Origin of the sequence: Algibacter sp. 2305UL17-15, from assembly GCF_040720935.1 — a bacterium.
In the GTDB taxonomy this organism is placed as follows: domain Bacteria; phylum Bacteroidota; class Bacteroidia; order Flavobacteriales; family Flavobacteriaceae; genus Jejuia.
On sequence record NZ_JBFDAE010000001.1, the window covers coordinates 346,029 to 432,542 of the forward strand.

The 86,514-nt window shown below is 33.9% G+C and carries 88 protein-coding genes and 1 pseudogene (1 of these 89 cut by a window edge); 49 read left to right on the top strand and 40 right to left on the bottom strand.

All coding sequences use genetic code 11. The features are described from left to right. Nucleotides 1–433, bottom strand: partial view of a ferredoxin--NADP reductase gene (locus ABXQ82_RS01415; protein ID WP_367053777.1) — the start only. 626 nt of this gene lie to the left of the window's left edge; only the first 433 of its 1,059 coding nucleotides appear in the window; it begins with the start codon at nt 431–433; the stop codon falls past the left edge of the window. 113 nt (nt 434–546) lie between these two features. Here ABXQ82_RS01415 and ABXQ82_RS01420 point away from each other — a divergent pair, with 113 nt between their 5' ends. From ABXQ82_RS01420 to ABXQ82_RS01535, 24 genes are all read left to right on the top strand, one after another. Beyond that, nucleotides 547–888 (top strand): helix-turn-helix transcriptional regulator, encoded by a 342-nt coding sequence (locus tag ABXQ82_RS01420; protein WP_367053781.1) that lies wholly within the window; start codon nt 547–549, stop codon nt 886–888. Continuing rightward, nucleotides 885–1,538 carry a hypothetical protein gene (locus ABXQ82_RS01425; protein ID WP_367053784.1) on the top strand — a complete coding sequence of 218 codons (654 nt, stop codon included), beginning with the start codon at nt 885–887 and terminating at the stop codon, nt 1,536–1,538. The genes ABXQ82_RS01420 and ABXQ82_RS01425 overlap by 4 nt, the downstream gene beginning before the upstream one ends. 93 nt (nt 1,539–1,631) lie before the next feature. Beyond that, nucleotides 1,632–2,033 carry a DUF2059 domain-containing protein gene (locus ABXQ82_RS01430; protein WP_367053787.1) on the top strand — a complete coding sequence of 134 codons (402 nt, stop codon included), beginning with the start codon at nt 1,632–1,634 and terminating at the stop codon, nt 2,031–2,033. Next, a complete protein-coding gene (locus ABXQ82_RS01435; RefSeq protein WP_367053790.1) occupies nt 2,034–3,512 on the top strand; it encodes a DUF5687 family protein in 1,479 nt (492 codons plus the stop codon). Nucleotides 3,513–3,524: 12 nt separating this feature from the next. After that, a complete protein-coding gene (locus ABXQ82_RS01440) occupies nt 3,525–4,220 on the top strand; it encodes an ABC transporter ATP-binding protein (RefSeq protein ID WP_367053793.1) in 696 nt (231 codons plus the stop codon). A gap of 123 nt (nt 4,221–4,343) precedes the next feature. Then, complete coding sequence (locus tag ABXQ82_RS01445) at nt 4,344–5,123, top strand: hypothetical protein (RefSeq protein WP_367053796.1); 780 nt, start codon at nt 4,344–4,346, stop codon at nt 5,121–5,123. Then, nucleotides 5,113–5,595: a hypothetical protein gene (locus tag ABXQ82_RS01450; protein ID WP_367053799.1), complete on the top strand. Its 483-nt coding sequence runs from the start codon at nt 5,113–5,115 to the stop codon at nt 5,593–5,595. Before ABXQ82_RS01445 ends, ABXQ82_RS01450 begins: the two co-directional genes overlap by 11 nt. A 201-nt stretch (nt 5,596–5,796) precedes the next feature. Further along, nucleotides 5,797–8,358: a hypothetical protein gene (locus ABXQ82_RS01455; protein WP_367053802.1), complete on the top strand. Its 2,562-nt coding sequence runs from the start codon at nt 5,797–5,799 to the stop codon at nt 8,356–8,358. An 11-nt stretch (nt 8,359–8,369) separates the two neighbouring features. Next, nucleotides 8,370–8,804, top strand: a complete 435-nt coding sequence (locus ABXQ82_RS01460) for a polymer-forming cytoskeletal protein (protein ID WP_367053805.1) — start codon at nt 8,370–8,372, stop codon at nt 8,802–8,804. Next, nucleotides 8,746–8,994: an AtpZ/AtpI family protein gene (locus tag ABXQ82_RS01465; protein ID WP_367053808.1), complete on the top strand. Its 249-nt coding sequence runs from the start codon at nt 8,746–8,748 to the stop codon at nt 8,992–8,994. Before ABXQ82_RS01460 ends, ABXQ82_RS01465 begins: the two co-directional genes overlap by 59 nt. Further along, nucleotides 8,995–9,393 carry a hypothetical protein gene (locus ABXQ82_RS01470; protein ID WP_367053810.1) on the top strand — a complete coding sequence of 133 codons (399 nt, stop codon included), beginning with the start codon at nt 8,995–8,997 and terminating at the stop codon, nt 9,391–9,393. Between the two features lie 102 nt (nt 9,394–9,495). Continuing rightward, the gene (atpB, locus tag ABXQ82_RS01475) at nt 9,496–10,629 is read left to right on the top strand and encodes a F0F1 ATP synthase subunit A (RefSeq protein ID WP_367053813.1); all 1,134 of its coding nucleotides are present in this window, start codon (nt 9,496–9,498) and stop codon (nt 10,627–10,629) included. 27 nt (nt 10,630–10,656) lie between these two features. Next, entirely contained in the window at nt 10,657–10,848 is a 192-nt protein-coding gene (gene atpE / locus ABXQ82_RS01480) for an ATP synthase F0 subunit C (RefSeq protein WP_033959615.1), read from the top strand. 88 nt (nt 10,849–10,936) lie between these two features. Further along, complete coding sequence (locus ABXQ82_RS01485) at nt 10,937–11,437, top strand: F0F1 ATP synthase subunit B (protein ID WP_367053816.1); 501 nt, start codon at nt 10,937–10,939, stop codon at nt 11,435–11,437. A 6-nt stretch (nt 11,438–11,443) separates the two neighbouring features. After that, nucleotides 11,444–11,980, top strand: a complete 537-nt coding sequence (gene atpH / locus ABXQ82_RS01490; RefSeq protein WP_367053819.1) for an ATP synthase F1 subunit delta — start codon at nt 11,444–11,446, stop codon at nt 11,978–11,980. A 62-nt stretch (nt 11,981–12,042) separates the two neighbouring features. Continuing rightward, on the top strand, nt 12,043–13,623 hold the full coding sequence (atpA, locus tag ABXQ82_RS01495) for a F0F1 ATP synthase subunit alpha (RefSeq protein WP_367053822.1): 1,581 nt from the start codon (nt 12,043–12,045) through the stop codon (nt 13,621–13,623). A 59-nt stretch (nt 13,624–13,682) separates the two neighbouring features. Then, nucleotides 13,683–14,543 (top strand): ATP synthase F1 subunit gamma, encoded by an 861-nt coding sequence (atpG, locus tag ABXQ82_RS01500; RefSeq protein ID WP_367053825.1) that lies wholly within the window; start codon nt 13,683–13,685, stop codon nt 14,541–14,543. A 182-nt stretch (nt 14,544–14,725) separates the two neighbouring features. After that, the gene (locus ABXQ82_RS01505; RefSeq protein WP_367053828.1) at nt 14,726–16,186 is read left to right on the top strand and encodes a polysaccharide biosynthesis C-terminal domain-containing protein; all 1,461 of its coding nucleotides are present in this window, start codon (nt 14,726–14,728) and stop codon (nt 16,184–16,186) included. A 1-nt stretch (nt 16,187) separates the two neighbouring features. Continuing rightward, complete coding sequence (gene dut / locus ABXQ82_RS01510) at nt 16,188–16,622, top strand: dUTP diphosphatase (protein WP_367053831.1); 435 nt, start codon at nt 16,188–16,190, stop codon at nt 16,620–16,622. Between the two features lie 98 nt (nt 16,623–16,720). Further along, nucleotides 16,721–17,740 (top strand): sugar phosphate nucleotidyltransferase, encoded by a 1,020-nt coding sequence (locus ABXQ82_RS01515; protein ID WP_367053833.1) that lies wholly within the window; start codon nt 16,721–16,723, stop codon nt 17,738–17,740. Nucleotides 17,741–17,758: 18 nt separating this feature from the next. Further along, complete coding sequence (locus ABXQ82_RS01520; protein WP_367053836.1) at nt 17,759–18,073, top strand: hypothetical protein; 315 nt, start codon at nt 17,759–17,761, stop codon at nt 18,071–18,073. Between the two features lie 52 nt (nt 18,074–18,125). Next, the gene (locus ABXQ82_RS01525; protein WP_367054023.1) at nt 18,126–19,436 is read left to right on the top strand and encodes a tetratricopeptide repeat protein; all 1,311 of its coding nucleotides are present in this window, start codon (nt 18,126–18,128) and stop codon (nt 19,434–19,436) included. Between the two features lie 11 nt (nt 19,437–19,447). Next, complete coding sequence (locus tag ABXQ82_RS01530) at nt 19,448–20,224, top strand: DUF4292 domain-containing protein (RefSeq protein WP_367053838.1); 777 nt, start codon at nt 19,448–19,450, stop codon at nt 20,222–20,224. A 20-nt stretch (nt 20,225–20,244) separates the two neighbouring features. Continuing rightward, entirely contained in the window at nt 20,245–21,462 is a 1,218-nt protein-coding gene (locus ABXQ82_RS01535) for a peptidoglycan DD-metalloendopeptidase family protein (protein ID WP_367053840.1), read from the top strand. Between the two features lie 96 nt (nt 21,463–21,558). Here the strand turns inward: ABXQ82_RS01535 and ABXQ82_RS01540 are convergent, their stop codons facing one another. From ABXQ82_RS01540 to ABXQ82_RS01550, 3 genes are all read right to left on the bottom strand, one after another. After that, nucleotides 21,559–21,771, bottom strand: coding sequence for a DUF6515 family protein (locus ABXQ82_RS01540; protein ID WP_367053843.1), 213 nt, complete (start codon nt 21,769–21,771; stop codon nt 21,559–21,561). A gap of 140 nt (nt 21,772–21,911) precedes the next feature. Continuing rightward, nucleotides 21,912–22,421 carry an acyl-CoA thioesterase gene (locus ABXQ82_RS01545; RefSeq protein WP_367053845.1) on the bottom strand — a complete coding sequence of 170 codons (510 nt, stop codon included), beginning with the start codon at nt 22,419–22,421 and terminating at the stop codon, nt 21,912–21,914. A 66-nt stretch (nt 22,422–22,487) separates the two neighbouring features. Further along, nucleotides 22,488–23,423, bottom strand: a complete 936-nt coding sequence (locus ABXQ82_RS01550; protein WP_367053847.1) for an SPOR domain-containing protein — start codon at nt 23,421–23,423, stop codon at nt 22,488–22,490. Between the two features lie 156 nt (nt 23,424–23,579). Between ABXQ82_RS01550 and dprA the strand changes: the two genes are divergently transcribed. Continuing rightward, nucleotides 23,580–24,683 carry a DNA-processing protein DprA gene (dprA, locus tag ABXQ82_RS01555; protein ID WP_367053850.1) on the top strand — a complete coding sequence of 368 codons (1,104 nt, stop codon included), beginning with the start codon at nt 23,580–23,582 and terminating at the stop codon, nt 24,681–24,683. 135 nt (nt 24,684–24,818) lie between these two features. Here the strand turns inward: dprA and trpS are convergent, their stop codons facing one another. Continuing rightward, entirely contained in the window at nt 24,819–25,787 is a 969-nt protein-coding gene (gene trpS, locus ABXQ82_RS01560) for a tryptophan--tRNA ligase (protein WP_367053852.1), read from the bottom strand. A 116-nt stretch (nt 25,788–25,903) separates the two neighbouring features. On the opposite strand from trpS, the gene ABXQ82_RS01565 reads away from it, so the two are divergent. The 3 genes from ABXQ82_RS01565 to ABXQ82_RS01575 all read left to right on the top strand — a co-directional run bounded on the left by ABXQ82_RS01565 (nt 25,904) and on the right by ABXQ82_RS01575 (nt 28,135). After that, nucleotides 25,904–26,644 (top strand): lysophospholipid acyltransferase family protein, encoded by a 741-nt coding sequence (locus ABXQ82_RS01565; RefSeq protein WP_367053855.1) that lies wholly within the window; start codon nt 25,904–25,906, stop codon nt 26,642–26,644. A 340-nt stretch (nt 26,645–26,984) separates the two neighbouring features. Continuing rightward, on the top strand, nt 26,985–27,896 hold the full coding sequence (locus ABXQ82_RS01570; RefSeq protein ID WP_367053857.1) for a hypothetical protein: 912 nt from the start codon (nt 26,985–26,987) through the stop codon (nt 27,894–27,896). A gap of 2 nt (nt 27,897–27,898) precedes the next feature. Next, nucleotides 27,899–28,135 (top strand): hypothetical protein, encoded by a 237-nt coding sequence (locus ABXQ82_RS01575; RefSeq protein ID WP_367053859.1) that lies wholly within the window; start codon nt 27,899–27,901, stop codon nt 28,133–28,135. A gap of 274 nt (nt 28,136–28,409) precedes the next feature. Here the strand turns inward: ABXQ82_RS01575 and ABXQ82_RS01580 are convergent, their stop codons facing one another. The 4 genes from ABXQ82_RS01580 to recA form a co-directional block, all read right to left on the bottom strand. Continuing rightward, on the bottom strand, nt 28,410–30,125 hold the full coding sequence (locus ABXQ82_RS01580; RefSeq protein ID WP_367053862.1) for a hypothetical protein: 1,716 nt from the start codon (nt 30,123–30,125) through the stop codon (nt 28,410–28,412). Continuing rightward, entirely contained in the window at nt 30,125–30,667 is a 543-nt protein-coding gene (locus ABXQ82_RS01585; protein ID WP_367053865.1) for a sigma-70 family RNA polymerase sigma factor, read from the bottom strand. The genes ABXQ82_RS01580 and ABXQ82_RS01585 overlap by 1 nt, the downstream gene beginning before the upstream one ends. A gap of 35 nt (nt 30,668–30,702) precedes the next feature. Further along, nucleotides 30,703–31,122 carry a hypothetical protein gene (locus tag ABXQ82_RS01590; protein ID WP_367053868.1) on the bottom strand — a complete coding sequence of 140 codons (420 nt, stop codon included), beginning with the start codon at nt 31,120–31,122 and terminating at the stop codon, nt 30,703–30,705. A 154-nt stretch (nt 31,123–31,276) separates the two neighbouring features. Then, nucleotides 31,277–32,278 (bottom strand): recombinase RecA, encoded by a 1,002-nt coding sequence (gene recA / locus ABXQ82_RS01595; protein WP_367053871.1) that lies wholly within the window; start codon nt 32,276–32,278, stop codon nt 31,277–31,279. Between the two features lie 651 nt (nt 32,279–32,929). On the opposite strand from recA, the gene ABXQ82_RS01600 reads away from it, so the two are divergent. The 6 genes from ABXQ82_RS01600 (at nt 32,930) to ABXQ82_RS01625 (ending at nt 39,928) form a co-directional block, all read left to right on the top strand. Further along, on the top strand, nt 32,930–34,006 hold the full coding sequence (locus ABXQ82_RS01600) for a rhodanese-related sulfurtransferase (RefSeq protein ID WP_367053873.1): 1,077 nt from the start codon (nt 32,930–32,932) through the stop codon (nt 34,004–34,006). 128 nt (nt 34,007–34,134) lie between these two features. Further along, entirely contained in the window at nt 34,135–35,448 is a 1,314-nt protein-coding gene (gene ricT / locus ABXQ82_RS01605; protein ID WP_367053876.1) for a regulatory iron-sulfur-containing complex subunit RicT, read from the top strand. Next, nucleotides 35,435–35,926 carry a gliding motility lipoprotein GldH gene (locus ABXQ82_RS01610; protein ID WP_367053879.1) on the top strand — a complete coding sequence of 164 codons (492 nt, stop codon included), beginning with the start codon at nt 35,435–35,437 and terminating at the stop codon, nt 35,924–35,926. Before ricT ends, ABXQ82_RS01610 begins: the two co-directional genes overlap by 14 nt. Before the next feature lie 57 nt (nt 35,927–35,983). Beyond that, on the top strand, nt 35,984–38,329 hold the full coding sequence (locus ABXQ82_RS01615) for a transglycosylase domain-containing protein (RefSeq protein ID WP_367053882.1): 2,346 nt from the start codon (nt 35,984–35,986) through the stop codon (nt 38,327–38,329). Between the two features lie 90 nt (nt 38,330–38,419). Continuing rightward, nucleotides 38,420–39,124 (top strand): CoA transferase subunit A, encoded by a 705-nt coding sequence (locus ABXQ82_RS01620; RefSeq protein ID WP_367053884.1) that lies wholly within the window; start codon nt 38,420–38,422, stop codon nt 39,122–39,124. Nucleotides 39,125–39,274: 150 nt separating this feature from the next. Further along, the gene (locus tag ABXQ82_RS01625) at nt 39,275–39,928 is read left to right on the top strand and encodes a CoA transferase subunit B (RefSeq protein ID WP_367053886.1); all 654 of its coding nucleotides are present in this window, start codon (nt 39,275–39,277) and stop codon (nt 39,926–39,928) included. Nucleotides 39,929–41,098: 1,170 nt separating this feature from the next. Here the strand turns inward: ABXQ82_RS01625 and ABXQ82_RS01630 are convergent. The 15 genes and pseudogenes from ABXQ82_RS01630 to hemA form a co-directional block, all read right to left on the bottom strand. After that, complete coding sequence (locus ABXQ82_RS01630) at nt 41,099–42,778, bottom strand: ABC transporter ATP-binding protein (RefSeq protein WP_367053889.1); 1,680 nt, start codon at nt 42,776–42,778, stop codon at nt 41,099–41,101. Beyond that, nucleotides 42,779–43,492: a 3'-5' exonuclease gene (locus ABXQ82_RS01635; RefSeq protein ID WP_367053892.1), complete on the bottom strand. Its 714-nt coding sequence runs from the start codon at nt 43,490–43,492 to the stop codon at nt 42,779–42,781. Beyond that, a complete protein-coding gene (locus tag ABXQ82_RS01640; RefSeq protein ID WP_367053894.1) occupies nt 43,485–44,639 on the bottom strand; it encodes a serine hydrolase in 1,155 nt (384 codons plus the stop codon). Before ABXQ82_RS01640 ends, ABXQ82_RS01635 begins: the two co-directional genes overlap by 8 nt. Nucleotides 44,640–44,739: 100 nt before the next feature. Beyond that, complete coding sequence (locus ABXQ82_RS01645; protein WP_367053897.1) at nt 44,740–45,213, bottom strand: methylated-DNA--[protein]-cysteine S-methyltransferase; 474 nt, start codon at nt 45,211–45,213, stop codon at nt 44,740–44,742. After that, complete coding sequence (locus ABXQ82_RS01650; RefSeq protein ID WP_367053899.1) at nt 45,213–46,295, bottom strand: hemolysin family protein; 1,083 nt, start codon at nt 46,293–46,295, stop codon at nt 45,213–45,215. Before ABXQ82_RS01650 ends, ABXQ82_RS01645 begins: the two co-directional genes overlap by 1 nt. 114 nt (nt 46,296–46,409) lie before the next feature. Continuing rightward, nucleotides 46,410–47,279, bottom strand: coding sequence for a hypothetical protein (locus ABXQ82_RS01655; RefSeq protein ID WP_367053902.1), 870 nt, complete (start codon nt 47,277–47,279; stop codon nt 46,410–46,412). A 16-nt stretch (nt 47,280–47,295) separates the two neighbouring features. Continuing rightward, nucleotides 47,296–48,255, bottom strand: a complete 960-nt coding sequence (locus tag ABXQ82_RS01660; protein ID WP_367053904.1) for an Ig-like domain-containing protein — start codon at nt 48,253–48,255, stop codon at nt 47,296–47,298. A 118-nt stretch (nt 48,256–48,373) separates the two neighbouring features. After that, nucleotides 48,374–49,366: a porphobilinogen synthase gene (gene hemB, locus ABXQ82_RS01665; protein WP_367053907.1), complete on the bottom strand. Its 993-nt coding sequence runs from the start codon at nt 49,364–49,366 to the stop codon at nt 48,374–48,376. Nucleotides 49,367–49,493: 127 nt separating this feature from the next. Further along, complete coding sequence (gene hemF, locus ABXQ82_RS01670; RefSeq protein WP_367054026.1) at nt 49,494–50,408, bottom strand: oxygen-dependent coproporphyrinogen oxidase; 915 nt, start codon at nt 50,406–50,408, stop codon at nt 49,494–49,496. Nucleotides 50,409–50,633: 225 nt separating this feature from the next. Continuing rightward, nucleotides 50,634–50,981, bottom strand: a pseudogene (locus ABXQ82_RS01675) (transposase); the annotation flags it as partial. A gap of 65 nt (nt 50,982–51,046) precedes the next feature. Continuing rightward, complete coding sequence (locus ABXQ82_RS01680; RefSeq protein WP_367053909.1) at nt 51,047–51,589, bottom strand: GNAT family N-acetyltransferase; 543 nt, start codon at nt 51,587–51,589, stop codon at nt 51,047–51,049. Continuing rightward, the gene (locus ABXQ82_RS01685; RefSeq protein ID WP_367053912.1) at nt 51,590–52,336 is read right to left on the bottom strand and encodes an EI24 domain-containing protein; all 747 of its coding nucleotides are present in this window, start codon (nt 52,334–52,336) and stop codon (nt 51,590–51,592) included. 258 nt (nt 52,337–52,594) lie between these two features. Further along, nucleotides 52,595–53,620, bottom strand: a complete 1,026-nt coding sequence (gene hemE, locus ABXQ82_RS01690; protein WP_367053914.1) for a uroporphyrinogen decarboxylase — start codon at nt 53,618–53,620, stop codon at nt 52,595–52,597. 56 nt (nt 53,621–53,676) lie between these two features. Beyond that, on the bottom strand, nt 53,677–55,251 hold the full coding sequence (hemC, locus tag ABXQ82_RS01695) for a hydroxymethylbilane synthase (RefSeq protein WP_367053917.1): 1,575 nt from the start codon (nt 55,249–55,251) through the stop codon (nt 53,677–53,679). Beyond that, a complete protein-coding gene (gene hemA / locus ABXQ82_RS01700; protein ID WP_367053920.1) occupies nt 55,244–56,509 on the bottom strand; it encodes a glutamyl-tRNA reductase in 1,266 nt (421 codons plus the stop codon). Before hemA ends, hemC begins: the two co-directional genes overlap by 8 nt. Before the next feature lie 191 nt (nt 56,510–56,700). Here hemA and ABXQ82_RS01705 point away from each other — a divergent pair, with 191 nt between their 5' ends. Continuing rightward, entirely contained in the window at nt 56,701–57,597 is an 897-nt protein-coding gene (locus ABXQ82_RS01705; RefSeq protein WP_367053923.1) for an AraC family transcriptional regulator, read from the top strand. A 57-nt stretch (nt 57,598–57,654) separates the two neighbouring features. After that, a complete protein-coding gene (locus ABXQ82_RS01710; RefSeq protein WP_367053926.1) occupies nt 57,655–57,810 on the top strand; it encodes a hypothetical protein in 156 nt (51 codons plus the stop codon). 8 nt (nt 57,811–57,818) lie between these two features. Here the strand turns inward: ABXQ82_RS01710 and ABXQ82_RS01715 are convergent, their stop codons facing one another. Continuing rightward, nucleotides 57,819–61,316, bottom strand: coding sequence for a TraB/GumN family protein (locus ABXQ82_RS01715; protein WP_367053929.1), 3,498 nt, complete (start codon nt 61,314–61,316; stop codon nt 57,819–57,821). Between the two features lie 146 nt (nt 61,317–61,462). Between ABXQ82_RS01715 and hemH the strand changes: the two genes are divergently transcribed. The 4 genes from hemH (at nt 61,463) to ABXQ82_RS01735 (ending at nt 65,504) form a co-directional block, all read left to right on the top strand. Then, a complete protein-coding gene (hemH, locus tag ABXQ82_RS01720) occupies nt 61,463–62,509 on the top strand; it encodes a ferrochelatase (RefSeq protein ID WP_367053932.1) in 1,047 nt (348 codons plus the stop codon). A 1-nt stretch (nt 62,510) separates the two neighbouring features. Next, on the top strand, nt 62,511–63,056 hold the full coding sequence (locus tag ABXQ82_RS01725; protein ID WP_367053934.1) for a CopD family protein: 546 nt from the start codon (nt 62,511–62,513) through the stop codon (nt 63,054–63,056). Nucleotides 63,057–63,238: 182 nt separating this feature from the next. Next, complete coding sequence (locus ABXQ82_RS01730) at nt 63,239–64,699, top strand: ATP-binding protein (RefSeq protein WP_367053936.1); 1,461 nt, start codon at nt 63,239–63,241, stop codon at nt 64,697–64,699. A gap of 22 nt (nt 64,700–64,721) precedes the next feature. After that, entirely contained in the window at nt 64,722–65,504 is a 783-nt protein-coding gene (locus ABXQ82_RS01735; protein WP_367053939.1) for an enoyl-CoA hydratase-related protein, read from the top strand. Nucleotides 65,505–65,650: 146 nt separating this feature from the next. Here ABXQ82_RS01735 and ABXQ82_RS01740 read toward each other — a convergent pair whose 3' ends face one another. Beyond that, the gene (locus tag ABXQ82_RS01740) at nt 65,651–66,058 is read right to left on the bottom strand and encodes a nuclear transport factor 2 family protein (RefSeq protein WP_367053942.1); all 408 of its coding nucleotides are present in this window, start codon (nt 66,056–66,058) and stop codon (nt 65,651–65,653) included. A gap of 395 nt (nt 66,059–66,453) precedes the next feature. Here ABXQ82_RS01740 and ABXQ82_RS01745 point away from each other — a divergent pair, with 395 nt between their 5' ends. Continuing rightward, entirely contained in the window at nt 66,454–67,527 is a 1,074-nt protein-coding gene (locus ABXQ82_RS01745; RefSeq protein ID WP_367053945.1) for a PA0069 family radical SAM protein, read from the top strand. 469 nt (nt 67,528–67,996) lie between these two features. Here ABXQ82_RS01745 and ABXQ82_RS01750 read toward each other — a convergent pair whose 3' ends face one another. Both ABXQ82_RS01750 and ABXQ82_RS01755 read right to left on the bottom strand, forming a co-directional pair. Beyond that, nucleotides 67,997–68,599 (bottom strand): hypothetical protein, encoded by a 603-nt coding sequence (locus ABXQ82_RS01750; RefSeq protein WP_367053948.1) that lies wholly within the window; start codon nt 68,597–68,599, stop codon nt 67,997–67,999. 303 nt (nt 68,600–68,902) lie between these two features. Continuing rightward, nucleotides 68,903–69,511 (bottom strand): hypothetical protein, encoded by a 609-nt coding sequence (locus ABXQ82_RS01755; protein WP_367053951.1) that lies wholly within the window; start codon nt 69,509–69,511, stop codon nt 68,903–68,905. 203 nt (nt 69,512–69,714) lie between these two features. On the opposite strand from ABXQ82_RS01755, the gene ABXQ82_RS01760 reads away from it, so the two are divergent. Beyond that, entirely contained in the window at nt 69,715–70,596 is an 882-nt protein-coding gene (locus ABXQ82_RS01760) for an AraC family transcriptional regulator (protein ID WP_367053954.1), read from the top strand. Here the strand turns inward: ABXQ82_RS01760 and ABXQ82_RS01765 are convergent. The 4 genes from ABXQ82_RS01765 to ABXQ82_RS01780 all read right to left on the bottom strand — a co-directional run bounded on the left by ABXQ82_RS01765 (nt 70,593) and on the right by ABXQ82_RS01780 (nt 73,673). Continuing rightward, entirely contained in the window at nt 70,593–71,270 is a 678-nt protein-coding gene (locus ABXQ82_RS01765) for an HD domain-containing protein (protein ID WP_367053957.1), read from the bottom strand. The genes ABXQ82_RS01760 and ABXQ82_RS01765 overlap by 4 nt on opposite strands. A gap of 78 nt (nt 71,271–71,348) precedes the next feature. After that, the gene (locus ABXQ82_RS01770; protein WP_367053960.1) at nt 71,349–72,350 is read right to left on the bottom strand and encodes an acyl-ACP desaturase; all 1,002 of its coding nucleotides are present in this window, start codon (nt 72,348–72,350) and stop codon (nt 71,349–71,351) included. Nucleotides 72,351–72,362: 12 nt separating this feature from the next. After that, on the bottom strand, nt 72,363–73,100 hold the full coding sequence (locus ABXQ82_RS01775) for a lysophospholipid acyltransferase family protein (protein WP_367053964.1): 738 nt from the start codon (nt 73,098–73,100) through the stop codon (nt 72,363–72,365). Between the two features lie 162 nt (nt 73,101–73,262). Further along, nucleotides 73,263–73,673, bottom strand: coding sequence for a BrxA/BrxB family bacilliredoxin (locus tag ABXQ82_RS01780; protein ID WP_367053967.1), 411 nt, complete (start codon nt 73,671–73,673; stop codon nt 73,263–73,265). 119 nt (nt 73,674–73,792) lie between these two features. Here ABXQ82_RS01780 and ABXQ82_RS01785 point away from each other — a divergent pair, with 119 nt between their 5' ends. Continuing rightward, complete coding sequence (locus ABXQ82_RS01785) at nt 73,793–74,566, top strand: TerB family tellurite resistance protein (RefSeq protein ID WP_367053970.1); 774 nt, start codon at nt 73,793–73,795, stop codon at nt 74,564–74,566. Between the two features lie 3 nt (nt 74,567–74,569). Here ABXQ82_RS01785 and ABXQ82_RS01790 read toward each other — a convergent pair whose 3' ends face one another. Then, nucleotides 74,570–75,355, bottom strand: a complete 786-nt coding sequence (locus ABXQ82_RS01790; RefSeq protein ID WP_367053973.1) for a hypothetical protein — start codon at nt 75,353–75,355, stop codon at nt 74,570–74,572. Between the two features lie 63 nt (nt 75,356–75,418). Here ABXQ82_RS01790 and ABXQ82_RS01795 point away from each other — a divergent pair, with 63 nt between their 5' ends. Continuing rightward, a complete protein-coding gene (locus ABXQ82_RS01795; protein WP_367053976.1) occupies nt 75,419–76,081 on the top strand; it encodes an outer membrane beta-barrel protein in 663 nt (220 codons plus the stop codon). A gap of 38 nt (nt 76,082–76,119) precedes the next feature. Further along, entirely contained in the window at nt 76,120–77,562 is a 1,443-nt protein-coding gene (locus ABXQ82_RS01800; RefSeq protein ID WP_367053979.1) for a hypothetical protein, read from the top strand. Nucleotides 77,563–77,624: 62 nt separating this feature from the next. Here the strand turns inward: ABXQ82_RS01800 and ABXQ82_RS01805 are convergent, their stop codons facing one another. The 5 genes from ABXQ82_RS01805 to ABXQ82_RS01825 all read right to left on the bottom strand — a co-directional run bounded on the left by ABXQ82_RS01805 (nt 77,625) and on the right by ABXQ82_RS01825 (nt 80,015). Then, nucleotides 77,625–77,801 (bottom strand): hypothetical protein, encoded by a 177-nt coding sequence (locus ABXQ82_RS01805; protein WP_367053982.1) that lies wholly within the window; start codon nt 77,799–77,801, stop codon nt 77,625–77,627. A gap of 168 nt (nt 77,802–77,969) precedes the next feature. Continuing rightward, complete coding sequence (locus ABXQ82_RS01810; protein WP_367053985.1) at nt 77,970–78,230, bottom strand: hypothetical protein; 261 nt, start codon at nt 78,228–78,230, stop codon at nt 77,970–77,972. 5 nt (nt 78,231–78,235) lie between these two features. After that, nucleotides 78,236–78,661 carry a hypothetical protein gene (locus ABXQ82_RS01815; protein ID WP_367053987.1) on the bottom strand — a complete coding sequence of 142 codons (426 nt, stop codon included), beginning with the start codon at nt 78,659–78,661 and terminating at the stop codon, nt 78,236–78,238. Nucleotides 78,662–78,800: 139 nt separating this feature from the next. Beyond that, a complete protein-coding gene (locus ABXQ82_RS01820) occupies nt 78,801–79,031 on the bottom strand; it encodes a hypothetical protein (RefSeq protein ID WP_367053990.1) in 231 nt (76 codons plus the stop codon). 120 nt (nt 79,032–79,151) lie between these two features. Further along, entirely contained in the window at nt 79,152–80,015 is an 864-nt protein-coding gene (locus tag ABXQ82_RS01825; RefSeq protein WP_367053993.1) for a winged helix-turn-helix domain-containing protein, read from the bottom strand. A 122-nt stretch (nt 80,016–80,137) separates the two neighbouring features. On the opposite strand from ABXQ82_RS01825, the gene ABXQ82_RS01830 reads away from it, so the two are divergent. From ABXQ82_RS01830 to ABXQ82_RS01840, 3 genes are read left to right on the top strand one after another with little or no spacing between them, the layout of a single operon-like run. After that, nucleotides 80,138–80,725 (top strand): YceI family protein, encoded by a 588-nt coding sequence (locus ABXQ82_RS01830; protein ID WP_367053996.1) that lies wholly within the window; start codon nt 80,138–80,140, stop codon nt 80,723–80,725. Further along, nucleotides 80,719–81,666, top strand: a complete 948-nt coding sequence (locus tag ABXQ82_RS01835) for a WD40 repeat domain-containing protein (RefSeq protein WP_367053999.1) — start codon at nt 80,719–80,721, stop codon at nt 81,664–81,666. The genes ABXQ82_RS01830 and ABXQ82_RS01835 overlap by 7 nt, the downstream gene beginning before the upstream one ends. Before the next feature lie 52 nt (nt 81,667–81,718). Next, the gene (locus ABXQ82_RS01840; RefSeq protein ID WP_367054002.1) at nt 81,719–82,171 is read left to right on the top strand and encodes a DUF1569 domain-containing protein; all 453 of its coding nucleotides are present in this window, start codon (nt 81,719–81,721) and stop codon (nt 82,169–82,171) included. A 106-nt stretch (nt 82,172–82,277) separates the two neighbouring features. On the opposite strand, the gene ABXQ82_RS01845 is transcribed toward ABXQ82_RS01840, so the two are convergent. Both ABXQ82_RS01845 and ABXQ82_RS01850 read right to left on the bottom strand, forming a co-directional pair. Then, on the bottom strand, nt 82,278–82,517 hold the full coding sequence (locus ABXQ82_RS01845) for a hypothetical protein (RefSeq protein ID WP_367054005.1): 240 nt from the start codon (nt 82,515–82,517) through the stop codon (nt 82,278–82,280). Nucleotides 82,518–82,741: 224 nt separating this feature from the next. Continuing rightward, the gene (locus tag ABXQ82_RS01850) at nt 82,742–83,776 is read right to left on the bottom strand and encodes an LD-carboxypeptidase (RefSeq protein ID WP_367054008.1); all 1,035 of its coding nucleotides are present in this window, start codon (nt 83,774–83,776) and stop codon (nt 82,742–82,744) included. A gap of 353 nt (nt 83,777–84,129) precedes the next feature. On the opposite strand from ABXQ82_RS01850, the gene metG reads away from it, so the two are divergent. Further along, entirely contained in the window at nt 84,130–86,214 is a 2,085-nt protein-coding gene (metG, locus tag ABXQ82_RS01855; RefSeq protein ID WP_367054011.1) for a methionine--tRNA ligase, read from the top strand. Nucleotides 86,215–86,514 lie beyond the last annotated feature (300 nt).

An 86,514-nucleotide genomic window follows, 5' to 3' on the forward strand; every position in this document is an offset into this window, starting at 1 on the left:
AAATTACCTTGCTATGCACTTCTTCTTCCAAAGCACATTTAATGATGCTTAAAACAGGGGTAATACCGCTACCAGCAGTAAACATAGCAATGTTTTTGGTTTTTTTATCATTCGGTTCAAAGATAAAACGGCCTTTTGGTGGTGCAATTTCTATACTATCGCCAACTTTTAAAGTATTGTTTGCAAATGCTGAAAATGTACCGTCTTTAACCTCTTTAACAGCAACCTTTAATTCCCCACTTTTAGGAGATGAACACAGCGAATAGTCTCTGCGAACTTCATTGCCTTCTATTGTAGTTCTTAATGTAATGTACTGTCCGGCTTTAAAACTGAAAGTCTCTTTTAAGTTTTCGGGAAGATTGAAACTAATGCTGATAGCTTTATCAGTTTCTCTAGTGATATTTTTTATAGAAAGTTTATGGAATCCGGACATGTTTTGTTTTTTTTCAAAAATAATGAAGCCATAGCATTTTATCGGTAATTTTTGATAAAAAAATAATACCTAATACTTTTATGCATAAGAAATTTATGTATATTTGAATACCGATGAAAAGTGCAAATTTGTATAAGGGTAGTTTAACCACCATCATTTTAAAGCTCTTAAACGAGCATGATAAAATGTATGGTTATGAAATTACGCAAAGAGTAAAAGAAATTACTAAAGGAGAGCTTCAAATAACAGAAGGCGCACTTTACCCCTCTTTACACAAACTTGAGGCTGAGGGATTATTGGATGTTGAGTTTGTAAGAGTGAATAATAGACTGCGGAAATATTATAAGCTTACGGAATTAGGTACAAAAGAAACGGTCAACAAATTGGCAGAACTAGAAGATTATATACGAACTATGCGCGCTTTGGTAAATCCTAAATTTAGGTTTGAAGAATGAATAGTTTAAAAGCTGAAAATATTGAGTTTATCGATAATTACCTAAAAAATTCAGGAGTGCAATTTGTTGATGTTCGTTTAGAAATGATAGATCATGTCGCTTCTGAAATTGAAGCAAAAATTAATGATGGCAATAAGAGTGGTTTTTATAATATTTTTAAAAATTATATGATTTTAAATAAGTCTAATCTTTTAAAAACCAACGCTAAATATTACCGAATTGTAGATAAAAAGATTTTTAGGCATTTTCTAAGAAAAGCATTGTCATTGCATGGCGTCTTTATATCTGTAATTATAATTCTAAGTTGGTCTTTTTTGGAACGTATTTTAGACAAATCACAAATGGATTATTTTCTAAGTAATGCACCACTATGGATTATTATTTCATTTTCAGTAATTTATTTTGTTATTGTTTGGCGAAGAAAAAATCGTTATTCTGCTCTTGAAAGAATTGGGTTTTACATTATGATTCTTGGTCAGATTGTTAATTTTTCGCTTTACAAGAGAGACTTCTCTATTTTGAGTGATGCCAATAACTACTTGTTCATGAAATTATCTGTATCTGCATTAGTGTTCAGTTTAATTATATTGACCTTTTCAGTTTTAGAATTCAAAAAAAGCTATCAACTTAAGTATGAAACTATCAATTAATTTCGTTCTTAATATTTAGAAGAAAAACCTGTAACATTTATCATTACATTTATACTAATAATCAAAATTCACATTAATTTTTAAAAACAAAACATGAAAAACCTAGTACTAGCATTTGTATTATTATCTGCCATTTCAATTCAAGCCCAAGACACTTCAGAATTTAAAACCGAAACCATTGAATTCATTCAATTAACAGGAGCTACCAAAGCTTTTGATGAAGCCATAAATCAGATTGGTGCTATGGTTTCAGAAGAAAACAAAGAAGCTTACACTAAAGAAGCTAAAGCAACATTAACGGGATTGTATGCTAAAATGTCTGAACTTTACATGGCCGAATTTACTCGAGACGAAATTCAAGAATTGGTAAAATTCTATAAAACAGATTTAGGGAAGAAGTTAGCAGGAAAACAACTATCATTGGCTCAAAAAGGCATGATGATGGGACAAAGTTGGGGTATGGAAGTGCAGGGTATTGCACAGAAATATAATTAAATGATTAAGCATTTTTTAAGTTTAGAATGGAAATCGTTTTATAGATCTGCCAGTTTCGGTAAGAGTTTAGGGGTAAAACTATTAATGGTTTTTTTTGCACTATACTTAATAGTATCATTTTTGGCGGTAGGCGTAGCGTTATATCCAGGACTTAAAAAATTGTTTCCAGAACAAGACCCTTTAAATAGTGTAAACAACTATTTGTTTTACTGGATTTTGGGCGATTTAGTGTTTCGGTTTTTCTTTCAGAAATTACCAGTAATGAGTGTAAAGCCTTTATTGACTTTACCTATTAAAAGATCTAAGGTTGTCAATTTTGTTTTAGGGAAATCGGCATTGTCGTTTTTTAATTTTTTGCCATTATTTGCTATAGTGCCATTTGGAATTACACTTTTACTAAACGCCTATCCGTCAAGTTCTGTCTTAATCTGGATGCTTGCCCTAGGTATTACAACTTTAATCATCAACTATCTTAATTTTATAATTGAAAGTTTTTCAGCAGAAACAGAACTCTCTTTTTTGCCTGTTATTTTATTTACCGGAGGTTTTTATGCGCTAGATTATTTTAATATCATATCCTTTACCAGTATTGTTGCAAGTGGGTATAATGCTATTTATAACAGTCCATATATTATTGTTGTTCCAATTTTAATTTTAGGTGTGCTTTATGTCGTCAATTTTAAACTGTTATTAAAAAAACTCTTTTTAGATAGCGGATTAAAAACAGCAGTTAAAGAGGTAAACGCTTCAAATTTAGAATGGACCAAAAACTTTGGAGATATAGCACCATTCATGCAATTGGATTTAAAATTGATGTGGCGTAATAAACGGACAAAATCATCGGTATGGATGCTGGTAATTGGTTTGTTGTATGGTCTGTTTATTTATCCGCAGCCACAGTTTCGAGACATAGAATTCTTTTTTATTTTCATCGGTATTTTTTCAACAGGTATCTTTTTAATGAACTTTGGTCAATTCGTGCCAGCTTGGGATAGCAGTTATTATAAATTACTAATGACTCAAAATATCAAATACGAACAATATTTAAAATCGAAATTTACATTAATGGCGCTAAGTGTTGCTGTTTTGTTTGTTTTGGGAATTCCATATGTGTATTTCGGGTGGAAAGTTTTATTCGCACATTTTGCAGGTGCCATCTATAATATTGGTGTCAATACGCATGTTATTTTACTGGGAGGCTCTTACAATCGTAAAAAAATAAATTTAGATGAAAAAGCGGCATTTAATTATCAAGGCACAGGTGCTGTACAATGGCTTATCGGTATCCCTTTATTACTATTACCAATGCTAATTTTTGGTATTCTAAATTGGCTATTAAGTTTTGAAATTGCGTGTTTAGTCTTAATAGTAATGGGCGTTTTAGGCATTGTGTTTCATCAAAAAATAATGCGATTTATTACAGGCAAATACTTAGCCTCTAAATATAAAATGATTGCAGCTTTCGATCAAGAGAATTAATAGAATAACATCATGATAACAACATCTAATTTATCAAAAAAATACAGCGAAAATCAAGTTTTATATATTGAAAATTTGGACATTCCAAAAGGACAAAGTTTTGGCTTGGTGGGAAATAATGGTGCAGGTAAAACGACATATTTCAGTTTATTATTGGATTTAATTCAACCTACAACAGGCCATATTATTTCAAACAATATTCAAGTGAACAAAAGTGAAGATTGGAAACCGTTCACATCTGCTTTTATAGACGAAAGCTTTTTAATTGGCTATTTAACACCCGAAGAATACTTCTATTTTATAGGCGAATTAAGAGGGCAAAATAAAGCCGATGTTGACAAACTCGTCTCTCAATTTGAAGACTTTTTTCATGGCGAAATTCTTGGGAAGAAAAAGTACTTACGCGATTTAAGTAAAGGTAACCAAAAGAAAGCAGGAATAGTAGCAGCACTTATTGGAAATCCAGAAGTAGTAATTCTAGATGAGCCTTTCGCAAACTTAGACCCAACCACGCAAATTAGGTTAAAAAGTATAGTAAAGGATTTAGCTGAAAAACAAGGTGTTACGGTTTTAATTTCAAGTCATGATTTACAACACGTTACCGATGTTTGTGAACGTATTGTGGTGTTAGAAAAAGGAGAAGTGGTTAAAGATTTAATTACCAATGAAGCGACTTTGAAGGAATTGGAGGTGCATTTTGCGAATTAATTAAATTTGAACTTTGTTAACGATTGATGAAATATTAAAATGATTTCATACTCCGTGAAACATTCTAAATATAGTGGAAAAACAATCCAATAAACCATATTAAAATAATTGTATCTTTGAATAGTGGAAAAAATTGGAGACATAGAAATCCGAGTAGTAGGGAAATCAGGCAATCAAAGTTTAAGTCCTGACAACTATGATATTAAGCATATTGCAACAATTTTGCAAAATGTGGAGGACTTACTATACCCTAATAATAAGAAAGATAGACCAATCATTACTTATGATATTCAAGAAGGTTCGGTCAGACATTTGTTTAAAACAACTATTCAGACAGTAATCGGTTTTAGTGCTGTATTAGGGCAAATTAAAGCCAATGAATCTATAGATTTTTTAGAATTAAAAACAGGTAGAGCAATTGAGAATATTCAAAATTTATCACGTCAAAAAAATTATGAATTTCAAATAAAAACTTCTCTCAAAGACGACTATGAATTAACAATAAATCCTTCAACTAAATATTTTAGAACAGAAAATATTTGGGCCGAGGCAGAATTCTACTTTTATGGTGTCTTAAAAGATGCTGGAGGAAAAAACAAAGCTAATATCCATTTAGATACAGAAGATTATGGGTATTTATCAATTGAAACTGGAGAAGAATTTTTAAAGGAGAGAGAAGAGAATTTATTGTATAAAAAATTTGGTGTTAGAGCGAGTGGAAAACAAAATATTGAAACTGGTGAAATTGATACAAAGTCTCTTTCTTTATTAGAACTAATTGATTATCAGCCAAAATTCGATAGTGACTATCTAAATTCACTAATAAAAAAAGCCAAGAAAAGCTGGAATAACATTAATCCTGACGAGTGGTTATTAAATTTAAGAGGCGGATATGAAGCATAGTGTTTTATTGGATACAAGCTTTTTTATTCGACTACTTAATGACGAAGACCCACTTCACTCGAATGCTGTTGGTTATTTTAAATATTTCTTGGAAAATGAAATAGCGCTAAAAATTTCTACAATTAGCATTGCTGAATATTGTGTTCTTGGAGAACTCGAAGATTTACCTCTAAAAAATATCCAAATTGTTCCATTTAACTTAAAAGATGCTGAAAAGACAGGTAAATTTGCAAAAATTATTTTTACGGAAAACAAAATCAACGTGGAAAAACTATCACCGCGGGCGATAATTCCTAATGATTCAAAACTTTTTGCTCAATGTGATTTAGATAAAACTATTAGTCATTTCGTAACTTCCGATGTTCGTTCAAAAAATACTTTGGATTTATTAAAGAAAGGAACTAACCCAAAATTCGATATAATTAGTATTGATATTCCATATACAGAAACATTCGGGATTTTAGATTTATAAAAATACATATATTTCAACTTGGTTGAAATTAGAAGGGTTCAACCCCAAATATTTTTAAATTTCCACAGTAAACAAAACATCAAAATCCCCAAAAGTCAATTCAAATTCTAGGTTAATCGAAAAAGATGCTTATTTTTACCTGCTTACATAATATATGTAGCACTTTGTAGTTAAATTGTTAGATAACCAAACATTCAGGTATTGAAAGCATATTTTAAACCTATATCATTAATCATATTGGCTGTTATTGTTATAACAAGCTGTTCTCGTAAAAAAAACAAGTTTGTAAGCAGAAATTTTCATGCTGTTACTGCGGAGTATAATGCGCTGTACAATGGCGATATCGCTTTAGAACAGGGAAAGAGTAGTCTTAATGCCAGTTATCAAGACGATTATTGGGACATTCTACCTATTGAGCGCATGCAAATAGACGAAGACGTTATTCTGCCTGGGCAGTCTAAAAACGAAAACTTTAGTCGCGCCGAAGAAAAAGCAGCAAAAGCCATTCAGAAGCACAGTATGAACATTGAGGGTAAAGAGTATAATCCGCAAATGGATGAAGCTTATTTACTGCTGGGAAAAGCACGCTATTTCGATCAGCGTTTTGTGCCAGCTTTAGAAGCATTTAATTATATTTTGTATAAATATGCTGCAAGTGATAAAATCAATCAGGCTAAAGTTTGGAGAGAGAAAACCAACATGCGTTTGGATAATGACGAATTGGCGATTAAAAACTTAAAACGCCTTTTAAAACAAGAAGATTTAGAGGGGCAAGATTTAGCCGATGCTTCATCTACATTGGCGCAGGCATATCTCAATACAAAAATAATTGATACTGCAATTACACAATTGGAAATAGCATCGAATGCCACAAAAAATAATGATGAACGTGGGCGTTATCGTTTTATTCAAGGGCAGTTATACAACAAACTAGGTTATAAGGACAGCGCAAATATTGCTTTTGATAAAGTGATAGACTTAAACAGAAAAACACCTAGAATCTATATGATTAGTGCACATCTGGAAAAGGTAAAGAACTTCGATTACGAAAATGGCGATAAACTAGTTTTGGCCGAATTATTGGAAGAACTAGAAACCAATAGGGAAAACAGACCGTTTTTAGATAAAATTTACCATCAAATTGGCGCACATCATTTAAAAAACGAATCTATTGAAATAGGTATGCGCTACTTTAACAAATCATTGCGCACCAATTCAAGAGACGAGCAATTAAAGGCTAGAAACTATGAGATTTTAGGCGATTTAACATTTGACAAACGCTTATATGCCGATGCAGGAGCATATTACGATAGTACGCTTAGTAATTTAAAATTAAATTCCAAACCTTACAGAACCATCAAGCGAAAGCGGGATAATTTAGAAGATGTAATTTATTATGAAGGTGTTGCAAAAGTAGATGACAGTATTTTAAGATTTGTAAATCTATCAGATGCCGAAAAGCTATCTTATTTTGAAGCGTTTGTCAATAAACTGAAAGAAAAAGCCAAAGAAGAAAAAGAAAGGGCCGAAGCTGCAAAACGTAATACAGGTTTCGCCACCGTAAATAATAAAATCGGAACTAGAGCGGCAAATCAGGGTAAACCTGGCGCTCCCGGACAGGCAGCGGTTTTTTATTTTTACAACCCCACTACTGTTGCTTACGGAAAGAATGAATTTTTGAAAACATGGGGAGACAGACCTTTGGAAGATAACTGGAGATGGTCTAATAAAGCCATGTCAGAAGGAGCAAATACTGGTGCAACTGCCGATATTACTGCGAATGCTTCGGAAGACGAACTATTTGACCCTCAGTTTTATATTTCAAAAATTCCTTCGGAAGAAAAGGAAATTGATAGTATTTCTAAAGAGCGCAATTACGCATACTACCAATTGGGGTTGATTTATAAGGAGAAGTTTAAAGAATACAATTTAGCAAAAACGAAGTTTCAAAATTTATTGGAAAGCAATCCAGAAGAACGATTGATATTGCCTTCAAAATATAATCTTTACAAAATTTATGAGATTTTGGGTGAAAATGATGAAGCTTCAATTGCTAAGGATGAAATTATTTCGAAATATCCAGAAAGCAGATATGCAGCTATTTTGAGTAACCCAGACTCGGTATCTCTAAAAGATGAAAGCAGCCCAACTGCACTTTATGAAAAACTATATGAAGTTCATGTAAACCAGGACTATCAAAAGGTAATTGATAAAAGTGAAGCATATATTAAAGCTTTCGACGGAGAACCGATCGTGCCAAAATTTGAATTGTTAAAAGCTACAGCAACTGGCCGTTTATATGGTTTTGAAGATTATAAAAAAGCCATAAACTATATTGCAGTTACTTACGCTAATACTCCCGAAGGGCAACAGTCTCAGCGCATGGTAACGGAAATGCTCCCAAAACTGGAAAGCAAAGAATTTGTTGGCGATAGTATTTCAGATAATTTTAAGGTTGTGTTTAAATTTGCGAGTAATAAGCCCGCTAAAATAGAGGCTTTTAAAACCACTCTAGATGATGTTTTAAAGCATGTAATCTATTATAGATTAAACAGTTCTGAGGATGTTTACGATACAAATACTACCTTTGTAGTAGTACATGGATTGAGTAATGCACAAATAGCAAAAACGTTTCATCAAATCTTATTGGATAAAGATGTTAAAAAAATAAAAGAACCTTATTTTGTAGTGTCGTCTTCAAATTATCAAATACTTCAAATCCATAAAAATTTAGACACCTACTTAAACCTTAATAATAACTAAATCAAGACGTTATGTTTTCTGATACTAAAAAAGATAAACCAATGATTGAAAATACATCAAACCAAAACATTATAGCCCAAGGCACCAAAATTGTTGGAGACTTTAATAGTGAAGGCGATTTTAGAATAGATGGTGTTATAGAAGGCAATATAAAAACAACAGGAAAATTGGTTGTTGGAAAAGAAGGCTATATAAAAGGGACTTTACAAGGGACAGACGCTTATTTTGAAGGTAAATTTTCTGGAAAACTCTCTTTATCTGGAACGCTAACCTTAAAATCTTCAGCATTTATAGAAGGAGAAGTTATTGTAGGTAAACTTGCCGTGGAGCCAGGAGCTACTTTTAATGTAACCTGTGTTATGAAAGGCACCGTAAAAGAAATGAACAATGGCGGACAGCAACAACAAACCCAACAAAAAAAACCAGAAACCGGGAAAACAGCTTAAAAACGTAGCTATCTTATCTGGTCTTGGAATTCAGATGGGTGTAATTATATACCTATTCGTTATCCTTGGAAAATGGCTGGATGGTAAATATAATGATGGAGATAAAGGCTTCATTATAATTATGACACTACTGGGTGTCGGACTTTCATTATACACAGTTGTAAAACAACTCAATCGAATTAAATATTAAATGAGTAATCCTTTTTTAAATTTTTCACTAAAGGCAATTGTAATATTAACAGTTGTTTTTGGCGTTCATATTTTTGTCCTCAATAATTTAGATTCACCTCTTTTTGAAAATAGAATTGTGCTTTCCTATGTTGTTAATTTGATATTGGTCATAACTATTTTTGGTGCGCTTTACCTTTTGAAAAACAAATATGAAAGTCAATTAGGGTTTTTGTTTCTATTTGGAAGTGCTTTAAAATTTGCCGTATTTTTTATTGTTTTTTATCCATTTTATAAATTAGATGGAGCTATTTCTAAGCTAGAGTTTGCAGCTTTTTTTGTGCCTTATGTATCTGGCTTGATATTAGAAACAGTAAGCCTTAGCAAATGGTTAAATAGCATGGGTAAAACCACTCCGTAATCAGCTAAAAAACATATCATGAAATAAAAAGCGAAATAATTTTTGTTTTTGATATAAAAACCTAACTTTGCACCGATTTTTAAGCCACTATTAATAAGTGATATGCGAAGAAAAATAGCTTTTAAGCCCATTACATTACTCTTACTTTTAATAACCTTCTTGTCCTATGGAAAAGATAGTGACCAACACGGTGACTCTAAAAAGGACAAAAAAACGGAGATAAAGGAATATATTCAACATCACTTACAAGATTCCTACGATTTTAGTTTAACATCTTATACCAAAGAAAACGGTGAACACGTTTATGTTGGTTTTCCATTACCAGTTATCTTATGGGATAATGGATTAAAGGTGTTTTCATCATCAAAATTCCATCATGGAGAAACGGTTGCTGAGGTTGATGGCAATTATTACAAACAACACCATGCTAAAATTTATAAGGTTGACGGACCGGACGGAAAAATTATTGAAGATGAACATCATCATGCAACCAATGTAAAACCATTAGATTTTTCAATTACCAAAAATGTATTTGTTATTTTCTTAGTCGGTGTGTTAATGTTCTTCTTATTTAGAGGGTTGGCTAAATCTTACGCAAATAATAACGGAATTGCCAAAGGTGCTGGAAGATTTTTCGAACCAATTGTATTGTATATTAGAGATGATATTGCAATTCCCAATATTGGTGAAAAGAAATACAAAAGATACATGCCATACTTATTAACCGTATTTTTCTTTGTATGGTTTATCAATATGTTAGGATTAACGCCGTTGGGTGTAAACGTCACCAACAGTATATCTGTAACGGTTGCCTTAGCATTAATTACGTTTTTGATCACAAATTTTACAGGAACAAAAGATTACTGGAAACATATTTTCGATCCATTAGGCGACTCTATGCCTTGGATAGCTAAAATTCCATTATACATAATATTAATACCAATTGAGGTATTAGGGATTTTCATTAAGCCATTTTCATTATTAATTCGTTTGTATGCAAATATTAAAGCAGGACATATTGTATTAATGAGTTTAATTGGGTTGATGTTTTTGTTCAAGAGTTGGTTAGGGAGCCCATTATCATTTGGTTTAGCCTTCGCAATTTCTTTAATTGAATTATTGGTAGCATTGTTACAGGCGTATATCTTTACAATGTTGTCAGCACTTTATTTCGGTTTTGCAGCCGAAACTCATGACCATGCAGAAGAGCATGATGGTGAGGTGCAACATTTATAAGAGTATTAATTTTTAAATATATATATTATGGAAATTCCAGTAATGGTAGGTGCAGGTTTAGTAGTAATTGGAGTAGGTATTGGTATTGGTAAAATTGGTGGTTCAGCTATGGAAGCTATCGCTCGTCAACCAGAATCATACGGAAAGATTCAAACTGCTATGCTTATTGCAGCTGCATTAATTGAAGGTATTGGGTTTGCTGCATTATTTGCAGTATAAACTAAACACTTTAGAAGTAACCTTGTAACGGTTGGTTGCAAGGTTACTTTGATTTAAAAATTAAAAAACATAATAGAGTAAACACATTATGGAAAAATTATTAGAAGAATTTTCGATTGGATTGTTTTTTTGGCAAACAGTATTGTTTTTGGCATTGTTATTCTTACTAAGGAAATTTGCTTGGAAACCAATTTTAAATGCTGTTAACGAAAGAGAAGAAGGTATTAAAAATGCATTGGACTCTGCTGAAAAAGCAAAGTTAGAAATGGAAAATCTTCAAGCTGATAATCAAAAATTATTAAAGGAAGCAAGAGCAGAGCGTGAGGTAATGTTGAAGGAAGCAAGAGATATCAAAAACAAAATGATTGAAGATGCTAAAGGTGAAGCTCAAACAGAAGCAAATAAAATGATTACACAAGCACAAGCTGCGATTGAAAGTGAAAAGAAAGCAGCTATTGCCGAGTTAAAATCGCAAGTCGCTGATTTATCATTAGAGATTGCCGAAAAAGTAGTGCGTACTGAATTATCTAACAAAGACAAACAATTAAAATTGGTTGAAACGATGTTAGGTGAAAAATCATTAAACTAAGTTATAATGGCGGGAGCAAGAGCAGCAATACGTTACGCAAAAGCATTATTGAGTTTAGCATCAGATCAGAAAGCAGCAGATGTTGTAAATAAGGATATGAAGTTAATCGTTAATACTTTAGCTGAAAGTAAAGATTTAAGCGAAGCACTTCAAAGTCCTGTAATTCCTTCTACAGTAAAAAAAGCGACATTATTAGAGGTTTTTAAAAAATCTAATAAAACAACTTTAGGTTTAATTGATACTTTAGTAGCTAATAACAGAATCGATATTTTAAACGATGTGGCTTTAAAATACAATCAGTTATTTGATGAATCCAAAGGAATTGAATTGGCAACAGTTACTACAGCAGTAGAATTATCAGCAGATTTAAAGAAGAAGGTTTTAGCAAAAGCAAAAGAACTTACAGGAAAAAAAGTTGAGGTAGAAAACATTATAGATGAAAGCATTTTAGGTGGTTTCATTTTACGTATAGGAGATGTGCAGTATAACGCAAGTGTTGCAAATCAACTAAACAAATTAAAACAAGAATTTACATTAAATTAAAAAGACGTTTCTCTACCGCGTTTCTAACGTCTAGAGTCTAAAAGTCTAAATACTTAAAAGAGATGGCAGAAGTAAAACCAGCTGAAATATCAGCAATCTTAAAAAAACAACTTTCAGGTTTTGAGGCTAGTGCTTCATTGGATGAAGTTGGAACTGTATTAACTGTAGGTGACGGTATTGTTCGTGCTTACGGATTAGCTAACGCTCAATATGGTGAGTTAGTTGAATTCGATGGCGGATTAGAAGGAATTGTACTTAACCTTGAAGAAGATAACGTAGGTATCGTATTATTAGGTGGATCTGTTGGTATCAAAGAAGGTTCTACAGTTAAACGTACTAATCGTATCGCTTCTGTTAAAGTAGGTGAAGGTATTGTTGGACGTGTTGTGGATACATTAGGTAACCCAATTGATGGTAAAGGACCAATAACTGGTAAAACTTACGAAATGCCTCTAGAGCGTAAAGCGCCTGGAGTTATTTTCCGTGAGCCAGTAACTGAGCCATTACAAACAGGTATCAAATCTATCGACGCAATGATTCCTGTAGGTCGAGGTCAACGTGAGTTGGTTATTGGTGACCGTCAAACTGGTAAAACCGCCGTTTGTATTGATACCATCTTAAATCAAAAAGAATTTTACGATGCAGGCGAGCCTGTATATTGTATATATGTTGCTGTAGGTCAAAAGGCTTCAACAGTAGCTTTAATTGCTAAAACATTAGAAGAAAAAGGCGCATTAGCTTATACTACAATCGTAGCCGCAAATGCATCAGATCCTGCTGCAATGCAAGTTTATGCACCGTTTACAGGAGCTTCTATTGGAGAATATTTTAGAGATACTGGCCGTCCAGCATTAATTATCTACGACGATTTATCTAAACAAGCCGTTGCTTACCGTGAGGTATCTTTATTATTGCGTCGTCCACCAGGACGTGAGGCATATCCAGGGGATGTTTTCTACTTACACTCTAGATTATTAGAGCGTTCTGCAAAAGTTATCAACGATGATAATATTGCTAAAGACATGAACGATTTGCCTGATTCATTAAAACCATTAGTAAAAGGTGGAGGCTCTTTAACAGCTTTACCAATTATTGAAACACAAGCGGGAGACGTTTCTGCATATATTCCAACAAACGTAATTTCGATTACAGATGGACAAATCTTTTTAGATGGTGATTTATTTAACTCTGGTGTTCGTCCAGCAATTAACGTAGGTATTTCGGTATCTCGTGTTGGGGGTAATGCTCAGATTAAATCTATGAAGAAAGTCGCAGGTACTTTAAAATTAGATCAAGCACAATTCCGTGAGTTAGAAGCTTTCGCGAAGTTTGGTTCAGATTTAGATGCCGTTACTTTAAACGTAATTGAAAAAGGTAAGCGTAACGTTGAGATTTTAAAACAAGCTCAAAATGACCCGTTTACAGTCGAAGATCAAGTAGCTATTATTTATGCTGGTTCAAAGAACTTATTAAGAGATGTTCCTGTTGAAAAAGTAAAAGAATTTGAAAGAGATTTTATTGAATTCTTAAAAGCTAAACATGCAGGTGTACTTAGTACATTAAAAGCAGGAAAATTAACTGATGAAGTTACAGATACATTAACAGCTGTAGCAAAAGATTTATCAGGGAAATATAGAGCTTAAAAAGCTTAAAATTAATGTCACTCTGAGACGCAGTCGAAGAGTCTTTATAAAAATAAAGAATGGCTAATCTTAAAGAAATACGTAACAGAATATCTTCGGTATCTTCAACGATGCAGATTACCAGTGCCATGAAAATGGTATCTGCTGCAAAGTTAAAGAAGGCACAAGATGCTATCACAGCAATGCGCCCTTACGCAGATAAGTTAACTGAGCTTTTGCAAAGCTTGAGCGCCACTTTAGATGCAGATTCTGGAAGTGCATATTCTGAACAACGGGAATTAAAGAAAGTACTTATTGTGCCTATTACTTCTAACAGAGGTTTGGCTGGTGCGTTTAATTCAAACATCATTAAAGAAGTTAGCAGACTAACTAAAGAAACGTATGCTAATCAAGAGGTTTATTACTTGGCTATTGGTAAAAAAGCAAATGATGCTTTTAAAAAGACCAACAACGTTATAGCTAATAAAAGTGAGATCTACGATGACTTAACATTTAACAATGTTGCTGAAATCGCTCAACTTTTAATGGATAAGTTTGTTGCCGGTGAGTTTGATAAAATTGAAATTGTTTACAACAAATTCAAAAATGCAGCAACTCAAATAGTTATGACCGAGCAATTTTTACCAATTGTTCCTGATGAAGGAGAAGCCAATGGTAATACCGATTATATTTTTGAGCCATCAAAATTAGAAATCGTTGAAGAATTAATTCCTAAGTCATTAAAAACACAATTGTATAAAGGTATTAGAGATTCTTTTGCATCTGAACATGGTGCACGTATGACTGCAATGCACAAAGCAACAGATAACGCAACAGAGTTAAGAGATCAATTGAAGTTAACTTATAACAAAGCACGTCAAGCAGCTATTACCAATGAAATCCTTGAGATTGTTGGCGGAGCTGAGGCTTTGAATAACTAGTAAATACCTGCGATGGCAGTCCTGAAACTTCGGGATTAGTTAAAAAGATATATCAGACCCTTCAGGTTTTTAAAACCTGAAGGGTCTTTTGATTTTGCAAAATATATCAAATATATACCTAAAACTTATCTTTGGTTAACTTGTGCTAAAAACGTATTTTTAGCGGCATAAAAAACCAATCATTGAGCGCATTCAAGTCACTATTTAAACAAACTTTTATCTATGGTTTAGCTACAGTGCTTCCTAGAATGTTGAACTTTTTATTGGTTAGATTGCATACCGATGAAAGTGTTTTAAAATCAGTTTCAGATTACGGCGATGTTTCCCTGATATTTTCTTATTTCGTATTATTTAATGTCATTTTAGCCTACGGAATGGAAACCGCTTTTTTTAGGTTTTTCAATAAGGAAGATGACAAATCCAAAGTTGTTGGCACTTCTTGTATTTCATTAATTATAACCTCTTTTAGCTTTTTTGTTTTAGCATTGATTTTTCAGAATCAGATTGCAAACTTTATCGATATAAAGGTAGAATACATCAACGTAGTTATCTGGATTTTACTTTTAGATGCACTAGTTATCATCCCCTTTGCCTGGTTACGTGCTAAAGCAAGACCAATAAAGTATTCAGTTATTAAAATACTGAATGTTGTTATTAATTTGGGTCTAAACCTGTTTTTGCTGCTGTGGTTAAAAGATTTAGCATCTGAATCATCAATATTTAAAACCATTTACAGACCAAATTTCGAGATTAACTACATATTCATAGCTAATTTGGCAGCTAGTGCGGTAACATTATTGCTGATGCTTCCTTTTTATTTTAAAGTGAAATTTGTATTCAATAAAAAACTTTGGAAACAGATGATGCAATATGCGTTTCCAGTTCTTATTGCTGGTTTGGCATTTTCAATAAATGAAACTTTCGACCGCATTTTATTGGATAAATTATTGCCAGAAGACATTGCCAAAACTGAAATTGGTATGTACTCTGCCTGTTATAAATTGGCAATGTTCATGACGTTATTTGCAACGGCATATCGATTAGGAATTGAACCTTTCTTTTTTAGTCATGCTAAAACCGAAAACCCTCAAAAGAATTATGCCAAAATTTTAGAATATTTTGTCATTTTTGGTTCTGGTATTTTACTAACAGTTATTGTTTTTGCCGATGTTTTAAAAGTGATTTTTATTGGAGATGAAGCTTATTGGAAAGCCATGTGGATTGTTCCATTTATTTTATTGGCCAATTTTTGTTTAGGTATTTACCATAATCTTTCGGTTTGGTATAAAATAACAGATAGAACAAAATTTGGAGCGTATATTTCAGTATTTGGAGCTTTATTGACGTTAGGCTTAAACTTTTGGCTAGTTCCGGTTATAAGCTATAAAGGGTCTGCTATAGCAACCTTAACGGCTTATGCATCCATGATGCTATTATCGTATTATTTTGGAAGAAAATATTATCCAATACCTTATAATCTAAAAAAAATAGGCATGTATTTGATGCTCTCAATAACACTTTCAATTTTATCATTTTATCAATTTAGAGGTAATTATATTATAGGAATATCGATGTTAATCGTATTTTTGGGAATCGTTTATTTTTCAGAAAGAAATGAAATAAAACAGTTGTTAAAAAAATAACATGCAAATAAAAATCATAAACAAATCCAATCACGATTTACCGCACTATGAAACCATAGCTTCAGCAGGAATGGATTTACGTGCCAACATATCGGAATCAAGAATTTTAAAACCATTAGAACGCAGTATTGTAGGGACAGGACTATTTATAGAATTGCCTATTGGAATAGAAGCCCAAGTACGTCCCAGAAGTGGTTTAGCAGCTAAAAAAGGCATTACAGTACTAAATGCTCCAGGAACTATTGATGCTGATTATAGAGGCGAAATAGGAGTGATTTTGGTTAATCTTTCAAATGAAGATTTTACTATAAATAATGGCGAGCGTATAGCTCAATTAGTTATTGCAAAGCATGAGCGAGCGGAATGGGAAGAAGTAAAAACACTTTCTGAAACAGACAGAGGCGAAGGCGGGTTTGGAAGTACAGGTGTGAAGTAAGAAATATGTCAGGTTGAGCGCAGTCGAAACCTAATTGAAATAAATATTTTAGTATTAAAAAGATTCCCTTCTCCAAGGGAATGACAAATAGAAAATAAATGAAAATAATAGTACCAATGGCAGGACGAGGTTCTCGTTTACGCCCACACAGTTTAACAGTACCAAAACCATTAATTCCGGTAGCGGGACAACCAATTGTACACCGATTGGTAAAAGATATTGCCAAAGTTTTAAAACAGCCCATTGAGGAAATAGCCTTTGTTTTAGGCGATCCAGCGTGGTTTGGAGATGAGGTGGTTTCTAGTTTAGAAAAATTAGCAACAGATTTAGGCGCAAAAGCGTCTATTTACCGTCAAGATAAACCGCTTGGAACAGGTCATGCTATTATGTGTGCTGAACCATCACTTTCAGGCCCTGCGGTTATTGCTTATGCGGATACCTTGATAAGAGCGGAATTTGATTTAGACCCTGATGCTGATAGTGTCATTTGGACAAAACAAGTGGACAATCCTGAAGCTTATGGTGTCGTTAAGTTAAATGATAATGATGAAATTGTTGAGCTAGTTGAAAAACCAGAAACTTTTGTTAGTGATCAAGCTGTAATTGGGATTTATTATTTTAAAGATGTTGCGGTTTTAAAAGGAAAACTACAAGAAATACTGGATAAAAACGTTATGAATGGTGGCGAATACCAAATTAACGATGGTATTAAGCGCATGATGGCAGATGGTAAAATTTTTAAAACAGGAACGGTCGATGAATGGATGGACTGCGGAAACAAAGCCATTACTATTGAAACGAATCAGCGCATGTTAGGGTTTTTAGAATCTGATGGCGAGGAACAATTAGTGGCATCTTCAGCTAAATTGGAGAATTCTAATATTATAGAACCTTGTTTTGTTGGCGAAAATGTAGTACTGAAAAATACAACTATAGGGCCTTTTGTTTCCGTTGGAAATGGTACTTTTATTGAAAACTCAATCATTGAAAACAGTTTAATTCAAACGAATTCTGAAATAAAAAATGCGAAATTGAACAATGCTATGATTGGTAATAACGTTAAATATAATGGCGAGTTTACCAGTATTAGCATAGGAGATTATTCGGTTTTGGAGTAAAAAATTATTTGTAAATTTATGTATATCGTACTCTATTCATTTAAAGTAATACCTAAGCACGTTGATACATTTATCAAAGGCTGGAAGGGTTTAACAAATTTAATTTATAAGTACGAAGGTAGTTTGGGGTCACGGTTGCACAAAAAAAACCACCTAGAATATATTGCTTACGCACAATGGCCAAATAAAAATATTTTTGAAGCTTCTGGAGGAAATTTACCCAAAGAAGCCAATAAATATAGAGATTTGATGAGAACTTCTTGTGATAAAATTGAAATTATCCATAAACTTGATGTTGTTGAAGATTTACTTGCTAAAAATTTAAAGGATTAAAAAGAAACTTTACATATTCATTTTTCTCTTCGGATTATTACTTATTCCGCAGATAAATTATGCCCAAGTAGATTTCAATAAAACACCCGATGACGATTTAGGAATTGTAGAAGATAAATTCCAAGAGTTCTTTTTTGAAGCGCTTAAACAAAAAGGCATTGAGAATTACCAACGCTCTATAGATGCGTTATTGCAATGTGTGGACATCGATAAATCGCCAGCAATATTATATTTTGAGTTGGGGAAAAATTATATGAAACTCAAAAATTTTGGTGCTGCGGAAGACGCTTTTAAGGAGGCTGTAAATAAATCGCCCGATAATGAGTGGTATTTAGATGAACTTTACGGGTATTATGTGTCGCAAAACGATTTAAAAAAAGCCCTCAAAACGGTGCAGCAACTGGTAAAATACCATCCAGATTATAAGGAAGATTTGGCATCGTTGTATTTGAAGATGGAAAAATTTGATGATGCGCTTGAGATTTTGGATGAATTGGATGCTTCTTTTGGGGTTTCAGCGTCGCGAGATATCATGCGAAACAGAATTTATAAAGTTACTGGGAGAGCCGAAGAACAAATTGAAAACTTAGAATCTCGAATCGATAACAATCCAGATAAGGAATCTAATTATTTGGCGTTAATTTTTAGGTATAGTGAACAAAACGACAAAGAAAAAGCATTTGAAACTGCAAAGGAATTATTAAAAATTAATCCGAATTCTCAAATAGCACATTTAGCCCTTTATAAATTTTATTTGGATGATGATAATACTGAAGAGGCCATAAAATCCATGAAAATTGTGGTTAAGAGTCATGAAATTAAACCCGATGCAAAAGTTAAAGTACTTTCGGATTTTGTGAATTTTGTTAAAAAGAATCCGCAATACGAACAGGATTTAATAGAAGCCACAACCTTACTTGATGGAAAAACGGATGCCAAGACGCTTTCAGATCTAGGATTGTATTATTTAAATAAAGGCGAAGGACAGAAAGCTTTAAACTATTTTCAAGATGCATTAAAATTAGATGGAGATAACTTCAATATTTTAAAACATGTATTATTGCTGCATATTGATTTGAAACAATTTGATAGAGCAGAAACAAAAAGCGAAAGTGCTATTCAAACATATCCTGCGCAACCATTGTTTTATTTAATAAATGGGGTTGCTTTAAATGAACTGAACAGACCTAATGAAGCTATAGAAACATTAGAATCAGGATTGGATTGGATTGTTGATGATGCTAAAATGGAAACCGATTTTTATAAACAATTGGCACAGGCTTATACCGCATTGAACAATACTGCCAAATCAAAATCGTTTATGGATAAGGCAAATGCGCTTAAATCAAAAATAGTCGATTAATAAAACTTAAAATGTTGACCTACAAAACATATCTCTCTGTACTTTTCTTATCAATTACACTTGCTTTAACAGGTTGTAAATCCTCGAAAACGATTTCCGAAGGCGATAAAAATTTTAGACTTTCTGCAAAACAACTCATTAAGGAGAACGCCAGAAAATCCCCAGATTTTAAAACATTACAATCTAAATTAAAGATCACCTATTCCGAAGGCGAAAAAAGACATTCCCATACGGTGAGTTATCGCATGCAGAAAGATGAGGTGCTTTGGATGAGTGCTACATTCGGCGTTATAAGAGCTAAAATAACACCTAAAACTGTTGCTTTTTATAACAAGCTGGACAATACTTATTTTGAAGGCGATTTTGAATACTTTAGCAAGTTATTGGGTACTGATTTAAACTTTGAAAGGGTTCAAAATATTATTTTAGGTGAAGCATTGTTCAATTTAAAAGATGAATCCTATAAAGTATCTGTCCATGAAGGTAGTTATCTATTACAACCTAAAAATCAGCGTACACTTTTTGAAATATTTTTTCTGTTGAATCCTTCACATTATAAAGTGAAGTCGCAACAACTGTCGCAAATTACAGAACAAAGACACTTACAAATCGATTATTTAACACATCAAGAAGTAGATACCCAAGTGTTGCCAGAACATATAAAGGTTATTGCGGTTGAAGGTACCGACGAGATGATTGCAGAACTCGAATTCAAATCTGTCTCTTTGAATGAAGATTTAAGATTTCCTTTTAAAATACCATCAGGTTTTAAGAAGATAGAACTATAATGCAGTCTAGAAATAATATATTGAAATTTCTTTTTTTAGGACTTCTTTTTTTGAGTTTTAGTCATTCTGGTTTTAGTCAGAATGATAAACAAAAACAACTGGAAACGCGCAGACAGGAATTACGTCGGGAGATTCAAAAAATTAATGCCTTACGTGCTGAAAACAAGTCGAAAGAGAAATCCGAGTTATCACAAATTGAAGACTTCAATTATAAAATTAGTGTTTTAAATAACCTGATTAAGGTTACCAACCAGCAGGCTAATTTATTAACACGGGAAATCAATAACAATCAAAAGCAGATTACCGATCTTAGAAATGAGTTAAAGTTGCTCAAAGAAGATTATGCGGCTATGATCGTGAAATCCTATAAGAGCAGGAATCAACAAAGTAGGATTATGTTTTTGCTGTCCTCAAACGATTTTAAGCAAGGTTATAAGCGCTTGCAGTATATGAAACAATATACAAATCATCAGAAACAGCAAGGTGAAACCATTAAGTCTAAAACTGCCGAATTACAACAAATCAACAAAGATTTACTAGTTCAAAAAGAAGACAAGCAGAAACTAATTGTTGAGAACAGAACCACGCAAAAGACTTTAGAGAAAGAACGCGCACAACATCAATCATTAATGGCTTCCATTAGGAAGAATTTAAGTAAATATGCCTCTCAAATAAAAGCGAAACAAAGAGAAGCTGATAGAATAGATAGAGAAATAGAGCGTATTATTAAAGCAGCTATTGCTTCATCTAGAAAAAAATCTGGGACTAAAACCACGTCTAGCACATCTACGTTTTCGCTTACTGCTGAAGAAAAGGTTTTAGCTAGTAATTTTGTATCTAATAAAGGGAAACTGCCATGGCCAGTAGAGAAAGGTTTTGTGAAGTTAGGTTACGGCACACAACGCTCGCCAGTTGACAGGTCGTTAACTATTAAGAGCAATGGTGTGCGTATTGCTACGGAAAAAGGTACAAAAGCTCGTGCAGTATTTGAAGGTGTGGTAAGCAGAATTATTCTGATAAAAAACGCCAATCCTATCGTTATGATTCGCCATGGAAACTACATCACAGCTTATAAAAACTTGGGTAAGGTCTCAGTAAAAGAAGGCGATAAAGTATCTACAAAACAAGAAATTGGGGAAGTGTTTACAAACCCAACTACAGGAGAAACCATACTTAACTTTATTGTTTTTAAAGACTTACAAACGCAAAACCCTGCCAGTTGGATTTATAAGATGTGACACAAGTGTCATCCTGTCTCGAAGCTTCAGGACTTCAATCCTTAACGCAGAGATTCGTCTTAAATAAATATTTACGCGAAAACAGTTTTTTTTTGATTACAATCTAGTAACCACATAACCACGTTTCGTCTTTCTATAATGATTCCCATTCCAGAAATAATAGCGTTTCCCTTTTACTTTTACAATTTTGTAATGTTTGGGAGGTGTTTTAATTACCGTTACCGAAGCAGGTCTGGTAACTACTCTAGTAGCGCATGACGATAAACTCATCATACAAATAGCGGATAATAAAATAACAAAAGTTCTCATAGTATTAAGATTTTTGGGTTTACTATAAGACTTAGGTAATAGCAAAAGGTTTAATTGAAGTGATTCGAAAGCACTAAAACTTGTACATTTAGAACTCATTTCAGAATGAGAAACGGAACGTTTTTTAATTTGTCCCTAGCTTAATCAAACAACGCTTTTAACTCAGTAGCCTCATTTGGTTTTATTTTTCCAGCTAACAGAAGACTCAATTGTTTTCTACGTAAAGCAGCATTAAAACGTTCTTTTTCAATTGCAGTTTCAGGTGTTACTTCAGGAACTTTTACTGGGCGACCTGTTTCATCAACAGCCACAAAGGTATAAATAGCTTCGTTGGCTTTTGTTCTCGCTCCAGATTCCCTGTCTTCCATCCAAACATCAATATAAATTTCCATAGAGGTGTTAAAAGCACGCGACACTTTAGCTTCAACGGTAACAACACTTCCAAGAGGAACGGCACGATTAAAAGCCACATGATTTACCGATGCGGTAACTACAATGCGTCTGCTATGACGCCTAGCAGAAATACTCGCTGCACGATCCATGCGTGCTAATAATTCGCCACCAAATAAATTGTTTAACGGGTTGGTTTCACTAGGTAAAACCATATCGGTCATTGTAGTTTTAGATTGTTCTGGAGTCTTTGCTTTCATCTATAAATTTTGATGTGGCAAAGTTACGTATTAAAGGAGTAAAGTAAGATGTAATTTTTTGTTAATCTAGTCTAGTTTTTTAACCAACAACCAAGCATCTTTATTATGCGTTTTTTTGATGTTTCTTAAAGCTTTTAGCGCATCAAGTCTGCCCTCATAACTTGCATAAACCACTTGGTGTAAGCCATATTTATTGGCGCCGATTTTACGAGCGCTAAAACCATCCTGTTTTAATTGAGATACTTTTTTATCACAATTTTCCTCAACTCTAAAAGCTCCAGCTACAATATGATAATTGCCCGTTTGTTTGGTAACATTAAGCGTAATTGCAGGTAATGGATTTAAGCTAAACGTAGCTTCTTGAATTCTAGTTTCAAGTTGTTGGGTGGCTTGCTCTTGTGCTAATTGGTTATGGGTTTCAATAGTATCCACATAATATTTAGAAGCTCCAACACCACCAAGCATCAAAGCAATTAAAGCAACGGCAGCGTATTTTAAATAGCCTCTATTTTTACGTTTTTCAGGTGTGAATGTAATTGGAACTACTTTTTCAACAGCTTCAACTTTTTCTTTGTAAACCTCACGAGTCACTTCTGTAGATTCAAACTGTGATAAACCAAAAGCATCCGTTAAATAATTTAGATTATAAGAAGGCTCAAAAACAATTTTCCCTTCGGTATTAAAAATAATTTCGCCTATGTTATTGAAAGTAATTGTTTCACCTTGGGTTAAATAAGATTTTAGGGTTTTTACACGTTTTTTAATCTTTTTATTGGCAACCTCAAACGGGAGTTTTTCAACATCAGCAATATAACGCGCTAACAAACCATCATTTTTTTGTATTTGTTCGTTAAACGAAATGATTTTTTTTGGCGGGTAAAACGTATTGTTTTCTATATTGATTGTAGCAGATTGTCGTTCAGATAAAAAGGCACCAAAGTCAGGCACAATAACACATTCATATCTATAAAGTAAATCGCTGATGTAGGTTTCCAGTTGCATAAAGCAAATTTAAAAAAATATGGTTTTGATTAAATTTTTCACATAACTACTTATTAACAATGTAAACCTTTTTTATGTAAAACGTGATATTCCCACAAAAGCGGAAAACCATATGTGCAAAATATTTCTTTTCTTGTAAGAGAATTAAATTTTAAGATGACGGAAAACGATTTGCTTTATACCTTGGCATTACAACATGCATCAAAAGTTGGGGATATTACAGCTAAAAAATTAATAGGACATTGTGGTTCTGCGGAAGCGGTATTAAAAGAGAAAAAACAAAATTTGCTTAAAATTGATGGTATTGGCGAATTCGTTTTAAACGGATTGTTCGGAAAAAATCATTTAGCTGATGCTGAAAAGGAATTAGATTTTATCAAGGCGGAAAATATAAAAGTATCTTATTTTAGGGACGTGGATTATCCGGAGAAACTAAAACATTGTATTGATGGCCCTATTTTGTTATTTCAAACCGGGAATATTGATTTAAATAAACAACACATTATCAGCATTGTCGGCACTCGAAAAATTACAACAAACGGGATTGCTTTTTGTGAAAAACTAATAGAAACTTTAAAGCCCTATGATCCAATTATAGTATCGGGTTTCGCTTATGGCACAGATATTACTGCACATAAAAATGCGATAAAACACAATTTGCAAACCATTGGGTGTTTAGCACACGGATTGAATCAAATTTATCCAAAAGTCCATAAAAAATACATGGTAGATGTGGAGAAAAATGGTGGTTTTTTCTCTGATTTTTGGAGTACCGATACCTTTGATAAAAACAATTTTTTAAAACGAAACAGAATTATTGCTGGTTTAAGTGAAGCTACAATTGTTATAGAATCTGCCGAAAAAGGAGGAAGTTTGGTTACTGCCGATATTGCTCATTCTTATAATAGAGATGTGTTTGCGGTGCCTGGACGCACAACCGATCAATTGAGCATTGGTTGCAATAATCTTATAAAGCACCAAAAAGCCCATATGATGTCCACGCCTTTGGATGTGCCATATATTTTGAATTGGCAATTGGAAGACAAAGAAAAACCTGCCATACAAAAACAACTTTTTGTTGAATTGGATGCTACCGAAAAAATAATCTATAATTACTTAAAAGACAACGAAAAACAGCAATTGGATGTCATTGCTTTAAATTGTGAAATGCCCATTTTTAAAGTGTCAGGAACGTTGTTGAATATGGAGTTAAAGGGTGTTGTAAGACCGCTTCCCGGGAAGTTGTTTGAGGTTATTTAGTTGGGATATCAGACCTTTCAGGTTTTAAAAACCTGAAAGGTCTCAAAAAAATAGTAATGGGTTTACAATTTGAAAAAATTATAGGAAAACCACTCAACCGATATCTTTCGATTAAGATCCCTGCCTTCGCAGGAATCAATACCCAACCTTAGTCCGAACCCTGCTTAAAACACCATCAGCAACAATTCTGGCCTTTTCAGCACCAACTAAAAGTGCTTTATCAATGTCGCCAAGATTGCTCATATAATAATTGTAACGCTCACGAGGTTCAGCAAATTTCTCTAAAATTAATTCGTATAAGGCTTGTTTTGCATGTCCATAACCATAACCACCGTTTTCGTAATTGGCTTTCATTTCAGCAATTTGAGCATCAGTTGCCAATAAATTATAAATAGCAAAACAATTACAGGTTTTCCAATTTTTTGGGTCTTCTAGTGGCGTGCTGTCTGTTTTAATGGACATAATTTGCTTACGCAATTTTTTATCCGCCAAAAAAATATTGATGGTATTGTTTCGGCTTTTACTCATTTTTTCACCATCGGTACCGGGAACCAACATGGTGTTTTCTTGAATTTTCCCTTCGGGCAATACAAAAGTATCTCCCACTTGTGCGTGAAAACGAGACGCTACATCACGCGTCATTTCGATATGTTGTAATTGATCTTTACCTACGGGAATAATGTTGGCGTCATACAATAGAATATCGGCGGCCATTAGCATAGGGTAGAAAAATAATCCTGAATTCACATCTTCCAATCTATCTGCTTTATCTTTAAAACTATGAGCTAAAGTTAAACGTTGGTATGGAAAAAAACAGCTTAAATACCATGACAACTCAGTTACTTGCGGAATATCACTCTGTCTGTAAAACACGGTTTTTTCAATATCCAATCCAAAGGCTAACCAAGTAGCTGCGGTAGAATAGGTGTTTTCGCGTAACGTTGCGGCATCCTTAATTTGAGTCAACGTGTGCAAATTTGCTATAAATAAGTAGGAATCGTTTTTAGGATTTTCAGCCATTTTAATAGCTGGCATAATTGCGCCTAAAATATTTCCTAAATGTGGTGTTCCTGTACTTTGTATGCCCGTGAGTATTCTTGCCATAATATTACCTGCGGAGGCAGGTATCTCTTTAATTAATATTCAATACTAATATTTGCGAAAGCAAAGGTAATCGATTTCGTAAAAATCCTCAATACAATTACGTATTTTTGGCAGGAATGATAGTTTTTAAGTATATATTCTGGTTACTCTACCGCATTTGGTTTTACATTCTTGTGGGTTTGCCCATCTTGATTTTGTTGCCCGTGCTTTTAATATCCATATCCAAAGAATCTTGGTACCCTTTCTTTTTTAAAATTGCTCGCTTTTGGGCCAAGTTTATTTTGATAGGTATGGGGTTTAAATACAGCATAGAACGAGAGCAAGTCCCAGAAAAGGATAAGAGCTATATGTTTATTGCGAACCATACTTCGATGGCAGATATTATGTTGATGTTAGTAGCTGTAAAAAATCCTTTTGTGTTTGTTGGAAAAAAGGAGCTGACTAAAATTCCGCTTTTCGGCTTTTTTTATAAGCGCACTTGTATTGTGGTTGACAGAAGTTCTGCAAAAAGCCGACATGCTGTTTTTTTAAGAGCACAAAGACGACTGAAACAAGGGTTGAGCATTTGTATTTTTCCTGAAGGAGGTGTGCCCGAAGAACATATTATGCTTGATGAATTTAAAGATGGTGCGTTCCGATTGGCAATAAACCATCAAATACCAATTGTACCCATGACGTTTGCTGATAATAAAAAACGATTTTCCTATACTTTTTTTAGTGGAAGTCCTGGGAAAATGCGAGCCAAGATTCATAAATTTATTGAAACCAAAGGGCTGACTATTGAAAATACGAGGGCTTTGAATGATAGGTCTAAAGAGATTATTTTAGAGCAGTTAAGAGTTTTTAGAAGCTATTGAGTTTGATGTTTCAGAAGTAATATTTTTCTACATTTTATCTGTGTCAAAACCATAAGCCTTACAAATTGATTAAAAATGTAAGAAAAAAAATTGTCAATTGTTTTTTTTTTTTTTTAGTTTTGAAATGTTGGACATAGGTTTTGGGTTATTTAAGAAGTCTCCCAGAAAAAGTGTAAAACAAAAGTTGTTGCAACACAACTAGCGCTAGTTTTTTATTTTCTCTAAAAAAAATTTAATGGTAAAAAAAATGACTTCTTAACATAAATGACTTCTTAATTTTTTAGACTTCTAAAACAACTGTTTTATTAATTACCCTTTTTTTGGGTAAAACTTTAAAATTATGAAAAAAATAAAAATATCATTATTCCTTTTAATAATAATAACATCATTTAGCTCATGTGAGAAAAATGAATTAAATGAAACTCCTTCAAATTCATTTAATTATGCTGATTTAGACTCTAAACTTAAAGTTCATTCAAATTCGATAAAGGACTTATTCAGTTCTGATGAAACAATTGAAAATACTTTTAATAAGTCTTTTAAAACAAAATCCAAGAATAATATTTCTTCGAAAGGTCTGTCTAGTAAAAACTTAGAGGAAACATATGCACAAGTTTACATTGAATTACCTAGTCAACTCGGTAGAGAAACAAACAATTTGCTATTAGAATATTATAATGATATGATTAATGCATATGATTATGAAATTCCAGATTTGGTAAATGAATATCAAAATAAGCTAGATAGTAATTTTTTGATGTCTAGTAATGAGAAGCAAGAATTTCAAATTATTTTAAACGCTTCTAAATATGCAATCCAAGCGTTAGAAGAAGTTTATTTAAGCAATGAAATACAAAATAATAGTACAAGTGCTAAAGGTGGTGGCTTTTGGGATTGTATGAGGAAAACTGCTGGAAAAAAAATAGGTAGAGGTATGGTATATGGAGCTGTAACAGGGGCTGTCAATGGAGGTATTATAGGGGCAACAGGAGGAACTGTAGCTTTTCCGGGTGTAGGTACCGCAACAGGAGCTGTAGGTGGTGCTGTATTTGGAGGAGCTGCTGGAGCAGTAAAAGGAGCTGTTGGTGGTGTCATATGGGCAGCGGCTGATTGTCTTTCATATGTAAAAGCTGTGAAGTTTGTAGAGATAGAAAAAATAGTACTAGTTTTAGACGAGGATGATATTTCATTTGATGCTTCAATATTTGAATTACCTGATGATCAAACTATCGAATTATTGTTAAATAAATAATTATGAAAACAAGAAAATTTGTACTTAAATATTACCTTTCTATAAAGGTAGTATTGATTATTACAGGTACTTGCTTGCTTTTTATTGCTTATTTTTTTAGCGATAAACCTAATTCTTGGGAAACAATAAAAGTAAATTTGAGTAATCCAATGATGTATTTGTGTTTGATAATATCTTTTTCAATATCTCTATGGATTACGAATAGTGTTTTTAATAAGAAAGGACTAAAAAAAGAGTAATAAAAATTGTCCATTCAGTATATATGCATATGTAAAATGGTAGCTATATTATATAAACCAAAAGTTTGGTTTTTTTTCTGACACCTTTAGTTAATGCGAAAATAGAGATTATAAGGCTGCTATTTTTCCTATAGACTATCGTTAAAATTGTGTTTTAAACTATTTTAGACTGATTGTTTCTATAAAACTAAAAAACTGCCCTCGGGGAAGGGCAGTTTTTATAGATATCAATTTCCGAGCTTAATGGAAATCAATATCAGATCTAACCAAAAACCTAAAATTTAATTCCGAATCCGGTGTAAACCCCAATAAAGAAGGGTTGAAAATCACCAGACGTATTTTTAAACGTATTAATTTGATATTTGAACATAGGCTCTAAATTCAAATTAATCTTTTTTGATACTTTATAATTTAGTCCCAATCCAAAATTGGCACTATAACTTGTTTTGTTAATATTATCTGCTTCTCCTAAACGTATGCGCTGTCCTTCTACATCAGAAAACAAATCGTTGTTATTTAAAAAGAGCGAGCTAAAACCACCAATAACATTTACACCAAATCGTTTTGTGGAAAGGGCATATTGAATTTCCAACGGAATTTCTATATAGCCAAACGACTGATTTATGGTTGTATTTGAAGCATCAAAAGTTGGAATATTATTATTAGATTTAAAAGCTTCAGCACTAATAATAGTAACATCATTACCACTACTTACGGCACTAGTTTGGGCCACTTCATCTGATGCATTACTGCTTATGGTTTCTAAGGTTTTAATATTTGAAGCACTCGCATTTACCGACTCAAACACTACAACATCATTGGTGTTATAGCCTAAGTTTACGCGGTTAATCCCCGAGCGAATTGTAACTCTATTGTTTATAGCGTAACTGGCATTTAAACCATAGCTCATATTAACCTCACCGCTTTTAGAGTTATTGTTAAACTGTGGGTCTATAGAAGATCCTTTGCCCAAACTACTAAAATAAACTGGAGCCGCATTGGGCGAGATCCCCCATTTATTCAATACAACATTAGTATCGTCGTCTTCAAGGAGCGATTCATTTTTTTCTATGGCTTCCTCGATGGTTTGAGCCTCTTTTTTAGGATTGTTTTCTGCTATTTCGACAGATTTTTTTGCTTTGGTATTTTCAATTTTATCTGTTTTAATTTTAGAATTATCTGCTACAACTACATTTTCTTTTTGCGCTTCTGTACTTTTAGGATTAACGACATCATCTTTCACAGACATATTATCTTTTGAAGTGTTCTCAGGCGCATCTAAAGTTCTGTTTTCTACAATAACTTTTGAATTATCATTCTTATCTGCTATACCTACATTGTCTTTTTGCTCTTGAATAGTTTTAACATTTGTAACAGCATCGTTTATTGCAGATGAATTGTTTTTGTAACTGTTTTCAGATTTCTCTGAAGTTTTATTTTCTGCAATAACCTTGGAACCTTCTTTTTTAAATACAGATTTAGACCTATTGTTGTTTTTATTTGAAATGAATGCTTCTTCAGTTTTATCTGTGTCTTTTGAATTATTGGATGTTGCAACCGAAGAATTCTGCTTAACAAGTTTTAACTTATCATCATTATTTTGTTCAGATGAATTTGAAGTTTCTTTTGAACTTTCACTACCATTCTCAACATCAACAATAACAGATTCAGAAGCATCGGTATTATCAATTTTATTTAAATCCTGAATTTCTGTGTCTTTGGTATTTTCTAAATCGGTTTTTTCTGTATCGACTACTTGAGGTGTTATTTGCGTATCGTCACTGCCAAAATAAATTGAACCTAAAGTAAGCCCTAACAGTAAAAGAGCAGCGACACCAGCGTAACGCCACCAAATTGGAATTACTCTGCGCTTTTTCTTCTTTTCGTTAAGTTTCGCCTCGATATTTTCCCAAACAGCATCATCAGGCTTGGCTTCAAAATCTTTAAAGCGCTCCTGAAATAGTCTATCTATATGTTTTTTATCTCCCATTATAAGGATTGTAGGTTTTGCTTTTCGTTATAGTCTTCTATAGTCTGCTTCAAAATTTGTCGTGCTCTGGCTAAATTCGATTTTGAAGTGCCTACAGAAATTTTCAATAGTTCTGCTATGTCTTTATGCGAATATCCGTCAAGCACATATAGGTTAAACACCAATCTATATCTATCGGGTAATTCCTGAATAATTTGTAACAGATAATCGATCGAGACTTGGTCTTCCTCAATGTCTATTTCAACAGCTTCAGTTGTGTTTTCATTTATAATATCAAAAACTTTTTCGCTTCTATAGCGTTGTAAAACATTATTAACTGTAATGCGTTTTAACCAACCTTCAAAAGAGCCTTTGTGCTTAAATTGTCCAATTTTATCAAAAATAATTAAAAACGCATCTTGCAAATTATCTTCAGCTTCGGCATAATTGCGCGAATACTTTAAGCATGTAGAAAACAACTTGCCCGAAAAGAGCTTATATAATTCCCCTTGTGCTTTGGTATCATTCTTTTTACAATTTTCTATGAGTTGATTTAAACTCAAGTGATACAAAGATTAGTTAAGTTAATGCTTAGTTTTTAATCTACTACTGGCACTTCAATGGTTAAGTATATATCTTCGTCATTATCATCCTTACCCTGCCAAAATTTAAAAATGTATGAGCCGTTACTTGTGACTTTAAAGTTGAATGATCTTTCGACCATTTCATCTGTTAATGTCTCACAATCATTTCGTTCAAAAACAGCAGTTATTATAGCAACTGTTCTTTCGTTGTTCTCTTTTGCATAATACAAATTTCTAAACACATGACAACTAGTGGGTCTTTGGTAAGTTACCTTAATTGGATAAACTTCTCCGAGGCTGAATTCGTCTGGAATGTCAACGCTTTCAATAGGTAAAAATTCTGAAGTGAATCTTACATCCCCATCATCATCATCAATTAGTTCGCAACTACTTAGAAATAAAGCTAGAAAGCTTAAAATTAAAATCTTTTTCATAACAAATCAATTTGGGTTTTAAATTAATCTTTTTCTTTTAGATGTATATTTTGCCAAATGGTTGCGTATAATACCAGATAAATTTAACCGATGATTTTAAAATTGATTTAGTATAAAATTAAAAAATCCCGCTTTAACGGGATTTTTTGAGAATTTATTCGCCTTTTATGATATCTTTTATTTTGAGTTCCAGTTCATCCATTAGTTCTGGGTTGTCCTTTATAATGGCCTTCACAGCATCTCGCCCCTGTCCGAGTTTTGTGTCCCCATAACTAAACCACGAGCCACTTTTTTTAATGACTTCGTTTTCTACCGCGATATCTAATATTTCACCAACTTTAGAAACGCCTTCGCCATACATAATATCAAACTCCGCCATTCTAAATGGTGGTGCGACCTTGTTTTTTACAACTTTTACACGGGTTTTGTTACCCAATACTGCGCCACTACTGTCTTTTATTTGAGTAGATCTCCGAATATCAAGCCTTACAGATGCGTAGAATTTTAATGCATTTCCACCAGTTGTGGTTTCTGGGTTACCAAACATTACGCCAATTTTTTCACGTAATTGATTGATAAACATTACCGTACAATTTGTTTTGCTAATAGAAGCAGTCAATTTTCTTAAGGCTTGAGACATTAAACGTGCATGAAGACCCATTTTAGAATCTCCCATTTCGCCTTCAATCTCACTTTTTGGCGTTAATGCTGCTACAGAATCTATCACCACAATATCAATTGCTCCAGAACGGATTAAATTATCGGCAATTTCCAAAGCTTGTTCTCCATTATCCGGTTGGGATATGATTAAATTATCAATATCTACACCTAGTTTTTCAGCATAAAATCTATCAAACGCATGTTCTGCATCAATAAAAGCAGCAATGCCTCCAGATTTTTGCGCTTCGGCAATAGCGTGTAATGTTAAAGTTGTTTTACCCGAAGATTCCGGCCCATATATTTCTATAACACGTCCGCGGGGATATCCCCCAACGCCCAATGCGATATCCAATCCTAAAGATCCTGATGAAATTGACTCTACGTCAACAACTGCTTGATCGCTCATTTTCATGACGGTACCTTTACCGTATGCTTTGTCCAATTTATCTAAAGTAAGTTTTAATGCTTTTAATTTTGCTTCTTTTTCGTTGCTCATTTTATGTATAATTATTCACGCTAAAATACTACAACTTTTAGCATATTACAATAGGATGTCAATATTATTATCACCCATTTTAAAACAAATTTGATATTCCCACGCAACCTTTTAAACTATTTTGCATCTACCTAATAAAGTGGGGAGAATTTTACTGTGAAAAAGAAAAAATATACTCAAATCCCATTTTACATAAAAGCATAGGCGTTTCAATTGTTGTATATCAGATTATAGGAAATTGTGAAGCCCATTGTAGTTTGCTCTTTTTAATTTTTTTGTTTGAAAAAGAAAAATTTTGATGAAGAGTTACTCAGAAAAAGCACTTTAGTTTGTCTAAAAGTGCTTTTTTTTATGAGTGAAACTCAAAACCCTAAAGTTTGAAAACGCATAGAGTTTTGATAGTTAAACTCATCCCGACATAGGCGGGATGCTGAATTTAGCTTACGCTTTCTAGCTTTAATGTTTCCAAACAGTCTTAATGTTTGCGGTGTATGACTGACTTTGGCGGCTATGTGCGCTTGGGATTGAACGGCATGTTTAATCCCGATGCTAATCGGGAGAGTAGTGAAAGCCCGACCCTTGGCGCCCAAAAATTTAAAAATTGTACCTTTGCATTTCGAAGAATCTATAACCTTAAAAAATTAGTATAGCATGCAACTGTACAATAAATTAAGCGCGAAAGAAAGAGCGGAATTAATCGAAAAAGCGGGCAAGGACCGATTAACACTTTCTTTTTACCAATACGCCAAAATTGCCAATCCTCAAGAATTTAGAGATCAATTATTTATTGCCTGGGACGCCTTGGACGTTTTAGGGCGTATTTATGTGGCTACCGAAGGGATTAACGGACAATTATCTTTACCTGCAGATCGTTTTGAGGAATTTAAAACCCACTTGGATACCATAGATTTTTTAAAAGATATTAGGCTGAATATTGCTGTGGAGCAGGACAACATGTCGTTTTTAAAATTGAAAGTGAAAGTGCGCCATAAAATTGTTGCCGATGGATTGAACGATGACACTTTTGATGTTACCAACAAAGGGATTCATGTTGGAGCTGATACATTTAACCAGCTTATTGAAGATGAAAATACAGTTTTGGTAGATATGCGAAACCATTACGAAAGCGAGATTGGACATTTTAAAAACGCCGTAACGCCCGATGTGGATACCTTTAGAGAATCTTTGGATATTATTGAAGACGATTTAAAAGACCACAAAGAAGATAAGAAATTAGTCATGTATTGTACTGGCGGCATTCGATGTGAAAAGGCGAGTGCCTATTTTAAGCACAAAGGGTTCAAGAATGTATATCAATTGGAAGGCGGAATTATTGAATATACCAGACAGATACAAGAGCAAAATCTCGAAAATAAATTTCTAGGCAAAAATTTTGTGTTTGATGAACGCCGCGCCGAAAAAATTAGTGATGATGTCATTGCGAAATGCCACCAATGCGGCGCACCGTTTGATGTGCATACCAATTGTGCTAATGATGCGTGCCACTTGTTGTTTATTCAATGTGATGCTTGTAAAACCGAAATGAATAATTGCTGTTCTACAAATTGTAAAGAGATACATGCTCTGCCTTTTGAAGCACAAAAAGAACTCCGGAAAGGGCAAGGAAATAGTAACGATATTTTTAAAAAAGGACGTGCAGATCATCTACCTTACAAAAAAGATTTGCGGAACATTTTTGAGGTTTTGAAGAGGAAAAAGGAAGTTTAGAAAAAGTTAACTTATACATCTTTCTTTTTAAGTCCTCATAATAATCTTATATTTACGCATCAAAGTTATTTATTAACCTTCTTCCGATAAAATTCAGGTTTTAATCGGAATCAATATATATAATACTTATGGCTTGTAACAGTTGCTCAACTGGAGACGACGGTCAACCTAAAGGATGTAAAAATAATGGCACTTGCGGAACAGATAGTTGCAATAAATTGACTGTTTTCGATTGGTTGTCTAATATGTCCTTACCAAACGGCGAAAAACCCTTTGATTGGGTTGAGGTGCGCTATAAGAACGGTAGAAAACACTACTATAAAAATTTAGAGAATTTAACGCTTAGCATTGGGGATATTGTGGCTACTCAAGCCCAATCGGGACATGATATAGGTATGGTTACCCTTACGGGGGAATTGGTGCGTGTACAAATGAAACGTAAAAACATTTCTCAAGAGCCCGAAGAGATTTTAAAAATATACCGAAAAGCATCCCAAAAAGATATTGATATTTGGAAGAAAGCCCGTGAAAGGGAAGAACCAATGAAGGTAAAAGCACGTCAGTTCGCAATAGATTTGAGATTGCAGATGAAAATCTCTGATATTGAATTTCAAGGCGATGCCAGTAAAGCGACATTCTATTATACAGCAGAGGAACGCGTAGATTTTAGAGAATTGATTAAAGTTTTTGCACGCGAATTTAGAACACGAATAGAGATGAAACAAGTTGGATTTCGTCAAGAAGCTGCGAGACTTGGTGGTATTGGATCTTGTGGACGGGAATTATGTTGTTCTACTTGGTTGACCGATTTTCGTTCTGTAAGTACTTCCGCAGCGCGATACCAACAATTATCTCTAAATCCTCAAAAATTAGCAGGTCAATGTGGGAAACTAAAATGTTGTTTGAATTATGAATTAGACACGTATTTGGATGCATTAAAAGATTTTCCGAAAACAGATATAAAACTTAAGACTGAAAAAGGAACAGCAGTTTGCCAAAAAACTGATATTTTTAAAGGGCACATGTGGTATGCTTATGAAGGCGAGTGGATGAACTGGCATAAAATAACCACACAACAAGCCAATGAAATTATAGCGGCAAACAAGGAAAACAAAAAAGTTATAAGTCTTGAAGAATATGCATTAGATCTTGTAGAAGATACTAAAACAGAGTTTGAAAACGTTGTGGGTCAAGATAGTTTAACACGTTTTGATAGTCCAAAACGAAATAATAAACGTAAAAATAATAGACGCAAAGGGCATCAAAATAAACAACGTAATAAAGTAGCTCAAGGTAATAAGTCAAAGCAAGGGAATCGGCCGAAGCAGAATAATCAAGGCAACAAAAACGAGTCGTCTCATACCAAAACGAGTCAAAATAAAAGAAGAAGAAACAATAAAAGAAAACCGCAAAATCAAAATGCTAAGAATGATTCGAAATAGTGCCGTAGTATTGGTGTTTATATTTTGTCTAGTGTCTTGTGATGAAAATCGTGTTTTCGATGCATATAAATCCGTTCCTAACGCATGGCATAAAGATTCAATAATAAGTTTTAAAATTAACCCTCCGGATACAATTAATCCCTATAATTTATTTGTAAACCTAAGAAATACAAACGCTTATAAGTACAATAATTTGTTTTTAATAGTAGAAATGACCTTTCCTCATGGGAAAACAATCACAGATACTTTGGAATATAAAATGGCAGACCCATCTGGAAAACTTTTGGGAACTGGTGTTACCGATACCAAAGAAAACAAGTTATGGTACAAGGAAAGTGTTGTGTTTGACGAAGCAGGTACATACGAAGTTAACATCCAGCACGCCATGCGAGAAAGCGGAAAAGTTAACGGCGTTATTGCTTTAGAAGGTATTACCGATGTTGGGTTTAGAATTGAAAAACCAAAACCTATCAACTAACTTTAAGTACTAATAACTTTAGGCACTTAAAACTTAAACTATTTTAGGCACTTAATTATGGCAAAAGCAAAAAAAGAAACTACAACAGTTCAAGATTTTTCTAAATACATCCGTTGGTTTTGGATGGCATTTTTAGGAGGAATTCTGTTTTTAATCCTTCTATTTTTATTAGCATCTTGGGGCATATTTGGTGAAATGCCAGATCATACTGTTTTAGAAAATCCTAAAACTAATTTGGCGACTGAAATCATGTCTTCTGATGGAAAAACCCTCGGAAAATTTTATTTCAATGATAATAGAACACCTGTGGGTTACGAAGAATTACCAAAGCATTTAGTAGATGCACTAATTGCTACTGAAGACGAACGTTTTACAGAGCATGCTGGTATTGATGCGAGAGGAACTTTGCGTGCCATTGTTAAACCTGGTAGTGGAGGAGCGAGTACAGTTTCTCAACAATTGGCAAAACAATTATTTCACGGTGAAGGTTCAAAAAACATCATAGAAAGAGTACTTCAAAAAGTAAAAGAATGGATAATTGCCACGCGTTTAGAACGTCAATATACTAAAGAAGAAATTATAGCCCAATACTTCAATATATATGATTTTGGTAATAACGCTGATGGTATTAGAAGTGCAGCAGCAATTTATTTTGATAAAGAACCTCATGAATTAGACCTCAAAGAGTGTGCAATGTTGGTTGGTATGTTCAAAAACTCATCACTTTATAACCCTAGAAGAAATCCTGTTGGTGTAAAAAACAGACGCAATGTGGTGTTATATCAAATGATGAGAAATGGTTATTTAGACCAAACTCTAAAAGACTCTTTGCAGAAAACAGAATTAGATGTAAAATACACACCACAATCACATCGTGATGGTATTGCTACTTATTTTAGGGGCTATCTTTCTGGTTTTATGAAAGATTGGATTAAAAACAATCCAAAACCAGATGGTACAAAATGGAGTTTATACAATGATGGCTTAACCATTTACACCACCATAGATTCACGGATGCAAAAACATGCAGAAGACGCTGTACAGCAACATATGCCAAGGCTTCAAGCTGAATTTTTTGTTCAAAATACGCCAAAGCGAAACCCTACCACACCTTTTTTAGATTTAGAAAAGGATGAAATTAGGGATTTGTTAAATCGTTCCATGAAACAATCTGAACGTTGGAGGCATATGAAATATGATTTAAAAAAATCTAACAAAGACATTGAGGCTTCGTTTAAAAAACCTGTCCCAATGTCTGTTTTTGCTTGGATAGACGGAAAGCCTAGTGAGATCGATACCATTATGAAACCTATCGATTCCATGCGCTATTACAAATCGTTTTTAAGAACAGGAATGATGTCTATGGATCCACGCACAGGTCATGTAAAAGCATGGGTAGGTGGTATGGATTATAAACATTTCCAATACGATATGGTAAAACAAGGCAAGCGTCAAGTAGGTTCAACTTTTAAACCATTTGTATATACTGCTGCAATAGACCAATTACATTTTTCACCTTGTGATGAATTTCCAGACACACCGTTTTGTATAGAAGCCAATAAATTTGGTAATCCTGAAGAATGGTGTCCTGACAACTCAAATAATGATTATGGTGGCACCCGTACGTTAAAAAATGCATTGGCAAATTCTGTAAATACAATTACAGCGCGTTTAATCGATAAAGTTGGGCCACAAACAGTAGCAGATTTAGCCTTAAAATTGGGTATAGAATCAGACATTCCACCAGTACCATCAATCGCTTTGGGAACTCCAGATTTAAGTGTTTACGAAATGGTAGGTGCCTATTCAGCATTTGCAAATAAAGGCGTATATACCAAACCCGTAATGGTCACAACTATAGAAGATAAAAACGGCACTATATTATATCAATTTAAACCAGAAACCCGTGATGTTTTAAGTGAAGAAACGGCCTATGTTGCTACTAAACTTATGGAAGGTGTCACCCAAGAAGGCTCTGGTGCCAGATTAAGAACAAAAGGTGCGGACTCTTATAGAGCAGATTACAGAGAGGTAGTAACAGGATACCCATACGAATTTAAAAACCCTATTGCAGGTAAAACGGGCACAACTCAAAACCAAAGTGATGGTTGGTTTATGGGAATGGTACCTAATTTAGTAACAGGCGTTTGGGTAGGAGGCGAAGAAAGATCGGTTCATTTTAAATCAATTACTTACGGGCAAGGAGCGTCTATGGCACTACCTATTTGGGGGATTTATATGAGAAGTTGTTATGAAGATGAAGAATTAAATATTTCTAAGGAAGAATTTGAAGCCCCAAAAGATCTTTCTATTGTTGTAGATTGTTCTAAGGCTACAGCTAAAACTGTTATTATTGATGATGATGAATTAAACAATGAAACTCCTGAAGATTTAGAGTTTTAAAGGACTACATATTTATATAAAATTACAAACCCATTCTTTTTTGGAATGGGCTTTTTTATTCGTAATTTTAAAAAGCAAAAATTTATTATTATGATTAATAAAAAGGTAGCAAATGTGCAAGAGGCACTAAAAGGCGTTAAGGACAACATGACGTTTATGCTTGGTGGTTTTGGGCTAAGCGGTATCCCCGAAAATGCAATTGCTGAGTTAGTGAAGTTAAATGTAAAGGAGGTAACATGTATTTCGAATAATGCAGGAGTTGACGATTTTGGTCTGGGGTTATTACTTCAAAAAAAACAAATCAAAAAAATGGTATCTTCTTATGTAGGTGAAAATGATGAGTTTGAGCGTCAGATGCTATCAGGTGAGTTAGATGTAGAATTGATTCCACAAGGAACTTTAGCCGAAAGATGTCGCGCTGCACAAGCTGGTTTTCCTGCAATTTATACACCTGCTGGCTATGGCACCGAAGTAGCAGAAGGTAAAGAAACCAGAGAATTTGACGGTAAAATGTATGTGTTAGAACATGCCTTTAAAGCTGATTTTGCTTTTGTAAAAGCTTGGAAAGGCGATGCGGCAGGTAATTTGATTTTTAAAGGCACAGCGAGAAATTTTAATCCAAATATGTGTGGCGCTGCTAAAATAACGGTTGCTGAGGTTGAGGAATTAGTGCCACTTGGAGCATTAGACCCAAATCAGATACATATTCCTGGAATATTTGTGCAACGTATATTCCAGGGCGAAATGTATGAAAAACGCATTGAGCAGAGAACTGTGAGACAAAGAAGTACTTAAAAGTTACAAGTGAACCTGCGAGGTTTTAAAAACCTTGTAGGTTTAGGTTTAAAATAATAAGATTATAAACTAACTGTCTATTAATGGAAAAACAGACAAGTTTCAATTAAAAGATTCCCGCCTTTGCGGGAATGACTAAAGAGATAAAAAATGTTAGACAAAAACGGTATAGCAAAACGAATAGCACAAGAAGTGCAGGATGGCTACTATGTTAATCTAGGCATAGGAATTCCTACTTTGGTAGCAAATTATGTTAGGGATGATATAGAAGTTGAATTTCAAAGTGAAAATGGTGTTTTAGGCATGGGACCTTTTCCTTTTGAAGGCGAAGAAGATGCCGATGTCATTAATGCCGGAAAACAAACCATTACAACATTGCCCGGCGCTAGTTTTTTTGATTCCGCATTAAGTTTTTCAATGATTAGAGGACAACATGTAGATTTAACTATTTTGGGAGCAATGGAAGTTGCAGAAAATGGAGATATCGCAAACTGGAAAATACCGGGAAAAATGGTAAAAGGTATGGGAGGTGCCATGGATTTGGTGGCAAGTGCCGAAAATATTATTGTGGCGATGATGCATACGAATAAAAGGGGTGAGTCTAAACTTTTAAAAAAATGCTCCTTGCCGTTAACCGGAGTAGGCTGTGTAAAAAAGATTGTTACTAACCTTGCTGTTTTGGAAGTGACAGAAAACGGATTTAAACTTTTGGAACGCGCTCCAGGAGTTTCGGTTGAAGATATTAAGGCTGCAACGGAAGGTAAATTAATTATTGAAGGCGATGTTCCTGAAATGGATATTTAGAATTATATCTTTATAACTGAGGTTTCAAATCTAATGGAAACTGTTCGGAAGTTAATAATTTATGATAAGCTGTTCTCCCTCCTCGGAGGGGTTAGTTTTCAGACCTTCAGGTTAGCTACTGAAACAAGTTCAGCACAGGAAACCTGAAGGGTCTTATTTTCAGCAACATTACTATTTTTAATAGTGATTAAACTTTTGTTGCCATATACTGAAAGCTGTTTCATATATTATGCCCACTTTTTTTGGCTAAATTTTGTATTCAGAACACTTGTATTTTAAAAACCTCATAAGCTTTTTTCTTTCAAAATGTTAAATTTATTTGCACTTCATCGAATTTATGTGTTTTTAATCTGATATATTGAAATAAAATTAGATATTAGCAGCACCAAATCAACCAATTAATTATAGATTTTTCCCCAAATCTATCATGAACTTAAAACCTTATGGAAATGGCAACAAATCTACCTGAACAACCTACTAAAAGTGAGAGTAAATTTAAAGAAACATTGCAAGAGAATTTGCAGTTTATGAAGAGCTTACTTTATCTCACCAAAAAAGTATTTATGCTATAAATTTAAGTCAGTAGCACGAAAATTTTTAATTGTCCCGAAATATATTTCGGGATTTTTTTTGTTTAAATTTTAAGTTGTTGTCATTGTATCTATCTAACGAGTGAAGAATATATATAGTTTTTAAAAACCCACCCCAAGCCTCTCCAACCTGCCTGCCGCAGGCAGGGGAGGGCAACGTTTACGTATATAAAAAATTTCAGATTTTAATAAAACGAATATAAATGAATAATTATCGATATTTTATTTTTAGGGTGTTGAGTGTTTCTCTCTCGGGAGGGGCTAATGGTTGGTTTATATCTTCAGCCTATTTGGTTAACAGGTAATGTGAATTTAACCTCTTTGAATATTCAGACGGAATTTAGCGAAGTCAAATTTTCAAAAAACACGAAGCTTTGAAAAATTGGTAAATCCCCCTAAGGGCAGTCCTAAAACTTCGGGATTATCTCAATACATATTGTAGCCCATTCAGATTTTTTAAAGGCCTTACTATTCTTCGGAAAATAATAATTTATGATAAGCTGTTCCCTCCAAGGAGGGGCTAGGGGTGGGTATTATTTATCGTGAAAACAAACTCATTTTTATTGCAACCCAAGCTAATTTAAATCCCCTTCGGAATCGCCTCAATCAACTTTTTCGTGTATTCCTTTTTCGGATTCGCATAAATTACATCGGCATCATCCAGCTCTTCAATTTTACCTTCATTCATAACCAATAATTGATCTGCCATATATTTTACCACAGCAAGATCATGAGAAATAAATATATAGGTAAACCCGAAATCTGCTTTAAGTTCATTCAATAAATTTAAAACTTGCGCTTGAACTGAAATGTCCAATGCCGAAACCGATTCATCACAAACAATCAATTTAGGTTGCAATGCAATGGTTCTAGCAATTCCTATTCTCTGTCTTTGTCCGCCAGAAAACTCATGGGGATAACGGTTAAAATAATCTTCAGATAGCCCAACGCGATTCAAAATTTCCAATACTTTTTCCTTTCGTTCGCTATCCGAATTGTATAAATCATGAACTTCCATAGGTTCCATAATCGCTTTCCCAACCGGAATTCTCGGATTTAAGGAAGCAAACGGATCTTGAAAAATAATTTGAATGTCTTTTCTTAATTTCCGAGTTTCAGATTTCGAAAGTTTTGTAATATCAACACCTTTATAAATTATAGCACCTGAAGTAGCTTTGTCCAATTGCAAAATAGCATTCCCTAGCGTGGATTTTCCACATCCGGATTCTCCAACCAAACCTAAAGTTTCACCTTCATATATTTTGAAACTTACGTTATTTACTGCTTTAAAAGTATCGGGTTTTGAAAACCATCCCGATTTAGAAACGTATTCTTTCTCAACATTTACAACCTCCAATAAAGGAGGTTTACTATACAATATAGCATGCGCTTCTTTGCGTTGCGTTGCTGAAATGATTTCAGATTTTGTGGTACCATTTAAAAAATCCTGTATTGTTGGAAGTACTTTCAGTCGCTCGTCTAACGAAGGGCGGGAGTTAATTAAGGCTTTGGTATAATCGTTTTGCGGGTTTTTAAAAATTTCGGCAATACTACCTTGTTCAACAATATTACCTTTGTACATGACTAAAACTCTATCGGCAATTTCAGAAATCAAAGCCAGATCATGAGTAATGAATATAATACTCATTTTGGTTTCAACTTGTAATTCCTTCAGTAATGCAATAATTTCGTTTTGGACCGTTACATCAAGTGCAGTAGTTGGTTCGTCTGCAATTAAAATATCGGGTTTGCATGCAATTGCCATCGCAATCATGACACGCTGCTTTTGTCCCCCTGAAATTTCATGAGGATAAGCCTTAAAAACACGATAAGCATCAGGCAATTTCACTTTCTCAAAGAGCGCAATGGTTTCTTCTCTAGTTTCCTTTTTCGATAAATCGGTATGTTGTAATAGAATTTCTTGAACCTGTTTGCCACAGGTCATAGACGGATTTAAAGAACTCATAGGTTCTTGAAAAATCATGGCAATTTTGTTGCCCCTAATCTTTTGGAACGCCTTATCTGAAAGTGTGGCTAAATCGTCTTGATTATAAAAAATATGTCCTGAATTAATATTCGAAATACGTTTGGGCAATAAGCCTAAAATAGCTAAGGAAGACACCGATTTTCCTGAACCAGATTCGCCTACAATACCTAATATTTCATTTTGATTCAAATGATAAGAAATGTTATGAATCACTTTATTATCTCCAAAGGAAATGGATAGGTTTTCTATTTTTAAAAGTGGGTGTTTACTCATTTATACATGTATAATTTCATCATCACTCAAAAGCGCATCGCCTCGTAATCTTAAAAATATTTGGGCTACAGCAATAGTGTCTTTTTCACAGTAAATTATTATTCTATCTATATCATTTTCTTCATAATAGACTTTGCAAACTTCACTACCATCTATATCATCTTTTGGCGACGGAATTCCTAAAACATTAGTCAAAAGTTTTAAAGATGTATAAGTTTTGTAATCTCCAAATTTCCATAATTCCAAGGTATCTAAATGTGGTACTTCCCATGGTTTTTTCCCAAAGAGATTTAATTTATAGGGCAATTCTATATGATGAATTATCATGCGACGTGCAATGTACGGAAAGTCAAATTCCTTTCCATTATGGGCACACAATAAATGTTTATTCTGACTAAAATGTGAAATGAGCAAACTTTTAAAATCTTTAAGAATAGTAATTTCATCGCCATAAAAAGTGGTTACTCTAAACTTTCGTAAATCGCCTTGAAGCGTAAAATACCCCACAGAAATACAAACAATTTTCCCGAATTCTGCCCAAATCCCGGCACGATCATAAAACTCTTCGGCAGTAAATTCATCTTTGCGTTGGTATTTTGATTTATGTTCCCAAAGTGCTTGTTTCGTTTCATCTAAATCAGAAAAATATTGGTATTCTGGAACGGTTTCAATGTCCAGAAATAAAATGTTTTCCAAATGAAGTTTACTAATCATTTTCTAGCATTTTATAAGCCTCATCAATATAAGCGAATAAATCTTCCCGTTCTTCTCCTATATACGACTGTTTCATGCGGTTGTGTCCTAATCTTACAATAATTAAGTTGTCTTTACGATTAACCATTACCAATTGCCCCAAATGTCCACGCATCATAAAGAACTGTTTGCCATTTCTATCATATAGCCACCAACCATAACCGTATTGGGGACTTTCAGGGAAACGCGGTCGCACCGATTTTGCAATAAAAGCCGAATCCAATACTTGTTTCCCATTCCATTTGCCATGGTCTTTATACAATTTTCCCAAACGGGCAAAATCCTTGGCATTACTCGCAATACAGCAATAGGCTTTTACCATATCGCCTTCCTTACTATCAATTTGCCAAAGGGTTTCGTTTTTGCTTCCCAGAGGTTTCCATAAACTTTCTTCTAAATAATCATATAACTTTTTGCCTGTAGCTTTTTCTATAACCATTGCCAAAAGTTGGGTGTCACCACTTTTATATTTGAATTTTTGTCCTGGTTCTTCAATTACTTTTAAACCTAACAGCACTTCTTTTAAATCGTCATCAAAATAAGCACGCGTAGTAACGGAAAATGGCGAATAATATCTTTCGTCCCAGTTGGTTCCCGATGCCATGGAAGACAAATCACCAACGGTCATTTTTCCAGCCAATCCGTCACAGAATTCTGGCAGAAAATCACAAACAGGCTGGTCTAAACTCTCAATATAGCCTTCCATAATGGCTTTTCCCAACATGGCGGAAACATAACTTTTAGCTACTGAAAATGAGTTGGATTTAGAGTTTTCATTAAAGCCGTCATAATACTTTTCAAACCAAATGCTATCATTTTTAATGATGACATACGCAACGGTTTCATATTGAGTATTTACCTTTTTTAGAGCCTCTGTTTCTGAAACTGAATTATAATTTTTATGATTTGGCCATAGCTCATGTGCGCCATTTTCAACAATTTGATTGTCAAAATATTTATAGTCATCCAAATAAGCGGTTGTGTGCCCTTTTAGGTAGATGGTTCTAACGGCTTTAATGAGATAATCGGTATCGGTAGCATATAATGCAATAATTAGGATACCGATTAAGATAACTAACCATTTTAAGAGTTTTTTTAAGAATTTCATTTCGTAGAATTAAACGTACATAAAGATATGAATTAAAGTTGAATGTTTGATTTACTGCTTTAATTTATTAAAAACTGTGGTGCTATGTTTTATATAGGGATTAAAAAAGTGAAAGTTGTTTATAGGGGTTTTCATGGTCGAGCAACCACTTTTTTCTATGTAAGCCACCTGCATAGCCAGTTAGAGAACCATCACTTCCTATAATGCGATGACAAGGCACAATAATCCACAATGGGTTTTTGCCGTTGGCATTGGCAACAGCTCTGATGGCTTTTACATCACCCAACTGCTTTGATAATTCTAGATAAGACGTTGTTTTCCCATAAGGAATTTGGGCTAACTGTTTCCAAACTTTTTTCTGAAAATCGGTGCCTTGAGCATTTAATTTAAGATCGAATTGTTTTCGAGAGCCTTCAAAATATTCATTGAGTTGAATAACGCAATCTTCTAATTCAATAGGAATAATATCTGTGATTTTTTCTTCTGAATTTAATATTGAAACTGAATTTACACCATCTTCATCCCCAACAATTTTTATAAAACCTAATGGCGAATTGATGATACATGTTTCCATTATTCCGAAGGGTTATTTTCTTCAAAAATACCTAATTTTTTGGCACGGGCCTCCCAACTTTTTCTGGCTAGATGTTGAAGGTCTGAAACGTTATCACTTTCATCCATAATTTCTAACCCAAGAAGTGTTTCAATCACATCTTCCATAGTAACCAATCCGCTTACAGAACCATATTCATCTACCACCAATGCCATATGGTTTCTTGTTTCCACTAATTTTTCAAACAAGGTTGGAATGGGTAGATTTCTATCTACAACTATAATGTTTCGTTTAAGCTCAGACAATTTTTTAGTGTTATTATCTAGAGCCATTTCCCTAAATATTTCGTCTTTTAAAACCAGACCAGTAATATTATCAGAATCGTTTGAATACACGGGAATTCTTGAAAAACGAAGGTTTAAGTTTCGTTTAAAAAAATCTTCAACAGTTGTAGTTTCATCTTCGGTTTTCATAACCGTTCTTGGCGTCATCACATCTTTAGCCAAAATTAGTTTAAAGTTCAGCAGGTTCTTTATAATCTTACTTTCATTTTCTTGAAAAACACCTTCTTCATGTGCCATATCTGCCATAACTAAAAAACCTTCACGACTTAATATACTACCGTGACCTTTGCCACCAATCAATTTAGTTGTGAGTTGAAGCAGCCACAAAATCCCTGTCCATTTCAAAGGGAAAATTAAAATAGTTAATGCTTTAGACGTGAAATTAGCCAGTTTTTTCCAGTACGTTGCACCAATAGTTTTTGGAATAATTTCCGAAGCTACCAAAATTAAAAACGTCATAATTGCTGAAACAATGCCAACGGTGTTAATGCCCAAAAATTCAATTTTATGAAGACTCTCCGCTTCAATGCCCACCATCATTGCACCTAAGGTGTGCGCAATTGTATTTAATGTTAAAATTGCTATAAGTGGTTTATCGACATCCTTTTTTAAGGATTCTAAAGTTAAAGCATAGTCTTTGCCTTCTTGTTTTTTAACGTTTATAAAGGTTGGTGTAACGCTTAATAAAACAGCTTCGAGAATGGAACATAAAAAGGAAAAGAAAATAGAAATTGTTGCCCAAAAAATTAATGCGCTCATTAAATAGGTTTTAGTTGAAGGCTAATTTACGAAAGTAATTTAACAACATCCTTTGTATGATAGAACGCAAAGCGATTATTTCATTATCAAGGCCAGATAAGGTCTATAAGTTATCTATTTGATATCTAAAAAGACACCTCCAGAAATGGAAGGTGCTGCATACACCAATTTCCCAGATACGGCACCTGTATAATTAAAAGAAACCCCGATTTTTTTGGTTATATAATAGGCGATTTCCGCTCCTAAACTCACATATTCAATGTTGTTAGCAAAAATACTCCCCTGTGAGGTTTGTGCATTTAAATTGCCATTTCTAAGAGATTCTAAAAGGTCTGCTCTGCCTATAAGCCACAATTTATGTTTTGAAAGATTGGCACCTAGTTCTAAACCTGTTCTAATTTCATCAGAAAAACCTTTGGTTCTATTATTAAAGCCAAGGTACAATTTAGCGTATGATGGAATAGTGCCCAAATTAAAAGATGTTCCAAGATTTGTTTGTAGTAATTGATTAAATTCGCCATCGCCCGTTTGAAAGCTGCCATCGCTTCCTCCAGCATTATCGCCAGTAGGAATCCCTAATTTTAAAGTTGCTGACAGGGCATAGTTATCGGTTTTAAGTATGCCGTATCTCAGACCTATTTCTGCGTCCCCAAAACTATTAAATGCTTCGCCCTCAGATATTATTTGCCCTGTAGTACCTGATACTTCATCATTTTCTACAGCTCTTGAAAAAAATGGAATATAGGTGATAACGTCAAATTTATTAGAGATACCATATTCACCATAAAAATTAATGTTAAATTGACTTCTTGTAATATTGGGGTCTGTTTCACCAGTATCTGTATAATGTTGGTCTGCCTCTAAATACCAAGCAGATAATTTATAGTATCCTTTTCCTTTTCCTTTCGTCCATTGGGAAAAAACACTATTAGAAAATAAAAAAGCAAATATTATTACAAAAAGCACTTTTTTTGAATTCATCATATTAAAAAGTAAATTATTAATCGTTTATTTTTCCTTCACCTACCTTGACACCAAAGGGTTTGCACCAATAGAGCACATAAGAATAATCATTGATGCCTTTATTATCTATGGTATAAGAATGCTCCCCACTAAAAACAGATACAGCACCTATTTCAAGGGCACTACCTATAGAGTTGGGGTTATTGCTTAAATAAACGTAAAGACCAGGTAAACTAGTTGAAGCCTCATAATTACTAGCGATAGCTAATTTTAGGTTGTTAGAATTTTCTATTTCGGATAAAGTGAAATCTCCTTGTAAAGTATAACTACTGGTAGTCATTATAGTTCCAGATTTTGTATTGGTGTTTTGTACAACCTCAGTTATAGTTATGGATGTAGTGTTTGCTATCGTTTTATTATTTACAATTGTTTGAGCTTTTATAGTTGCCGTACCAACAGAAATACCAGTAACCAAACCATTTGCATCAACTGTAGCTACAGAAGGGTTGTCGCTGGACCAAGTAAAGGTAGCGGTTTCTTCTTCCCCAAAAGTATTATAGTAGGCAACATTATATTGGTAGGTTTTAGAAATGGCAATACTTCCCGTTGGGTTTAAAAAGACTATTTCTTCTGATTTTGGACCAGAAATATTTGGAGTTATACTGATAGTAATAGTGTTTTCTACGATTTTATTATTTACAGTTGCTTGTGCTTTTATGTTCGTTGACCCTTCGGAAATTCCAGTCACTAAACCATTGGTATCTACGGCAGCAACAGAAGGGTCTTCGCTAGACCAAGTAATAGTTACAGTTTCTTCCTCTCCTATATTGTTAAAAAACCTAACATTAAGTTGATGTGATTCTGAAGCAGAAAGACTTTCTATGGGGTTTAAGAAACGAATTTCCTCAGCAATGGCATCGTTTATGACGTCTTCTCCTATACAATTGTATAAAATAAGACTGGTAATTAAAATAAATACTAAATGTATTTTTCGCATAATTATGGTATTTTGATACTAAGTCGTTGATATGATTTGATAATTACATAAGCAGAAATTAAATGTATGATAATTTCTGATAATTTTTAAAATGAATTGTTTGTCTGAAACTAAAAGTTTATGAATTTAAAAGTTTAACGACATCCTTAGCAAAGTAACTGGCAATCACATCTGCACCAGCTCTTTTGATTGCCGTAACCTGTTCCATCATAACCGCATCATGATCCAACCAGCCTTTTTCGGCAGCAGCTTTTAACATGGCATATTCTCCAGAAACTTGATAAACTGCCACAGGAACATCCACTTCGTTTTTAATGTCCCGAACAATATCCAAATAACACAAACCAGGTTTTACCATGACGATATCTGCACCTTCATCAATGTCCATTTCAGTTTCTCGGATGGCTTCAAAACGATTCGCATAATCCATTTGATAGCTTTTTTTATCCTTCGGGATATCAACCAAATCCACAGGAGCAGAATCTAAAGCATCACGAAAAGGCCCGTAAAAAGCAGAGGCATATTTAGCAGAATAACTCATTATACCAGTATTTATAAAACCTTCATCTTCCAAAGCTTCACGAATGGTAAGAATACGACCATCCATCATATCACTTGGAGCTACAAAATCAGCGCCTGCCTGTGCATGCGAAATACTCATTTCTGCAAGAACTTCAGCGGTTTCATCGTTGATGATTTGTCCGTTTTCGATAATCCCATCATGTCCATAAGCAGAGTATGGATCCAATGCCACATCTGTCATCACCAACATATTTGGGCATACATTTTTAATCGTTTTAATGGCGCGCTGCATTAATCCATTGGGGTTTAAGGCTTCTGTACCTTTATTATCTTTTAAATTATTTGGCACTTTTACGAAAAGTAATACCGATTTTAAACCCAACTTCCAAAGTTCCTTTACTTCTCCTTCTAACAAATCTAAACTATAACGAAAGTAATTTGGCATGGATGGAATTTCATCTTTTATGCCTTTGCCTTCTACTACAAAAAGGGGCACTAAAAAATCGTTTGGTGTAATTATGGTTTCTCGAACTAAAGAGCGGATGGCTTCGTTGGTTCTTAATCTTCGGTTTCTTTTTAATGGATACATATAAGCCCCCTAACCCCCAAAGGGGAATTCCTATTAGGGGTGAATAGGGTTTAAAAGCCCTCTAACCCCAAAGGGGGAATAGAAAGACGGTTAATATTTGTTTTTATAATCATTTATTTTTGAGTTCTCACTTTGGGTTTTTTACCCAATCCACAGGATTTTGTAATACTTCAATCAATTTTTCTTCCTCACTTCCAGCTTCAGGATGATGGTCGTACACCCATTGTACATGCGGTGGTAAGCTCATTAAAATACTTTCAATACGTCCGTTTGTTTTTAATCCGAACAATGTACCTTTATCGTGGACTAAATTAAATTCTACGTAGCGTCCACGTCTAATTTCTTGCCAGTTTCTTTGTTCTTGATTGTATGGCAAATCTTTTCGTTTTTCAACTATCGGAACATAAGCTTCCAAGAAACTGTCTCCAACTTCGGTTACAAAATTATACCAATTTTCCATAGTCATGGTTTCTGATGCTTTGCAATAATCGAAAAATAAACCGCCTATACCTCTGCCTTCATTTCTGTGGGCGTTATAAAAATACTCATCGCAACGCGCTTTATATTTTGGATAGAACTCAGGATTATGCTTATCGCAGGCTGTTTTACAGGTTTGATGAAAATGTGTGGCATCGTCTTCAAATAAGTAATAAGGTGTTAAATCTTGTCCGCCACCAAACCAACTATCTATGATATTTGCATCTTTATCATACATTTCAAAATAGCGCCAATTGGCATGAACTGTTGGTGCCATTGGGTTTTCAGGATGCAAAACCAAACTTAATCCACAGGCAAAAAAATCAACATCGCCAACTTTAAAATAAGCTTGCATAGATTTTGGAAGTTTACCGTGAACGCCAGAAATATTTACACCTCCTTTTTCAAAAACGTTTCCGCCTTCAATCACTCGGGTGCGTCCGCCACCGCCTTCTGGACGTTTCCAAATATCTTCTTGAAATTTTGCTTTCCCATCAATGGCTTCCAGTTTTGAAGTGATGCGGTCTTGTAAATCTTGTATGTATTGGTAGAATTTGTTTTTGATGGTTTTTGGTTTTTCTTGGTTTGTAAGACCTGTCAGGTTTTCAAAACCTGACAGGTCTGATTTATGTGCATATTTAAAATTGTCGATATCTTCAAACAAATTTAAAATATAACTTTTTTCTTTTGAAAAATGGTTTATGTTCCCTGAGATATAGGAATGGTAAGATGAAAATTTATAATCTTCAAAATCCCCAATTACATTATGATTTTCAGGATTTTTATGGATATAAAGAATCAAGTTCTTTAAGTATACTTCGTCAGTAATTTTTATTCTTTTATAAGGTCTTTCAAAAAGTGTCCCTGTTCTATTTTGTTGTTTGTTGTATGCTTTAGCATATGCATTAAAAAGGTTTGAGAATGATTGTGTAGCTATGGATTCTTCTGATATGATTTTCACAACCAAGTGAAAGTGATTATTCATCAAACAGTATGCAATAATATCAACTTTATTCTTTAAGTGTTTTTCAACCAATTTCAAGAAATAAGACATATTATCTTCATTCTGAAAAATAATATTGCTATTAATTCCTCGGTTAAAAATATGATAATAATGGCCTTTTTCTATTTTTTCCATTTAAGTTGTTTTTGTATTTTGAGAGACCTGTCAGGTTTTGAAAACCTGACAGGTCTTACTGAATTTTACTCAATCTCGTTATACAATTCATATAACTCCATGTTTAGTGGTTTTCCTCCAGGAGGTGTAAACTCATTCTTGAGTGTTTTAATCCAAGTAAAATTATTGTTTTCGGCTACTTTAATACTTCCTATATTATTCTTGTAAACAATTATTTGCAAAGTTTCTAAACCCAAAGTTTCAAAAGCATAGCCTGACAATTGTTTTATAGCTTCTGTCATTATCCCTTTGCCTTCAACAGTATAATCTATGCAATAAGCAAATTCGCCCTGTTTTTTGGCCCAATCGACTTCTTTGATATAAACCAAACCAACTAATTTTTTGGATTCGTTTTCTCTTAAAGTGAATAAAAACTCCTCTTTAGCTTCAAATTGTTTGACCATTTTTGATACAAAATGATTTGATAAATCGGGAGTTAGATTCTGTTCTAAAGTTTTTGGAAAATAGCGTTTTAATCGGTCTTCATTAGCTACTGCAAAGTTGCAGATATTCCAACCGTCTTTTGGTTGAATAGGAATGATATGATATGAACCAAAATAAAGCTGCATTTACTGGTTGTTTTTAAGTTGAAGCGCTGCTACCGTTCTAGTTGAAGCAGCTGTAACCGATAACGGAAGTACCAAAATTACACCAATTACTGGAATTAATAAAAACAGTATAAACACAATACCGTTACCGATAGCTAATCCACGATGTTTACGAACAAATTGTAGGCTTTCTTTATATTTAAAATGACGTTCTAAAGTATAATCCATATTACCAAAACCGGCATAATAGGCTTGAACCATAAACAATAGTATGGTTGAAAATATATTAACTACGGGAATGAATTTTAAAAGTAGAATAGGAATGGTTAAAAGTAACTCCATAATTAAGTTTCTACCATTTATTTTAATACCTCTCCCAAGTTGTTGCATAAAGGTAGTATCTCTATGTGAATGTTGGGGATTGCCTGTATAATGTGCTTCAATTTTTTCTGAAACAGGACTCATGAATGGCGCTGATAGTGCCATTATGATGTGTTTGAAAAGGATAAGACCGATAACTATAATTATTAATCCACCAATAAAATTACTAATTGAAGAAAAGGTTTCCTTCCCCCAATCCCAAATCCATATTTTTGAAATGAAACTACCAATATTATCCGATAATCCGTAGGCTGAACCAAAAATGACTATTGCTGTTACCAAGCTAATTATCATAGGAATAGCAAAATATTTCCAAAGTTTTAGTTTTGAAATTAAGCTGAAAGCACCGAAGTATGCTTTAATTCCTGAAATGATGTTTTTAATCATCCTCTCCCCAACCCTCTCCTAGGGAGAGGGAGTTTGTTACGTTTTATTATTTGAATTTTGTTCTTCAATTTATGCACTTTTAATGAACGAACGGTTTCTCAACAGTTTCTTCCCTATGGAGAGATTAAGAGGGCAATTCCTCTCCCAGGCTCTCCGAAGGAAAGGGAGCTTGCGACATATTTATTATTAAACTTTCGTCAAACCTTTAAATTTTCAGAGTATTATTTAGCCTCAACAGTTTCCCCCCCTTCGGGGAGATTAAGAGGGGAATTCCTTAACCGCATCAATAAATGCCTTTGCATTATCCAACGGAATGTTTGGTAAAATACCGTGGCCAAGGTTTACGATGTATTTATCTTTACCAAATTCGTTAATCATTTGATGTACCATTTTCTTGATTTCTGCAGGTGGAGAAAACAGACGTGTCGGGTCGAAATTACCTTGTAAGGTGATATTGCCTCCGGTTAAATAACGCGCATTTCTTGCAGAACAGGTCCAATCTACACCCAAAGCGGAAGCACCGGATTTTGCCATGTCGCCAAGTGCAAACCAACAGCCTTTACCGAAGGCGATAACGGGCGCATCGTCTTTTAAAGCGTCTATGATTTGTTGGATATATTGCCACGAGAATTCTTGATAATCAACAGGTGAAAGCATACCTCCCCAAGAATCGAATACCTGAACGGCGTTACAACCTGCTTTTACTTTTTCTTTTAGATAAGCAATGGTGGTGTCTGTAATTTTTTGTAATAATTGGTGTGCAGCCATTGGGTTTGTAAAGCAAAATTCTTTGGCTTTATCAAAATTTTTGCTGCCTTGTCCTTGTACGCAATAGCATAAAATAGTCCACGGCGAACCTGCAAATCCTATTAATGGAATTTCATCGTTAAGCTTTTCTTTGGTGGCTTTTATGGCTTCGTAAACATAGCTAAGACTATCTTTTACATCTGGAACAATTACGTTATCCACATCTTTTTGAGAACGAATTGGGTTTGGTAAATACGGACCAAAATTTGGTTTCATTTGTACCTCGATATTCATGGCTTGAGGAATGACCAAAATGTCACAGAATAAAATAGCTGCATCCATACCGTATCTTCTGATGGGTTGCACGGTAATTTCACTTGCTAATTCTGGTGTTTGACAACGCGTAAAAAAATCATATTTCGCCTTAATTTCCATAAATTCTGGAAGGTAACGCCCTGCTTGACGCATCATCCAAACTGGTGGACGGTTTACGGTTTCTCCTTTTAATGCTCTTAAAAATAAATCGTTCTTGATCATAGTCTTAAAAAAAGACCTGTCAGGTTTCAAAAACCTGACAGGTCTGATAAATTAATTCAAATATAATACTCATTAACCAACTCAATCACACTTTCTACAGTCGGCACTTTTGAAACCCTAACATCCTTAAAATGTTTTTTTGCTTCTTTTGCAGTCGTTTCTCCAATACAAAAAGCAATCACTTCATTTTTGTTGCTGCGCACAAAACTCTCAACCGTTGACGGACTGTAAAACATCACACTCTCCACAGAGTCATCGACTTTAAAGCCATCGTATTTAGTTTGATAAGCTTCAATTTCATTCACTTCAATGTTGTTCTCACTTAAAATAGTTGGTAATGCATCCAGTCTTATATCGCTACAAAAGTAAGTCACTTCAGTACCTTCAATATATTCAACCAAATATTCCGCAAGTTTCTTAGCATTCTTTTCGGTGTGCTTAACTTTACCTATTTTTTTTTCTACTAAACGCTTGGTTCTTCTACCAACACAGTAAATATTTTTAAACTGTAATTCTATGGCGGAATAGTTTGTAGTTAAAGATTCTACAGCATTTTTGCTAGTAATCACTACATTCTGAATTTCATTTTTTAAGAAACGCGGATGGATTCTGTTCAAACTTATTTTGATAAAATCTGAACTTTCAGCAACCACCTTTTCATGAAACAATAAACGTTGGTCTTCGGTAAAACTTTTTGTAGAAAACACGTTCGTTTTTTTATCGGAATGTTTAATTTTATCCATTAAACGTTTACCGCCACGTTCAATCACAAAATCAGCACAGTATTGTGCCATATCGTTATGTTCGCCTAGTTTTTTAACTCTGGTAACATCAATTCTTTTTGTGCCATCCGGACTTAACAACACCCCTTTAAAGTTGATTTCCTCATCTTTAATGTAAGCCAAAGCACCAATAGGAGCGGTACAACCCCCTTCTAATTTATTTAAAAATTCACGTTCTATGGTTGTACAAATTTCAGTTTCTTCGTGGTTTAGTTCAGCACAAGCCTCTTTTACATATTCATCTTCGTCTAAAGCGGTAATCATAATAGCACCTTGTGCAGGAGCAGGAATCATCCAATCGAGATTAATGGCTTCTTCAGGTCTTATGCCAATTCTACCAATTCCCGCTGCTGCGAAAATAGCACCGTTCCAATCGCTGTCTTCTAGTTTTTGTAAACGTGAATTTACATTACCTCTTAAATCTGTAATTGTATGTGTTGGAAAACGGTTGAGCCATTGCGCCCTTCGGCGTAAACTTCCTGTTGCAATAACAGCTTCTTTAGCGCCTAAAAATTCTTCATTGTCTTTAAAAACAAGCGTGTCATTGACGTTGCCTCGTTTTAAAACTGCCGCTTGTACAATGCCCTTTGGTAAAACTGTAGGCACGTCTTTTAGAGAATGTACCGCAATATCGATATCGTTATTTAACATGGCGATATCTAAAGTTCGGGTAAAAATCCCAGTAATGCCCAATTCGTATAGTGGTTTGTCCAACACTAAATCGCCCGTAGATTTTACGGGAACGAGTTCTGTTTTATGACCAGCTTCTTCGAGTAAACTTTGTACTATTTTGGCTTGCCATAGTGCTAATTCACTATCGCGCGTGCCAATTCTTATGGTTTTAGACATTGGTTTTTTTAGGTTCTTCTAACTGAAATACTTTCTTAATAAGTTCCAGACTATCATCTGTAGAAACATCATCATCCTTTAAATGATGTGCAAAATGATTGGTAATTTTTTGAATGATTTTATTGCTGATTAATTCAGCCTGCGCTTCGTTAAAGTCCGACAATTTTTTGCGTTGGGTATCTACTTCAGCGGTTGCAAAACCAGTCAGTTTATGCTTTAATGCTTTGATAGTAGGTGCGAATTTCCGAGTTTCTAACCAGCTATTAAATTCGGTTTTAACCTCTTCTATAATTGCTTCTGCAGAAGGAATATGTGCTTTTCGGGCTTCTAAAGTATCATCAGTTATTTGAGATAAATGATCTAGATGTACCAATGATACATTATCCAATTCTTGAACATTTTCATTAACGTTCATTGGGATGGATAAATCCAGAATTAAAAGTGGTTTTTTTGTTTGAATAATGTGCTTGTCAATCGTAGGACGTTGCGCACCTGTTGCAACAATTAAGATATCCGAATTACTAATTTCTTCTTGTAGATTAGCATAATCTTTCACTACCAAATTGAACTTTCCAGCGATTCTTTCAGCTTTATCTTTAGTTCTGTTTATTAAAGTGATGTGCTCGTTTTTAGTATGTTTTACTAAATTTTCACAAGTGTTCCTTCCAATTTTTCCTGTTCCGAATAGTAAAATATTCTTATTGGAAACATCTTCAACATTTTTAAAAATATATTGAACTGAAGCAAAAGACACCGAAGTAGCACCAGATGAAATATCTGTTTCAGTCTTAATGCGTTTGCTCGCTTGAATAACAGCATTTACCAAACGCTCTGTAAAATGGTTCAATAAACCATATTTCTTTGAGAGTTTAGTGCTTGTTTTTAGCTGACTAATAATTTCAAAATCGCCTAAAATTTGACTATCCAAACCAGAACCCACACGAAACATGTGTGCAATAGCATCTTTGTTTTTGTAGATGTAAGCTACGTCCTGAAATTCTTCAAGAGTACCTCTGGTATTATCACAAAGCAATTGAATAAGCTGAAAAGGGTGTTGTGCAAAACCATAAATCTCCGTTCGATTACAAGTAGAAGTAACCACCAAACTTTCTATGCCGTTTTCCTTGGCTTGACTCAATAGGGCATGCTTAGAGTCGTCATCTAAACTAAAATGACCTCTAATTTCCGCATCGGCTTTTTTGTAACTTAAACCAATAGCGTAAAAGTAGTTACTACGTGAAATGTTGTACTTCTGCATTGCTATACCTGAAATTGCGAAACAAAAGTAACAGGATAGATGAAAAAAAAACAACGCTCAAAGAACTTTTAATATCGTTTGTGGTTTTTTAGGCTTGTTTTTTCTTAAAACATGATAAATGTCATATTTTAGCAGTAAAATAGACTGGTTTTGATAGTTTAATTTAGAACCAATCTAAATAAATATGAAAAATGGCTATAGGTAAGCGCATAAAAAGTGTCGCTCAAAGTTCTTTCGAGGAAACAAAGATTGAAGACGGATTTTTGATTTTAATGTTTAAAAACGACGAAAGTGTCGCTCAAAGTGTTGCAAAAGAAATAGATAGTACTTTTTTGCAATTTCATTTTTGTGTTAAGGGCGCAACTAAATTTGTTTTTAATCAAGGGAGATATGCTTTAGATATTCACGAAGAGAATTCTTTGTTATTGTATAATCCGCAGCGAGAATTACCAATAGATCTTCAAATAGAACCAAATTCGTGGATAGTTTCGATTCTAATATCTATCAAAAAATTCCATGGATTGTTTTCGCAAGAAGCTGATTATATAACCTTTTTGAGCGAAGATAACAGAGATAAAAAATATTATAAGGACGGGGTAATTTCGCCATCTATGGCCATTGTGTTGAACCAATTGATAAATTACAGTCTTAATTCTTCTATAAAGCAGCTTTATTTTAAAGGAAAAGCATACGAATTGTTGAGTTTGTATTTTAATAGAAGTGAAGATGCCGATGTGGAGCAATGTCCGTTTTTAGTTGATGAAACCAATGTGATAAAAATCAGAAAAGCGAAAGATATTATGGTGTCCCGTATGGCAGAACCACCAAGTTTACAAGAATTAGCTGATGAAATAGGATTGAATATTAAAAAGCTGAAAGAAGGGTTTAAACAAATTTATGGCGATTCAGTTTTTAGCTTTTTATTTGATTATAAAATGGAAGTAGCTCGAAAATTATTGGAAGCTGGTAACGATAATGTAAACGAAGTTGGGCATAAAGTAGGCTACAGCACATCCAGTCATTTTATTGCAGCTTTTAAAAAGAAATATGGCACAACGCCTAAGAAATATGTAATGTCTTTGAGTTAAATAAGACCTGTCAGGTTTTCGAAACCTGACAGGTCTGCGAAATATAAAATTTGTAGCATGAAATACTTATCCCCAGAAATAGAGGCATTATCAAAAAATATTCAAGGTAAATCGTTAGCGCGGACAGGTGTGTCTTGCGGTATTTTTCAAGATTGTGATTATAATGAAGAGCGACCAAATTTATATCCAAAGCAAAAATTGGAAGATAAATAACTACGGTTTTAGTATCTACTCCGCTTTATCCGTTTTCTAGTTTTATGTTTTATGAGCAAAATAGTATCTTCTATAATAGCTTCTTCAGTTTTAAATCCTGAAATGGAAACACCTCTGTTAATTCCTGTATAGTAAGGTTTTAAATTATAGGGTTCTGTTTTAGAATCTTCAAAGGCAATGGTGTGTAAATACTCGTTTTCGTTATTGTTGCGTGTATTTTTTCTTTTGAATATGAAAAGACGAACAGATTTACCATGATCAGTTTCCACATTTTTTTCTTCTAAAAATTCAATCTCATTTTCAGACTTTTTATAATAGTGACTTGCAAATAATTTTGATTTCGCATATGTTTTTAAATCTACTATTGAAGTTTCGTTTTTATCAAGAACTTTATAGTGCTTTAATTTTGAAATTAATAAATGTTGCGCAGATTCATTGAGAAGCGTTTTCTCTTTTAATTGATTTGTGATGGGTTCATTTTTAGATTTTAAAAGTGTATAATAGGTGGTTAAAGCCTCCCAATCTTCACTTTCAAGTAATCTCAAATAGAAGAATTTAACGTCTTTTTCATCTCTAAAAGGGAACAATAATTTCACATAGTTTTCTAAAGTAAAATCTTTTCTGGTGTTATGAGAAAATCTTTTTTTATGTCCTAAACTCCGCTTAATCTCGATTTTAGCATCATTTATAATTTGTTTTTTGAATTTTTTATAAACCTTTGGTTTTACGGTATTGCTATCTAATAATTTGGTTAGAAGTCCGTAAATTGGCGATTTATAGTCTTCAACTGCCGCGAAATTCAATAACTCGGGAAATAATACTTTCGCTGTTTTTAGAGAATCGGCTTTTGCATTATATGATTTAAAAGATGGCACTTTACTTCCCAAAGGCAAATCAGCATTTAGTAATTCCAAAATAAATTCATAGGATGCTTTATCTCTTCTTTGAAAAAAGGTGTTTAAAATGATACTTTGGATTGAAGGTTCTGAATAAGATGTCACATAAAGTTGTCGTGCAAAGTTTTTTACACCTTCGCTTTTATCATTTTTAATGAGCTGTCTTAACAAGTAGTTTTTAATATTTGTTTTGTCTTCAGGAAATTCAAAGTTTTCTAAAAGGTCGATTATGTTGCGCGAGTGTTCTTTGGAAAACTGCAGCTCCCGGTAACCATTTATCACAATACTGTCGTTATTTTTTAGAGCCTCGAAAAACACTTGCGTTTTATCCTTAAAAATAGCTTCTCCCAAAAGGGTATCCTTTGGTTGAAAGGAATCGAAAAACTCCGTTAAAAATTTCGAGGGTTTACTAATAGAATCAGTTAGGGCAGATAATTTATATAAGACACCCTTTTTCTGAATGTACTTCACAAGAATTTCCTTGTTGCTTACTGAATCTCTTAATTTATGGGTTAAATAGTGAACGCCATTTTGGGAATATCTTTTTTCATCAACAGTCAGGAATTTTTTATCAAAAAAACCACCTTTAAAGTTTGAGTAATCTGTCCGTTTGTTAATGTTATTCCATAAACTATCAACGTTTTCATACATTTTTAAATCGTGATATTTTGTCCTCTTTATGGAAATTTGCTCATTGGCTTTTGTGGTGTATGTTGTGCTTTTTACAGATTGGTCATAAGGCTTTTTTTCTCTATTGGCATTGTACCTTCCTCTATATTGGAGTGGTGCTTTTGTTGGAGAATTAACAGTAAAACTTAAGGATGTATCAATTTCTTGTTTAAAAGTTTCATAGGCTATATTTTGAAATTCTAATGACTCAAAATAGGATGTAGCATTTTCTTTTTCAGTTCCATAAAATCCTAATAAATAATAACTTCCGTCTTTTACAACGCTTTTTAGCCATAACTTTTTATTATGAATTGAATCTAAAACAGCTGAAGATACATAGCTTTTATAAGCACCTTCAGTAAAATCGCCACTATAATCTTTAATTTCTAAATTTTTATAAAAACTTGTGTGGATGTATTGTGCTTCAAAAGCATCTTCTTCAATGTATGAGATATCATGTTGAGGCGATTCCTGAAAAAAGTAATACCCTGCATCAGTTTTTGCTTGCACTAACTTTTTTCCTGGATGCTCTAGGTTTGATGTAATATGATTTTTAGGAAAAGAAAAGGTGTATTTCCCGTTAGGTTCTGTAAATTTTGCAGAAGCATCAGTAAAAGGCACAAACTTTACAGAGTTAAAAATTTCTGCTTCATAGTGTAAAACAAAATCTTTTTTGCCTCCAAACTTTACAACTATAATCTCTAATGGCGTTTTGTAGATATGGTATTTTTGATAATCGCCTTTTTTCGTCTTATTTAGAATACTAATTCCAGGGAAGGGTTGGTTGAATTCTTTTTTTTCTATGATGGTTCCTGGAACGTCTTCATATAAGAGGTTTTTAATATAATCTAAGTTTACATTGTCCTTTTCGTTGGGTAAATATTCAAAAGTGTTTAACCTATTTATGGTCAAGTATGCGCCGTTTGTCATATCTGGAGCGACGTAATATTTTATGCCGTTGGCGGTAAATTCCCTTAATTCATCAAAACTTTTAATACTCAAAAAACCATCAGATGTGGCATGATAAGACAACGATGGCGTTGTAAACGAATTTTCTAAATGTTCTTTCTCTGTTTTAGCATAATTCGTTTGTCTAGAAACTAAAGGTCTAACCGTATAACCCTTTTCTTTTAACATATTTAACATGCCTTTTTCGCCACCTAAATGTGCTGCACCTACACCAGAAAAAACGACTTTTTTAGGCATTACAGAATCCAAAACGTCCACCATGTTTTCATTACGCTTAAACAACATGTGTTCTCTGTAATAGTTGGTGTTTGTTGCTGCTCCAATAGAATCCAGCAACTCTATATCCCGCTCCCGATAGACATCTTCTTGAAACAGAAACATATTTTTCTTTTCCATTAACTTTATAAACCAATCATCAGGTTTACGTTTGTTGATATTAAAACTTGCTTTGGTTGTTAGGTATCTCGATTCTCTAAAATCTTCTAGACCAATTACGGGTTTGTTGTTCTTTTTACCCGCTTGAAATATGAACATATCCAAGTAAGTTTCTTCCTCAAAATCATCCGCATTGGAGTTTTTTCGATATAAATAGCTGTTGATCAAATAATTGTCAAACCGAATCACGCTTCTTATGTGCATTGGGTCTAAAGGCGATAATCGAAATAAACTGGAGTAAAAATTATTTCCGTAGAATAAATCATCCACATTATCATTAAAACCAGAATCCTCGTGCATGTATTTTAACCATTGCGTCGGGTCCGATTCTAATGCCACACATTCACTTTTGTTTAAAGCTTCAAAAAAAACATCATCCAGTCTAAATGCTACTTTACTGCTTACGTGCATGGTGCCGTAGATGTAAGATGGCTTTTCTAATCCGTTTCCTGATATTTCCCAAAGCAGACTTTTATCTTGAGAAAATAACGAAGCAGTTAGGGTAAAAGCTATAAAGAGGATAACTATTTTTTTCATGTGAAGGGTTTAAAAGATAAATATAGAAATAAAAAGAAATCTTAAAGTGTTTAAATACGTGAATACCTTTTATTAATGAGTGAACGGTAAAATAATGAGGCTATTATAAAATTTGTATCGTATTTTTGCACTATCAATAAGCAACTATGAAAAAAGGAATTCTATTAGTTAACCTCGGTTCGCCAGATAGTCCAAGCCCAAAGGATGTAAAAAAGTATTTAGGCGAATTTTTAATGGACGAGCGTGTTATCGATATTCCACTAGTGGCGCGAACAGCTTTGGTAAAAGGCGTCATCTTAAACACACGCCCAAAACAATCTGCAGCGGCGTATCAAAAAATATGGTGGGATGAGGGTTCTCCCCTAATTGTACTGTCTGAACGACTTCAACATAAAATCCAAAAACAGGTAGCATATCCTGTGGCATTAGCAATGCGCTATGGCAGTTTGACCATTAAAAAAGGACTTCAGGAATTGGTAGATAAAGGTGTTGCCGAAGTTTTATTATTTCCGTTATATCCACAATTCGCCATGGCAACCACCGAAACTATTCTAGTTTTAGCCGAAGAATTGCGCCAAGAACATTTTCCGAATTTAAAGATAGAATCTGTTCCAGCTTTTTATAACAAACCAGATTATATCGAGGTGCTTTCAAACTCCATAAAACACCATTTAAAAGGTACTAATTACGAGCATTTATTGTTTTCCTATCATGGCGTACCAGAACGTCATATCCGTAAAAGCGACATTACAAAATCCCATTGTAATCCCGATGCTTCGGGAGATAAAAGTTGTTGTGTCACACCAAGTAAAGCCCATGAGTTTTGTTATAAACATCAATGTTTGGAAGTAACACGTTTGGTGGCTGAAAAATTAAAATTAAAAGAAGGCACCTATTCCACCTCCTTTCAATCACGTTTAGGTTTCGATCCGTGGCTGCAGCCTTACACAGATAGAACCATTGAACGTCTCGGAAAAGAAGGCATTAAAAATATGGCAATAGTAACGCCGGCATTTGTAAGCGATTGTTTGGAAACACTCGAAGAAATAGCCATGGAAGGTCAAGAGATTTTCCACGAAATGGGCGGTAAGGAATTCACAACCATTCCATGTTTAAACGACGACCAAGAATTTGTAGATTTATTATCCAAATGGATTACAAATTGGGCTAAAACTCCAGCAACCGTAAGTTAAAATGGCATATTTCTATCTAAAAGCATTTCATCTTATCTTCGTCATCACTTGGTTTGCAGGCTTGTTTTATATCCCAAGATTGTTCGTCTATCAAATAGAAGCATTCCATAAACCTTCCCCAGAAAAGGAAATTTTAGGAAAACAACTTAAAATCATGGCAAAACGCTTGTGGTTCATCATCACATGGCCATCGGCAATTTTGGCTTTAGTTTTCGGCTTAAGTCTATTCTATATTAATCCAAATCTGTTTTACATGCCGTGGATGCAGGTAAAATTAGGGTTCATAATATTACTCTTTGCATATCATTTAAAAACCCATCAGTATTTTAAACAGTTGCAAAACGACATCGTAAAAAAATCCTCCAGTTTTATGCGTATTTGGAATGAAGGCGCAACATTCATTCTGTTTGCCGTTATATTCCTTGTCATTTTAAAAAGTGCCATCAACTGGATTTGGGGCGTTATCGGTATTTTTATTTTAGGGGTGCTCATTATGTTGGGTTTCAAACTTTATAAACGTTTTAGAGAGAAGAATCCGGAGGTTTAATTTTATTATCTTAAAAAAGGATGCCGCTGCCCCCGAAGCATCGGGACTTAGCGCACCTATCCGCCAACTTTGAAACCCAATCTAACTAAGTCGCTTTTTTGTTATTTGAAATTTTAGTATTTGGAATATTACGGAGTTCTTTGGTGCAATTATTGCTATATTTAATGCATTCAAAATAAAAGATGAAATTAAAAAAACTCTCTTTACGCACCCGTATTTTTATCGTAATGATTCTGCTGGTATTGTTGGCATCAGTCCTAATCGCAGCAGTAGCAATTTATCAGTATAGCGAAGAAACTACCGATTATCATAAACAAAGGCTTGAGCGGAAAGAGCAAAATATCCAAACCCATTTAAGACGCGAATTAAATAGTCGAAGAAATACATGGGAAGTAAAAACCAGAAATATTCCGTTAATTTTTAAGGATGAAATTAGCAACATTGCCGATATTCACAAGCTTCAAATAAATTTATACGATTTGGAAGGCAGTTTATTAATTACTTCAAAAGCCAATTTAAAACCAGACGAAGAAGATAAATGTATAGATACCGAAATTCTAAACGCTATTTCGCATACGGCAGACCATAGACATGTAGATAAACATCGAGAAAATGGGGAGACTTTCCAATCTTCATACACTTACATCTACGATAATAAATTCAAACCCATCGCTATTTTAAATCTACCCTATTTAGAAAAAGATGATTTTCTATCTAAAGAGCTCAATGAGTTTTTGGGAAGATTGGGTATCGCCTACCTTTTTGTATTGATTATGGCAATTGGCATTGCCTTTTTCCTCTCTAAGTATATTACCAAATCTCTAAAAACCATCAGCGATAAAATTAACACGACGCGATTAGAAAAACGTAACGAAAAAATTGTGATAGACGATACCAGCGAAGAGATCTCAACGCTTGTAAACTCCTATAACAGTATGATTGACGAGTTGGAGGAAAGTGCTGTAAAACTAGCCACTAACGAACGGGAACAAGCTTGGAGAGAAATGGCGAAACAGGTAGCGCACGAGATTAAAAACCCGTTAACGCCAATGCGTTTGACTGTGCAAAATTTTCAACGCAAGTTCGACCCAACAGATGAAAACATCCATACCAAAGTAGATGAATATACCAAAACACTCATTCAGCAAATTGATACGATGAGTTCTATAGCTTCGGCATTTTCAAATTTTGCCAAAATGCCAGCGCAAAAAAATGAAACACTAAATGTGGTCAATATCACAAAACTAGCTTTAGATATTTTTAATGAGGATTATATCATATTCACTTCAGATGCTGAGGAAATTATTGCTAAGTTTGATAGAACCCAGTTAATTAGGGTGGTTACCAATTTGGTTAAAAACGGTATTCAGGCTATTCCAGATGAAAAAACACCTCAGGTATTGGTAAATGTTGGGGAAGATGAAGACAATGTAATTATAACGGTTGCCGATAATGGTTCAGGCGTTTCAGAAGAAAATAAAAGTAAAGTATTCGAGCCAAAATTCACGACCAAAACAAGCGGTATGGGATTAGGTTTGGCAATGGTTAAAAACATTGTTGAGACTTATAAAGGTTCTATTTCTTTTACTACTGAAGCAGAAAGAGGGACTGTTTTTAAGGTTGAATTTCCAAAAGGACAATAATTGATCTCCAAAAAATAAAAGCATGAATTACAATAATATACTTTACAATACCGAAAACAACATTACTACCATAACCATTAATCGTCCTAAAAAGTTAAACGCCCTTAATCAAGAAACTATTAAAGAATTGCATGAAGCTTTTAAGGAAGCCAATGCAGATAAAAACACCAAAGTAATTATCATTACAGGAAGTGGCGAAAAAGCCTTTGTAGCAGGAGCTGATATTAGCGAATTTGCAGATTTTAGCATCGAAGAAGGCACAGATTTGGCAGCAAGCGGACAACATTTATTATTCGATTTTGTTGAAAACCTATCCACACCCGTAATTGCTGCGGTAAATGGATTTGCATTGGGTGGCGGTTTAGAATTGGCGATGGCATGTCATTTTAGAGTGGCTAGTGATAACGCAAAAATGGGCTTGCCCGAAGTATCTCTAGGCGTAATTCCAGGGTATGGCGGCACGCAACGCTTACCGCAACTTATTGGAAAAGGTCGCGCTATGGAATTAATTATGACGGCAAGTATGATTGATGCCAACCAAGCTTTAGGCTTCGGACTTGTAAACCACGTAACCACACAAGACGAATTATTACCGCTTTGCGAAAAAATAGCTGGTAAAATTCTGCGAAATTCTTCAGTAGCAATTACTTCTGCTATAAAAGCCATAAATGCTAATTTTAAAGATGGTATTAACGGATTTCAAACCGAAATTACCGAGTTTGGGAATTGTTTTGGAACGGATGATTTTTATGAAGGCACTACTGCTTTTTTGGAGAAGCGAAAGGCTGATTTTCCGGGGGAGTAGAGGTTTGGTTTTTGAGAGGTTGCTTGTCAGTCTCAGCTATGAGTAGTTGCGAGGATTTTCAGAACTAGGCTAGAATGAGCACTTATTTTTATAGTCAATGTTGTCTTTCGTTTGTTTTAACACACATCAGTCGATACAATTAAAAATTACTTTTCAGAGTCTGCCAACTTCTTAGTATCCACATATTGCTGAAAGGCAATAATTTTTCCTTCATTATTAAGTGTCCATAGATGTGCAGCTTGTGCGTTATAGGTCTTTTCAGTTGCTTTTACTTTAGCATCATATCGTAAAGTAGCTAAAACCTTGTTGCCATTCATACCGTGGATTTCAATATCCTGTAACCCAAAGTACTCATGGTTAGCTCCAAGACGTGCAAATACGCCTTCTAAAATTGCATCTGGACCGATATAGGGATTGCCATCTGCAAGCGAATTACTTTCGGCTTCGTTCCATTCAATATCAGGATGCATAGACCCAAGAACTGTAGGCATATCTCCTGTTGAGAATGCGTTGTAAAGATTCTCAATAACCTGAATGTTTTGGTTGTTTCCCATGATTTTTTGTTTTTAAGTTAAAAAATGTATTTCAATATTTTTTATCATTAGTTAAACGAAGTTAGCTTTTTTTCTGACAAAGTCAAGGCTGTTATATCAAATATTTTATGGCAGCATCAATAGTGTTCCCAAAATTTTTAGAGGTGTCAAAATAGTTTAGACCATGTTCTTTACATGCTGTTTCTTTGCAAGTATGGTCTTCCCGGATCTTGATGTACTGCTAATTAAGTATAGCATATCGTTACTTCTTTAAGTGTTAAAACGAATTTATAGTATTTTCTAGTATAAAATCCAGTTTGTTAATAACCCATCCCCGCTTTAACAGTTTTCAGCCTAAAAAATATTTAACTTTATAGAGCTACTTACTCCAGTTTGGACCCTAAATTTTAAGTATTATGAATCCCAAGTCTCCTATAAAAGGACGTGGCGCACAGCTAAACGTCCCCAATCGTTTCTTCGAATTAAGTCATGAAATGCGTGACGATTTTCTGGAGTTCTGCCAAAAAGAAGGGGAAATAGCCGATAAAAATAAAACACAATACCTAGAAGTATTTCCAAAAACCATCGTTAATAAAGTAAAAAGTCCCGACGTTGGAATGGGCTACAGTATGAATCCTTATCAAGGTTGCGAACATGGTTGTATTTACTGTTACGCTAGAAACTCACATGAATTTTGGGGCTATAGCGCAGGGTTGGATTTTGAAAGACGCATTTTGGTAAAAAAAGACGCACCAAAACTTTTGGAGCAACTGCTTAAAAAGAAAAGTTGGAAAGCACACCCAATCGTGATGTCTGGAAATACGGATTGTTACCAACCTGCTGAGAAAATTTATAAAATTACCAGACGATGTTTAGAAGTGTTTTTAAAATACAAACACCCTGTTGGAATTATTACAAAAAATTCAAGAATATTGGAGGATATTGATATTCTTAAAACCCTAGCAAAAGACAATTTAGTAGGCGTTAATGTTTCCATTACATCTTTAAGTGAAGACACAAGACGAATTCTAGAACCTAGAACTGCAACCATAAAAAAACGTTTGGAAACTGTAAAGACTTTAAGTGAAAATGGTATTCCCGTAAATGTGATGCTAGCGCCAATAATTCCATCGATAAATAGCCACGAAATATTGCCATTGGCTAAAGCTGCTGCTGAAAACGGCGCAAGTTCCATTGGGCATACCATTGTTAGACTTAACGGAGCGATAGGCGCAATTTTTACCAATTGGATTAAAAAAACAATGCCCGATCGTGCCGAAAAAGTATTGCATCAAATTGAAAATTGCCATGGTGGCACTTTAAATGATTCCAGATATGGTACCAGGATGCGGGGAGAAGGTAACATAGCAAAACAAATAAACGATCTTGTAAAACTAGCGAAACAAAAATATTTTAAAGACAAAGCAATGCCTAAGCTTAATTGTGATTTACATGAGCAATTTAAAAATGGACAGTTAAAACTGTTCTAATCTAAAGACCTTCCTTCTAAGAGTGAAACTTTTATTGGTATGAGTTACTACTCTAAAGAAGAGGGGATTAAGTGGTGTATTGTTAAAATGTCTTCAAATGCGAATTAAACAATACTTTTAAAAACTCATTAGAAACTATAACACAAAACGAGGAGGTATAGGTTCAAAACCAGTTTCAATATCATCAGCATTGTAAATATTAACTACTGTAGGTTTAACCTGTGTCAGATATGGACAAATTAATTTATAGGGTTTGAATAAGAATAGCTCAACACCTCCCTTAATCCCTCCTTATTAGGAGGGAAACTGTTGCTTAAAAAAACAGAATATAAATTGCTTATTTAACTACATGCTTCTTTTTACAGTCTAAAACTTGTAAAAATTTAATAATCAGTAAAGTATGAAACAAAAAAAAGTGGGCCGCCACAGCCCACTTTTAACATCCAACTCTAAATAAGGTATTTAGACTTTAATTAATGTACTTGATAAACTCTCTACCTTCTGTATGAAATACAAGTTTATAAGACCCAAAATCTAAGCCCCCTAGTTTGTAGATTCTTTCGATAGTTTTAGTGCTCTCAATGGTTTCGGCAAACATGAGTTCAGAACCGTTCAATCCTTTAAAGTAAATCTCAATCTCAAAAGGGTCTTCATTTAAGGAAAGTTTTGAGACATAAACCATATCGTCATTAATGCGTACCATAGGCTTGAAGATTGTTTCCCCCTTTTCTTTATCAAAAAGTACATTATTAGACTTTACAGTAAAAGGTATCGTGTTTATTTCTAAATCTTTATCAATTTCAAAAACATATGTCCCATTTGGTAATGCGGTTAGATCAAAACTTTTTGTATAAGTTCCTGATCCTTGTATATAATTTTTGAACAAAATCACACCATTGGTATCTTTAATAGATAATAGGTTTCCTTGCTTTACATTATATAAAGTAAGGGAGGTTCTTTCAGCGTCATTTTTTATTTTAAATAATGAAGCATCATTGGCGAAACTTAATAAGGTAGCAAACATGGTTACCATTAAGATTCCTTTTTTTGAGTGTTTAATTACGTTTTTCATAATTCGCGTTTTTAACGTTCAACACTACAAATGTATAACACAAACTTACTGTATAAAACATTGATATTGACTAATTTATGCGCTATTTTATCTATTAATTTTACATCAATTTTAGGTTAAATAGCATATATTATTTCATAAGATTTTGTACTGATACATATAAAGAAGGGCAAAAAAAATTGAAGATATAAAGGGATTAGCCGCTTAGTGGATGTTGATGAAATTGAGGAGATACTATAAAACAAAAAAAGTGGGCCACCACAGCCCACTTTACCAACTAAACTAAACTAAATAAGACATTAATTAATTATTAATGTATGCTGTAAAAGATCTACCTTGAGAGTGATAGACTACCTTATAGTTACCTTCTCTAGGTAATTTATAAACGCGTTCTAGACTTATGTCATTTTTAATATTTTCTGAATAAACCAATTCGTAATCATTTGAAGAAACTCTATTTCCTTCTAAATAAATAGATACATCAAGATTTTCATTGTCTAATGCTAATTTCGAAACATAAACTAGATTTTCTTTAACTCTTGTTACTGGCTTAAAAAATGTCTCTTCCTTTGCTTTATTGAAAACTACAGTATTGTCTTCAACTGTAAAAGGGATCATTTTAATTTCCACATCTTTATCAAGCTCAACAACGTAATCGCCGTTTGGCAATTCAGATAAATCAAAGCCTTTTGAATACATACCTTCTTCCTTTATTTGCTCTGTATAAAGAGTGATACCATAAGCGTCTTTAATTGTTAAGAGATTGCCCTGTTTTACATTTGTTAATGTAATTGCAGTTCTTTTAGCATCTTTAATATCATGATTTTCAGAGGCATTTGTGTTACCTATAACCGTAGCCATCATTGCTACCATTAAAATTGCTTTTTTTGAGTTGTTCAATACGTTTTTCATAATTTGGGTTTTTATAACGTTTTACAGGGCAAAGATAGAGGCGATGTGTGATGTAGAAAACATCAAATTTGGCTAGTTTATATGCTATATTAACTGTTAAATCAATGTTAACTATGTGTTAAGTTAATATAGCATATATTTGTGGTAATTGAATATATAATGTATGCATAATAAATAGTAAATTTGTTATAAAAGCGCCTACAATGATTACTAAGAAACCTACACTTAAGAAACTTACGCCCAGTTTTGGAAGTTCCATATTGGTAAAGCAGCACTTGGAGAAGGTGGACAGAAATGATGCCTATTGGCATTTTCATCCTGAATTAGAGCTGGTTTACGTCAATAAAGGTCAGGGAAAAACCCATATTGGAAATCATCTCTCGTATTTTAATAACAGTCAACTCATATTAATTGGCGCCAATTTGCCACATAACGGGTTTACGGATAGGTTAACCGCAAACGGAACGGAAACCACCATACAGTTTAAATCTAATTTTTTGGGAGATGATTTTGAAGGTATTCCTGAAATGTCGAATGTACGTTCCTTGTTTGAGCGTGCAAAAAAAGGCATTCGGTTTAAGGTTGAAGCCAAAAAGGTTATAGGCCCTAAAATTGATAGCTTAATGGATTTTCAAGGTTTAGAGCGTGTTACAAAGTTTCTTGAAATACTAAATTACTTAGCGCTTACAGATGATTACGATATTTTAAATGCCGATGGTGTTGTTTTTGAAGCTGAAGCCCAAGACAGTGCTAAAATTGCCATGATATTTAAATATGTCAACAAGAATTTTCAAGAACATATTAGTTTAGACGACATCGCAGATGAAGTAAGTATGACGGTGCCTGCGTTTTGTAGATACTTTAAAAAGGCAACGGGTAAAACGTTTACCAAAGTGGTTAACGAATATAGAGTGGTACATGCCACCAAACTATTAAACGAAAGCCAAATGAGTATTGCTGATATTTGTTTTGAATGTGGCTTCAACAATTTTTCGCATTTTAACAAGCAGTTTAATGAGATTACAGGCAAAAGTGCTTCTAATTATAGAAAGGAAATAAAGCATATTATACAACATTCGGCTTAAGCATTGCCTTCCCATTCGCTATAAAACTGATTTAGGTAAAGTTCCATAAAATCATGTCGTTTATCTGCGAGTTGTTTCCCTGTTTTGGTATTCATTTTATCTTTCAGGAGTAATAATTTCTCGTAAAAATGATTGATGGTAGGCGCTGTGGAAGATTTATACTCTTCCGAAGTCATATTAAGATGAGGTTTAATCTCAGGATTATAAAGTGCTCTGTTTTTAAATCCTCCATAATTGAATGTTCTTGCGATTCCAATGGCACCAATGGCATCCAATCTATCGGCATCCTGAACCACATCCAATTCGAGCGATTTAAATTTTTGAGCCTCATTTCTACCCCTGCCTGCTGATAGGCTAGATTTAAATGAAATATTCTCAATAATTTTTATGACATGTTCAATAACTTTGGAATCTACATTCAGTTTAAATAAAAATTCCCGTGCTATTTTAGGGCCAATAGTTTCATCGCCATTATGGAATTTGCTATCGGCAATATCGTGCAATAAAGCGCTTAGAGAAACTATAAATAAATCAACAGGCTCTTTTTTAGCAATTAATAAACTGTTTTTATAAACCCGCTCTATATGAAACCAATCGTGTCCACCTTCAGCATTAGTTAAAGTTTCTTTTACGAAAAGGATGGTTTTGTTTATGATGTCTTCGGAAGTATGCATTGGGTAAAAATAAAAATTCCTTTCGATACGTCGAAAGGAATCTAATTATTATAAGTTTGAAATTCTTTTTTTGGAATTTTATTTTATAACCGCAGGAGCAACCCATTTAAACTGAAACGAGTTTTCTGGAACCTTCATGCGTTCAGATAAACGATACATTCTAGCGGGTAGTTTCATGAGGTAATCCCTTGCTTTTTCAGCTTCATCATCTAAACCAGTTATTTTATCAATTTCCCAGCGTTCAATCAGTTTTTGTAAAATATCAACATAATCGGTAGAGGTATAAACACCAATTCGTTGTGCGGTATTAGAAAACTCTTCGAAAGCAGAACTTGTTTTACCCCCAGATTCTCTTAAAAAGTGTGCTGGCATGGTAATTTTTTGTTTCATCATATAATGAAAAGCCATCATCATTTGGCTAGGATCTACTTTAAAGATACGCTCCACAAACTCAGAATAAGCATGGTGGTGTCGCATTTCGTCTCCAGAAATGATTTTACACATTTTAGAGAGACGCTTATTGCCTTTATCTTTCGCCAATTTTGCCACACGATTATGCGACACATAAGTCGCTAGTTCTTGAAAACTGGTATAGACGAAGTTTTTGTAAGGGTCTCTATCTGTGCCAATATCAAAACCATCAGCAATAAGATGTTGCGTGGTTATTTCAATTTCTCTCATATTTACACGTCCCGATAAATAGAGGTATTTGTTTAAAACATCACCGTGTCTGTTTTCTTCAGCAGTCCATTGTTTTACCCATTTAGACCAACCGTTTCCACCTTCGGTTACTTGATCTACACCTTCAACATCCATCAACCAAGATTCATAGGTTGGTAATGCTTCTTCAGTAATCATATCACCTACTAAAACCACCCAAAAATCATATGGTAGTTCCTTGGCTAAAGCTCTAATTTCTCTTACTTCTTCAAAAAAGGCGCTGTCCTCAACTTCAGAATTCGGTAAAAAATCTGTGGGCTGCCATATGCTATCAATAGGAATTAAGTATTTTTCCATCAATGCGTCCACGTCTTTTTCCAAAAACTGCATCACTTCTAATCTCTTGTTTTTTAAAGACATATGTTAAAGATTTTAAGGTTCAATATCATTTTTAATAGTGGATTCAATCGTATCAATTAACTCCTGCTTATTAACAAATATAGCCAATTCTAAGGGTTTATGTACTGTAAATTTTAGATGATTGCCCAAGCCCATTGGAAATTTTCCATAACGCAACATTTTCCAAGAATTATTTATGGTTACCGGAACAACGAGTGCGGACGGTATTTTTTTAAATAAAATCTCTAAACCCTTAGTTTGAAAAGGTTTTGGTGTACCATCCTTACTTCGAGTACCTTCTGGAAAAATGACGGCGGCATAATTGTTTTTTTCAATATACTCGCCAAATTTCATAAGTGCGGGTAAGGATTGTCTTGGGTTTTTTCGGTCTATTAAGGCAGCGCCTCCATGTCGCAAATTATAGGATACACTCGGGATGCCTTTTCCTAATTCTATTTTACTGATAAATTTTGGGGAGTGTTTGCGCATGTACCAAGTAATTGGATAAATATCATGCAAACTTTGATGATTCGCCACAATAATAAGAGGGCGATTGGTATCTATCTTATGTGGATTGTTAAATGAAAAACGCGTTCCTAAAATATTAGCGCACCGCATTAAACTCCATTGTAAAAGATAAACACTTTTTTGATGTGTGCTATAGCCAAATAGATTAAAGCAAACCCATTGGATAGGATGAAACAGAACTAGCGTTAACCCAAAACACAAATAGTAAATAACAGATACAGGATACGAAAGCAATTTCATCATGTCTCAAAATTAGTATAATGAAAATTAATAGCATAAAAAAACCACGAATTAATCGTGGTTTAATTTTTTTTTGTCATTCCAAGCGAAGCGTGGGAATCTGTTTAATAAATAGCTAAATTTATGAAATTATCATAATTCTTGCTTCCTTGCAATAGGCTTTTTCTAACAATGCTCGTTATAAGCATCCACCAAGTTCTCTGCAATAAGTTCTGCAGGTCTGCCCTCAATATGATGACGCTCTAGCATGTGCACCAATTCGCCATTTTTAAACAATGCCATACAAGGTGAACTTGGAGGAAACGGAATCATATGCTCTCTTGCTTTATCAACGGCTTCTCTGTCAACGCCTGCAAAAACAGTTGTTATATGGTCTGGTTTTTTAACATTTTGTAAACTCATTCTCGCGCCTGGTCTTGCGTTTGCTGCTGCACAACCACACACCGAATTTACCACCACTAAAGTAGTGCCTTCTTTTGCTAAAGCAGCATCAACCGCTTCGGCAGTTTGTAATTCTTCAAAACCAACATTGGTTAAATCCTCACGCATTGGTTTTACTAATTCTGCTGGATACATATTTTTAAATTTTAATAATTAACATTCTTGAGTTACAAAGATACCATTTGTGTAACAATATGGTATAAATATCAACTAACTAATATTATATTTGGTCATAATTAAAATCTATAACTTACATGGGGTTTTCAAAATGGATAGGTGCTTCTTTGGGCTGGTCGTTTGGCGGACCAATTGGCGCCATAATAGGATTAGCATTAGGAAGTGTTATTGATGCAATGGCAGATGGAAAGGATAGTCCATTTTTAGAGCAAGGAAAATCACGTAGAGGACGACCAACTTATAGAAGACAACCAAGACAACGCCCGCAAACACAATCGGGAGATTTTGAAGTGAGTTTATTGGTGTTAGCCTCTGTGGTTATTAAAGCCGATGGTAAGCAAGATCAGCGTGAATTGGATTTTGTGCGTCAGCAGTTTTTAAATATGTACGGAAAGGAACGTGCAAATAATGCCTTTAAATTGTTTAAAGGTATTAGCAAACAAAACGTTTCTGTAAGACCTGTGTGTTTGCAAATTCGCCAGATGATGGATCATCCATCGCGTTTACAGTTGATGCATTTTTTATTCGGAATAGCAAAAGCAGATGGCACGGTTACTCAAGATGAAGAACGTCAAATTTATACCATGGCAGGCTATTTGGGCATTAATTCCAGAGATTATGAAAGCATTAAAGCCATGTTTTATAACAGCAGGGATAATGCTTATAAAGTCTTGGAAATAGATAAAAGTGCCACAGTAGATGAAATTAAGAAAGCCTATCGAAAAATGGCAAAAAAATACCATCCAGATAAGGTGATCCATCTAGGAAAAGAACATCAAGAAGGTGCTGAAGAAAAGTTTAGACAAGTGCAAATGGCCTACGAACAATTGCAGAAGGAGTTGCGGTTTTAATGATTAAGGAATATAAGTGTACTTTCCATTTAAAGTGTAATTGGAATTTACTTCAACATCACAAAATATAAAGTTAATAGTATTAGCACCATTATTTTCAAGATATATTTTTTCTCCAGCTCCAGCATATGCACCACCTAAACTCCCAAATCCAAAATCTGTAATATCAAGTTTAACCTCTCTATTAGATCTTATGGATTGATTATCAAAAGTGCTTACCGTAATATATTCTCCAGTTAAGGGTAAGTCTGCGTTAAGTTCATTGAATTGTAATGTGATGTATAAAGTAGAAGATGATGTTCTTGTTTGAAATTGAACATTTCCATCATTAAAACCAGACGGATTTTTATAAACCACATCATTTATTGGGATACTACTCTGTCCTAAATTGATGAAATTGTTGTTAACAGGATTACAAACAGGCTCCGAATTAGTTGTAAACTCATAAATTTGACCATATCCTACACCAGTTTCGTTAATGCCATATGCAGAACAATAATATGTGCTATGGGATTTCAAATCTTCATACCTCTTTGCAAAAGCACCAATACGTTCGCCTTCTATTATTTTATTATCGGCAATTGTCGGTGGGAAAGTTTCGCTGAAAACTAAACCGTATTCAGTAATATCTTGACCGCCTTCTCCTAATACACGACCTCCTAAAATAGCCGAATTGGTTAGAACGCTTGAAGGTTCATTGGTAATCATAATAGGTTTTAGGTAATCTATATTAACAACTTCACAAGTTAAAAACACTAATGAAAACAAGGCTAATATTATTTTTCTCATTGTAAGTAATTTTAGGCTAATATAGTAAGCGATTTTATATATTAGCCAAAATTTATAATAAAAATGAGAAATGTTTTAGTTCTAGTGTTGTTCTTGTATTCCTTTAATTTTTTTGCTCAGGAAGATAGATTAGGCATAACAGTTGGAGCCACAAATTATATAACTGATGCAAGTTGGTTATTTTCAAAATCAAGTATAGGCTATACTATTGGCCTTATCGCCACAAGAGAATTCAATGAACGTTCAGCACTTTTTGTAGAAATGAATTATAGTGCACATTTTGTTAAGTTCGTAGGTAGAGAAACGGAATCATCTGCCCCGGAGGATGTTAAGTTTAAATTAGAAAGAATTAGCGTACCCTTCTTTTATAATTACTCTTATTTAATCAAAGAGGACTTTAAATTTGGAGTAACTCTCGGCCCTTCTTTCGAATTTTATCACGATTACAGGATTGTAGATGAATCTAAAGAACTCTATTTGCTAGATCCACTGTATGTACCAGCATCACGTTTGCAATTTGACACTTTAAGCGGTAATGATACGATTTCATTTAACTTATATGCAGCACTTGGTTTAAATGTTCAATATCAAGAAAACCTCATGGCCAGCTTACGATATTACTATGGCATAACAGACCCTTACAGAAGGGCACTTGACACTTCTCCTATAATAGAGATTTCGGGAAAAGATTCTTATTTCACATTTACTGTTTCTTATTTTTTTTAGTCTAAATAATAATTAATTTTTACCTTAACATAACAACTATGAGCTTTAGAATAATATTATTTTTATTACTGGGAAGTTTTTCTTTATTTGCCCAAAATAGTACAGCAGAAGTCGCATTGGATAAATCATGTGTACTGTTAAATTTTATAGACCTAGGCGAAAATGGGTTTATAGTTAAGACAGGAAAAGAAAAAGCTGCATATTCAAAAAAATTAAAATGGCAAGTGCATTATTTTGACAACGATTTGAATTTAATATATAGTATGCCAATAAAAAAAGATCAGTTAGATACAGGGTCGGGGAATCCTATATTGGCATCTCGTTCTGGAGATTATTTTTATCACGAAGAGTTTAAAATAACTACATCGTTTGGTGCAGGAAAAGGCCATTTTACTCAAATTAAAAAGGATAAAAATATTAAAACCCATGATGTAAAATATAAAGATTACAAGGGCAAATCTATTGAAAATTCATTTGTAGATGATGATTACTACAATATGTTGTGTGTTGAGAAAGAAAAGAAGAGTCGGAAAAACAAGAATCCAAAAAAAACCTACACTTTATATCAGTTTGATCATGCTGAATTTAATAGAACTGAAGTGATTTTAGACTTACCTCAAATAATTGAAGAAGATGATATAGATAAAACATCTTGGGAATTTTCAGACCAAAAAGGAGGTTTTATTTATATGAGCAGGAAAGATTTAAATTTTGAATCTGATAATCATACATACCATGTAGTGGCATTAAATAAATCTGATGGAAAAATAGCTAATCAATTTACGCTTAATTTTTCTATCGGCTCTAAGCATATTAGACCATCTAATAACAACATTGAAATATTTGGAGCGCGATATTCGAGTTTAGGTGATTTTTCTCTAAAAACAGTAGGTACTGGAACTAGCTCGAGAGGGTCTTTTCATCATAGATTAAGTGCTTTTGGGAAACTGAAATTAGATTTAGATAGCCAAAAAGCTTATGTGTTTGGTCTCTATGGAGATAAAGAGTTTAAAAGGATTGGATCAACCTATCAAGGCTATTATATCAAAGGATATAATTTTAATGGAAAAAAAGAATTTGAGGTTTTAAAAGGGCTGCCTCAAAACTTAGCGAAAGAATCCGGATTCAAGGTTCATAACATTCCCCATCAAAGAATTTTACACTTTAACGTGTTTAAAGAATATTTCGAGTTGTCTATTAACTCAAAGAAACAGAGTTATATGACTCGCTTTTCTAATTCTGGAGAGTATATTAAAACAGTTAATGTAAAACCTTTAAGGAAGATTAAAGATGAAAAACCCTATAGAGTCATTTCAGAATTAATTAGTTCTGAAGATGTTAAAGGTTTTTTAGAAACAAAAAAACCTATTAAAAGAAATAGCAAAAGCAAAATTAATATTTTAAAAAGAAAGAAAGGTTGGGATATTCTTTATAATATATTGGACGAAAAAATAGTTTTCTATTCTTTCTCAAATGAATAAGAATTCAGACAAGTGCAAATGGCCTACGAACAATTGCAGAAGGAGTTGCGGTTTTAAAAGGCTTATTTGGTAAAATCTGTCAATACTCCAGATAAAATTACTGCAATTACTAAAATTATTAAAAATACGATGACTATTACTGCTCCAGTTTTAGTGATGTTGTCTTTTTGAAAGATGTAATTGCCTTTATCGTCCTTTTTGTCTTTTACTATTTCGAAATCTTCGGGTTCTTTTTTCATGAGTGTAATTTTAGAATTATATTCAAATTTAGTCATCAAACCCGTATGGTTTTTGTTTAAAGCAAACGGATGTTAACGCAAATGAAATATCATGCGACCTTTGTTGGGAAGTCTAAATAGGAAGATTCTCAGTAATTTGTTTGTATTCCAAACCCACAATTAAGCTCACTAAGATTTTATGTTATTAATAATGGCCTTTTGCGTGTCATGGTGTGATTTGGATACATTGGTCATGGTTTGTATAACTTGCTGTAACCTTTGTAGAGCATTTTGAAGATTAACGTTTTGCAATTGACTATCTTCTCCAACTTTACTGGACCATTCGGTAATTTCTTTATTCAGATCATCTAAAGTTTTTATGCCTTTACGCGGCACTCTTTGTGGGATGCCAAATATATTAGGAGTTATAGGAACGTAAGTGTATGCCATGTCTTCTATAAGTTTTCAGTCAAATTATTGATATTCCGCTTCATGTAAGAGGTACTTCTTTTTTTTGGGGATGCTCTATGTTTTGCATGGGTTTTTTCGGAGAGGACCAGTAACAAGGCGTTCTGAAAACCCTCCAGTTCGGTTAAATATGAAATTAGTTCTATCTGTTGGTCAGTTTCTTTCCTGATTTTATTCAATTCATCTCTAATAGCTTTCTTTTGGTCGTTATATGCTTTAACCTTTTCAGCTTGATGTTTCAAATCGGCAACAGATTCTTTATAGGAATCTCTTGTAACGATTTGAATCAAGGAATTAGGGTCAATTTGAGGTACTTGATTTTTACTTTTTTTGGGATCGAATTCTACATGTTTCTTCTTTGAACCACATGATATTAATACTACTGCTAGTATCAACAAAAATGCTTTTTTCATAACATATGAGTTTTAAATAAAAGTCTTGAAAAACTTTTTGGGTTTAGTTTAAAGATACGATATAAATTTGTAAAAAACTGGACATTAAATGGTTATGGATAAAAACGACTAAATTTCCTGGGGCCAAATACTCCATTTCTTAGTGAATGATGTTCATCAAATAAACCAATATCAAAAAAAAGTATGGGACTTGATTAAAGTGGAATTTCCCAATTTCTCCTACAGCGTTTATAACGGTTGGTTGCACTTTTTCAGAATCAGAAGATAATAATTCTTTTAATGTTGAAAGTAGGGCTTGTTGCAATTCGGGTTTTGAATAAAACAGTTTTCCAAGGGCTAAATACCCTGTTTTTCTGATAAGTATCTTCATCTGAAAAATATGTAATGATAGTATCAGTTTCTGCTAAAACCAAATCCTTAGTAATATCCTGCTTTGATTTTTTCAACCAAAATAATGCATTCTTCTTTTAATAAATCCTAAAATGGCATGTTAATTCACTTCTAATTTATACCCTACACCATGTACGTTTATAATGTTTATAGAATTGTCATCTTTAAACTTTTTTCTGAGTTTCGAAATAAATGTGTCTAAACTTCGTCCTACAAAAACGCCATTATCCTCCCAAATTTCTTTAATCAAAACGCCACGTTTTATCACTTCGTTTTGATGTTCGCTCAACATATTTAAAAGCTCACATTCTTTAGTCGACAATTGGATTTCAATAGTATCTTTAACTAGTTTATGTTGCGTTTCATAAAACTTGTAATTTCCAATTTTTGTGTATGACGTATCACTTGTAGATGATTTTGTTTTTGGTTTTTTGTTGTAATACTTAAAGGCAATAATTAGAAGACATATAATAATTCCAAATAGAATATAAGGTGTTTTTGAATTTAAAAATGGATTATTGTTCAAAAATTCGATGTTTATTTTATAACAATCTGTAGGTAATATTCTTCCAGAACATGGAATGATATTTTTTTCAACAGTAAAACTGATTTTATAGCTATATGAAACTTCTTCGGTTTGGCAATTTAAAACTTCAACAATGTAGCGTTTTGGTAAATTGGCAGATTTTAAACTGGTATTTATAATTTCTACTAAACTATCTGGAGATATGGATAGCTTCTGTTGAAAAGCTATTTCATAACTATTTTCATTTAACTTTTTTATGGGTAAAATTAATGATGTTGAATCGTTGTTAGCCAAAAGCAACTTGTTTCCAGCATTCCTTAGAACTACTTTTACCGTTTTAGAGAAATTATCTAATTTATTGTGTTCCTGAAAACTTGACAGTATAAAACCAAGAATTGTTATTCCTGCTAAAAGATATAAAAGTGTTTTTTGTTTCATGTTTTCAAAAAGTAGCCAAATAAACAAAACTGTACAACTTTTTACACCTTTTTTACACTTCTTTTACATTTTTTTCACAAATTACAGAGCAGGTGTTTATAGTTTTATCAAAAACAAATATCATGAAAAAATTAATTATGTTAGCAGTCTTCGGACTTACGTTTTCAGTTAATGCTCAAATGAAGTTGCCAATTGACACCAATAAAAGCATGGTAAAATGGACAGGGTCTAATCTTTTTAAATTTAACAAACACTATGGAACCGTTACTTTTAGAAATGGAACAATTGTCACTAAAGGGAATAAATTAATAGGAGGTAATTTCATGATTGATATGAGTACCATTATAAATACCGATGGGAAGTATAATGAAATGTTGGTAAACCATTTAAAAGGAGCAGAATTTTTTGCTGTTGATAGATATCCAAATGCCAAACTAGAAATCGTAGAAGCCATTGATAAAGGAAAAAATACTTTTGATGTTCTTGCAGATTTAACGATTAAGCACATTAAAAACAAAATTAGATTTAGTGCTACAATTACAAATTCAGTTGGTAAATCAGTTATGAACACTAAATTTATTATTGATAGAACACTTTGGAATATTGTTTATAAAACTAAAGGGATATTGTCTACTTTTAAAAACGATACCATATCTGATGCTATTGAGTTTGAAGTTAGTATTGAATGGGTAAATGATGATAAATGTTAAAATCTATTATTAAAATAATTTTATGCTTATGCCTAACTCAAAGTTATACTCAAGACAAGGGCATACTTTGGACAGTTGCATGGAGTCCAAATGGTAACTTTATAGCAGTTGGAGGAGATCAAGGTGATTTAAAGATTTTTAGCGGAAAAACGTTTAAATTATTAAAAACTTTTCCTGTTAAAGATGTTATTTTAAGTAGATTAAAATGGCATCCTTTTCAAAACAAGCTTGCGGTTATTACCCAAAGTAGCACTTTTAAGGCTAAAATTCTGGATTTAGATTCTGAAGAGTGGACGAATTTAAAAGGGTTAAAAAATAGTTTTAGAGGACTGGATTGGAATTATAATGGAACACTTTTAGCAGTTTCAGAGTTTGAAGATTTTGTTTCAGTTTTTGATGTGAATGGTAAATTGGTAAGTAGATTTAGAGCCGATAAAAAAGGAGTTGCAGGATTGGACTGGCATCCTAAAAAAAATGTATTGGTAACTGTTGGTTCTGAAATAGGTGTTTTTAATCATTTAGGAGATACTTTAAATATGTTCAAACCAAGAAGTGAAGAAGTTATTTTGCTTTGTTTGGAGTGGCATAAATCAGGTAACTATTTTGCAGTTGGGGATTATGGCGATTTGGAAAAAGCAGAAAATAAACGTGTTCAATTTTGGAATGCTAAAGGTAAAAAATTAAAGGAAATTGTAGGGGGTGTTGTTGAGTATAGAAATTTACGTTGGAATAAAAACGGCAAAAAATTAGCAACAGCAAGTGATGCGCTTAGAATTTGGAATAAAAAAGGAACGCTATGTGTTGAATCAAAATCAACTGATGACTATTTGTGGGGTATTGATTGGAGTCCAGATGGTAATTACATCGTGACTTCAAATTCTAAAGGGAAGATAGTTATTTGGACTAAAACAGCTGAAAAAGTTCTGGAACTACAATATTAGATTTCATTAGCATTTTGTAAATTGGCGTTTCAATTTTAAATGTCATCAATCAATGAAAAACATCTTCGATTTAAACGAAACCAACGCACTTATCAGCAGAATTAATAAATTAGAACCCTCAACCAAGCCATTATGGGGAAAAATGAGTGCAGACCAAATGTTAGCGCATTGCAACGTCACTTACGAAATGGCTTTTGAAGACAAACACAAAAAACCAAACGGTTTTGCAAAATTGATGCTAAAACTGTTTGTTAAAAATACTGTTGTTGGAGAAAAGCCATACAAGAAGAATAGCAGAACTGCACCACAATTTTTAATTGTAGATGCCAGAAATTTTGAAGTCGAAAAAGAGCGTCTTATTAATTATTTAGAGAAAACACAAAGTTTAGGAGAAAACTATTTTGACGGCAAGGAATCCCATTCCTTTGGAAAGTTAACAAAGCAAGAATGGAATAATATGTTTTACAAACATTTAGACCATCACTTAACTCAATTTGGAGTATAACGCAAACTCATAGAAATAAAAAACCAACTAAACACAAAGGAATAGTTGGCTTTAATTACATGTTTCATTAACTATTAAAAAATGTAAACGAAACGGTAAATATTAATTACTTACTCTTGTAAGTTTTTGTGTTATTGTCTTTATCGAAAACTATAACTAATTTATTATCAGCGTTAAAATAAGCCGATTTCAAATCCCAACCTTCTTGTTTAGAAGCGTCTAATAAACATTTCCTAACATCAGGATTGTTTAAGTCTAGGTTTGAATTGATTTTGTCATCAGCTTTTACGTCAACAGACAATAAAAGCATCATAGCTACGAATAATAATTGTAATTTTTTCATCATTTTTGGGGTTTTAATATTATTAATATATGTACAAGATTATAGCATATTTCAATAGTTCTAAAAAAAATTAGTCGTGCGTATGCTATTCACCGTCCAAACGACAGGGTTGCCCTTAAGAAGCATAATTGTCCGACGAAAGGACTAGTAAGCATGGGCGTTTAGACGGTAATTTGAAGTCTTTTTCAGGAGTCTTATAGGAGAATTAGTTCATGTGATTTAACATTTTAATCTTTAAAGACAACCTTGGATTGGTTTTGAGTTACGTCCAAATGGACTATCTTACCTAAAATCAACGCTCTATTATCTTTAGCATGTCCTGCATGCATATTAAAAGCAATAGGGAAATCATAATCTGCTAAAACATCCAAAATCAATTGTTCAATAGAAGTGCCCCAAGGTGTAGTGTTCCTTTTTATTTTCGTTATATCTCCAACAATAACACCTTTACAATTATCAAAATAGCCTGCACGTTTTAAACTTTGTAACATGCGATCTATATGGTATTTATATTCGCCTATTTCTTCGATAAACAAAATTTTCCCCGAAGTATCTATACTGCTGTTTGAACCCAACATGGTGTGCAACATGGTTAAATTACCGCCTGTTAAAGGAGCGGAAACTGTTCCGGATTTGTTGTATTTAGAACCTTTTAAGGTATAATTTAAAGGTTTACCAAAAATAGCATCTTTAAATGTTGCAATAGTTTCCTTTATGGTTTCAGCATCATCTTGTAAACTGGTACACATCATGGCATGAATGGATTGCACTCCTAAATTGGTGACTTCATTATGAAGCGCAGTAATATCAGAGTATCCAATAATCCACTTTGGATGTTGTTTAAATGTCGTCCAATCTAACTTGTCCAAGATTCTAACACTCCCATAACCGCCTCTAGCACACCAAATGGCACTAATTTTGGGGTCGTCTAAGGCGTTTTGGAAATCCTCACAGCGTTCGTCGTCCGTTCCAGCAAAATGCCGTCCTTGATTAAAGACATGTTTGCCAACCACGGCATGCAGCCCCCAACTTTTAAGTAATGCCTTGGCTTTATTGATTTCCCCCTGTCTGTTTTTTAAAATTCCTGCTGGAGCTACAATAGCGACAGTATCGCCTGTTTTTAAGTATGGTGGTTGTTTCAAACTCATTTCGTTTTTAGATAATGCCTCATTTTGCGAGAACCCCAATTGATTTCCAAAGAAAAAAACAGCACAAAACAAGCTTAATATTAGTAGGTTTTTAGACATAATGTAAATGTACATTTTTTTAGTGAAACTCAATACTTAGAAGCCCAAAGGGCGTACTAAGTATTGTTAGTTGAACTAATCCCGCTGAAGAGCGGGATCTCATAAATTACATTCAGACTTCAAAAAAATATGAAAGCAAATTCAAGATAACTTGAAGTCAAGTAGTGTACTTTGAACTAATCTTTTTGTTTCATACTTTTTTCTAAATCGCCCTCAAAATGTGTACTTTTACGGCTTCAAAATAAAGTGTCATTCCGAGCGAAGCACAGGAATCTGTTGAATTAGAACTTCAATTCACGAGATTGCCACTCCCGATAGTTATTGGGACGTGCCTCGCAATGACATTTAAATTTAATTTTTATAGATTGATGAACAAGCCAAAACGATATACCATTACCACCGCACTTCCATATACAAACGGGCCAATTCATATTGGGCATTTAGCGGGTGTTTACGTGCCAGCAGATATTTATGCACGCTATTTACGCTTAACAGGAAATGATGTAGCATTTATTGGTGGGAGTGACGAACACGGTGTACCCATTACCATTAAAGCGAAGAACGAAGGTGTATCTCCCCAAGATATTGTTGATAAATACCATGCGATTATTAAAAAATCGTTTGTAGATTTCGGGATTACTTATGATAATTATTCGCGTACATCAGCGCCTATTCATCATGAAACAGCTTCAGGGTTTTTTAAGACTTTAGATAAAAAAGGTGAATTTATCGAGGAAACATCAGAACAATTATATGATGCTGAAGCCAACCAGTTTTTAGCAGACAGGTTTGTAGTTGGAACGTGTCCAAAATGTGGCAATGAAGAAAGTTATGGTGATCAATGTGAAAACTGTGGCACAAGCCATAATGCAACGGATTTAATAAATCCTAAGTCTGCAATAACGGGAAACGTGCCGACTTTAAAACAGACAAAACATTGGTTTTTACCTTTAGATAAGCACGAAGCCTTTTTAAAAGAATGGATTTTAGATGGGCATAAAAAAGATTGGAAACCCAATGTTTACGGACAATGTAAATCTTGGATTGACGATGGTTTGCGCCCAAGGGCAGTAACAAGGGATTTAGATTGGGGAATTCCAGTACCAGCAGAAGGTGGAGAAGGTAAAGTCCTCTACGTTTGGTTTGATGCGCCAATAGGTTATATATCATCTACCAAAGAATGGGCAGCACGCGAAGGAAAAAATTGGGAACTCTATTGGAAAGATAAGGACACAAAGCTAGTCCACTTTATAGGAAAAGACAATATTGTATTCCATTGTATCATATTTCCAGCCATGTTAAAAGCCGAGGGCAGTTATATTCTACCAGAAAATGTGCCAGCAAATGAGTTTTTAAATTTAGAAGGCAATAAACTATCCACCTCTAAAAATTGGGCGGTTTGGTTACCGGAATATTTAGAAGATTTCCCAGGGCAGCAAGATGTGTTGCGTTATGCATTAAACGCCAATGCACCCGAAACTAAGGATACCGATTTTACTTGGAAAGATTTTCAGGCGAGAAATAATAATGAATTGGTTGCCATTTTTGGGAATTTTATAAACCGAGTTGTTGTGTTGACCAATAAATATTATGAAGGTATTGTTCCAGCGCCTTCCGAGTTTTCGCAAGTTGACGACGAAACTTTGGCAGCAATAAAAGCCTACCCAGATGTTATTGCTAGTTCGATAGAGCGTTACCGTTTTAGGGAAGCGGGACAGGAATTAATGAATTTGGCGCGTTTAGGAAATAAATATTTAGCAGATGAAGAGCCTTGGAAAACCATTAAGGTTGATGAAGCTAGAACACAAACCATTATGTATGTGGCACTTCAAATAGCATCTGCATTAGCAACTTTAAGTGAACCGTTTTTACCGTTTACTTCCGAAAAACTGAAAGGTATTCTTAATGTCAGTTCGAGTGATTTGATGGAGGAAAATCGTATCGAGAACTCATGGAACGACGTGAGCTCACAAGAAACCTTATTGCCATCAGGACACGAAATAGGAAAAGCAGAATTACTATTCTCTAAAATAGAAGACGACACCATTCAAAAACAACTTGATAAATTGGAGGCTAGCAAAAAAGCTAATGAAATAGCCAATGCTACTGTAGAACCTCAAAAAGACACCATTACTTTTGAAGATTTCACAAAACTAGACATTCGTGTCGGGACGATTCTTGAAGCTGAAAAAATGCCAAAAACCAAAAAACTTTTAAAACTAAAAGTAGATACAGGCATTGATACAAGAACTATTGTTTCTGGTATAGCTGAAAGTTTTACTGCGGAAGAAGTTATTGGAAAACGTGTAACCGTATTAGTGAATCTTGCTCCAAGAGCATTAAGAGGTGTTGAAAGCCAGGGGATGATTTTAATGACTGAAACTCCAGAAGGGAAATTGGTATTTGTGAATCCTGATGATACTGAGGTTGGGAATGGGTTGCAGGTGAGTTAGGGTTTGTTTTTTATCTTAATCTATAAAGGATGTGTCACGTTCTTTAAAATCTTCCATTTTCTTTACTGGGAAGGGATTTCTAGAAACCATATTCTTTTGCATAAATTCATTGCATTCTTGAATGGTAAATATATCTTTTTTTATAGCTCTGGCAAGGAAATCCAAGGTAGTTAAATAGGATCAAGTCAAAAAGTTGTGTGTGAATTGGAATAAGATTCCGATTTTTGTTTAAAAAAAGAACCTTGGACAATTATCTAGACTTACTCAAACTTATCTTACCTGAATTTCTGATCAATCATT

Bases quoted from the DNA above. Each gene is read 5' to 3' on its own strand.
- ABXQ82_RS01420 (WP_367053781.1), top strand. From the start codon at position 547: ATGAAAAGTGCAAATTTGTATAAGGGTAGTTTAACCACCATCATTTTA.
- ABXQ82_RS01425 (WP_367053784.1), top strand. From the start codon at position 885: ATGAATAGTTTAAAAGCTGAAAATATTGAGTTTATCGATAATTACCTA.
- ABXQ82_RS01430 (WP_367053787.1), top strand. From the start codon at position 1,632: ATGAAAAACCTAGTACTAGCATTTGTATTATTATCTGCCATTTCAATT.
- ABXQ82_RS01435 (WP_367053790.1), top strand. From the start codon at position 2,034: ATGATTAAGCATTTTTTAAGTTTAGAATGGAAATCGTTTTATAGATCT.
- ABXQ82_RS01440 (WP_367053793.1), top strand. From the start codon at position 3,525: ATGATAACAACATCTAATTTATCAAAAAAATACAGCGAAAATCAAGTT.
- ABXQ82_RS01450 (WP_367053799.1), top strand. From the start codon at position 5,113: ATGAAGCATAGTGTTTTATTGGATACAAGCTTTTTTATTCGACTACTT.
- ABXQ82_RS01460 (WP_367053805.1), top strand. From the start codon at position 8,370: ATGTTTTCTGATACTAAAAAAGATAAACCAATGATTGAAAATACATCA.
- ABXQ82_RS01465 (WP_367053808.1), top strand. From the start codon at position 8,746: ATGGCGGACAGCAACAACAAACCCAACAAAAAAAACCAGAAACCGGGA.
- ABXQ82_RS01470 (WP_367053810.1), top strand. From the start codon at position 8,995: ATGAGTAATCCTTTTTTAAATTTTTCACTAAAGGCAATTGTAATATTA.
- atpB (WP_367053813.1), top strand. From the start codon at position 9,496: ATGCGAAGAAAAATAGCTTTTAAGCCCATTACATTACTCTTACTTTTA.
- atpE (WP_033959615.1), top strand. From the start codon at position 10,657: ATGGAAATTCCAGTAATGGTAGGTGCAGGTTTAGTAGTAATTGGAGTA.
- ABXQ82_RS01485 (WP_367053816.1), top strand. From the start codon at position 10,937: ATGGAAAAATTATTAGAAGAATTTTCGATTGGATTGTTTTTTTGGCAA.
- atpH (WP_367053819.1), top strand. From the start codon at position 11,444: ATGGCGGGAGCAAGAGCAGCAATACGTTACGCAAAAGCATTATTGAGT.
- atpA (WP_367053822.1), top strand. From the start codon at position 12,043: ATGGCAGAAGTAAAACCAGCTGAAATATCAGCAATCTTAAAAAAACAA.
- atpG (WP_367053825.1), top strand. From the start codon at position 13,683: ATGGCTAATCTTAAAGAAATACGTAACAGAATATCTTCGGTATCTTCA.
- dut (WP_367053831.1), top strand. From the start codon at position 16,188: ATGCAAATAAAAATCATAAACAAATCCAATCACGATTTACCGCACTAT.
- ABXQ82_RS01515 (WP_367053833.1), top strand. From the start codon at position 16,721: ATGAAAATAATAGTACCAATGGCAGGACGAGGTTCTCGTTTACGCCCA.
- ABXQ82_RS01520 (WP_367053836.1), top strand. From the start codon at position 17,759: ATGTATATCGTACTCTATTCATTTAAAGTAATACCTAAGCACGTTGAT.
- ABXQ82_RS01530 (WP_367053838.1), top strand. From the start codon at position 19,448: ATGTTGACCTACAAAACATATCTCTCTGTACTTTTCTTATCAATTACA.
- ABXQ82_RS01540 (WP_367053843.1), bottom strand. From the start codon at position 21,771: ATGAGAACTTTTGTTATTTTATTATCCGCTATTTGTATGATGAGTTTA.
- ABXQ82_RS01545 (WP_367053845.1), bottom strand. From the start codon at position 22,421: ATGAAAGCAAAGACTCCAGAACAATCTAAAACTACAATGACCGATATG.
- ABXQ82_RS01550 (WP_367053847.1), bottom strand. From the start codon at position 23,423: ATGCAACTGGAAACCTACATCAGCGATTTACTTTATAGATATGAATGT.
- dprA (WP_367053850.1), top strand. From the start codon at position 23,580: ATGACGGAAAACGATTTGCTTTATACCTTGGCATTACAACATGCATCA.
- trpS (WP_367053852.1), bottom strand. From the start codon at position 25,787: ATGGCAAGAATACTCACGGGCATACAAAGTACAGGAACACCACATTTA.
- ABXQ82_RS01565 (WP_367053855.1), top strand. From the start codon at position 25,904: ATGATAGTTTTTAAGTATATATTCTGGTTACTCTACCGCATTTGGTTT.
- ABXQ82_RS01570 (WP_367053857.1), top strand. From the start codon at position 26,985: ATGAAAAAAATAAAAATATCATTATTCCTTTTAATAATAATAACATCA.
- ABXQ82_RS01575 (WP_367053859.1), top strand. From the start codon at position 27,899: ATGAAAACAAGAAAATTTGTACTTAAATATTACCTTTCTATAAAGGTA.
- ABXQ82_RS01580 (WP_367053862.1), bottom strand. From the start codon at position 30,125: ATGGGAGATAAAAAACATATAGATAGACTATTTCAGGAGCGCTTTAAA.
- ABXQ82_RS01590 (WP_367053868.1), bottom strand. From the start codon at position 31,122: ATGAAAAAGATTTTAATTTTAAGCTTTCTAGCTTTATTTCTAAGTAGT.
- recA (WP_367053871.1), bottom strand. From the start codon at position 32,278: ATGAGCAACGAAAAAGAAGCAAAATTAAAAGCATTAAAACTTACTTTA.
- ABXQ82_RS01600 (WP_367053873.1), top strand. From the start codon at position 32,930: ATGCAACTGTACAATAAATTAAGCGCGAAAGAAAGAGCGGAATTAATC.
- ricT (WP_367053876.1), top strand. From the start codon at position 34,135: ATGGCTTGTAACAGTTGCTCAACTGGAGACGACGGTCAACCTAAAGGA.
- ABXQ82_RS01610 (WP_367053879.1), top strand. From the start codon at position 35,435: ATGATTCGAAATAGTGCCGTAGTATTGGTGTTTATATTTTGTCTAGTG.
- ABXQ82_RS01615 (WP_367053882.1), top strand. From the start codon at position 35,984: ATGGCAAAAGCAAAAAAAGAAACTACAACAGTTCAAGATTTTTCTAAA.
- ABXQ82_RS01620 (WP_367053884.1), top strand. From the start codon at position 38,420: ATGATTAATAAAAAGGTAGCAAATGTGCAAGAGGCACTAAAAGGCGTT.
- ABXQ82_RS01625 (WP_367053886.1), top strand. From the start codon at position 39,275: ATGTTAGACAAAAACGGTATAGCAAAACGAATAGCACAAGAAGTGCAG.
- ABXQ82_RS01630 (WP_367053889.1), bottom strand. From the start codon at position 42,778: ATGAGTAAACACCCACTTTTAAAAATAGAAAACCTATCCATTTCCTTT.
- ABXQ82_RS01635 (WP_367053892.1), bottom strand. From the start codon at position 43,492: ATGATTAGTAAACTTCATTTGGAAAACATTTTATTTCTGGACATTGAA.
- ABXQ82_RS01640 (WP_367053894.1), bottom strand. From the start codon at position 44,639: ATGAAATTCTTAAAAAAACTCTTAAAATGGTTAGTTATCTTAATCGGT.
- ABXQ82_RS01645 (WP_367053897.1), bottom strand. From the start codon at position 45,213: ATGGAAACATGTATCATCAATTCGCCATTAGGTTTTATAAAAATTGTT.
- ABXQ82_RS01650 (WP_367053899.1), bottom strand. From the start codon at position 46,295: ATGAGCGCATTAATTTTTTGGGCAACAATTTCTATTTTCTTTTCCTTT.
- ABXQ82_RS01655 (WP_367053902.1), bottom strand. From the start codon at position 47,279: ATGATGAATTCAAAAAAAGTGCTTTTTGTAATAATATTTGCTTTTTTA.
- ABXQ82_RS01660 (WP_367053904.1), bottom strand. From the start codon at position 48,255: ATGCGAAAAATACATTTAGTATTTATTTTAATTACCAGTCTTATTTTA.
- hemB (WP_367053907.1), bottom strand. From the start codon at position 49,366: ATGTATCCATTAAAAAGAAACCGAAGATTAAGAACCAACGAAGCCATC.
- ABXQ82_RS01680 (WP_367053909.1), bottom strand. From the start codon at position 51,589: ATGCAGCTTTATTTTGGTTCATATCATATCATTCCTATTCAACCAAAA.
- ABXQ82_RS01685 (WP_367053912.1), bottom strand. From the start codon at position 52,336: ATGATTAAAAACATCATTTCAGGAATTAAAGCATACTTCGGTGCTTTC.
- hemE (WP_367053914.1), bottom strand. From the start codon at position 53,620: ATGATCAAGAACGATTTATTTTTAAGAGCATTAAAAGGAGAAACCGTA.
- hemC (WP_367053917.1), bottom strand. From the start codon at position 55,251: ATGTCTAAAACCATAAGAATTGGCACGCGCGATAGTGAATTAGCACTA.
- hemA (WP_367053920.1), bottom strand. From the start codon at position 56,509: ATGCAGAAGTACAACATTTCACGTAGTAACTACTTTTACGCTATTGGT.
- ABXQ82_RS01705 (WP_367053923.1), top strand. From the start codon at position 56,701: ATGGCTATAGGTAAGCGCATAAAAAGTGTCGCTCAAAGTTCTTTCGAG.
- ABXQ82_RS01710 (WP_367053926.1), top strand. From the start codon at position 57,655: ATGAAATACTTATCCCCAGAAATAGAGGCATTATCAAAAAATATTCAA.
- ABXQ82_RS01715 (WP_367053929.1), bottom strand. From the start codon at position 61,316: ATGAAAAAAATAGTTATCCTCTTTATAGCTTTTACCCTAACTGCTTCG.
- hemH (WP_367053932.1), top strand. From the start codon at position 61,463: ATGAAAAAAGGAATTCTATTAGTTAACCTCGGTTCGCCAGATAGTCCA.
- ABXQ82_RS01725 (WP_367053934.1), top strand. From the start codon at position 62,511: ATGGCATATTTCTATCTAAAAGCATTTCATCTTATCTTCGTCATCACT.
- ABXQ82_RS01730 (WP_367053936.1), top strand. From the start codon at position 63,239: ATGAAATTAAAAAAACTCTCTTTACGCACCCGTATTTTTATCGTAATG.
- ABXQ82_RS01735 (WP_367053939.1), top strand. From the start codon at position 64,722: ATGAATTACAATAATATACTTTACAATACCGAAAACAACATTACTACC.
- ABXQ82_RS01740 (WP_367053942.1), bottom strand. From the start codon at position 66,058: ATGGGAAACAACCAAAACATTCAGGTTATTGAGAATCTTTACAACGCA.
- ABXQ82_RS01745 (WP_367053945.1), top strand. From the start codon at position 66,454: ATGAATCCCAAGTCTCCTATAAAAGGACGTGGCGCACAGCTAAACGTC.
- ABXQ82_RS01750 (WP_367053948.1), bottom strand. From the start codon at position 68,599: ATGAAAAACGTAATTAAACACTCAAAAAAAGGAATCTTAATGGTAACC.
- ABXQ82_RS01755 (WP_367053951.1), bottom strand. From the start codon at position 69,511: ATGAAAAACGTATTGAACAACTCAAAAAAAGCAATTTTAATGGTAGCA.
- ABXQ82_RS01760 (WP_367053954.1), top strand. From the start codon at position 69,715: ATGATTACTAAGAAACCTACACTTAAGAAACTTACGCCCAGTTTTGGA.
- ABXQ82_RS01765 (WP_367053957.1), bottom strand. From the start codon at position 71,270: ATGCATACTTCCGAAGACATCATAAACAAAACCATCCTTTTCGTAAAA.
- ABXQ82_RS01770 (WP_367053960.1), bottom strand. From the start codon at position 72,350: ATGTCTTTAAAAAACAAGAGATTAGAAGTGATGCAGTTTTTGGAAAAA.
- ABXQ82_RS01775 (WP_367053964.1), bottom strand. From the start codon at position 73,100: ATGATGAAATTGCTTTCGTATCCTGTATCTGTTATTTACTATTTGTGT.
- ABXQ82_RS01780 (WP_367053967.1), bottom strand. From the start codon at position 73,673: ATGTATCCAGCAGAATTAGTAAAACCAATGCGTGAGGATTTAACCAAT.
- ABXQ82_RS01785 (WP_367053970.1), top strand. From the start codon at position 73,793: ATGGGGTTTTCAAAATGGATAGGTGCTTCTTTGGGCTGGTCGTTTGGC.
- ABXQ82_RS01790 (WP_367053973.1), bottom strand. From the start codon at position 75,355: ATGAGAAAAATAATATTAGCCTTGTTTTCATTAGTGTTTTTAACTTGT.
- ABXQ82_RS01795 (WP_367053976.1), top strand. From the start codon at position 75,419: ATGAGAAATGTTTTAGTTCTAGTGTTGTTCTTGTATTCCTTTAATTTT.
- ABXQ82_RS01800 (WP_367053979.1), top strand. From the start codon at position 76,120: ATGAGCTTTAGAATAATATTATTTTTATTACTGGGAAGTTTTTCTTTA.
- ABXQ82_RS01805 (WP_367053982.1), bottom strand. From the start codon at position 77,801: ATGAAAAAAGAACCCGAAGATTTCGAAATAGTAAAAGACAAAAAGGAC.
- ABXQ82_RS01810 (WP_367053985.1), bottom strand. From the start codon at position 78,230: ATGGCATACACTTACGTTCCTATAACTCCTAATATATTTGGCATCCCA.
- ABXQ82_RS01815 (WP_367053987.1), bottom strand. From the start codon at position 78,661: ATGAAAAAAGCATTTTTGTTGATACTAGCAGTAGTATTAATATCATGT.
- ABXQ82_RS01820 (WP_367053990.1), bottom strand. From the start codon at position 79,031: ATGAAGATACTTATCAGAAAAACAGGGTATTTAGCCCTTGGAAAACTG.
- ABXQ82_RS01825 (WP_367053993.1), bottom strand. From the start codon at position 80,015: ATGAAACAAAAAACACTTTTATATCTTTTAGCAGGAATAACAATTCTT.
- ABXQ82_RS01830 (WP_367053996.1), top strand. From the start codon at position 80,138: ATGAAAAAATTAATTATGTTAGCAGTCTTCGGACTTACGTTTTCAGTT.
- ABXQ82_RS01835 (WP_367053999.1), top strand. From the start codon at position 80,719: ATGTTAAAATCTATTATTAAAATAATTTTATGCTTATGCCTAACTCAA.
- ABXQ82_RS01840 (WP_367054002.1), top strand. From the start codon at position 81,719: ATGAAAAACATCTTCGATTTAAACGAAACCAACGCACTTATCAGCAGA.
- ABXQ82_RS01845 (WP_367054005.1), bottom strand. From the start codon at position 82,517: ATGATGAAAAAATTACAATTATTATTCGTAGCTATGATGCTTTTATTG.
- ABXQ82_RS01850 (WP_367054008.1), bottom strand. From the start codon at position 83,776: ATGTACATTTACATTATGTCTAAAAACCTACTAATATTAAGCTTGTTT.
- metG (WP_367054011.1), top strand. From the start codon at position 84,130: ATGAACAAGCCAAAACGATATACCATTACCACCGCACTTCCATATACA.